Raw genomic sequence first — 115,343 nt, forward strand, 5'->3', positions numbered from 1 at the left:
ATCTTTTGTTCATTTTTTGATCGATGGTCGATGATTAGTCGCCGGTAATCCTACCAATATAAAGCCTCGTCGTATAAGAAAGCCGAACGGTACCATTTTCTTGACACGTATTGAATAGCGCTGTCAATGCATTCAGCACATCGGGCAACGCAGGTGACGATTCATTAGGCATATACGAATACGAAAGTGTCCGTCCCCGGAGTCGTTCAAATGTGAGGTGATCCACATGTGCAAACGCCCGATACAACGGCGTTACCGGCGTAAAGAATGCCTGCACGTCAGAGGGGTTCATTTTGTGTTGACTTACCGCTAAGTAATCTACAGCATATTTCCGAATCAGCTGTTCGTATGATATTTCGAACACACTATCGGAGTTGCGGGTATTCCAGATGATGGCCACGTTGGCATTTCTCCCGCCTATGCGCAAAAACTCCGCCTTCGCCTTCTCCAAATCAAACCAATGAAATGCCTGGGCGGATACGATGAGACTCACCGAGCCAGCCTCCAGGCCCGTCGACTCGGCAGTACCGTCGACAAATAGGCAATTGTCAAAGGCTGCCAATCGCCGAACGGCAAGCTGCCGCATAAACGGATTGGGCTCCACCACGTAAACCTTATTTCCCCAAGTGGCAATTTGTTCTGTGAAGATACCCGTCCCGGCGGCAATGTCGGCTATGGCCTGAGTAGCACGCAGGGTCGAATGAGCACGCAGAAACGCAATCAAATCCGATGGATAAGTCGGTCGAAACCTGTCATAATTTTCAGCCCGGTCCGAAAACCGCGTTATATAATCTCCATTTGACATACGTTCGCGTTTTTAACGCGAAGTAAAAGTAATCGCTTTTTGCCAAAGCAGAAATGGAAAGTCGCATTAAATATCACTAACCAAGTTAGTGAGGAAACCAAAAGGATAATACCTAGCGGGGCGCTTCACCGCTAGGGATAATCATAATTCACCGAAAATTATTTCTAGTTTTTACAATTAAAATATTTACAAATCATATAATTACATCAACTTAATATCTTTTTTAAAAAAGTATTTGATTTTAATATTATTTATTTATTAAGTTTGTCTTATCAAAATAACATCAATTACTTATACCAAAAATTGTGAAGCCGCAGCGACAGGACCAATTAAAGAGCGCTATCATTAAATTGCTGTATTACAAGGGAGCTTTATCAGTAGCCGAATTGAGTATGTACACCAAAAAAAGCGTACCGAACATCACTAGCCTGGTCAACCAGTTGATCAAGGAGGGATATGTGACGGAACATGGCCTGGCTCCGTCGACGGGTGGGCGGCGAGCAGTGAAATACCGCCTTGACAAAAAGAAAAAGGTCTACATACTGGCCGTCGCGATGGACCAATTTGTCACCCGCATGGTCATTTACAGCCTGGCGAACGAGGTAGTGTTTCCAGAAACGACATTCCCTTTGCCCCTTAAGGAGAATCAGGAGGCATTCCAACAGTTATGCTCGGCGGTGGAACAATATATTGCGGCCTCTGCAGTCAAACCAACCAATATCATGGGTATAGGCATTGGTATGCCCGGATTCATCGATGTTGAAAAGGGAGTAAATGCGACATTTCTGACCAGTAATGAAGGGCCCGGCTTGCGCGACAGGCTGACACAGCGCCTGGGCATGCCCGTATTCATCGAAAACGACTCCAGCGCCATCGCTATCGCGGAACTGCACTTCGGCGCGGCGAGGGAGATGCAGGATGTGATGGTGGTGAACATTGGCTGGGGAATCGGCCTGGGCATGATCGTAAACGGCAGCTTATTCCGGGGGCACAACGGTTATGCGGGCGAATTCAGTCATATCCCCCTGTCGTACAGCAACAAACTTTGTTCCTGTGGCAAGCGGGGATGCCTGGAAGTAGATGCCTCTCTGCTCGTGGCCGTCGAAAATGCCAAGCAAGCCATCGCGAATGGCACCACCTCGAGCCTCAAACAGCTTTTTGCCGACCGCAGCAAAGCCGAGGGCGACCACCTTATTGCCGCAGCGCGCAAGGGCGACCAGCTGGCTGTCGCTTCCTTGTCGGATGCCGCTTTCATGATGGGCAAGGGTGTCGCAACGCTCATCCACATCATGAATCCGGAGCGTGTGGTGCTGAGCGGCCGCGGCGCCGCCACCGGGAAGCTGCTCCTTGCTCCCGTGCAACAGGCGATCAACGAGTTTTGCATTCCCAAACTAGCCGAACAAACCGACATCGTTGTATCCGAATTGAGCTATCAGGCCGAGCTCCTCGGCGCCGCCAGCTTGGTGATCGAACACGCCGTCCCAGATGAACATGCACACGGCAAAACCGAAATACGTCAATTAACATAAACAACAGCAGTCTTTTTAATTTTTAACCAAACAAACAACACAGAAAAATGAGAATCTTGTACGTCAAGTTTTGCATGGCGATCATGGTCCTGATGGGCACCGTGGCTCCCTCCCATGCACAGCAAACCATCAACGGGACTGTAACGGATGCCAGCGGCCCCGTTCCGGGCGTGACGGTATCGATCCCTGGCACGACACGCGGCACCCAGACCAATGCCGAAGGCCAGTACGCGATACAAGCATCCGCCGGGGAAACCTTGCAATTTTCGATTGTAGGTTACCAAACCCAAACCATTAGCGTAGGCACATCGGCTACCATCAATGTAACGCTTGAAGAAGACGCCGGACAATTAGATGAAGTGGTGATTACCGCAATGGGTATCCAGCGAGCGCCCAAGGAATTGGGATATGCGATGAGTACCGTTAAAGCAGAGGAACTGACCAAAACCGGTAGTCCGAATTTTGCCGGCGCGTTATATGGAAAGGCTCCGGGGGTACGGATTTCAGCAGCTCCCGGCGGCGCCACTTCTGGGATCAATATCAATATCCGCGGAACGAACTCCATCACGGGCAATTCGCAACCGCTGGTGATCATTGATGGTATACCCATGCGTCAAAACACCTTTAATAACTCGGATTACTGGGGCGACCAACGTGCGCGAGGCAATGGACTGGAAGATCTCAACCCCGAAGATATCGAATCGATCAGCGTGTTGAAGGGAGCATCCGCGGCAGCACTTTACGGATCTGAGGCGATGAATGGGGTGGTATTGGTCACCACCAAATCCGGCAAAGGGGGCGCAGGTGTTTCCATTGATTTCAATGCCACCTATACCAATGATCAAATAGCTTACTTACCGCGCTTCCAGGACGTGCGCGGCCCGGGATATACTACGGCTTATCAAAACGACGGACAGGCCGACGATATGTTCTATTACTACGGTAGTGACTTGGCCGTAAACGGCGTCACCCGCGGGTTATTAAATGCAACGATCAATTTCGGTCCGAAATTCGACGGACAGGATGTGATCGCGTGGGATGGGCAAGTTAGGCCCTATGTCGCCCAAAAAGCCTATGATAAGCTTTTCAGCAATCCGAATAACACCGTTTTCAATCTGGCATTGAGCAATACAACCGAAAATTCCAACACCCGTTTTTCGGTGACCAGGCAAGACAACCAGATGACCTCGCTGGATTCCTACAACAAAAAGAACATTGCCAACCTGAACTCGTCCTTCAAGTTCTGGGATAAGCTGACGACAGATGTGGTCGTGAACTACATCAACCAGCATACTCATAACAGACCGTTCATGACTGATCGGCTCATCAACAACTTCACAGGTATGATTTCCGTATTCGACAATCCGGAATGGTACCTGGATAAATATCAAACCAGTTTAGGGTATAAATATGTTACCGGCACCAATCAGAGTCTGACCCCCGAGGAAAACCTCATATACAATGGCTATAAGACAGATGTGCTGGATTTTATCTGGAATACCAAGGCCAGACAATATGATGAATATTCCAACAGGATTATCGGATCCGTCACCAACACCTGGCAGGTTTTCAGCGATCTTTCACTGCGTGCCCGGTTTTCAGCAGATGTCACCTCGCAGAAAACAGAAGACAAAGAACCCAACCCCTTGCCCCTGCAATTCGGGGACGGCGGTTATTTCGGTTTGGGAACACAAAACGCGAACATCTATTACACCGACCTGCTGGCCACTTATCGCAAGCAGATCAGCCAAAGCGTCACCTTCGGCGCGATGGTTGGGTATACCGGCACGAGAAGCCAGGATACGTATGTCCAACGGGAAACAGCAGGTGGGCTGAGCGTGAGAAATTGGTACGATATCAATGCGTCCGTGAATACCATCGGCGGGAACTCGCGGTACAATTACCGGAGAGAGATGTTAAGGGATGCGGTATTCGGCACACTGAACGTTGATTTAAATGGATACTGGTTCGTCGAAGGTACGATGCGTCGCGAACGTATTTCCACCATGTATCCGGACAACAACGTGCTGTATTACCCATCGGTAAACTCCAGCTTGATCCTGAGTGAGGCATTTGACCTTCCCGATCTATTTGACTATGCAAAACTAAGGGGATCCTGGGGCATCGTGGGCAACTATCCGGACATCTATAAAAGCGCCCTCAGCTATGCCCAGCAAACGTTAGGTGTACAATACGAAGGCGGAGCAGCCGTGATCTATAACACCGTTCCTACCACCGGTTTCGGAAACGAAAATATCAAACCTGAGCGGAAGCAGGAAATCGAATTTGGTTTAGAAACCCGCCTGCTGAACAACAGGTTAGGCTTTGACATCACGTATTACAACGGCCGTATCGAAGACCAAATCCTGGATTATACCCTTCCTATTTCCATGGGTGCGAGGTCAATCCTGGCCAATGTGGGCACCTTGAGGAACACGGGATGGGAATTTGCGATAACCGGTGCCCCTGTTCAGACTGAAGGTTTCCGGTGGGATGCTGTCCTCAACTTCGCGATGAACAAGAATGTGGTAGAGGAACTGCCGGGCGGTGTCCAGGAGCTGCTTCACCGTGATTATGACGGCCAAGCTGCCCAGCTGGTATCCAGAGTCGGTCAACCCATGGGAGACATTCTGGTGCACCCGATAGCGACCGACGATAATGGCAATAAAATCGTACAGGACAATGGTTTGTACCAATTGGACGCCGATAGCTGGATCAAAGCGGGAAATGCCATGCCTAAAGTTACGGGAGGGTTCATCAATACATTTGCTTATCAGAATTTCACGCTGGATGCACTCATAGATTTCCGTTGGGGCGGGCATGTGATGCCAACGGGCATCTATTGGATGACCAGCCGTGGTTTATTGGAAGAGAGCCTGAATTACATGGATGCCGCACACGGGGGGGCAAGTTATTACATAAGCGACGGAAAAGGCATCGCCTATGACGGAGAAGTAGGGCCTAACGGCGAAACCGTGTACCATGATGGAATGCTCATGGACGGTGTGCTGGCTGACGGCACGCCAAACGACAATGTGATATCCCAAGCCGTTTATTATAACAGCACTTACAACTGGGGCGGTCCTCAATACAGCAGTTCCCGCTATGAACTATATGTCCAGAAGAACAATTACATCAAAATGCGGGAAATCTCGTTGGGATACCGGCTGCCGGCTGCTTTAGCGTCCAGATTGAAAGCCAAGAACCTGCAAATTTCAGCTTTTGGGAGGAATCTATTCTTTATTTATCGGAGCATCAAAGATTTAGATCCCGAGCAAATGACCGGCGGATCAAACTGGATTAATAACGTATCGAACGCAGGGACCAGTCCGGCAACTAGAACATTTGGTTTAATGCTACGTGCAAGCTTCTAAATTTACTGAAAATGAAAAGATATATCTCGATAATGGGGTTATGTGCGGCCTCACTAATCTATACCACTTCCTGCACCAAGAGTGCTTTTGATGAAATTTACCGTGACCCATCCAAGGTGACGGAAGCAACCGTAGAACGGCAATTTAGCGGCATGATCTATAGCTATCGACAACTCATCATGCCGGATTATGGCAACTTGTTTGTCACGCTTCGGCCGACGATCTTCCGGTACCTACACATCACCGGCTGGATCAATGAGGCAAACCATTTGCTGCCGGGCGGTGCCGCGATAGAAGATCGATGGTCCCGCTACTACGAGGGGTTGGCGCAATACCGGGAACTGGAAAAAATCTATTCCAATTCCATACCAGTGGAACAGGAAGAGAAACGGATATTTTTCCTCGCAGCAAAAATACTGTTCTATGACCAAACCCAACAAATCGTTGACCTTCACGGAAGCATTCCATGGAGCCAAGCAGGCATGCTGAGTACAAACAACAGCGACTATCAATCGTCGTATCCGACTTATGACAGCGCGGAAGATATCTACACCGTTATGCTTGACGACCTCAAAGCGATCGGTACCGAATTGAAAGCCATAAACGTAAGTGCATCCATGCAGCAGCGGTTCACTACGCAGGACCTGATCAATAACGGCGATGTCGAACTATGGGAAAAATACTGTAATTCGCTGCGCTTGAGAATCCTCACGCGGGTATCCGAAAGCCCTGCCTTTTCTTCAAGGGCAGCTCAGGAAATGACAGCGATCATCAGTGCCCCGGCCAACTATCCGTTGATCATGGTAAATGATGAAAATGCGTCCATTGAGGTATATAACCTCGACGACAACAGTATTCAGACCAAGGGCATCCGGGACGCCTTCGAAGCTGCCGGCTGGTACGCAAACTTGAGCAGCAAAATGATGATCGACCACATGGTTGGAAACGAAGACCCCCGTTTGCCGTTCATATTTGAACCGGGCGCGGAGGCTGATGGGCAGTTTATCGGATTGGATCAGTCCCTGCCAAGCGCCCAACAATCCGATCTCGCCCGCGGCGGGACGATAGCCCTTTTGAATCGTTCGACGATCTCACGCAATCAGTACTTTCCAGGCATCCTGTTTTCTGCTACGGAAACCAACCTGCTGTTGGCTGAATATTATCAGAAAAACGGCAATGCAGCAATGGCTAAGACTGCTTTTGAAAACAGTGTGAAGGAGTCGGTAAGCCTATATCATACCATCCGTGACGTGAGCAATGACAATACGGTCGCTGCTCCTACCGAACCTACCCAAGCACACGTGAACACCTATTTGGCCAATCTTGATTGGGACGGGGCGAGCAATAAAATTGAGCTCATCGCCACGCAGAAATGGATTCATTTCAATGTGATCCAGACCGTACAGGCATGGTCTGAAATCCGCAGACTTGACTATCCCGTATTTGCTTTCCGGGTCCAGAATTCGGATATTCAGAAAACAGCCCCGGTCAAATGGAACTTACCCCCCTCGGAGGCAACCTATAATACGGAAAACTACAATGCCGTGCGTGACCAGGATAATGTAAATACCAAACTGTTCTGGGACGTCAATTAATTACATAAACACATTAAACAATCAAACACACAACAAGAAAGGCCACTTCCAGTGGCTTTTCTTTTATCAGGCAAAATCATTAAGTTTGAATCCAAATCCTCCGGTTATGAAACGAATTCCTTATCTTATTATCGCGGCTTGTCTACTGTTAAATGCCTGTACCGGTGCGGGTACCAAACAGCACGCTAAACCGAAGATCGCCATTGCCGGCCTCGCCATCGAATCGAGCACCTTCTCGCCCGCCACCACCGAGGCCGCAGCCTTCCACCCCAAACGGGGAGAAGAGATCTTCGGCAATTATCCCTTTTTCGAGGAAGGCTCCGAATTGCGAGAAGCTGCCGACTGGATACCCACGCTGACCGGAAAATCGTTACCGGGAGGCGCCGTGACCCGCGAAGCCTATGAATCATTGGTAGCCGAACTGTTGGACTCACTCAAACAGCACCTACCCTATGATGGGCTTTTCTTCGATATTCACGGAGCCATGAGCGTGACCGGCCTCGACGACGCCGAAGGCGACCTCATCACACGCATACGCGAGGTAGTCGGCACCGAGACCGTCATTTCCACGAGCATGGACCTGCACGGGAACGTCACGGAACGTTTAGCTGCTTATTCCGACCTCATCACCTGCTACCGCATGGCACCACATGAAGACGCCATGGAGTCGAAGCAACGCGCCGCTCAAAACCTCGTGGATAGGCTCGTGAGCGGCAAGGGCAAGCCTGCTTACAAGGTCTTGATCCCGATACCCATTCTCTTGCCTGGAGAGCAGACGAGCACGCGCATTGAACCCGGAAAAAGCCTCTATGCCACCGTTGGACCGGCTGCAGGTCAGGAAGGCATCGTTGACGCAGCCATCTGGGTGGGGTATGCGTGGGCCGATGAGCCCCGTAACCACGCTGCGGTAATGGCCGTGGGCGACGATGAGGCCAAGGTAAAATCTACCGCCGAAGCGCTAGCCAAGAAATTTTGGGAGGTGCGCCATGAATTTGATTTCGTGGCCCCAACAGCCACGCTGGATGAGGCGTTAGGCATGGCGTTGGCCAGCAAGAAAAAGCCGTACATCATCAGCGATACGGGAGACAACCCAACCGCCGGAGGAGCGGGAGACGTTACCAAAACACTCACCGATGTCTTAGCGAACCCGGCGTTCAAGTCGCCCGACGGACCCATATTCATCTACGCCGCTATACCCGGTCCGGAGTTGGTTGATAACGCATTAAAAGCCGGTATCGGACAGCCCGTAGAAGGCTATGTGGGAGCCAAGGTTGACAACCGTTTCGCGCCACCCTTGAAATTGAGCGGTACGGTATACGCCATCAAGGAAGGCGATACGAATGCCGAGGTGGAAGTAGTCGTCAAAATCAATAACAACTACATCATCGTTACGAAAAAGCGTAAACCCTATCACAAGGAACACGACTTTACCGATCTCAACCTCAAACCGAAGGAGGCCGACGTGGTGATGGTAAAAATCGGATACCTGGAACCCGAACTGTATAACATGCGCGGTGACTGGGTGATGGCGCTGACCGTCGGTGGCGTGGATCAAAATTTAGCAGGGCTGCCGTATAAGCGTATCCAACGACCTATGTTTCCCCTGGATAAGAACATGGCAGACCCCGATCTGTCGGCAAGGCTCATCCCTCTATCTCATGAATACCACCCGGATAACAACTAAAGGAAAAACAAAAACCTATACAGATGAACAAGCTACTTCCACTCTTGTTGCTTCTATCAGGGCTAGCCATGGCACCAGTGCACGCTCAGCAACCTGCTGACTTCTCGGTCATCGCTTACTACACCGGCGATGAAAAAACGATCGATCGCTACGACGTGGGTAAGCTGACGCATATCATCTTCAGTTTCGGGCATTTGAAAAACGGACGCTTCCATATCGAGAATAAACGTGATACCGCAACCATCCTTCACTTGGTTGCCTTAAAAAAGCAGCATCCTAAGCTGAAAATCATGCTTTCCCTCGGTGGATGGGGCGGCTGCGAGCCTTGCTCAGACGCGTTCTCTACGGCCGCCGGCCGCTTGGGCTTTGCTCGGTCGGTCAAAGCGATAAATGATTATTTCGGCACCGATGGCATCGATCTGGATTGGGAGTACCCAGCCATCCCAGGGCACCCCGGACACCCTTATAAATCCGACGATCGGGAGAACTTTACAGCATTAGTCGCCATACTCCGCGACGTCTTAGGCGACGCCAACGAACTGAGTTTTGCCGCCGGTGGGTTCCAGCGGTTCCTGGATGAGTCGATCGAATGGAGCAAGGTAATGCCCATGGTGGACCGGGTCAACATCATGAGCTACGATCTGGTACATGGCTATTCGACCGTCACCGGTCACCATACGCCCATTTACAGCGTCCGGCCGGATGAGGAATCGACCAATCGAGCTGTAGCGTATCTGATCGGTCTTGGCATCCCCCCGCAGAAACTGGTTATCGGTGCCGCCTTTTATAGTCGTGTCTGGAAAAACGTAGCGCCCACCAACAGCGGCCGTTATCAGTCTGGCGAACATACCAATGGTTATGATTTCAAGCGCTACGAATCTGAGTTGATACCTGAAAAAGGGTGGCAATATCATTACGACGAAAAGGCCGAGGCGCCCTATTGGTATAATCCTGCAGAACGGCGGTACGCAACCGGTGACAATATCCGATCCGTAACGGCCAAAACCCGTTACGCATTAACAAAAAAACTAGGTGGCATCATGTTCTGGGAACTTACCCTCGATAAAGAAAAGGAGGGAATGGTAGATGCAATCACAAAGGTACTTGCTAACTGATATCGAACAAGATCAGTTCACCCGTTAAAAAAAATCGGTTTAACATTTTTTAACTTATAGATTAGTTGCTTTTTTTGTATGTTTGTACAAGAAATCAGCCGATAAGATCAAGTTGCATCTCTAACTTCGGAAGATGTCAGCGCCATACATACGGATATACGAAAAAGTACCGCTAAGGATTTGCGGGATACGATACTGGTCTAAGGAGGCCATCAAGATTTTGGTTTGTTTTAATAGGTAGGAAGACGCCGATAACCGCCCTGGTTATCGGCTCTTCTATTTTTATTTTATGCCTTCGCTATAGCGCGGCGGTCTTGTCAGCCAACCATTGCTGTTCCTGTACATCCAAATGTGGAGCAAGCTTTCGATATACCAGCGCATGGTAGGCATTCAGCCAACCGATGTGCCGGATATCGAGCAGTGATCGATCGATCAGGTGGGTGTCGATATAGCACAGCGTCAACGTGTCGAATGCCATGAACGTACCAAACTCGGTCTCTTGCCGATCAATGCTCAACACCAGGTTCTCGATGCGGATGCCGTATTGCCCTTCGCGGTATAGTCCGGGCTCAATGGACGTAATCATTCCCGGCTCCACCGGCACATCCACTGCTGCCGCGTTAAAGGTATGCGGACCCTCATGTACGTTGAGGAAAAAACCGACACCGTGCCCGGTACCATGTCCGTAGTTGCGCAGGTGATCCCACAGCGGCTTGCGGGTGATCGCGTCTATTTGGTAGCCCCGGGTACCTTTTGGAAAAAGCGCCATGCTGCCTTCGATCATGCCTTTGAGTACCAAGGTATAATCGCTCCGCTCCGCATCGGTGATACGGCCCAACGACACCACGCGGGTGATATCGGTAGTCCCGGTAAGGTATTGCCCCCCGGAATCGACCAGCAGCAACCCTTCTGGCTGCAACTCACTGTCGCTCGCCGGCGTCGCCTTATAATGCGGTAGCGCACCGTGCGCCTGATACCCGGCGATGGTATCAAAACTCTCTCCCACGAAACCCTCCTGTTCGGCGCGGAATTGCCGCAACCGGTCGGCCAGGGAGATTTCCGTAACGACTTCATGGCCAATGGCCGCTTCCAGCCATTTAAAAAACCGGGTCAGCGCTACACCGTCCTTTACCATGGTCTGGTTGGTGTGGGCAATCTCGACCGCATTCTTGATCGCTTTGAACTGCGTCGTGGGGTTCATTTGCTCGATACGGACAACGGATGCAGGCACCCGGTTGTAAAGCGCAAAACAGGTACGTTTGGGATCGAGCAGGAGCATCGTCCCCTCATGTAAATGCCTTAGCGCATCCTCCACCGCCGTGTAATCGGCCAGCGCAACACCAGCCGCCGCCAAGGATGTTTTGTCGGTATCCGTCAGTTTCCGCCTATCCACGAATAACGTAGCCGTATCGGGAGTCACGAGTGCAAATGCCAACACCACCGGATTACACGCCACATCACTGCCGCGGACATTGAAAAGCCAGGCAAGGTCATCTAGCGATGAGATGATATGCGCCCCGATCCTGTTCCGCTCCATTTCCCTGCGCAAGCGCCTGAGCTTCGTTTCGATGGATGCGCCGGTGATCTTTTCATCCAGCAGGTATGCCGGTGCTGTAGGCAACGCCGGCCGATCATGCCACAGTGGCGTAAGCAAGTCTACATCCCCATTGACCGTTATGCGGGCAGGTTTTAATTTATCCTGCACACTCTTGGCCAGCATTACTGATGTCAGTTTACCGTCGAAGGCTACCACGGCACCTTCGGACAGATTAGCCGCCAGCCAGTCCGCATATTCAGGCGCATGCTGCACCTTCAGTTTGACCAGCTCATACCCGCTCCCCGCCAATTGCTCCGTGGCCTGCACAAAATACCGGGCGTCTGTCCACAGTCCTGCAAAGCCCTGCGTAATGGCCAATATGCCGGCAGAGCCCGTGAAACCCGAAGCCCAAGCGATACACTTATAGTGGTCGGGCAGGTATTCGCTGATGTGCGGGTCGGCTGAGGGGACGATATAGGCGTCTATACGGTGCTGCGCCATGAGGCTGCGCAACGCAGCCAGCTTTTCTGCATGTGTCATGATTCCTTGCATTTGGCGGTGCAAGTTACAAAACTTTCTAAGTCATCACCCCTATCCCTTCACCGTTCCAATCCGGAAAGAGTGTAGTGGTATCGGCGATGCCGAGGTGTTTCGCGGCCACCTCGCTGAATACCTGCCTAAAATCAGTTGTCACCGGCAGATCCCGTCCGTCTTCCAAGTTGTCTTTGGCGAGCGGTTCCATTTTTCCGTATACAGCACCGCCCGCAACCGAGGCACCCAAGATAAAATTGCACGATGCCCGCCCGTGATCGGTTCCCCGGGTGCCGTTCTGATGTACGGTACGTCCAAACTCCGTCATCGTCATCAGTATCACATCGTCCTGATAGCCTCCCAAGTCGGTCCAAAAAGCGGTCATGCTATTGCTTAAATCTGCCACATTGCGCGCGAAGGTACCGTTCACCGTACCTTGATTGAGGTGGGTGTCCCACCCATTGGATTCGGCAAAGGCGACCTCCAGCCCCACGTCCATCTTGATCAATTGGGCAATCTGCTTAAGGGAGTTGCCCAGCGCCGAGTTGGGATACTTAGCATTATTCGCCGGCTTGTACGGCTTCGCCGCCACGCTTTTGAGCATGTTGGCTGCCTCGAACGTTTCCTTACCCGTATCCCGCAGCATATCCGATGCCGTTTGATCATACAGTTCCTCAAAACTCTTTGCCGTCCGGTTCGCCGCCGCAGGGTTGCCCTGCGAACGTATGGCAAAATCTTTCAAGTCGCTGATGGCCAGCGCCGGATGATCGCCGTAAAGCGAACGCGGCATGGCTGGGGTAAGGCTCACCGCTGAAAAAGGCGTAATGTCCTCGTGGCCGAGCAGCCCGACGGCCCGGTTGAGCCACCCACTCGGCGTACCTTTGTCAAACGGGGTGCCGGACTCCATGTAATCTTGCGCGTCGAAATGCGAACGTGTAGCATTGGGCGATCCAATGCCGTGTACAATGGCCAACTGTCCTTCCCGGAATAATGACTCAAAACTTGCCAAGCCGGGATGCAGCCCAAAATGCCCATCAAGGTCAATTAGCGGGGGTGCTTGACTTTGTTTAGCGGCCGAAAGAAAAAGATCCGGCCGCGCCGCCTTTAAGTACTGATCGGTAAAGGGGCTCACCGCCATCAACCCGTCCATCGCGCCCCGCTGAAAAATACATACCAGGGTCTTACGGCGCTGGAACAACTTCGAAATTTTCTCCCGGGCCGCTGCTTCCGCTAAAAAGGCGGGAATACCGCCCATTAACCCCACGCCAAACAAGCTCAACCCGCCTGCTTTCAGAAAGCCTCTTCTTGATAATCTGCTCGGTGACATATGTGTTGTTTTATGGCGCATCTATAACCTTGTCAGCGCCGCTGGAATTCGGGTGAACCGATAATCACGCCCACCACCTGCGCAAGCATCCGCCTCGTCTCTTCGCCCTGTTCGCGCCGTGTGCGCTCGTCAGCTTTACCCATCTCCTCCAAATCACTTAAATCAGTCGTATCGGGTGATGTGGCAACGCTCGCTGCCTTCACTTTCTTCTCTAATTCCGGGTCGTTCAATAGGGGGATAAGGCGCTGTTCGGTAGCGCCGAAATCCCGCTCAGGCAACAAGCGCGGGGCAAACGCCCGCAATGCCGCAGCCGTGCTTTCGGGTTCATAATCATCATTGAGCGCCACGAGATCGAAACGCGTCCCCGAAACCTTTCCGGATGCCAGCGCCATTCCGAAATTCATCCGGCTCAGCAAAGACCCCGTGTTGATCCAATATTGACCGCGGTCGGGAAAACCGGTAGGTGCCTGGTAATAGTATACCTTTTCTCCCATCCGTGCGCTCCATTGGTACAACGGAAATGGACGCGTCACCTGTGCATCCAAGGCGCGAGCCGCGCTGATGGCCAATTCAAAGGGTGATTTGGTCTTTTCACGGATGACAGACGCGCTCCAGAATTCGGGTGACGACACCATAGCGACCAGCACTTGACGTATATCGCCGTCGGACGAACGAAACACTTCGGCCATCCGATCCACCAAGGTTGTCGGCGGATCATCGCTTACGAACCGTATCGCAATCTTGCGCGAAATGAAGGCGGCCGTAGACGGGTGGTGTGCCAGCATCTCTAACAACGCCACTCCTTCTTGATACCCGCTCTTCGGCCCAAATACCTTACCCATCACGGTCTTCCTGCCTGGATCATGCCGGTTCGCCGCAAATAGAAAATCCCCATCGCGCACGAAACCCTGTTTGCTCCAAGCGGTCTTCGCCATGCGTTCCAACCGCCTATATTGTTGGCTTGCGGTGTCCATCGGGTACACCGTCCAGCCGGTCAGCACCCGTGCGGCCGCTGTTACATCCTGTTGGTCGTACCCCCCATCCACGCCCAACGTATGCAATTCCATGACCTCCCGCGCGTAATTCTCGTTGATACCGCCTCGGTTTCGGCGCTTGACGACAGTGCCTTTACGGCTCTCCGCGTTGGCCGGCGCGGGCTGCTCCGCGGAACTGTTGAAATTATCAAGGTAATAAAGCATCGCCGGTGATTTGGCTGTGGCTAGCAGCAGGTCGTCAAAGTTACCTAACGCATTCGGACGTATGGCGTCCCGTTCATAGGAAAGAATGAAGCGAGCGCAATTGGTGTTGGTGGCAGATACGTTGAAATGGTTCATCCAAAAGCTGGTCATTACCTCTTGCAACTGATTGTTGGCGAAGGTAGCACGCAGCACCTTTTGATTGATTAGCTGTTTATACAACTCTTGAGGGGCTCTAAGCTCTTTTTCCTCGCGGTACCGCTGAAGCGCCTTCCGATAATCCTCACGGGAGGCGCTGGCACTCGCTGTATCGATGAAACCTGCCTGGATAGCCATACGCTGGACCTGGCCCGGCAGGGGGAACAGCCGTGCCACTTCGTCATTCTGCAAGGCAAGCGCATCATACGGAGCGAGCGTCTCCGCCAGTTGATCATCGGGCAAATCAGCGTTTAATTGTGCCAAGAACCACGCTTCAATCCCTTGATTCACCACGCTATCCACTTGTCCCGGTAACGGTCCATAGGTAAAGCGGCTTAGTAAATGTGCCGCTGCCTCCCGTTTTGAGAGGCCCGCCGCTTCATAGGGCAAGGCGATCTTGCCGGGGTGTTGCCCATATCCATGATGAGCAACAACAAGAAACAGGCAACCAAACCCCATCGAACAAAACAGACGTACCTTCATCGTTGCTTGTTTTTCTGTTTGACTAGTCAAACGGAAACAAGTTTAAACCTTTTTAGTTTTGTGCTGTTGAAATGATATGGGATTTAAAGTCATACCATCCCCAATCAAAGCGCAAACATGGATTGCGTTATCCCACTATCCCGAACTGAACGATACAAACATCCATTTTATTTTTACCCGGAAGCTGAAACATTCGGTCATGGCCGCACGACCCGTCGTCGGGTCCTTGTTTAAAAACCGGAAAAAACGCGTCTACCAGATCCTGATCAATCCGGTTTTCAAACTCGAACACAGTTTCGAAACCATGCAGCAGATTCCGGATAAGGTGTTGATCGGTTGGATTGGCCACGAGCTGGGTCACATCATGGATTACGAAGGCAGAAGTACCTGGGAAATCATTGGATTTGGGATCTCGTACTGGCTATCCAAAAAATACATCCGCAAAGCCGAGCGCGTGGCCGATCATTTTGCCGTGAATCGCGGCATGAGCGATTACCTATTGGCAACCAAAGCGTTCATCTTGGATCATACCGAACTGCCCCAGGTGTACAAGGATAAAATCGCCGCGCTATACCTTTCTCCCGATGACATTATGGCGTTAGTCGCCGAGCTAGAAAAAGAAGACGATGCTGAAAAGACGGAGATACTCGCTGACGAAACGGATACCATCCGCGAAGTGGAAACTGCGCTTCATGAAGAACGCCGCCAGACTCATCCCGGTTAAGCGTAGGCTAGGCTCTCAACAAAGTTTTCAAACGCCCTGAAATCTTCTTCCTTCATCACGCGCGGTATTTTGGTCTGTCCACCTAATTTCTTCGTCGCCTTGCTCCACTGGTAAAAGTAATCTGCCGGCACGATTTCCACTTCGATGCCCTTCAATGCCTTATCTCGGGCAACCTTGTAATTCTTATTGTTTTCGGCTAATTCACGATCCAAAAATGCTGTTACCGCCGATGCATCCAAGGCTTTATTGGTACCGATATACCACTTGTTAATGTAGTCTTCACCCTGTCGGACGGCCGCCACAGTAAACTCCAGCACGTCTACATCAAATCGTTCGCCCAACCTTTCCATAGCGGCGTTCATCTGATGCACGGACAGTTGCTCGCCCACCACATTGAGAAAATGTTTTGTCCGGCCGGTGATGATGATTTCCGCGCGCTCAACATCGGTAATCATCACCGTGTCGCCGATCATATACCGCCAGGCCCCCGCCACCGTCGAGATCAGCAATACGTATTGTACATGGGGTTTCGCCTCCTCAAGGGTCAGCACCTCAGCGTCTTGCCTGACACATCCGTGCTCATCCATATTGTCTCCGGTAAACGGAACAAATTCAAAAAACACCCCGTTGTCCACAATCAGTGCCATGGATTGGGTATCCGGCCGCTTTTGGGTAGCCAGATATCCTTCTGAAGCGAGGTACGTGTCAATGTAAATGAGCGGTTTGGCCATTAAGGTTTCAAAACTTTTCTTATAGGGTTCGAATGCCACCCCACCCGATGTATACACCTGCAGGTTGGGCCAAATGTCATGTATGGTCTTCGCGTTATTTTGACGGATGATCTCCTTGAGCAACAATTCGGACCACGAGGGGATGCCGGTCATGCTGCCGATATCCCAATTCGGCGCGTATTTGGCGATCTTGCGCACGCGTTCGTCCCAACTCTTGGTAGCGGCGATCCGCGCACCGGGTTTGTAAAACCGTCTGAACCAAATCGGTATATTGGCGGCGCTGATACCGCTGATCTCACCTTCCAGAAACTCGCCGTTGGAGGTCAACGCGGTGCTGCTGCCCAGCATCATGATTTGCTTCTCGAAGAAATCGGCAGGCAGGTCGAAATTCTTGAGGCTTATGATCTGTTGCATACCCGATTTTTTGATCGCATCGAGCATGTCATCGGTTACCGGTATGGCCTTGCTATTGGTTGTGGTACCACTGCTCAGCGCAAAGTAGCGCTGCCCTCCGGGCCAAGTTACATTTTGGTGGCCTTCGCGGAGGTAATGCCACCATGCTGCATATAAGTTATCGTAATCAAAAATCGGAACTTCCTGTTGGAATGCTTTTACCGGATCGGGGTCGGCCAAGATGTCTTCAAAACGATATTTTTTTCCGAATGCGGTATGCTTTGCCTTGTCCAGCAGGTGCCGCAACACATTCCATTGTGCTTTTGCCGGCTGCGGGTCGCTACTGATGTAACCCGTCACGTCAATTGCGCCTTTGATTAACCCTCCGATAATTGCCATGGTTTTTCCTCCTACATCATAAAGAGAACACGGCGGGAACGATTTTGTTGAAAATTGTTACTTTCGCCAATATGTTTTCGACTTACATCATTCGCATACCCTTTTCGGTATTCACTTGGGTATTGTTTATGGCAGTTTGCCACGCCCAGCCGCTATCCCAAAAAATCGCTGCCGCTTTCCATGCATTTGAAACGCACGAAAGCCTCGCTAACGGATCGGCTTCCCTTACGGTCATCCATGCGAATACGGGTGAAGTGATCTTCGCTAAACATGAGCGGCTAGGTCTGGCTCCTGCCTCCACGCTTAAAACCATCACCTCCACGGCGGCGTACCAGCTACTCGGACCAGATTATGCTTTTGAGACTACTTTATCGTATACCGGGCATATCGATGCCACGGGTACCTTGAAGGGCGATATCGTCCTTCGCGGCACGGGCGACCCATCGCTGGGAAGCGATCGCTTTCCGCAAACGTCAGACACCTTGTTGCTGTCCAAGTGGTTGCGCGCGATACAGAAGGCGGGCATTCGCCACATTGAGGGTGCCATTATTGCCGATGATCGGCTATACAATGGACAGACTGCCCCTCGGGGCTGGACATGGCAGGACATGGGCAACTACTATGGTGCTGGCATATCCGCGCTCAACTGGCGTGAAAATTCCGTAGGCATCAACTTCATCGCCGGTGCGGCTCCCAACGCGCCTACCCGCATCGCCAATACCACTGCTGACATCAGCTACCTGCAGCTGGTCAATGAAACCACTACCGGTGGTCGTGGCACGGGCGACCATGTATACGCTTTTGCAGCCCCTTACGCTTCCCGCATTTACCTGCGCGGCAGCTATGGCATCGACCTGAAAAAGACGATCTATCTGTCGCTGCCAGACGGCGCATACGATGCGGCATATCAGCTCCACCGCAAACTAGAGCAAGCGGGCATTGCACAGACAAGCGTACCGACGACAACGCATATGCTGCTCCTCGCAGGAAGCGAAGTACCTAGTGGCCCGACGGTGCTGGATACCCACCGCTCGCCTGCATTGGGCGAACTGATCTATTGGTTCAACCAGAAAAGCATCAACCTGTATGGCGAAGCGCTGCTCAAGGCCATCGCCTACCGGCAAAACGGCAAAACTGACACCCGCGATGCGGCGGAGATGCTCCAGGAATTTTGGGGGAATAAACTGGGTATTCCCGCCGGTGAACTCAAGATCATGGATGGCAGCGGCCTTTCTCCGGAAAACCGGGTGACCACCCAGGCGTTGGCACGTATCCTGGCAGCCGCTAAAAAGGAGCCGTGGTTCGCCAGCTTTTTTGAAAGCCTCCCGGTGTACAATGGCATGAAAATGAAAAGCGGCACCATTAACGGCGTACTCGGATATGTCGGATACCAAACCACAAAAGACGGCACCCCACTTGTGTTTGCCTTGCTGGTGAATAACTACCAAGGGCCTGCGACACCCATGCGGACGAGGATGTTCAAGTTGTTGGATGTATTGAAATGAGAGCGGCATGATGATTGTCAAGCGCCAAGATGCCCCTCATTTTTCAAAAAAGAATCCTACCTTTGCGCTGGATTGCTGCTGCAAAAACCAACTAAAACATGAGTAAAACGAATCGCAAGCAAGATGCGTTGGACTACCATTCCAAGGGCAGGCCTGGCAAAATCGCTGTTGTACCGACAAAACCGACACATTCACAACGAGATTTATCATTAGCGTACTCCCCCGGGGTGGCCGAACCCTGCTTGCGGATCGCTGAAAACAAGGACGATGTATATAAATACACGGCCAAAGGCAATCTGGTAGCCGTCATCAGTAACGGCACTGCGGTACTGGGTTTGGGCGACATCGGACCCGAAGCGGGCAAACCCGTAATGGAAGGCAAAGGGCTGCTATTTAAGATATTTGCCGATATCGATGTGTTCGATATCGAATTGGACACCAAAAATGTGGATGAGTTCGTCCGCATTGTCAAATGCTTGGAACCCACATTCGGCGGCATCAATTTGGAGGATATCAAAGCACCTGAATGTTTCGAGATCGAACGCCGGCTCAAGGAAGAGATGAGTATCCCCGTGATGCACGACGACCAGCACGGCACGGCCATCATCTCGGGAGCAGCCCTCCTCAATGCGTGTGCCCTGCAAAAGAAACGACTGGACAAGGTCAAAATTGTGGTGAATGGCGCTGGAGCTGCAGCGATTTCCTGTACGCGGATGTATGTGGCGTTGGGCGCTCGCAGAGAGAACATTGTCATGGTCGACAGCAAAGGTTGTATACGCCATGACCGCCCCAACTTGGAGGGCACGAAAGCCGAGTTTGCTACCACGCAAACCATCGACACCCTGGAGGAGGCCCTGAAAGGTGCCGATGTCTTCATTGGCCTCTCCATCGCGGATGTCATGACACGGGAGATGCTGAAAAGTATGGCCAAAAATCCCATCGTGTTTGCCATGGCCAACCCCGACCCGGAAATCGCATACCCCTTAGCGGTCAGCACGCGCAAAGACGTGATCATGGCCACGGGCCGCTCCGATTATCCCAACCAGGTGAACAATGTGCTGGGCTTCCCTTACATCTTCCGCGGTGCCCTGGATGTGCGGGCAACCACCATCAATGAGGACATGAAAATCGCCGCAGTAAAGGCCATCGCTGAGTTGGCCAAGAAATCTGTGCCGGAAGCGGTAAACCAAGCGTATAATACGCAAAACCTGAAGTTTGGACCGGAATACATTATCCCAAAACCGACGGACCCCCGGTTGATTACCGAGGTGGCACCTGCCGTTGCCAGAGCAGCGATCGATTCCGGTGTCGCACGTGTAGGCATCGTCGATTGGGACAAATATGCGGAGGAACTGCGCCAGCGCCTGGGTCAGGATGATCGCATCATGCGCAACCTGAGCGATGCAGCCAAACGCAACCCGAAACGAGTTGTCTTTGCCGAAGCGGATAACTATAAAACGCTCCGCGCCGCCCAAATCGTAAGAGAAGAGGGTGTAGCACTCCCCATACTGCTGGGCAATAAAAAGAAGATACAACAGCTCATCGACGAAAATCTGTTGGAGTTGGGAGATGTGCCCATTATTGATCCCGCGGAAGAAAAAGGCGGTGCGCGGTTCCAAAAATATGTCGATTTCTTGTATGCCAAGCGGCAACGACGGGGAATCTCCTATTTGGAAGCTCAAAAGCTGATGTTAGACCGGAACTATTTTGGTGCCAGCATGGTGCAGTTTGGCGAGGCCGATACGCTCATCTCCGGCCTCACCAAAAATTACGCAACCACCATCCGTCCGGCGTTGCATGTGATCGGTACGCAGCCAGGCAGCAAGCTGGCCGGTATGTATATGATGCTTACCGCGAAAGGTCCCGTTTTTTTCGGCGACACCACGGTCAACGTAGATCCGACAGCCGAAGAGCTGGTCGATATCACCTTGCTGCTTCATGAGGCCGTAAAAAAAATGAATATCGTTCCGCGGATTGCCCTGCTTTCGTATTCCAACTTTGGCTCGAACGATGGCAACACGCCCCTCAAGGTGCGCGAAACGGTGCGCCTGCTTCACGAAAAACATCCCGATATATTGGTCGACGGTGAGATGCAGGCCAATTTCGCAATGAATAGCGACCTGCTTGCCGCTAATTTCCCTTTTAGTGCATTGAGCGGAAGCCCCGCGAACACATTGGTATTCCCTAACCTGGAATCGGGCAACATCGCGTATAAATTGCTCCAGGAAATCGGCAATGCGGAAGCGGTAGGCCCCATCCTGCTGGGCATGAACAAACCCGTACACGTATTACAGCTGGATAGCTCGGTGCGCGAAATCGTCAACATGGTGACCATCGCGGTGGTAGACGTCCAATCAAGGGAACCGGTCTCCCGCAAAAAGAAATAAGCATAGCATGTATGAATACCTAAACGGCAAATTGGCCTATAAAGCCCCCACCCACGTCGTGCTCGATGTAGGTGGCGTGGGTTATCACGTACACATCTCGTTGCACACCTATGCACAAATCAAGGATCGTGAGCAATGTAAACTGTACATCAGCTTCCAGGTACGCGAGGATGCACACACGCTATTCGGCTTCGCCGAAGAAGGTGAACGCCGTTTGTTTGAACACCTGATCTCCGTATCAGGTATCGGTCCCAATACCGGCAGGATGATTCTTTCATCGATCACCCCGGAAGAAATTCAATCGGCCATCGTCAACGGCAACGTACCCCTGATCCAGCGCATTAAGGGCATCGGCCCGAAGACCGCACAGCGCATGGTGCTGGAATTGCAGGATAAACTGAAAAAGCAAGGCCCGGAGGCATTAAGTGTCGTACAAAGGCAACAAAGCGTCCCCGAAGAGGCGCTAAGCGCGCTGATCATGCTTGGATTTGTACGCAGCCAGGCGGAAAAGGTGCTCGCAAACATCCAGCAAACCACCCCTGACTTGACAGTTGAGATATTGATTAAAGAAGCATTGAAACGATTATAAAGAATTTTGTATAAATTGGTGGCGCTAAAGAGGGGTATACTGACTTATAAAAAACATCTACTTGGAAAGAACGATACCTATTCGCCTTTTTTGGCTGCTTTTGCCGTTTTTGCTGGCTATGGCCAGCAATGCCGGTGCGCAGGTTTCGGTTGATTCACTCCAACGGGATAGCGTGAAACTCCGATATCCGCTGTACGACCTACCTTTTCTCAATTTGTATCAAAAGCGGGGACCGCTGGACCTTGGCACGCCGTCCAACATCACTCGGGAAGTTATATTCGATCCGTTGAGCCGCCAATACATCATCCGCGAAAAATTGGGGAGCCGCTTTTATCGCCCGCCGCAATACCTGACGATAGAAGAGTATCAACAGTACGAGAGCCAGCTGTTGAAGCGCAACTACTGGCGGCAACTATCAGACCAGCAATTGACCGACTATCGGCAAGATCGCCTGATTCCGACCATTTATGTGCAGAGCGAGGCCTTCGAACGGATTTTTGGTGGAAACACGATCGACATCATTCCCCGCGGAAGTGCCGACATCACCATCATGGCGCAGCAGAACAAAAACGCCAACCCTATGTTCAATGAACGGCAACGTAGGCAATGGGGGTTTGATTTCGACCAGCGTATCCAAATGAACCTGACCGGGCAGATCGGTGATCGTCTGAAGCTGACCACCAACTACAATACCGAGGCACAATTTGATTTTGAAAACCAGATCCGCCTGGATTATACCGGCAAAGACGATGACATCATTAAGCGGATCGAGCTGGGCAATGTAAGCATGCCGCTCAACACCACCCTGATCAGCGGCACGCAGGCACTGTTCGGACTTAAAACGCAACTGCAATTCGGACGATTGAATGTGACGGGTATTTTCTCCCAGCAACGCTCCCAACAGCGTGAAATCACCATCAAAAACGGTGCGCAGGAGAGCGAGTTTGCGCTGAAAGCGGACGAATATGAAGACAATCAGCACTATTTCCTTGCGCAATATTTCAGGGAAAACTTCAACCGTGCGATGGCACTGGCCCCGATCCTGACCACCGATATCAACATTACACAGATCGAGGTGTGGGTCAGCAACCGGAGCAACTCCGTCGACGATTCCCGGGATGTGCTTGCCTTGATGGACCTGGGGGAGTATGAACCCTACAATACCGCATTGATCGGCCCGGGAAACACGCGCTACCCTTCTACCGGCATCCCCGGTGAGCCGGCACAGTTGATGTCAAACAACCTATTGGAAATATTGCCCCCAGATGCCCGGCTTACGCAATCCAATGCCGTGCAAGGGTTTTTTACCAGCACCGGCCGTAACGATAACTACGCCAAGCTCACCTATGCCCGGAAACTGCGCGAAGGCACCGAATATACCATCAACCGCCGGCTGGGTTTCATCTCGCTCAACATGCCGCTCAATAACGACCAGATATTGGCGGTGGCCTACCGGTATACCGCCGGGGGACGGGAATATCAGGTAGGCGAATTTTCAACCGATGTGCCGGTGACGCCGTCGCAACCCCAGATGCTGGTGGCCAAGCTCCTGAAAAACGAGATTCTCAAGACCAACTTGCCCATATGGGACCTGATGATGAAGAACATCTATTCCGTGGGGGCCTACGGTATCGGGCAGCAGAATTTCAGGTTCAACATCTTCCGGATCGAAGATGAGAGTGGCGTGGAGCGCCCGGTGATGTATGAGGGGCAGAACACCCAAAACAAGCTTTGGATACAGCTCGCCGGGCTGGACCGGCTCAATCCCCAGAATGCGCAGCAGCCGGACGGCTTTTTTGACTTCCTCCCTGGTATCACCATCGATCCCGAGCGCGGCCGGATCATGTTTCCCATGGTGGAGCCATTTGGCAATGATCTAGCCAGCCAGTTCATTCCCGGCAGCGAACAGGCGCTGATTGACAAATATACCTACCAGGCGCTATACGACTCGACCAAAGCCATTGCCCAGCAGTTTTTTCCTAATCAAAACCGCTACCTGATCAAGGGCTCGTACGAATCGGAGGTGGGAACGGAATTCCAACTGGGCGCCATCAACGTGCCGCGCGGATCCGTGCAGGTATTTGCCGGACCGGCGCCGCTCCAAGAGGGCGTTGATTTCATGGTCGACTATGATATTGGCCGGGTACGCATCCTCAATGAGGCGTTGCTGCAATCGGGCCAACCCATCCGCATCAAGATGGAAAACAACCAGCTGTTCGGCCTGCAGCAGCGCACCATGCTGGGCGGCAGGCTCGATTACCTGGTAAACGATAAGCTGCAACTCGGCGGCACCATCATGAACCTCACCGAACGGCCCCTCACCCAAAAGGTAAACATCGGTGAGGAACCGATCTCCAACACCATGTGGGGGCTCGACCTGACCTACAACTCGCCTTCGCGATGGCTTACCCGGATGGTCGATAAAATTCCGTTTCTCGATACCAAAGAGCCTTCGTCGATTTCGTTCTATGGCGAATTTGCCCAGCTGCTGCCGGGGCACCCACGGGCGTTGAACTTCGCCGGCACGCGTAACGGTATTACTTATGTCGACGATTTTGAAAACAGCCGTTCGTTCATCGACATCAAGGGGGCATTTACCTGGCAACTGTCCGGCACGCCGCAACTGTTCCCCGAAGCACAATTGATGGATGATTTGCAATATGGATTCAACCGTGCCCGGCTGGCCTTCTATAATATTGATCCGATATTTTACCGCAACATCAACCTGACACCCTCCAACATCAACAACGCCGAACTGTCCAGACACCGCGTTCGGGAAGTGCTTGAACAGGAGGTATTTCCCTATCGTGAATCGACCACCGGATTGCCGATGTTCCTTTCGACATTGGATCTGGCATTCTATCCCACGATCCGCGGACCGTATAACTATACCGCCAGCGGTGTCAATCCGGACGGTACGCTGGCCAATCCACGCAGTCGCTGGGGCGGCATGTTCCGCAAGATCGACGCACCCGACTTCGAAGCGCAGAATATCGAGTTTATCGAACTGTGGATGATGGATCCGTTCCTCACCAACCCCAACTCGCAGGGCGGCGACCTGTATTTCAACCTCGGCAACATGTCGGAAGATATCCTGAAAGATGGAAGAAAGGCGATGGAAAACGGCATGTCTCCTTCGGGAGATCTGTCCGAGATTGACGAAACCAATTGGGGGCGGGTGCCGCGCAAACAGCCGGTGATCCAGGCGTTTGATAACGATCCTACGGCACGCGCCCGCCAAGACATCGGTCTGGATGGCCTCAACGATACGGATGAACGCGGGTTTCACGGCGATTTCCTCGGCAGGGTGCAGGGCATGCTTACCGCTACCGCGGCCCAGGAATTGGGCGAGGATCCCTCTGGCGATAATTTCCAGTACTTCCGCGGTCTGGAGCTCGACAATCAAAATGCGGGTATCCTGAAACGGTACGAACGATTCAATGGTCCGGAAGGCAACTCTAAGACCCCGGAACAGTCGGTCGGCGTGGAAACATCCGCCTCCACGCTCCTGCCCGACGGCGAAGACATCAACCGCGATAACAACATGAATGAGGCGGAGGAATATTATCAATACCGCCTATCGCTCCGGCCCCAGGATATGCAGGTAGGGCAAAACTACATCTCCGACATGCACACCGCGGAGGTACGGCTTCCGGACGGCACGACCGAGCAGGTCAAATGGTACCAGTTCCGCATCCCGCTGTCACAATATCAAGAACGTATCGGTGATATCCGCGATTTCAAGTCCATCCGCTTCGTCCGCATGTTTATGACCGATTTTGCGGACACCGCCGTGGTGCGCCTTGGTCAGATGCAACTGGTACGTGGCGAGTGGCGGCGGTACAATGCGGAAAATAATAACGCCAAAGTAGTCGCCGACCCCAGCATGGGCAATGTGCCGCTGGACAACTCGACCATCGAGGTGGCCGCAGTCAATATCGAGCAGAACGGCAACCGGCAGCCCATCCCCTATGTGGTGCCCCCCGGCATTGAGCGACAGCTGGACTGGGGCAACCTGAATAATAGTGTGCAGCTCAATGAACAGTCGCTTTCGCTCGATGTCAAAAACCTCCGCGATGGGTATGGTCGCGCCGCTTACCGGACCGCCACCAACGATTTCAGGGCGTATGGCCGCTTGGAAATGTTTATCCACGCCGAAGGAACCTATTTGCAAGATGGAGATTTCAGGGCTTTTATACGGGTCGGCACCGACGACCAGTACAACTACTACCAGTATGACATGCCGCTGAAGATCACCCAACCCGGCACACGTGACGCTGAGCTGATCTGGCCGCAGGAAAACCGGATGAATGTCCGCATCGGCATCTTTCAGGAAGCCAAGGAAGCCCGAAATCGGGCCATGCGCGATGGCCAACCTTGGCCCATCAATGAGCCCTTTACCTTTTTTGACGGCGAAAACCGCGTGACGATCGTCGGCCAACCCGATATCAGCAAAGTACGCTTCTATATGCTCGGGGTGATGAATCCGCTGCGCGGCACCGAGGTAAGCACGGCTAACGACGATGGACTGGACAAATCGGGTCTGTTTTGGTTCAATGAATTCCGGCTCACCGATTTCGACGATAAGGGCGGGTGGGCCGTCACCGCCCGGATGAATGCGCAACTGGCCGACTTCGCCAACGTTACGCTATCGGGAAGCAAAACAACCGTCGGCTTTGGGTCCATTGAGCAGCGCATCGGCGAGCGTAGCCGCAGCGACGATTTGTACCTCGACCTGGTGACCAGCGCCGAATTGGGTAAGTTTTTCCCCGTCGACTATGGTTTGCGGATCCCGCTGTTTTTCAGTTATACCCGGCAGGTGGGCACACCCGAGTACAATCCCCTGATGCCCGATATCGAACTCAACAGCGCCCTGGCCAACCTGTCGCGCAACCAGCGGGATTCACTGCTCCGCGTGACACAGGATTTCAGCACCCGCAGGAGTTTCAACCTCACTAACGTGCGCAAGATCCGTACGGACATCGAGAAGTCGGTGCGACCATGGGATATCGAAAATTTCAGCGCCACGTACGCATATTCGCAGTATTACCAACGCGATTACCTGACGGAAACGGCGCTTCAGAAAAATTATCGCGCAGCGCTGGACTATACCTTTTCCAGCAACGATGACCTCTCCTTTGAGCCGCTCAAGAAACTGATCAAAAACAAACATCTCGGCATCCTGAGTGACTTCAACTTTAATCTCATGCCCTCGTTGCTCAATTTCCGAATCGATGTCAACCGGATATACAATGAGAATACCCTGCGGGAAAACAATTCGGCAGACAATTTCCTGCCTGCCATGGGTACGTTGTACAACAAGAACTTTACGATGAATCGCCTCTACGGCATCAGCTGGAACTTAACCAAATCGTTGAAACTCGATTTCAACGCGACCAACTATGCGATCGTAGACGAGCCGGATGGACGCATCAACGGGCTCAAGCGGGATACGCTGTGGGAAAATTTCTGGCGGTTGGGCCGCACCACCGATTATAACCACATGATGAACATCACGTATTCCCTGCCGATCCATAAACTGCCGGGATTGGACTGGATAAGTGTTGAAACCCGCTATGGCACACAATTCAACTGGCAGACCGAGCCGCTGCTATCCATGCAGAGCCCCGACATCGACATGGGCAACAGCATCCAAAATTCGCGCACCATTCAGCTGAACCCGACCTTCAACATGGATGGCCTGTATCGCAAATTCGGCTTTATCCGGAACAATACCGGACTGGACGCCAGCGGCACCGCGGCATTCTTCACGGGCTTACTGACGAGCATCAAAAACATCAACGCTGCTTATACGCGCGTGCAAAACACCTTTCTGCCCGGATATTTGCCAAAAACCAACGTGCTGGGCTATGATTTCGATCACAACGCCCCCGGCTGGGGCTTCCTTTTCGGAAGCCAGCGCGACATCCGCCAGCGGGCGGCGGCCAACGGCTGGATCACCAACGATACCTTACAGACCCAGCTGTACATGACGTCGCTGACGGAAGACCTCTCCATGCGTGCGATACTCGAACCCATACGGGATTTGCGTATCGAGCTGACCGCGGTAAAACTGAATAACCGGAACTATAGCACATCATTCCAGTATTCCGGACAGGCAGACGATTTTGAAAGCCTTACCCCTGTGACCACCGGCAATTACAGCATTTCGTACCTCGCCATCGGCACCGCATTCAAGGATCACGAATCGCTCTTCCGCAGGTTTGAGCGCAATCGCCAAACGGTATCGGAGCGGCTTGGTCAGCTGAATCCCAACTCCTCGGGACAAAACGAAGGTTTTGCCGATGGGTATGATCGCACTGCTCAAGACGTAGTGGTCAATGCGTTTCTCGCAGCTTACCGCGGCAAGGATGCGGGGCGTTCCCGGCTTGGCAGCTTCCCTGAAATCCCCATGCCCAACTGGACCATCGCCTATAGCGGATTGAACAATATCCCCCTGTTCAGCGAATTCCTCACCTCACTTACGCTCCGCCACGGTTACGACACGCGCTATTCTGTCAATGGGTATAACTCGGTGATCCGGTATGATGAAGCCGGTGGCTTCCCGTCGGAACGCGACATCAATGATAACTTTTTGCCGCAATTCCAATTCCAGCAGATATCCATATTGGAGCAGTTTACACCGCTGCTTGGTTTTGATGCCCGCTTCAAGAACAACCTGACGACCAATGCCGAATTCCGCAAAGCGCGCACGCTCAACCTCAGCCTGCAAAACAGCCAGTTGGCGATGCTCAGCGACCAGTCCTTTGTGTTTGGCATGGGTTATCGGGCCGTCGGGTTCCAGATGCCCTTTGGTTGGTTCAACAATTTCAAATTGAATAACGACCTCAACTTCCGCCTGGACGTTTCGATCAACGACCTGAAAACGGTCGTGTACCGTTCGGATATCAACGAGGCGGAGGTGTCGGCCGGCAATAAAAGCATCTCATACCGGCCTTCAGTGGATTACATCATCAACCAGCGATTCAACATCCGGCTATTCTTCGACAGCAATTCCGTACGGCCATATACCTCACAGACCTTTGCGACGTCGTATGCCAATTTCGGGTTTAATTTGAGATTGATGTTGCAGTAATAGGTAATTGGCGCAATAAGCAGTTAGAAAGTCCAACGGAACGGTAACGCTCACTTCGTTCACGCCACTAGGTTCCTTTTGGACTTTCTAAACTGCTTGAGGGGAAGGGTCTGTATTATTTTACTAACGTTCCCCAAAAACTGATTTCAGCAAGTAAAATACGCGGGGGTTGAGTAGGATTGAAATGCTCCAAGCTTCTGAATCGGATGTACCTTACGGTAGCATCGGGATCGGCCGAATCGGCGGGTACAAATTCAAAATCTAACCCATTATCAGAAAGCGCAATATCTTCACCTGTAGGAGCCTGCCAAGGATCGGCCATTCCATTACCCGACGGTTGAACACATTCAAATTTACCCAAAAGCGTCCAACTACCGTCCAGACTGCCATCCGGATTTGGGTCTAATGATCCGTATATTTCAAATACCCTCGGATGACCTCTGTTCCAACGATCGTCATTATTGTTCCGCGGCCACAGCTTCATCTTAGTCAGTTTTGCTTTCAGACCTAAATCCCATGTAATTGTACTTGGTAAGGTTGCAGGATCCGCCGAGTGCATGAAATTAGTTGTGTTTTCGTCCCATAATTGTGTTAAGGGATAACTACCATTGATTTCCACATCACCTGGCATACTCTTGGCCACCCAGTTAGTCTTTGGGATCAATAATACCGGATCAATCATTGTTTCGACCGTTGTCGCTTGGAATACATCTACTGCCAGCGAGTCCGGTTTATGTGTCGTACTGTAGGATAAAGGCATATCGATGTCGAAATATGGAAGCAGCGTTTCGGTTTCCAAAGTATCGACATCCGTGGTCTGGCTGTCACCGTTTATATCCGTCCAGTTCAGGTGGATACCTACTTCAGAGCTTTCGGCTATTCCCCAATTCAGTTTAAGATCTTGTCCGTCATAATAAGTACTCTTCAACAAACGATTAGTCAACAAGCCCCGGTAACTATCGCCATACACCGTACCCATCATTTCAATAGGAATAGACTTATTCCCTTCATCGTCATAGGTGTGAATCATAAATGAATAGGTGCCTTCACTAATCGGATCGATAATATAGCTGACCGTATCCATGTCTGCATCCACCGGCAGTTCGACCGAGTCGGTGTAATTATTCCAGAATATTCTTGCTTTCCGTATTCTGGGATCGGTACCTCTCAGCCACGATATTTTAATGCGATTGTCGCCGGAATACGCAATCGGGACATGCGCCGGCCCGGGATATATCAATCCGTTTGGAACGATATAATCCTCGTAAATATCCGTTTGGCTATCGCATGAAGAGAATCCCAAAATGACCCCAATAAAGATGACAATTAGTGTATTCTTCATCACAAGTGATTTTTAATGAGTTAAGTTTAATTGATTAATTCTCCCCAAAAGCTCAATTCCAAAACATGAACCGTCGAAAATGCCGCATTGGAATAGGTAGATACGGTCCTGAACCTAAGATACCTGACTGGGGTGAACGGATCCGGGGCGAAATCACTGACGGCAAATTCAAACTCGATGCCTTCATCTGCAAAGGCAATGTCTTCCTGGGTAATTTGCGCTCCGGGCCCGGATGGCTTCAAACTCTCAAATCGTCCGAGCGGTATCCAACTATCGTCGAGTTCTCCGGTAGGATTGGGCGAAACAGAACCCCATATTTCAAATACTTTGGCATGTCCTCTGGCCCACCTGTCATCTGCATGCTTGCGCGGCCAATATTTTAAACGGCTTAACTTGACGGTCCTTCCCAGATCCCAGGTGATGTTGTGCGGAAGCATTTGGGTTTCCAAACCATGAAATCCATCCTGATCATAATTCTCATCCCAGATTCTTGTTGTTGGGTAACCTGTATTAACCGGAGGTACATCGCCGGGCAACGTATAAGCGTTCCAAGTGGATTTGGGAATAAACTCTTCAAACCATGGTGTCACCTCGGCTGTAACGGTATCTGAAAAATTACCCCATCTATCGCGAATGTACATCGCAAACTCTTGTTCTTCAGGAGCTAATCCGTCAACACCGCGATAGGTAAACGTTCCTTTTGGCGTAGCGGTATAATACGTGATTAACTCACTCATATACCCCAAATTCGCCGTATCCGCCATCAATACGATTGCTAAATTTGCTTCTTCAGGATTTTCAAAATCGATCGCTACTCCTCCGAACGTATCCCTGAACTTTTTCGTTGCCAGTTGTACGGGAGCCGTTGTTGGGTTAATTTGTACAATATGAGGTGCTGATTCTTTTTCATTTTTCCCAACGGCATATAGTTTAACGTCGTACGTGTCCGTAGTGCCGAATCCTTCCAGCACCAAGGAATCCGTGAAGTACGAAGATTTTGTTTCGCGTATGACCCCGGGTTTGATTTCATATTCAGCACGGACGTAAAGCAAATTTTTATCTACCGGTAATGTATATTTCAATACAGCTCCGCCCGGTCTGTTTTCTACGGTTACATTGGTCACCTGACCAGGGGCTGCTGCAGTATCGTCGATAAAATCAATACGACCCTCTTCCTTGCAACTGATCCATAGCATCGACATGAGCAAGATACTGATAGCTATAATTCTATTTTTCATCTGTGTATAATTTTATCGTTACCACCCAATATTTTGTACTAAGTTTGGATTCACTTCAATATCGCTGGTTCTGATGGGCCAGAAATAGTCGCGGATGCCAAATGTTTGGTTTAACAAAAGCTGCGGTTGGTACATCAGCCGGTTGACTTCTTCTTCTGTCCCGTCAACGGTGGATACCATCATGTTCCACCCTTGCAGCGGGGTATGGTATTCAGTCGGTGCAGTTTTCCACCGCCGAATATCCCAAAAGCGTTGTCCCTCGAACGAAAGTTCGATCAAGCGTTCCCGTTGTACAATTTCACGCATACCCACCTGGGTGTTGTATTTCTGGTTATTAGCATAGGTATCCCACGATTCCTTCACGCCCTTTAAACCAGCACGGGTGCGAACCAGATCGATATATCGAAACAGTTCGGCGCTATTGGATCCGTTGGGACCTTCGGCTTCGTTTATCGCTTCGGCATATAATAGGTACAGATCGCTCAACCGCATGACAGGCCAGGCATAACTTGGTGAAGATATGCTGTTGATCGCATTGAACTGTGCCTCATACGGGATGAATTTTTTAGGGATATAGCCCGTCCAGTTACCCTGTCCCTGCGAGCCGTCTGTTTCGCCCACTTTAAAGGCAAGGTACCGTAACGATGATGCATCTTTATCATTATATTGCCCCGCTCCGAACCACACACCTCCATCGAAGCCTACCCATGCATAAAAACGGGGTTCACGATCGAAATGCATATCGACCGTGGTTCTTCCCTGCCGGATATAAAGTTTATCCGCTGCCTGTGCGGTTCTCAGGTTGTAAAGATCTCCGATATTCCTCGTTTTATCCTCCTTAAGCGGTACGCCATTTTCCGTGTAAAACATTTCGGCAATCTTGATCGGCATACCCAACCACTGGCAAACGTCGTTGCTATTGATATAATCCGGATTTAGCTTCGGCATGGATGCATGGATCATCCCCCCACTTGTAGGAATTGAAATCATTTGTGTGTTTGCCCAGATAATTTCACTACTTGATCGGAAATTAAAAGCATTCCGGAGGGTTACATTCAAAACGGTTGTATCGTTGTATCGGTTGGCAGCATCGTCAAACGCATATAACCTGATCCCTGCTTCATGGCAAATATCAATCGCTTCCTTGCATGCGGCTATTGCCGATTCCCATTTTTCGGATTTGAATGTTGCGTCGAACAGGGGTGTGCCGTCATGGTTTCTCAACGTTGCCTGATCATTATTACCGTTGAACAACGGGCTTGCTGCAGTTACGAGCACTTTTGCCTTCAGTGAGAGCGCGATGGGTTTGGTAATCCGTCCATAGTCGCTTGCCGGATCCAGTATAATCGTGGGCAGCATATCGCCCACACATGCTTCATCCAATAATTGCACGATGTAATTGAAACACTCGTCGACCGGCTCCCGTTCTACTTTCACAGCATACACATCCGCATCTACCGGCATATTTTCCCGGATCAGGGGTATCGGACCGTACATCTGTACCAGACTAAAATGATAATAGGCCTTCAACACTTTTGCCTCAGCGGCCCATTGCTCGCGCTCCCAAGCAGGCAAGTCGGGAACTAAATCGACATTTTCCAAAAACGTATTGCAAACACGCAACGCCTCATACATACCGCCCCATCTTGCAAGTACCGGACTGGTAGCATTTTGCAATCCTTCGCTTATATCAAGGCCGGCAAGTGAAAAACGGCCAGCAAAATGGGTGGTTCTTCTGGTCCATATGTCGTCTCCTCCTAATGTGGTCGGATCACCCGATCCTCCATTTTTTGGCATATACGAATAACAGGTCGCCAAATATTTAAGGGCTTGTGTTCTCGAATTGAATGCCATATCTAAGGTAGCAATACCGTCGGGTACTACGTCCAGCCAGTCGCTGCAAGCGGTTAAGCTCATTATAGCGGCAAATATTATGATTTTTAATTTTTTCATGTTGCTTATACTTAACTAATTGAAAGCAAAATTTAACCCAACATTAAATACCCGCTGATTAGGATAGCCCAATCCATTACCGGCCATTTCCACATCCCACATTTTAAATTTACTGAGCAGAAGCAGGTTGGTTCCATTAAGATAGATCCGGAGATTAGTCATTTTTATCCGTTCAGTTAACCGACTGGGTACCGTATAGCCCAACTCCATCTGCTTAACGCGCAAAAAATTGCCATTGCGCATAAACCAGGTATTCCGTTGGTCTGAGGGCCACTGTGCACCATTTCCATCCGTAAAGGCTCCTGGTACATTGTTGGTGTTGACCCTTGTATCCAACCGGGGCCAGGTAGCGTATAAATCTTGATTTTCTTCAGACCAATAGCTGTCGGCATATGCCTGGAGAATCTGAGCGTCGCCAAGAAAGGGGGCTGTACTATGTGCATTGATCCAAAACGATTGCCGGGCTGCCCCTTGGAAAAATACCGAAAAATCAAATCCTTTTAACCCCATTGACACCCCAAATCCATAAACAATTTCAGGAACTGTTGGGTGACCTAAGGGGACCCTATCGGCTTCGGTAATCTGACCATCACGGTTTACATCCAGGTATTTGATATCTCCTCCGCCATATTCGGAAGTACCTATATTTTGCGGCGGCGAGCTGGCCGCTTCTTCATCATCTACAAAAAGCCTTTCAGCGATATACCCGGTTGCCTGATTTAATGACAAGCCTACCCGTGAGCGCCAAGGTTCATTGTACTCCGGTTCTTCATACACATCATACCGGCTGGTCGCATACGTAAAATTTGCGCGCGCCGAAGACCAAAAATCGCTATTCCAGCTCTTCTGGTATTCCAGCATCATATCGACACCTCTGCCCGATGCTTCGCCAACATTTGCTCGCGGCACCGCCGTCAAGCCCATGGTGTTGGGAATACTTGCCCTCGTCATCAGGATATTGTCTCTTTTTTCAGTAAAATACTCCGTAACGATATTCAGATCATTCCACAAACCTAATTCAAGCGCAAAATTTTGTTTGTAGGACTTTTCCCAGGATATATAGGGATTGGCGTATCGGCTGATTGTGATGCCGTTATAAATCGTATTATATTCCGATCCGAAAATGGCGCGTCTTCCGGTATTATCCATATTTACTTCGGAAAGATAAAAGAACCGGTCTTCGGCTCCACCGATCTGGTCATTCCCAATTAAACCGTATGTATAGCGCAGTTTCAGATTACTAACAACGGGCTTTACATCTTCCCAGAACTTTTCGTTAGATATGAGCCATGCGGCGCCTGCAGATGGGAAAAAACCGAAACGGTTAGTTACATCAAAACGTTCGCTTCCGTTATATCCGAAGTTAAATTCGGCAAAATAACGGGAGTCATACGAATAGGTTATACGCCCCGACAAACCTAAATTTCTGGAAGGAAGCGACAATTGTAACGAACCTGCGTTGGCGGTCAATGTCTCCCGTGCCTGAAACACCAACATATTGCTGAGGTTATGTTTCCCGAAATCACGGACGTAGTTTAAGGCTCCCTCAAAATAAAACGAGGAATACTGTTCTCTTTCCCCTGGCAGTTCTCCGTATCCTAAATATTCTGTACCAATAAGCGTTTCTACTAAGTTGTAATCTCCTGTTAGCCTGTTATACCTACTGATTTCATGATAGAACGGATTATATGCCCGGTTGACCGCAAATTGTGATAAGCGGCTGATATTTAACATCCCCCTGCCAGTCAGGCCCTGGGTAATGAAATTCAAATCCTGCTTCAACTCTACCTGAGCCAATATCTGCGAGCGCGACCGCTCTTTGTAACCGCGAACCATTTCTGCATAGGGATTGATTTTGCTATTGTTCCAGTTGCCGAACAAAATATGTTGCGCATATTGGAAATCTTCGTCCGCAGGGTAATAAGCAGGGAAAAGCACCGGATTGGAGTGTACCATTAAATTATACATCTCGGCTCCTCCTTGCAAAGGACCTCTGTATTCTTCAAAATTGGCGCTCAAACGTACAATCAATTCGGTGGTATTGGTCAGATCAATATTGACATTCGAACGCAAATCGTAATTATTAATCGCGATGTTGTTATTGAAATTATTGCGTTTGTCCACGTTAAGGATACCATTGTCGCGATTGAATGAGCCGGCAACATAGTAACGAGCAACCCCACCACCTCCGCTGACGTTCAAATTACTGCGCTGATTCATCGTATAATCCTTAAACAACATGTTTTCCCAGTCGTTTGCGGGATAAATAAGCGGATACCTGCCTGCCTCCGTCATTTCAATTTTTTCTTGGGAATATAAAATGGTTCCCAAGGGGTCTCGGGTAAGGATCGCTTCGTTGTGCATTTTCATATACGTCACGGGATCAGCAACATCAACCGTCTGCGTTGGGGCCGACATCGAATTTTCGACGCGGAATGAAAATTTTGCAGGACCTTCTTTACCCTGTTTCGTAGTCACCAAAATCACCCCGTTTGCACCGCGGGAACCGTACAAAGCTGTTGCGGTAGCATCTTTCAGTATTGAAAAACTCTCGATGTCATCTGGGCGAAGGCGAGCAAGATCGTCCGGTGTGAGTTGTATCCCGTCGATTAATATCAAGGGGTTGGTGTTTGTCCCAAAAGTCGTTATGCCCCGGACAAAGAAATCGGCATTATCTTGCCCTGGTTCCCCGCTTCGCTGATACGCGATAATGCCCGCCGCTTGGCCGGCCAATGCGGTGGTTAGGTTACTAGAAGGTACTTTCAGGTTGCCGGGCTTAATGGACGTAACCGAACCGACCATATCCGTCCGTTTCTGGGTGCCGAAACCCACTACTACAACGTCATCCAGCATAGAAGAGGAGATCTCGAGCACGATATCGATTTCCCGCTGGCTACCCACGGTCACTTCCTCCGTTTGATACCCGACCATCGTAAATACCAGAATGGCGTCTTCGGGCACTTCCAATACATACCGACCATTTAGGTCGGTACTCGTGACCATACTTGTTCGATCTTTCACCGACACCGTCACACCGGGGAGCGGGGTTCCGGACGTATCGACGACAATTCCCTGAACAGTAGATTGTTGCCGCAAGTTTGCCAGAAGCCGCTCCCGATTTGTTTTTCTGGCGCTTCTTTTTAGAATAACTACCTTCTCGTCTTCCTTCACCAGAAAGTCGAGGGGAAGGCCTTTCAAGCTTTCGGTAAGCACCTCGCTGATATTATCGGATTCGATGGAAATACTGATTGAATCGAGCTCTTTGATATCGTTGCGGTTATACAGAAAGGCGTATCCGGTTTGCCGCTGTATATCTTTAATCAATGCCGTTACACTACCGTTGGACATGTCCAGGCGGACAGTTTGCGCCACTCCCTTTGCATGGATTTGAAGGGAGGCGAATACGATAAAAAACGCGGTGATTTTCAAATACAATAAAAAGCTAGTGACAGGGGATACGTATATATTTCTCCCCATAAAAGAAAAAAATTGCATAATTTTGATTTCGTTTAGCTATATAACACATAACCTAAAAGTGATCGCAAAGCTTTATAGGTGTTACTGAACTGGACGAATCAGCCACATCGGTTGCCTCCGGTGTGGCTTCTCCAGGTTAATATTGGTAGTATTCTTTATGTCATAACGGTAATCCTCCTCCCATCGATTATAAATTTGACGTGACCTGTCAATTCCAGCAGCTCCAACAGTCTGGAAATAGAGAAGCTCCGGGGGAGCATCAATATGCTGAATTGCTCTGTAATCTGTGTTTTGTATTCAACATCTACATCGTACCACCGGGCAACCTCATTCATGATCGTTTTCAGCTCCGCATTCTCGAAGTTGAAGTACCCATCTTTCCACGACGTTTCAACGCTTAAATCCACTTTTCGCTTCAATAAAACGGGGTTTGATGCCTGCGTAGCCAGTTCGACTTGTTCGCCGGACTTCATGAGTAGTGCATCTCCGCCCACATTGAGTTTCACACTGCCCTTATTCAGGGTTGTTTTGATGGTTTCATCCTGGTAGGCTTTCACATTGAATGAGGTGCCCAATACTTCGATCTCGGCGCCATTTGGAAGGCGCACGATAAATGGCCTAGCGTGATCAGGCACGACATCGAAATATACTTCGCCGCTGATCGCTACCACGCGTTTGGCCTTATCAAAAATCGGAGAGAAGTGGATGCTCGATGCAGCATTTAGTTTTGCGGAGCTCCCGTCTGGCAGCACCACATCGTACTTACCTCCTTGGGGAGTACTCACCGTATGATACCCAGGCGTCCGCCCTCCCTTGCCTCCCGGAAGGTACCTGACTCCACCCTTTGTCGTTTGGATGGCCAAATTCAACGGCATTTGCCCACCAACGGCACCGGTACTGTCGAGTGAAATCGAACGTCCGTTTTCAAACGTGATAACAGCCCTTTCCGACCCGGAAGGGACGTCATTTTTATAGCGCTCCTTCCTGCTCAGTTTCTCTGCTGTTGCATTGCCCATGTATCGGGTCCAAATCGGGGTCAGGATGACGAGTACCAACGCAAAGCCCGCAGCCAACCCCAGCATCCTATGGTTCATGAAACGCAGCTTGCCTAGCGGATTACCCGCTCCTCCATGCTCACGCTGTAATCGCTGATTCGCATTTGGCGTTTTCAGGTGTGAGAAAACGGCCCATTCTTGTAGCAGGAGAGGATCGATCTTCAGATCATCGAGCAATGCTTGCAATTCAGGAGAATTCTTCGTGTATCCCTCCAGCTCAATCCGCTCCGGTTCCGTCAACTTGCCGTGGGCAAATAAGATGAACAATTCCGCTATCCGATCAGGATCGTGAGACATAATTTGGTTTATTTGACAGTATAACAACTGACCGGAAAATTCAACCCAAAAACAATAATTTTTTTTTGCGGGTTATGCAGGGCTTCTATCGGCCAACAACCCTTTCAGCAAATTGACCGCCCGGGTTTTGGCATTGCGAACACTCTGCTCGGGGATTTGCAGCTTGTCGGAGACCTCCTTGGTAGAAAGCCCCTCCTGATACATCAGTTTGAATACTGCCTTGATCTTGAAGGGCATTTTTTCTACTTCTTCATAAATGTGGCCCAACAGCTGTGCCTTCACGATTTTGCTCAGGATAAAATCCTCCTGTCGCTCAGAGAGGTATAACACCTCTTCGTGTACGGTAGTGCGTACTTTCAAAGACTTCAGGTAATTCAATGCCGTATTTTTGGCCACTTTATACAGGAATGCCTTGAGGGCGGGCATTCCATCGAAGTTCATCCGGTTGGCCCATACTTTATGCAGGGATTCCGAAGCGATGTCCTCAGCCTGCTGCCGGTTGTTGGTGAGCTGAAGTGCAAAGTAACAGACCGGCTTGAAATAGCATTTGAAGATTTGATCGAAGGCCTCGGTACTGCCCTCGCGTAAACGAATTAGCAATGTGGTTTCGCGGTTTTTGTCCATGGCCTAACTTGATTCATTTAAAGAAGGTAGACTTAGTGTATTGGTTTGTACCTAACTGGTTTATTTTCTTAAATGGTATACAATTGTATCTACAAATTGGCAAAAAACCATCCTGCGGTGTCCTGCTATGGCACGCACGCAGCGCCTAGCGGAGCAGGGATACCCGATACACATCTTTCCGACGGTCGAGCAGGTTCTTCACCGTACCGTATTGATGGAGTTCCTTCAGCAGGTTCAGATCGACATCCACCACCAGCACCATCTCGGTATTCGGAGTGGCTTCGGCCTTGATCGCATTGTTGGGAAATGCGAAATCCGATGGGGTGAATACGGCGGATTGGGCGTATTGGATATCCATGTTATTGACTTTCGGCAAATTGCCTACCGAGCCTGCGATGGCTACATAACATTCATTTTCAATGGCGCGGGCCTGCGCGCAGTTGCGCACGCGTATGTACCCGTTTTGGGTGTCGGTGAGAAAAGGGACAAAGAGCATCTGCATGCCCTGGTCGGCGAGGATCCGTCCCAATTCGGGGAATTCCACATCGTAACAGATGAGAATGCCGACCTTTCCACAGTCGGTATCGAAGACGCGCACCTCATTACCGCCATGCATGCCGTAATACTTGGTTTCATTAGGCGTGATGTGTACCTTCCGGTATTCATCCGTTTTGCCGTTGCGATGGCAGAGGTATGATACGTTGTAGAGCTTATTGCCGTATCCGACAAACGGCATCGATCCGGCAATGATGTTGACGTTATACGAAACGGCGAACGACTGGATTTTCTGCTTCGTTTCCTCCGTGAGTTTTGCCAATTCCCGCATGGCTTCGATGGCAGGCAGGTCATTATTGGGCTCCATCAATGGCGTGTTGAAAAACTCGGGGAACAGGGCAAAATCTGCCCCGTATCCGCTCACCACATCGACGAAAAACTCCACCTGTTCGTAAAATGCCTGTACGTTCGGGAAGGAGCGCATCTGCCACTGCACCAGCCCCAGGCGGATGGTCTGTTTGGTGGGCGACGCGGATCTGGTTTTCGGATCATGATAAATATTGCTCCATTCTAATAATGTGGCGTATTCCCTGGACTCTTTATCGCTCGGCAAGTAGTTTTTCAATACCTTCTTGACGTGAAAATCGTTGGCCAGCTGGAACGTGAGCACCGGATCGTAGATTTCCTTTTGCCTCACCTTATCGATATACTGCCGGGGTGTAAGCTCATCGGCGTGTTCGTGGTATTTCGGCAGGCGGCCGCCGAGCAGGATACCCTTTAGGTTCCAATGTTCGCAGAGCTCTTTGCGGGCATCGTATAACCTCCTGCCCAAGCGCAGCTCACGGAAGTCAGGGTGCACAAATACTTCGATGCCATATAGTACATTCCCATCTGGATCATGTGTCGAAAACGTTCCCTCTGCGATAATTTCCCGATAGGGGTGGGTAATATCCGTTTTGTCGGTATCAATAATGATCGCAAGTGCGCAAGCCACTACGCGGCCGTCGATGGCCACACATAACTGTCCGTCTGGAAACAGTTTGATCAGATCCCTGATGTGGGTGAGTGTCCACAGCCCCCCTACCCCGCCATATGCCTGCCGCATGGACTCAATTAAATCATCATAATCTTTTACCGTTAATTTCCTAATCTGGATATCCATAGCGCATCGTGTTAATGCGTAAAGATAATGAAATCTCCTCGATGGTCACAGTTGCGAACTGCTGTCCTTGTCAATGAATAACACCGCATTTGCGTGGGACCGCAAAATAGTGGACGGATAAACATCGGCAATATCAGCATTTAAGGTATGCCATATTGCTTTTGCTTTATTGACCCCCGGCACCATACAGAAAATATACGTGGCATTGAATAACGCGGGGATCGTCAACGTCAATGCATCGTTCGGCACGTCGCCGATTGCATTGAAACACCCGTCGTTGACCTGCTGTTGCCGGCATTCGTGATCGAGGTCGACCACCTTCACCCGATCCGGATCGTTGAAATCCGCTACATGCGGGTCATTGAAGGCGATATGACAGTTCTCTCCGATACCCATACAGACGATATCCGTAGGATACTGTTCCAATAACCCGGCATAGCGCAAACACTCCTTTTGGGGATCGGGGTTGTTGCCGTCGAGGTAATGCACGGCACGGAAAGGCAACTTTGAAAAAATCCGCTCCTGGAGGAAATTCCCGAACCGTTGCGGTGCCTTTTCCGGCAGGCCGATATATTCATCCATGTGGAAGGCATTGATCCGGCTCCAGTCCACTCCCACCGCTTGGGTAAGCGCTTCCAAAAACTCATTTTGCGAAGGGGCAGCCGCAAAAACCATGTTGATGATGTCTTGTTGCTCGAAAAGAGCCGTTATCCTGCTGACCACTGCTGCTGCAGCGGCCTCCCCCATTGATTTCCGGGTTAAAAAACCGTTCACCTCAAGCGCTCCAACCTGCTGATGGAGAAAACGTGTGTTGAATACTGATGACATGATTCGAAACTTACTAGATCCTCGAAATCGGTTAAACCCGTTCGCCTGCTACGTCCATTGGATTGCTATCATAAATCACTTTTCCCCCTACGATGGTTTTGTCGATCGTCATATCGCTGGCAAAAAGGACAACGTCGGCATCTTTTCCCACCGCAAGTGTCCCTTTTCTATTCGCGATTCCCATCATACGGGCGGGCGTGGCCGACAACATCCGAACAGCATCCAGGAGGGGCACGTCCGCCAAGTTGACCATATTGCGCAATAAACTATTAGCGGTAGCCACACTTCCGGCAAACGCGGTGCGGTCCGGCAGCTTAGCCACATCATCTTCCACCAATACCTTCATGCCATCATGCAGGCTGCCCAAGACACTCTCCCCCGCCGGCATTGCCGCGGCACGCATGGCGTCCGTAATCAACGCTGTCCGGTCCGCACCCTTGATTTTATACACCAACTTGAGCAGTTCCGGTGGGAGGTGCCGCCCATCCGCAATAATCTCCACATCCATTTCATCAATGAGAAAGGCACTCTCCACCACACCCCCATATCGGAATGCGTTTCGACGCGTCACCCCGGACATGGCGGAATACAGATGCGTGACCAGTGTATACCCATTTTCAAAAGCGTTGATCACATCATGATATAACGCATCTGTATGCGCAATGGAAGGCAAAATATTCCGATCACGCAATACCCTTCCAAACGCGATGGCGCCTTCCTTTTCCGGAGCTACGCTCCAACGGACGATCGCCGACGAGCTTTCCAGGATTTCCATGTACTCCGCAGGATCAGGATCACGGATATAGCGTGCATCCTGAGCACCTCGTTGTTCCAGCGAAAAATAGGGTCCTTCGATATGGATGCCGAGAAATGCTGCTCCATGGTGATTCATTTCCTTTGCCTTTTCGTAGGTTTGGAGTGTCGTCAGCAGTTCATCAATCCCACTTGTCAACGTGGTGGGAACCATGGAGGTAGTACCATACCGCGCATGGGTGGCAGACATCCCTAAAAACGCTTCCACGGTGTTGTCCATGATATCATGTCCTCCTCCTCCGTGCACATGCATATCGATGAAACCGGGCCCTACATATAGCCCCTTGGCGTCGATGATCTGTACATCCTCGATATCGATATTGTTTTCTTCAACTGCCTGGATTTTTCCATCGCTGATGAGCAATTGTCCATTTTTGATCAGCCGATAAGGGGTCAGGATGTGACCATTTATGATTTTTATTTTTTCCCGTTGCATCTATCCTATTCAATAATATATGTTATGCTATTCACCGCGTTTTTATCGTTGATCAACGTATCGCCCATTTTCTCAGTTTATGACCGGATATGGCGTAGTACATGAGGTATAGATAACATGGAAAAAGCACCCAATACGCCTCTCGGAGTCCGTTTACATCAGCAAAATAGCCGTATACCAACGGCATAATAGCGTTTCCGCATAACGCCATGATCATCAGTGAAGCCCCGATCTTCGTAAACCGACCTAAACCATCCATTGCCAACGGCCATATACCCGCCCATGTCAACGAGTTCGGTATACCGAGCAATACCACACACCAAAGTGAAATATCAGCGGTATGGCCGAGAAACGTGACCTCTCCCCTTGCAAACACAATCAGCAGTGACAGTATCGCCCCTAGGGCCGTTACCAGTCGTAGGACATTTTTTTGGCTGATCCATCTGGGGATAACGGTGATCCCTACACAATAGCCCACGATAGCCATGAACAGCGTATACGAGGGGAATACTTTGGCTTCTACCAGTGATATGCCCATCGATCCGGCATAATTAATAACCGTATCGATGGAAATAACCTGTGCCCCCACGTGAATAAAGATGGCCACGGCCCCCAAAACCAAATGGGGAAACTGGAAAACACTCGTCTTGCTGGTATTGGCTATGGCCGTCTCCCCGCTTTCTTCTTCCGTATTCAGCTCGGGGAGCGGCGAGTACCTAACCCCGAGTCCGATTAAAAGCAACGATATGCCGACCACCGTATAGGGTAGAATAACACGTCCGATCAGCTCATCCAACGCGGCAGCCCTGGCCGTTTCGGTCATGCCTGCCAAACCATCGAACAATGCCTGATCCGTAGGGCGCAATACCGCCGCAGCAAACAATAAGGGCGCTACAATCCCCGCAAACTTATTGCAGATGCCCATGATACTGATGCGCTGAGCAGCCCGTTCTTTTGGTCCCAAAATGGTGATGTAGGGATTTGCCGCGGTCTGTAAGATCGCCAGGCCCACGCCGATCATGAATAGCCCCATCAGGAATATGCCATATGTACGGGTCATGGCCGCTGGCACGAAAATGAACGCGCCCAGGGATAATGCCATGAAACCGATCATCATTCCTTTTTTGAAGCCCACGGCCTTCAGCAGGTACGATGAAGGCACCGACATGACGAAATACGCAATATAGAATGCAAAAGCCACCAAGTAAGATTGGAAATGCGTAAGCTCACATGCAATCTTGAAATAGGGGATCAGGATGGCGTTGATCCACGAGAGGAATCCGAAGATGAAAAACAGCACGCCGATGATTACGATGGATATGGTGGTATCCCGGCGGGTCAGCGAAGCGACGCTTACCGCGTTAGTTGTACTCATGTGTTTATTTTTTAGCGATCTACTCTTAGTTATATTGTTGGTGCCCATCCCGGTTCGTACTCGCGGCTCCACAGCGCGGCAGCCTTGCTGTTATTCAGGATATGGCCGTTTGCGGGATCAACCTGCAGCAGGCCGCCGGTACGCTGAGCGATGTTGCCCAGCTGCACCAGTAAGGTGCTCATATGCCCGCTCTGAATATCGGATGCTAGTTTCTTACCGTTTTTGATCCCATCGAAAAAATTCTGGATATGGATGGCATCCAGTGCCTGCGACGGGTTGGTGAGGTTGCGCGCATCAATGGTCACGTCGTTCTTCACTTCTTTCACTAACTTACCTTTAAGGTCAAATACCTTGTACGCGTTGCCCCCGTCGATCTGCAGGGTGCCATTTTCGCCATAGAAAATAACGCCCACCGTTGAACCATCCACGGTCTGACCATTGCAGCTGCGGCCTTCCCATGAAATCATACTTTTGTCGGCGAACTCGAGGTTGATGACCTGTGTATCCGGCGTCTGCCAGTCGTCTTGGTAACGGTAGCGTCCGCCGACGGAGGTCACCTTTGTCGGGTACTCGACCTGCAGCCCCCAGCGAGCAAGATCGACCATGTGCGTGCCATTATTCAGCGCCTCGCCGGTGCCCCAATGCCAGAACCAATGCCAATTGTAATGGATGACATTATCTTTGAACGATTTGCGCGGTGCCGGCCCTTGCCACAGGTCGTAGTCCAGCCAATCAGGTACGGCGGTCTCCTTGCCTACGCCGATGGATGGCCGGTTGTTGGAGTACCAGGTTTTGGCAAAATACGGTTTGCCGATAATACCGTTATGCAGCTCATGGATGGCCTTCGCCACGTTGGGCCACGACCGTCGCTGGTTACCCATCTGGATGACATTGTTGTATTTCTTTTGTACCGCCATTAGCAGTTCGCCTTCATTGGGATTGTGGCTGCATGGCTTTTCGAGGTACACATGTTTTCCCGCTTTGGAAGCCAGGATGGCGGCCGGTGCATGCCAATGGTCTGGAGCGGCAACGACCAAGGCATCAACACCGCTGTCTTCGAGCGCCTTCCGGAAGTCGGGGGCCGACTTGGGTGTGCTGCCCTGGCTTTTCGCCACGGCCGCGATGCATTTATCCGCCGCGCGGCGATCCACGTCGCAGACATACACGACCTCAGCATTGGGCTGTGCGGAAAAATTGTTGGCCAGCGCCAGTCCCCGCGCATTCACCCCCATCATCGCGACCCTGATCCGGTCATTGGCGCCCAAGATGCGGGCATAGCTTTTGGCACTGAAGCGGGGATGCCCCACCAGCGACAGTGCCGCAGCACCTACTGAGACGTCCTTGATGAACTGTCTTCTCGATTTTCTCTGATTATTGCTCATGTTATTGATCAATTGGTTGTCCATGGTAAATTTAATAAAACTTTAGTATCCCGGATTCTGCGGGAACTCCGCATCGACATTCAAATCGATTTGGCTTTGGGGAATGGGCCATAGCACATTGTACTCTTCGATATCCGCTCCGGGGCACATGGGATTATCGTTGTATTTCCGGACCCGCTCGATCAGCTTACCCGTGCGGCGCAGCGCGATGAGCCGCCATTCTTCCCCATAGAGTTCCCTGGCCCTTTCGTCGAGAATGTAGTCGATATCGACATCCGCCGCCGACACCGGCGTCGCATGCGCCCGGTTTCGCACCTTGTTGATGTCTTCCGCCGCTAAGTCGGGCCGGCCGGTGCCGAGATAAGCCTCCGCGCGGAGCAGCAGTGTTTCGGCAAAGCGCAGTGCATACCAATCCTTGTGGGTAACACCGCCCCCGGAACGCCCGGGATCCACGAAATAATTACCCGGATCATGGAATTTCATGAAGGTAGGGAAGAGGATTTTACAGGTATCCAGCATCGGGTTTGATCTTTTCGGATTCTTATATAAACTGAAATCTATTTTATGGCCATCGTAAGCCGATTCCGGATTGTCGAAATAAAAATCCCGCTTTATATTATGTTTCGCATTTCGGATGTCGGTGTTCCATTCCCCTTCCCACATGTAATAGTGGACGAAATTGGTGCCCCGGGCGTTGCCTGTTGGCCTACTCAGCGTATCGTTGTATCCTGTATAGTTTCCGTTATAAAAATTTCCCAGAATGGCTTTCTTCCCATCGGGCGTGAGCCCGATATCGAAATAGCGTGGTCCGTAAATATATGCCGACGACACCTGACTACCCCCCGTGATATTCGGCTCGATCTGGATGACCCACATGGCCTCTGTATTGTTGGCGAGGTTGTGGTTGGAATACCCGAATAGATCGTAGTACACATCACCTGATCCCAGGTAATCGTTCGCCAACCGGTTTCCGAAGCGTTCGGTCATCAGGTTGTAATGGTAACCATCAACTACTTGCGAGGCCGCTTCAACCGCCGCCTCCGGATTTTTTTCTTCCAAATACGTTTCTGCCAGGTAATGCCAAGCTACCCCCTGTGTAATCCTTCCCGGCGCGGCTTCTTCTCCCTGTTTGGGTAAATAGGTGGCTGCAAACTTGAAATCTTCTTCCATCAGTTTAAGGACGGACGATGCAGGATCCCGGACGAAATCTGCCTTAGCCGATTGCACCGGGTGGTCCAACAGCGGAATGTCGCCAAAGGTTGAAACCAGATTCCGGTACGCAAACGCCCGGAAAAAGCGTGCTTCTCCGATATAGCCGTTTTTCCCTTCTTCGCCCGCTGCAAACACCCCAGGATCCAGCTGTTGCAGCTGATCAATCAACACGTTGGCCCACTGGATGATTTTAAAGCCGGCTGTCCAGTGATCAACAACGGGTTTCCAAATAGGCGTCATATCGCGGTAGGAATTCAGGTACGGGCTCCCCCTTTCCGGTATTTCGCCGTTAAACCCCAGGTCTGAGCCATGTGTTGCCCAATTCATCGTTCCAAATTCGGTATAGCTGTAATAGGCTGTACGTACCCGATCATGCAGTGCCGTGATCCCTTGCAACGCCCCGGCTTCCGTAGTAAATGAATTGTCCGGCGAAAAGAAATCCAAAGGAACTTCCTCCAATACGCTGTCGTTGCATGCAGACAATGCCAGCGACAGAACCAATGCGGGACACAGAAAATTCGATAAGAAGTCAGTTAAATACGTTTTCATGATTACAAATCGTAATGTATAAATAGCTATAAACTCAGTCTGACACCGAACACCACATTCCGCATCAGCGGCGTGTCACTCACCCCGATTTCCGGATCCCATCCCTGCCAGTTGGTCCAGACGTAGGGATTCTTGCTGGATATATATACCTGACAGTCATTTAACTTCAGCCTATCCAGTACCGGTTGGCCGAATCGGTAGGCCAGCGACACATCCTGCAACCGCACAAAGCTGCGGCTTTGATAAATTCCGCTTTGGCGCTGGGGGTTGTTGTAAATCCCTGTCGTGTTGGTCGTAGGAGCCTCTGGCGACCAATAACGGTTGATTGCCGAATTGTTTCTACGATGCGTCATGGTATAAAGCGGATTGACTATTTCCGCGTTATTAGCCAAATAATAGCCGTTTCCACCCTGGATAGAGTTGATAAACACAGACAGGGTAAAATTCTGATAGGATAGCGAATTAGTAAGACTGAGTCGGTAATTAGGTGATTCGTAACCTACGATCGTGCGGTCGTTGTCCGGATCGATCTTTCCGTCCTGATTTTGATCCACATACCGGAATTGCCCCGGATACCAGCCCGACAGTACGTTCCCGTTGAAAAATTCCTCCTCTGTCCATACCCCCCCGGCCATCTGGTAGTCGTAAATCGCGGCTATCGGCTTGCCGACAAACCAAGCATTGCCAATGTCTGCATCGCTGTCCGAACCATACAGCCGACTGATCTTGTCCCGGTTGATTGAAAACACGAAATTACTCTTCCAGTTAAATGCCGATCTGTCGATGTTGATAGTATTTAGCTCCAACTCAATCCCCTTATTGGCCAGCCCACCGATATTCGCCCAAATATTCGGATAACCCGCCGCGGGAGGCAATTGTCGTCTCACCAATACGTGTTCGGTCTTCGCGGTGTACGCATTGATGGAGCCGGTGATCCGGTTGTTCAATACCCCAAAATCTACACCGGCGTTAAACGAGGTGGTTTCTTCCCAGCTCAGATCGGGGTTGCCCAACGTCTCCGGAAAGAGGCCGATCGCCGTATTACTGCCATATATATAATAGGTGGTACCCATGGACGATAGGCTTGAATACCGGCCGATTCCCTGGTTGCCGTTCACGCCGTACGAAGTCCTGACTTTCAGGTACAGTCCCTTATCCTTCAAAAAAGCTTCTTCAGACGGTACCCATCCGAGTGAAATCGAGGGAAATGTCGCCCATTTGTTGCCTTTACCGAATCCGGAATAGCCATCCCGACGCACCGTTGCTGTCAACAGGTAACGCGACTGATAGGTATAATTCACACGTGCCATGTACGCCAAGCTGTTTTCTTCGTATGCCGTGGAACCCACCGTAGCGACCTCTCCGATTCCCATGTTATTGAAGCCCAATGATTCGTTGTTGAACCCTTCGGCCGTCAATTTCGACGTACTTCCACGGATATTTTCCCGGCTGAAGAGCAGCGTTGAATTGATTTGATGGTCACCGAAATCACGCATATAGGTAACGATGTTATTCAGAATCCAGTTTCGCTCTTCCTTGGGCTCTTTGATCGCATATCCGCGGTTGGTCGAACCTGTTGGGGTACGGTTGGAATGGAACGAATTGACTTCGGTGTTGAAATACGTCTGCGAATAATTAAACTCATAGCGCAGTCCCTGTACCCACGGTACATCCACAACTGCACGGCCGATCGCAAACAGCTCGTTGCGGACATCTTTGTTGTCGATTTCAAGGTACACCAGTGGGTAGGGCTGGTAGAGCTCTCCCCCCAGATAAATATCATAATCCGGTTGTCCGATTTTATTATTGACCAATGGACTCGCTACCCGTGCATTTGTCAGGCTAGCCGGAAGTCCCGAATTATCTTGAAACGCATAGGAGGTATTCAATCCAAGGGTCAACCAGTCATTCACCTTGCTTTCCAAATTGTTGCGGAGCGTGTACCGCTTGAATTTATCGTTCAATTGGATACCTTCGACGTTGGAATGAGACCCTGAAATGTAATACGTGGTCCGGTCGGCTCCCCCTTGCAGGCTCAAACTGTAGTTTTGCATCGGTGCCACTTGCAACACCTCATCCACCCAGTCGATTTCATTGCCTTGTAAATAATTCTGTTGCTCCTCATACGTAGGCAGATAGGAAGCCACCACGTCGCGATCGTTGACGTCCGGCCGCGCGGGTCGCCCCTCGGCGCTCGTCGGATTGGTACGATACCAGTTATAGACATCCTGCTGCCAATACCAATCTAACGAACGCAACGCAAATTCTTCTGCATTCATTACCCGCATGGAGTTGTTGGTCATATCTTGAAAACCGGCATACGCATCGAACGAAACGGTTGGTTTCTGGTTCTTTCCCGACTTGGTGGTGATCAGGATCACCCCGTTGGCTGACCGGGATCCGTAAACCGCAGCTGCCGATGCGTCCTTGAGGATATCGATATGCTCCACGTCGTTCATGTTAATGCTGGCCAACGAACCGTTAAAGATGATGCCGTCGATCACAATCAACGGTTTCGCGCTCGCCGACAAGGACGTTTGCCCGCGAATCGAGAACGACGGATCACTATTGGCGCCCCCCTTGGCGTCTACGTTTACCCCGGCAACGCCCGTAAATGCCTGTGAAATATTGGTGTTCGCCTGAAGCATCCGGTCCTCCATGGAAATCCGCGAGACCGCACCGGTGAGATCGCTCTTCTTCGCCACCCCATACCCCACGACGACGACTTCATCCAGTCCGGCGACATCGTCTTCCATGATCACGTCAAGGGCGGACCTGCCCGACAGGCCGATTTCCATTTCTTTATACCCCACGCTGCGGAACACCAATGTGGCATCAGTGCTGACCTGCTCCAGCACGAATTTCCCTTCGGCATCCGTTGCCGTACCCGTATTGGTGTCTTTGATGTTCACGCTTACGCCTTCTAAAGGAGTGCCTTGACTATTGGTGACCGTTCCGGTTACCGATAGCTGCTGCAGTCCAATAGCCGCGGGAAGCGGACGGACAAAAACCAACAGATTGAACAACACAACCAAATAATGTACTTTTTTCATGTTCATACGTTTGTTAGGATTTGTTGCTGTTTTTACCGGTGTAACAATTGTTCCATCACAGCCAATACTGCCGCTTCCGCATCGGCCGTCGTGCCCGATGCCGGTCCGGCTTCATACCCCCCTTCTTCATACGCTTTGGCGGTACAGATGTATCCCGGACCATAATCGCCATAGCCTGCGACGGCGATAAAGCAATCTTTGCGCATGGCCTTTGCCGCAAGCTGGTATTCCACGAAAGGTTCGCCCGGCAAGTGGAGTACCTTGGCATTACCCAAGGTCAGGCACGATACGTCGATGTATTTCCCCGCATCCTGCCGTTTGGACCATACCAATTTGTAAACATTGTTCGCCAGGTAGATCGGATCACGCGTCGTCAGCTCGGCTTCCAACCGGATCGCATCGGTGGAGACCGGCAGTTTAAGCGGCGCCGTCGCGATGGCGATGTCGGCAGGCGTCAGCTCCTGCCGTTTCGTTTGTTCCCAAGCCCGGGCCATGCCGTCGGCCAGTCGCTCCGCCAGCTTCCACCGGTTCCCTTTCGAGCCGTCGTTGTATTTTCCGGCGGTCACGTTGCCCCCCGCTCCGTTGAAGTGAATGTGCAGGGCTTCGGGTACCGCCAGTTGCCGTAAAAAGCGGGCGATTCCCGGAAAATCGGGACTCGCATTGCCCGTGCGGTAATAACTTTGGGGGTGCACGGCATAGTAACTGAGTACGGCTACCGGCGTGTCGCCGTTCCAAAAGCTGACCAGCGACACCATGGGGTCGATCAGCCCCTCGGGCAGGGCGCGCACCTCGGCGTCCTTGGTCGCCGAGGTGCGGCTGATCGTCGCTTTGCCGTTGGCATCCAGTATCCGCCTGTTGGAGGCCACTTCATAGACCTGCGCCTCACCCAGGCCGAGGTGCGTGACCGGCTGACTATGGTCTAGCGCAACACGCACGGCCGAATCCAGCCGGGCCAGGACTGCCCTGGCGAATGTGCCATCAAAATTGATCAGGTCCAACCCTTTGGACTTCAATAGCTGCTCTGCACCGAAATCGCACGTCGGCGCATCATGCTGATGCACGGTATGTATCAGCACCCGCGCTTCTACAGTACCTGCAGCGGTGGCGAGCACCCGTTTGAATGCATCCTGTCCATCGTTTGCGATTCCGATCCAATCTACCGCACATAGCACGATGGGTTGTCCCGCCCCAATGATCACGATACCGCGTGCCCGCAGGCCCATGTCCCACGTGTGGGTCATCCGGTCATAAGTCAGGTAGCTGCCGACGGGTGGCGTGGCATCTACATCGAAGGTGCACACGCGTACCCCCGCAGCGGGCGACATGCCATGCACACGTGCGCAAACGAGCGTCGTTGCGATGCAGCACCAGCAAAAGAATATTCTACACTTCATAGCATCCATTTTCGTCAACCCATTAGCTGACTGCCTTCTGTCCTCGGCGCCCAATAGGTACAGGTTCCCTCGGGCTCAATGGGACCTGAAAATAAGGTGCATCCCCCACAGGTTTGATCCTTCTTGGGCGGCAGCCATAAATTACATTTCTGACATTGGGTGTCTTCCGTGGGCGATTGCTCTTGATAGCCCAACTGTTTGCGGGCCTTGAAATCGGCATCGGTGAGCTTGCTATAGTCGCCGCAGTTACCACCGAAACGCGCCATGGGGTCGCCTTCCTTGTTACTGCCCTTGTCCGTGGCCGATTGGGAACATGCACCGGCCAATAGCCCGCCAGCGGAAATCGAAAGCCCCCAAGCGAATAGTTCCCGTAGAAACATTCTTCTTTCGTTCATCCGTTGTTTTCCGTTCATCTGTTGTTTGTCCATCCGATACGTTACGTTAATCCAGGATGGTGGATATGGAATCCATTACCTTCCTGCTTTCGTCGTCTTTAAATGCCGCCTTGCCAGTCTCCAGCGTTTTCTTCAGCAAACCCTTATCCTTCGCTTCCATCTCTGTTTTTTGCAATCCCGTTGAAAGACCTGACAAAAAGGCCACCCGATACCGCGCGGTCATTGATTCATCCTTAAACCGATCGGTAGCCGCGAGGATATCGGATACCTGTCCGCTCGAACCTGACACATAACCGAAATCCTCGATAAACCGGACGCGGCCATCATCTTCCTGCTCAAAAAAACCGGCTTTCGTCAGTTGGGCTAACAGCTCGGCCGAAGAACCCGGTTCAGCGCTCAGCACCGCCTTCCGAAACCACCCATCGTCTGCATGGTTGACCGCAGCATGTGCAAGCGCGGCCACCGAACGGTCATCGGCAAACTGGCCTGCGCTGAGCACGGCCTGGAAAGCCGTATGCGCCACCGGATCATCCACCCGTTTGAGCAATTCGTCCCGGCACTCGGGAAATCGCTCCGCTACCATGACGGCATGCCTGCGGACATTCGCCTCTTCATCGTTTAGCGCCTGTTTAACCACGGAAGCAGACAAGGCATCCAGCCCTTCCAATACATAGAAAGCATGCAGGCGCGTCCGGGGATCCTGATGGGTACGGAACAGCTGCTCGATGGCTGGAACGGTCGACTTATCCTGGCGCTCAATCAACAGCCGCTGCGCTTGTATACGCCACCAATGATCGGCATGCGACAGTACCGCTACCAGTTCCGCGGCGGTCTTCTCCCCCAATTTAGGGTTCCCATAGTCCTTGGGACGATGCCCTTCCGGAAAAATGCGGTAAATCCTACCATACTGATTGCCCTGCTCGAAATCCATATCGGTTTTCAGCTCTTCCGGTATCGATACCGGTGTTTCGATGTGCTGGCGGTACATGTCTACCACATAGAGGGCACCCTCAGGCCCTACGCAGAAATTGACCGGCCTGAACCAGGGATCAGTCGACGTGAGAAACTCGCTTTCCAGTTCACTTTCGTGACGATGTGCCGTAAAGAAAGGGCCTTTACCGGTCGATTCCACCACATCGCGATGCACCAGATTGCATGAGACTTCCCCGGTAAACACATTGCCATAAAATGCATCTGGAAACAAGTTCGCGTTATACATCGTCCCGCCGGAGGCTCCCGTAAAATGTCCTTCGATGTATTCGACGCGGTCCAGCCCCGATGCATCGTACTGCTCCTGGCGTTGCTTGCTACGCTCCACTCGCCAATACGGGGGTTCGCTCGCCTGGAAGACACGAAGGTCATGCGCATAGATATTCGCTGTGGCCGCGTAGGAAGGCAGGTGTTCATGTCTTTTGAGGTATCGCCAGGGCATCGGGGCAGTCTGGATATGCAAGGTATTCTGCGTAAAGAAACGGTTGCCCCAGTCGTCCAAAGCCAACCCAAATTGCCCGGCACCGGACTCCACTTCGACCAAATTCTTATCGAGCCGGAACCGGAAATCCCCTCCGGCAACCGAAAGTGCGGGCAGATCGGGGCGCCTGGTGAAGGTCACCTCCCCGCGCTGTCCGTTATTGTTGGCGTAGATCCAGTTGTCTACCCCATAGCGTAAATTCGTAATCTGCGCTTCCGAATTATTTTCAAAAAATCCAGTAAAGAGCACTTCCCGGCTATCCGCAACATCGTCCCCTGTTGTATCTTTTAAGAACAGGATATCAGGGGCCGAGGTGACGATAAGCCCGCCGCCCCAGGGCAGCACACTGGTGACATCGGGCAGACCCTCCGCAAAAACCGTTGTTTCATCGATACGACCATCGCCGTCCGCGTCTTTCAAGACCTTAATCTTTCCCCTTCCTTTGCCGGGTTCCGGTTTGTAGGGGTAGTCGCCCATTTCCACCACGTACATGCGGCCTTCCTCATCGAACACCAAATCGATCGGATCCATCACCTGCGGCTCGGCGGCGAAGACCTCCATCTCAAATCCCGATTTCAACGCGAAGGCATCCAAGGCCTCATCGGGCGGTAGCGCCCCCTCGTATCTTGTCCCTGTACATGCGCCCAAGCACATGACGGACATCCCCAAAAATTCAACATACTGACGAAACGTTATCTTCATAGTTTGCTAGATTATCAGCTAAAAAGCGGATTAGGAATTTTAATCAGATCGGCGATCTCCCTTCCTTGATAGGTATACCGAGCCAGGGTATACAGAAATCCATCGTCGCCAACGGCAATTGCATTGACATAGGAAGGCCGGCTGCCATCGGGGTAAAATATCGGTCCATGGTCGGTGTACCGCCGTTCGGGGATATGATACGTGACCAAGTGCAGGTTTTCCACGCCCTTGGCGCCTCCTTTTGCGATCAGATCTTGGCCTTTTACCCGTTGCCCGTCTTCATATACGGGTCCGCCGGTGAGGTAATAGATGGTATGCCCATCAGGTCCCAGTTGGAATCCCAGGTATCCATAGCTGAACTGGTCGTACATGCCACTCCGCTGGGAGGCCGCAGAGGTCAGCCGCTGTACCAGCTCGATTGACGGGACATTGGGATCAAAACGGAATAAATACCCCGAGTTGCCATGTATCCCGTAGGCCACCTGTTCGGGCGAGTACCAGAAAATTTTGCGCCAATTGTATGCCATACTCCCAGGATGGGTAGGGTCATAACTTCCGAAATAGTCGAGTTTCAGCTCCACCTCAAGCTTCCGGATAGCCCGCGCGCCGGGGTCATACGCAAAAATATCCCCATCGGCTGTGGTGAAATAAACTTTTCCATCGGTGGGATTCACCAGTAGCGAACGGCACAACGTCCGGAAGTCATGACCGGGGTCACCTGCTTCACCACGTTCGGACACGGGGTCCACGCGGTGTACGGATCGATTTTCAACATCGTAATGGACGAAATACCCGGTCGGCCACGTGATGCCGAACAGCTGCCCGCGCTGCGCATCCATCGTCATGGCCACGAACCCTTCCCCCTCCGGTGCGGTGCACAGCTCTTCAAACGCCCCACTGCCCAGGTCGTAGGACAAGAAATGTCCGCCGGGGTAGGGAGCTATCCCGGCAGGCAAATTTTTAGGCAACCGTTCCATCCCATTGACCATCTCGTAATAACCCACATGCGTGGACAGGTAGAGTTTCCCCCTGTATTCGTAAAACCGGGAGTGGGATTTTCCCTGCGCAACTGCATGTTGACCGGCCTCGCCGCAGATTTCCGTGAGGTCGGCCAACAGCGACGTCTCATCCGACTGCGGATCGTACACAAACATCTTCCCACCCTCATCAACCTGTTCGGACGACAGGATATAATAAATCCGGCCATCACCTGCTTTGGAAATCGCATTATACGTGTCATGGGCAATCGCAAACCCTGAATAGTATGGTTGCGCAATCAATGCCTCTTGCTTCGGCTTGTCAAGTATTATCATATCAATTCAGCTATTATCATTACTGTCCTTCTTCCACCGCTTCAAGGGGAGGCTGATTATTTTCGGCACCCACATATCCCTTATTTTGGTTGATTCTGCCCAGCGTATTCGCCGTGATGATGTTGTCATCGATGGGCCATTGAAAATGGTAGGGCTCGATCCGGGGGTTCTGACCCAGGACGTTCAGATCGCTATAATGCGCATAAAAATTATTCAAATTACGCACGCGGTCATAAAACCAGTTATGCTGGTGAAGATTTTCTAAGGTGTAGCCACGTTCATTACGGGCCGCAAGAATGTAGGAAACGCGGTTCAATTCATTTTGCCGGGGTTCTTCTGCAAATAATTCCCGCGCCCGTTCATCAAACAGGAAATCGATGGTCACTTGGGCACCGCTGATCGGCGGCGCCCCCGCCCGGCCCCTCACAGCATTGATGTCTTGAGCAGCCAGCTCCGGCTGACCCAACCAAAGATAAGCCTCCGCCCGCAACAGATAGGTTTCTGCCAGCCGGAAGATGTACCAGTCGCCATTGCTTCCCATGGGAAGCCCAACCTGGTCGGGTTTATTCGGGACATACGTTTTGTAAAAAGGCATGGCATAAATCCGCGCCCAATATTCACTGGGATTATCCATGTTCTGGGGATCAAACGGTTCACCATATTGGCTGGAAGCCGGATTGTTGTAAAAAAACTCCTCGCGGTCCCACCAATTGATATCGGCCCGCCGCAGATCCGGCGTGGTCAGGTAATCGTACCTACCGTCGTCCCAAAGGTCATAGCTGTGGTAGTCACTCAGTGCCACATCCGGATTGCCCCTACCCAGGGAATCATAGAGCGGTCCGGAATCGATCAAACCCACCTTGCCATCTTTGTCTTTGGTTACCAGGCTATTCACCCATCCGCAGTGATACACCCGCATCGTAAACAGACCCGCGGACCGGGCGTCAATGGGTGCTTCCCAGCGGTCCACAAAAGCCAGGATGGTTTCCGTATTTTGCGGTAAGTTCTTATTATCGGGCCGGTGCAAATCCCAGATCACGTTTTTGGCGGGGTCCGAGGCATCTTGTCCAAAGCGGCTCTTCATCAACGCATAAGGTCCATCGATGACGCGGCTTGCCGATTCAATGGCTTTTTCAAAGGCCATGTTTGCCAAGTATATTTTGGTCAACAAGTGATCTGCAGCTCCTTTTGAAGGTTCGCCCGGTGCGGTAGACACCGGCATCCACTGTGCCGCAAATTCCATATCGGCTTGTATTTTATCCAGTATGGCCCAGCGACTGTGCGTGTTAAAATCGACACGCGCCCCCTGTACCTCTTGCTGGACAAAAGGCAGGTCCCCGTAGTTGCCGATCAGTCGGTAGTACCAGTAGGAACGGTGCCATAATGCTTCTGCCAAGATCCGATTCCGGTCTGCCTCATCGCTCCACTCAATGTCATCGATGCGGCTGATGATCGTATTGGCATTCCGTACCATCTCAAAGATGTCGTTGATCTGATTCACAAATTGCTGGAAGGCATCGGAATTGGGCGTCAATCGCGTAAAATCCATCTGCAGCCAGGGCACACCTGCTTCGGAGGCCGCCCATTGGTGTGCCATGAAATTCTTTTGGGCCGTTTGTTCCCGGTTAAGGTCCTTCCGCATGGTCACCAATAATGTCTCAAACCCCTCCTTATCCACAAACACATTCTCAGGCGTGAAAAACGATAGGGGCTCCGGTTCCAGAAAACTTCTGGAACACGAAAGAGACAAGAGTGCCAAGGCGGCCACAAGGGTTTTGAGTATGTTATTCAGTGCGTTCATCATCCACTTTTTTATAGCAAAGTTTCATTCATCAAAGCGAAAAATTTAATCCTATGGTGTATACCTTGGGCATGGGATTGTGCCCCGACTCGGGGTCCCACCCCGGCCAATCCGATACCGTCAACAGGTTTCTGGCAGACAGAAATAACCTTGCGTTTCCCACCTGTATCCGCTCCATCAGCGCGGGCGTAAGGGCATAGGACAGCGTGACATCCTGCACCCGCAGGAAGCTCGTTGTTTTGTAGGGTAGGATGTTGCCGCCGAATACAGTCGTATTTCTGCTCAGCCGGGGGTATTCATTCGATCGGTTTTCCGGAGTCCAATAGGGAAAATTGGCCGTGCTCCTGCGGTCATAGGTCGAGAAATCGGTGACCAACGGCGCAAACGCCCGGATGTGCCCCACATCGGCACGGACGAACACCGAGGCGGTGAAGTTTTTCAGGAAATTGAATTCGTTGCGCAGCCCGATCGTGTAGCGCGGCACGGTATAACCGATGAACTGCTTGTCCTGTAGTGCTTCATACACCAAATTACCATTCAGGTCTTCCACTTTATAATCACCGGGACGCAGATTATATTGAGCCGCCGCTTCCGCTTCTTCCTGTTGCCACACACCTTGGATATGGTAATCCCACACCACATCCAGGGACTTGCCGATGAACCACTGATTGCTGAAATCCGGTATCTCGCCGGTATGGGTGCGGCCTTCCAATACGTAAGTACCGGTTTCGCCAAATAAGCTCGTGATGCGGTTGCGGTTGAGCGAAAAATTCAAACTGGATGTCCAGGAGAAATTGGGCTTTTTGATATTCAAGTTACTCAAGGTAACTTCAAATCCCTTATTCGCCAACGATCCGATATTGGTGGTCACGCTGGAAAATCCTGTTATGGTTGGCAGCGAACGCTCAACCAGCAGCCTATTGGTCTTTGCGTCATAGTAATCCACCGTCAGGTTAAGGCGATTATTGAACATCGTCAGGTCTGCACCGAAGTTCAGTGATTCCGTTTCTTCCCAAGACAGCGCAGCATTGGACAGGCTGGAGGTATACACCCCCACCCTTGCATTTGTGCCATCATAGTATTGTACGGATTCCATCTGCGCAAAGGAGGCATACGGGCCAATATCCCGATTTCCGTTTTTCCCCCAGGAGACCCGCAGCTTCAATTGGTTGACGAAATCCGCGTGGAAGAACCCCTCCCGGTGGACCTGCCAGGCAACGGCCGCCGCAGGAAAAACGGCGTAGGGATTTTCCCGCCCAAAGCCGCTGAACCCATCCCGGCGGATCGACCCGGTGATCAGGTATTTATCCATGAGGCTATAGTTGATCCGGGCCATGAATCCATCGCCGGTATATTTGACGTCATTGGTATTCAGGAACGGGTTATTACCGAATTGCAGTCCCCCAAACCCCAACGTGGGACTAGGCTGGAACGACTGATTGCCGATCTCCGAGCCCCAGGACCTGAAATGCTCAGCATTGTATAGCAGGGTCACGTCAAAACCATGGACCCCAAATGTCCGGTTCCACTTCAAGAGGTTGTCTACCATCCATTCGAACGAGGAATTATCCGCCCGGGTCCCATAGCCATTGCTATACGTTTCCCGACCGGTAATGGTTTCGGTAGACCAGAAATTGTAGTCTTTGGTCAGCGTAGATCGCGGTTGAAACGATATCCGGTAAGTGATGCCAAACGGCAATTTTACTTCACCGTAAAGCGAGGCGAACAGGCTTTGGATGGTATAATCCCGGTCCTGCCCCAGGGTGTTGATCAGGGGATTCTGCGTGATGTACCCATGGGGGTAAAAGTTGATGGTGCCATCTTCTTCATACACACTTGAAAACGGGCTGACGAGAGAAAGGTTGCCCAATGATGCGGGCACGGCACTTTGATCGCGATAGGCGTACTGGGCATTCATCCCCACATTCAACCAATCGGTCACCTTCATATCCAGGTTGAGCCGCGACCGGACCGTGGCATATTGATCACCCACGATGATGCCCTCGTTGTCGAGGTAACCCAGCGACCAGAAATACTTGGCATTATCCGTGCCGCCTCCGATGCTGACATCATACTCCTGCCGATGGCCGGTTTGCATCACCTCATCTACCCAGTCGACCACATGCCCCTCCATATAGTTTGCCGCTTCCAAGGGGAAAAAGTTGAGCCGGCTAAGCCATTCCTGGGTATCGTCAGGATTGGGATTATTGCTCGCCGAACGCCAATCTTCAATGGAAACACCGGGTGGAAGCGCTTGTGGGTTGTGAAAATAATAGTCGGGCTGCGAACCACCTACGGTTCGCAAGAAATCCCGGCGGTAGTCGAGATAATTCGTTGCGCCGCGCGCGGCGTAAGCGGTGGAGGTGGCGTTCGTTGTCCCTTGCTTGGTGGAAACACTGATGGTCGGCTTGCCCGACGCGCCCCGCTTGGTGGTCACCAAAATCACACCGTTGGCCGCACGGGCACCATATACAGCAGCTGAACTCGCATCTTTTAAGATGTCGATGGACTCAATATCATTGGGGTTTATATCGTTGATGGAGCCGTTGTAAATCACCCCGTCCAACACCACCATGGGCGAGGTGGATGCATTGATGGAGTTTACCCCCCTGATTTCCATCGAGCTTCCGCCCGCTGCAGTCGTCCCTTGGTTGGCTTGGAAACCCGCAACCGTGCCGGCGAGCATATCCGTCAGCTGAGTCGTGCTCTGATCCTGAAAGTCCGCTGCATTGACCCGGTGTACGGATCCCGTCAGATCACTTTTCTTCGCCACACCGTAGCCAACGACAATGACCTCATCCAGCCCCGCCATGTCGTCTTCCATGACCACGTCAAGGGCAGCCCGGCCTGCAACCTCGATTTCCAACAGCTTATACCCCATGCTGCTGAACACCAGTATCGCATCGGACGCTATCCCATCGAAAACAAACCGGCCTTCGGCATCAGTAGCCGTACCGCTGTCCGTGTCCTTCACCTGCACGCTCACCCCTTCCAACGGAACACCTTGGCTGTTTTTCACCGTACCGCGCACGGTGACCTGTTGCATTGCCCGGTCTGCATGGACGAGCAGGGAGTTCGTTGCCCCCAGCAACGGGTTGGCTGACGCAAATGCGCCATTGGCGACAAGGAGCAACAACAGGGGGAAGCCGTATATCTTTTTCATACTTCTGTATTGATTTTTGTTCTTATACCGCGTAGTAACCAAACCTTCATCGCACCTGCGCGTGCACATCCTTGCACCCCTCCAATATGCGCTGCTCAATCCCCGTGGCCCATTTGGCCGGCAGTCCGAAAACCTTCTGGGAATCCGCACCTTCATACCCACCCTCTGCCAGTATGCGTTCTGATGGGATATAGCCCATTACATCATTGCAATACCCGAAGACGAAGGTGCCGTTACCGAACACTTCTTTGATGCGCAATGCATATTCGGTGACCAGTTCTCCCCCGAGCGCAAAGATGGTCTGCTGCCCCAGGGTCACACATTGTATGGGATAGCGGGCATAGGCGGTATCCAGTGGTTGCCCGGCATCCAGCTTTGCAAGCATACGTTTTGCCCAAGCCTTGAAATAAGCGGGATGTCCTTCTTCAGTCACCAATGCGGTGAGGTAAGCCCGGTCGGTCGTTCGCTCAAATGGCAGGGAAATCTCTTGATACGCCGTCCGGAGGGTAGGCTCCAACACGGTAAATACGTCATCTTCAATGGCGCATTCAACCGCGGCAGCCAGTACTTTTCCATAATGCCGGGCCAGGGCTACCGTGCGTCTCGGGATGGGGTTCTGATCCCCCCCGGCACCTTGCATGAACATTGCCTGCACGCCGGGATACCGGGCTTCCAGCTCCAGCTGCGCAAACCCGACATAGTCGCCCGACCATTCGTAGCCGCTCAAGACCGTGGGGTGACAGGCATATCCAAAAAGAATCGCGCTCATGTCTCCGGAAGCATCGGTTACCTTGATCAACGGCACGCTAAAGTCATTCGGTCCTTTCAGTTCGCTCAGCGTGGGCACCTCCGATTCCACGTTGTTCCGCCGGTTCACCTGGATGCGGGATAAACCGCTCCCGGCAGACACCTGCGCCGCTTTCAGATCAGCAATGGCCTCACCCACCAAGCGGGTAAGCTGGGCAGCCAGCCAAGCGGAGTACGCCGTCATCTTTCGCTGCTCCTGAACATCAATGGGATAAATATCCACCAGCGTGCCCGCCAATACCGGTCCGGAGTGGGTATGTGAACTGTTCAGTACCACATTGGCCCTCGGCACACCATGTAATCGCTGGATGGATGAAGCGATCGTATCCGCCAAGGATTGCTTAAACCCCAGCAGGTCGGTGGAGACAAACACCACCCGCTCTTGTCTCGAGTCTTCCAGCACCAAGACCTTGGCCCACAAATCGTGTATCTTCCCAGAAGAAGGTTTGTTCCTTGCGGCATAACCGGCCATCCACATGTGTTGTTGGGGAGTAATGATGCATTTGGCCATCCCGGCTTTCCAAGACGGGTCGGCTTCTGCCGACGCAGGGAGCGGTATACTGTTTGCAATACCCAAGTAAAGCATCACCTGCAGGACCGCCCGCACAAGTTGTCTGCCAAATCGTCTGTTATTCATAATTCCCCGCGGTGTTCGTGAATCCGCTTTACCGCGGCCGCAATCAACTCCATATCCTTTTTGTCGCCCAAGAGCATATTCTGGGTGAGCCAAACGGCTTGTTCATGGCACAATTTTTCGTTGTTCGCGCAACGATTGGCTTCACGGTAAGCATCAAAATCCAACAGCTGCGGCGGATAGGCATTCCGATAAAGCGCTGAATCGAATGCCGCTTTCAGGTAAGGCTGGTCGGTCAATACCGCGTAGCCGCTGCTGCAAGGCACCCCTTCTGCCCGTAAGGCTTCCAGGAACCGTTCGCGGGGCAGTCCGCCGAAGTCCGCTTGTACGTAACGGAACGGATAGAGGTGATAGGCGCCTTTGGTTACCTTCGGATACAAGGTGGCCGGATGGATTCCCGGTATATCACGCAGCAACCCGCTTAAATACCGGGCGTTTTCATCCCGCCTGTCCGTCTCCGCGCCCAGCCGTTCGAGCATGGCCAAGCCAATCGCCGCCTGGTATTCGGTCAGCCGTATCTTGGTACCCACCAGTACACTTCCGGAAGAAACCGTGCCCACCATCGCCCCGTAAGGCAATCCCAGGTTGTGGTAAGAAAAGCAACGATCGATGAACGTGTCATCGTTGCTGACCACCGCGCCGCCCTCACCGATGGGTAAGTTTTTTGAGTTCTGGAAGCTGAAGCACCCGGCATGGCCGATGGATCCCACCCGCTTGTGGTCGTACTCGGCCAAATGCGCCTGGCAGGCATCTTCAATGACCACCAGGTTGCGTCTGCCCGCAATTTCGATGATCCGATCCATATCCGCCGGCAGCCCTGCGATGTGGACAGGAATGATGGCTTTCGTCCTGTCCGTGATTTTCTCCTCGATTTTTACCGGGTCAATCTGAAATGTTTCCAGCTCCACATCGGCAAAGACAGGCATCGCCCCATTCGCCAACACGGCCATGACCGTGGCAATGAACGTATAGGGCGGGACGATCACCTCATCTCCCGGTCCGATACCGAAGTTAGCCAACGCGGTAATCAGGGCATTTGTGCCATTCACCACCGTCAGGCATCTTTTGGTACCGATGGCCTCGGCCCATTTCTGCTCGAACCGCTCGGTCACCTGCGCCCGCGACCATACGCCGCTCCTCAGCACATCCAGGATGTACCGCTCGTCCGTGGCCGAATTCCAGGCCGGCCATTTCGGCCACACCTTGCCGGCAAATAACGGTTTGCCGCCCAAGATAGCGGGGGCCTGACCGGTTGGCAGTGAGCTGAATACCGCAGGCGAAAAAGCCATGCCCAACCCGAGCAACGAACTGCTTTCAATAAATTTTCTTCTGGATACCTTCATGTCCGCTGAGATTAACCGTATTCCTTAGTTGTCTGTTCATGATGATCGCTTCATGATATCGCTCAATAGCACCGGCTTCCCCCCCAGCTTCTTGCTCTCGTCGGCCGCTTCCATGAATGCCATGATTTCCAGGGTCTCTGCCTGGTCGACCGGCGGGATGCCATCTTCGAAAAATGTGATGATCTTATAAAGCAATGGGATATACCCTCCGTACTTTCCGAGGGCCAGGTGTCCTTTTTCGCCGTAGACCATCCCCCCATAACCGTGGTTGCCCGTGCGCGTACCCCGGAAGGTACCGATACGACCATCTGCCCATGTACCCACGACGATATCGGTATGCTCGTGGTAAATCCGGGTCAGCCGCTCACATCCAGTACCCATGATCGCATACAGGATTTCCACCCCATGGATGCCATACCAAAACAGATCCGGATGCGTGGGTTCGATCGTGGCTGGACTGAACGCATCGGCCCCGGTTATTTTTCCGATATCGCCGCGCTTGACCGCATCGATGTTTTCGATATACCGCAGGGACGAAGATGAAAACACCGGAACCCGGTATTGCTCCGAAGCCTCGAAAATAGCCTTCACGTCTGCCAGCGATGCCGCCATGGGCTTATCGATGAACAGCCGCTTTCCGGCTTTGAACACAGGCAAAGCCTGCTCCAGGTGCAAGCGTCCGTCATTGGTTTCCAGCAGCACCGCATCGACCCGGTCCAGCAATGCAGGGATGGAATCCACGATTTCAACCCCTTGTGCGCGGACCTCCTCGATGTACCCCGGTATCCGCTTTGCGCTGCTTTCAATGGTCTTACTTCCGTAGGGATACGCCGCAACGACCTTGTAGCCCAGTAATTTTTCATCCGGAACTTCGGCGTTCAATGCCTTGGTAAAGGCCAGACTGTGGGAGGTGTCGAGTCCGATGATGCCGATCCGTTTGCCTGACTGACTCCCGCCGGTCCCGACCATCGATTTGCCGTCTGCCAATGCGCCCAATGCCAAGGTGGTAAGGGCGGAGTTTCTGATAAAGGTCCTTCTATCCATCATATTAAATCTTCAATTATACATATGGTGCCCAACGTGGGCATTCAGTGTCTACGGGTACGTACCCGTAATCTTCCTGAAAAAAGAGGCAATGGTTTGCCAAATGCTTCTTTTGAAAACTCCCTTGATTCTTGATAGGATTTACTAATCGGTAACGTACCCGCTAAGTAAGGAAATATTATTTGTAGTTCCAAAACAAAAGTTAATTTTTTCTGAAATCGTATTTACATTCGGAATACAATACCGCGTGGTGCTTCATTTCCTTTTATCTGACAGCCCGCTGTAACGATTTACTATTTCAATCGCCTTATTTTGATGTTTTTGAAATACGCTTTATCGCCGTGGGCCTGCAATAGGATGTGGCCGAATTCGGCTTCTCCATAGCTGCCGGTTTTGTACTCCTTGAACTTCGTGTCGGCTACCCGGTCTCTAAAGTCTGCCGAACCCCGTTCATACCGGAGAATCTGCTCGCCGTTCAGCCAATGTTCCACATGCTTACCGTTGACCACAATGCGGGCCTTGTTCCACGTCCCGGCCGCGTGTAGCCGTTTTTCACCCGGTGCATAGAGCAGATACAGGGATCCCGTACTGGTTTCCGGACTTTTATTGTCCTTCACCGTTTCATGCGTGAAATCGTCGATCAATTGGTATTCCGGACCGTTCAACACCGTCAAACCTTTCGAATTTTTCAGAGGAGAGACCAGGTATTTGACGCCTGTGTTTGCTGAGTCCGTTAGCTTGAAATCAAACACCAATTCAAAATTGGAAAACTGCTCCCGCGTGATGATGTCTTTTCCCTCCCGGCCGGGTAAGACGACCAGCATGCTGTCCTCCACCATCCAACCGTTAGCCGGAAAGTGATCACCGGCTATGCTTCGCCATCGCACATTCGGGTCTCCGCCGTGAAACAACCACTCCCAGCCTTCGGCTTTTTCCTGCAGTTGAAGCATTCCAGCGGCGAAACGCCGTCCAAATTCTGCTGCGGAGGGACTGTCGAAGTGTGTGCCGTCGCCGCCGTGCCATAGGCCTTCGGATGACACCACCCCCGTATTGGGAATGGTAGCCGGCAGTTTTGCCAGCTCGTTATTGATCCACTGATAACGCTCCCGATACCTCCCCAATTGACCTGCTACAAAAGGAAGCGCTGGATTTCCGACAACCGTGCGGATTCGTCCGATCAATTCACCCAGCTTGTCCAGGTATACCTGCGCCGCCGCCTCGTCGCTGTCGCTTTCGCCCTGATGCCAAATAACTCCCTTGATGGTGCCCGTTTCCAAGGCTTTTTCTATGCGCCTTACCGCGTCGTCGTAGGGGTGAGTATCCGTGCTTTCATCATAGGCTCCCGGCGCCCATTTCGCGATGGGTGTTCCCCCCACCGCACAGGGCACTAGTCCGATGACAGCCCCGGAATCGGCTTCGGCCATGGCCATCCCAAAGGTCAATCCAGGCCCGACACCGGCAACTTTAGGTTTGTCAAAATGGAGCGGGTGCCTGGCGGCAACCCATTCGCCTCGTTCATCAAACATCAATACACTCGGGTGGCCCTGGCTACTATATTCGTCCGAAATCGTCCCGCGGCCCGCCATGTTGGACTGCCCCATGAGGATGTATATATGCATATCGGATGTCGTCTCCTGCATGGCATTAAGCGGACGGCAGATCACCACCAACACCAGTAATACATACATCCGACTCACCTTAGCAGCGCTCGTCGTATGCGTTTTTGACTTTTTATGGGAAGATGTCATCATATCCATTCCTGTATCACACCGGTATCGGCAGCCTTATTGGCCAAATGCACCGCTATAGCACTCTGTTTTCCTGTTTCGACGTTTGAAAATGGTTTACTGCCTGTACGGATGCTTGCCGCAAAGCCCAATAATGCATAAGCCGTCGGGTCCCGGTTTTCGCCATCTTGAGTGACAAAGTCCAGCGGAATCGCCTCTCCCTGGCCCCAGGAATCTGCCGTGGCTCCGGTTACACCATCCACGGTAGCAAGTGTTTTCTTCACCGACTCTCCATACATAAAGGCCTTGGATTGCTGTACCTCAATGGTACCTTTTGTCCCCAGAATCCGGATGGAATATCCTTTATAAGCATTACCCAATATGGAACTTACATTGGCCTTCACCCCGCCGGGATACTCAAATATGGCCCGGATGTTATCATACGTTTCCCGGCCATCTTTCCAGTAGTCAATGCCTCCTATTGCTGTAACCCTCAATGGATGGTTACCCGTCAGCCAATTGACAATGTCGATTTGGTGGGCACACAATTCCGTCATCAGTCCACCTGAATATTCCCGGTACATCCGCCAATTGACCAAGCGCTCCAGTCCGGGCTCGGGAACCGGCCTTCTCCAATCCGAGTTGCGATGATATTGACATTCATACTGCAGCACATCACCAAGCCACCCGTTGTTAAGGACTTCAGCAATCCGATGATAAAGTGCAAAATAACGGTATTGATGGCCCACCTGAAATATCAAATTAGGATGGCTGTTCACCCACTGCTCCAGGTCAATCGCTTCAGCGATATCGTGTGTCATCGTCTTTTCAAGATACACATGCTTACCGGCTTCTAATGCCGCTGTGGCAGCTGGGTAGTGCAGGTGCTGCGGCAACGCGATGATGACGGCATCTATTTTTTTATCTTCCAGCAGCTTGCGGTAATCCGAATATCCCCTGGCTTGGCCACCGGCTGATGCCAGGCCCTGCTGAAGATGCGCCTCCAGGATATCACAACATGCCACCAGGCGTAATCCGGGGAGTTGTTGTATGATATTAGCGATGCCGCCGCCTCGGCTTCCCACCCCGATGAGCCCGAGCGCAAGCGCTGGTTGAGACTTACGCAGGCGGCTATTCCCCATGGGGACGGCCATAGCCGACAAACCCGCCAGCGTGAACATGCCAGTTGCCAGAAAATGCCTTCTCGAGACTGTGAATCCGTCGTTTTTACTATTTGTCATCTTCAATCGTGTTTAAATATTTGCTTTAAAACGTCATGGTAATCATTCGCGCATTAGCTGGTGTTCTGGCGCTGGGAAAAGCGCTGCATATTGCGTAGGAGGCTCAAAGATACCCCCGCTCCGGTCGTAAAAATCATCATCTAACTCAAAAACCCCGTTTTTCCGTTCGATCCACGATGCCCCGGCGCAGGGATGCCAGTTGCTCATCTGCTCCCAGTTTACGTAGTTGCTGTCGCCATTCGTTTCCATCAACGTCATGCCTATACCCGGGAAGGGTGCCAGACGAGCAGCCAAATTTTTATGCCAATCTACTAAGATGGGGTTCACCGTGAGATCGGCGCATATGCAGGGTATATTGCGTGCATGAGCCAGCTGAGCAATCCGGAGCGACAGGCTAAGTGTCTTGGCGATGCCTTTCAACACGACGACACTGTATCCCTGATCGATACGATTCAGCGTGCTCCGCTCATCATAAGCACTTTCATCTGCTGCTATCCGTATGCCCATGTTATGCACATCCTCCTCGTTGTTTTCCCCAAAAGGTTCTTCATAGAACAATATTTGCTCTAGGGCACCAATACGCTCGGCGTGGTCGATGTACCGTTGGAGTGTTTCTTTGTGCTCATAGCGGCCATTGGCATCCATGGTATACCACAGCTTCCCGTTGGGGGTACGATCCGTCCGGTAGTGTTTCAGTGCTCCATGTATCTGGGTCAGTCGTTCCATATCACGTTGTACCATCTCCTCTTGGCTGCCGGGGAACCCAGTTTTTATCTTAAAGACAAAATAACCGGCTTCGGCCGCGGCCTGTACCTGTGCCAAGGGCATCGTGTACGAAACCTGAAAAAGGATTCCTACCTGTTTGTTCCGATGGGCCAATGCCGGCCGATATTGGTCGGGTAACATGGCATCGAACTCCGTTATTCCATTTTCCGAAGCATACAGCAGCCACGCCGCATGATCTACGCTGACCAGCGCGTTGTAACTAAAATTCGCATTGATATCCCGCTTTCCGGTCAGCATGCGTGCATCCGCACAGACCGCCGGCCATATGGCATCCAACAGCTCAATAGGCGAACGGAATGCCGTCTGCCGGGCCCAACGGAGTGCTTTATTGGCTAAGAGGTACATCGTTGCATTCCCCTCCGCTTCCGAGCAGGAGGCGAAGAACTCCGCATCGCCGTACAGCACGCTTTGGGTGGCGAGACCGATACCACACTTTCCGGAAGCTGACTCCATCAACGAGGCCACTTGCCAAAGTTCCGTCAAAAAAGCGCCCTTAAAGCCAAAGGGATGCGCCAGCTTTTCCCGCATGAAATCCGAATCCGTGCTGACCAAGCGAATCTCCTTCATTTCCTTATTGCTGACGTTGTTCGATCAAAAATTTACGTACAAACGCATCGTCTGTCAAACCGGGATAGGCTTGGCAGACGCGCGTAATCTCATCGGCTTGACCGGGTGAAAGCTGCTCACCGGGATCCAAGCACCAGGTCCCAGCCATCAGCCCTTGCCGGCGGAGTACCTCATGGATACCCGGAATACAACCGTGGAAGTCATGTGCCGGATCAAAGATAGCCGCATTCATGTCCGTGACGGCCACTCCTTTTGTCAACAGCTCTGCCAAACCGACATCGTCCCCGTGACGGTAACGTTTTACCTCATCCAACAACGCCACCGCTGCATGTGTCCACACCGCCCAATGCCCCAGCAACCCTCCTTCGAAACGCTTGCTCACCTTTTTTCCCTTCACGTCAATGACGTAGGTAGTCAGTAAATCTGAGACGATATTATCGTCGTTACCTGTGTAGAGCGCTATTTCCTCATTCCGGCTGGCGTGGCACACCGCACGTACCAGCTCCAGGGTCTGATAGCGGTTGAAGGGTGCCGCCTTGATGGCACGCACATTCGGGATTTCAGCAAATTCCAGCCAGAAATCATACGAAAAAACCCGCCCCCCCACGCTGGGTTGAAGGTAAAACCCAAATACAGGAATGACCGCTGCCACTGCGCGGGCACGTTCCAGTATCTCCGCCTCGGTCTTTCCCTGCAGCCCGCCCATGCTGAGTAATCCTAGGTCATATCCGTACTTCAGCGCCAGTTCGGCTTCCCGCAGTGCTTGCTCGGTCCCGCCGCAAAGCCCTGCAATGCTGATGAAATGATCTTTGGCACCGGCTGCTGCAATCTCCTCGGCAGCTAATGCCAGCACCGGCTCATATAAACCTACTCCCGGATCCCGTATCGCAAACTGCGTGCTGTGCACCCCAACGGCTACACCGCCTGCCCCTGCGGCGAGGTAATAGCGTGTCAGTAATCGCTGATGCGCTTCATCCAGTTTACGTTCCGCCGTCAGCGCCAGGGGATGTGCGGGAATAACCGTACCTTCCTTCAATGTGGCTTTCTTCGCGGCCGAAAGCCCTGCTTGTCCTGCCATAATCTAAAATTTTCCTTTTCTTTCCTGAAAATGGGTGGGCTTGTTTAGCGCTTCTCCACCCTTGATTAACCATTGTGCCGTCACCTCGATGATCTCCCGTACGGTCACCCGTGGGTAACCGAACAGACGATGGCATGCCGACGCATTATTTAACAAGGCCGTCCCCTCTGCTTCGCCGACGAACACGGGTTCCTTACCAAACGACCGGCCGAATTGCTCCGCTATCCAACGGACGGACAAGGTCTCCGGCCCGGTCACGTTCAATACCCGCGCGGGCGACGTGCAATGGAGCAGGGAACGGATGGCAATCTCATTGGCATCGCCCTGCCAGATCACATTGACATTCTCCGTACGCAAATCAATCGGCTTCTCGTGGAGCACCGACTTGGCAATCTCGACCATAACCCCATAGCGGAAATCCACGGCGTAGTTCAGCCGATAAATCAAGACAGGCGTGTTGTTTTTGGCCGAAAAGTATTCAAACATGCGCTCCCTGCCGAGACAGGACTGGGCATATTCCCCTACCGGCTCCGGCTGAGTCTCTTCCGAGACACCTCCGGCCGTCACGGGCACAAACGGCAGCACGTTTCCCGATGAAAATGCCACGATATTCGACTGGCGGTATTTCTTGGCGACCTCACCGGGCAGGTAGGTATTCATCGCCCAGGTAAATGCTTCGTTGCCGGTAGTCCCAAATTTTTGTCCGGCCAGGTAAATCACATTGGGTGCATCCGGCAACGACGCCAGCTGCTCATCGTCCAGCAAGTCCGCGGCGATGGTCTCCACACCAGCGGCCTCAAGTTCCTCACGCATGGCCGGATTCGAAAAGCGAGATACGCCGATTATCCGTTGTCCGCTTCCGGCGATGTCGGCTGCGCGACGGGCAAGGCGGGCCATCGAAGGCCCCATCTTTCCGGCAACACCGAGTAGGAGAATATCTCCCTTGATGCGGCCGACATCTTCGACCAGCGCCGGGGAAGGTTCCAGCATCCGCTGCTCCAATTCGATTAATTCATCCATTTTTTCGTTATTTTAAGAATAATTCATTGAAGTTGTATACCGCTAGTACAAGGAGCGCCAAGAGGCCTGCAAGACCGGCCACGCGGATAAAAGGTGAGTTGACCTCGGGTCCCATCACCGCACGGTCGCAGGATATGCGATACATCACAATGCCAATAAACGGCACCAGGAAAATCGTGACACGTTGTGCAAACACAATCATTTCCAGCGGCGGCTTCTCATAACCGATGGCAATGGCACAGCCCGCTGTCATGACCAGTGCGATGAATACCTTCACGGTTTTTGCGTCCAACCCACTCCCGTAGCCAAATCCGTCGGACAGCATGGCTCCTCCAATGGTAGCATTGCCCACTACCGATGAAAAAGAAGCCCCGAACAGCCCGATAAGAAACAGGTACGAGGCATACTTCCCGAAAAGCGGTTCCAGTGCCTGGGCCATGTCCGAGGCCTTGGTCACGGGTATCCCCTGTCGATGCAATACCGCGGCTGCACAGATAATCACCACTGCACACATGACGCCCAACATGACAATACCTGCGGCTCCGCTGTTCTCATGCTGCTTCATCTGGGGATTGACCCTCCTCGCCGCCTGTATCAAGTACGCCTGATAGAACGCCCCCACAATGGAAAAACAGGATGCCGAAAAGGCGATGATCAATCCCAAGGATTCAGCAGGGATAACCGGAACGAGACCCGACACAATACCGCCTACGCTGGGTCGGGCGAGAAACATGGTCGTCACGAATGCGAAAAGCATCAATGCCACAATCCCGATCATCAGTCGCTCCAGCACCTTATAAAAGTCGCGGAAAAACAGCAATGCAATGCCGATGAGGTTAAAAAGAATGATCCAGGGCGCCATTGGCGTATGACTCGCTTCTGCGATGGAAATGCCTACGCCGATGGAATTCCCTGCCTGAAAAGAAATGGCCACCAAAAAAATACCGAAACCCATCAATCCCGACACCCACTTGCCATAACGCTGGCGGATAGTCGTAAGCAGTGATTGTTCGGTGGCCATCCCAATCCGGGATGCGATGTTGGTAAAAACCATCATGAAGAAGATGGCGACCACCACTACCCAGAGTAGCCCATAACCATAGGTGGCACCCATCTTGGAAGTAATGGTAATTTTGCTCGGCCCGAAGACAATGGCTGCCGTTACGACACCGGGAGCCAGGGTCATCAGCCAACGTTTGATATTATTCATCATTCAAAAACCTATTGTTATCAGTCATCACCAACCCGGATTTTACACGTTCGTGAGCTCAATCCGGAATCCGTTGTTCAATAGGGGTCAGCTGCACGCGTGATACCCAGAAAGGCCGACGAGCCATCAATGCATCAGGTCCATGTAGTATGGTTTTCAACTTTTCCTGAATTACGTGTACGTACCCGCAATCATGCTTAAAAAAACTAGTGGCATTCGTCAAAACACACCACTAGACTCCCTATGATTCGAGATCGGATTTATAATCGGTAACGTACCCGCTAAATAAGAAAATAATATCGAGCGCTCCAAATAAATTCTTACTTTTTTCTGTATGATGCACAGTGATCTATTTTCTGTCCTTAATTCTTGTAAAAGAGATAGTTTTCCTTAGTGATGATATCAATAGGCATGAACTGTTCTTTTTCAACGTTGGCTCCTGCGACCACATGCTGGAACAAGGCCATGATACCCTTGTAACCCTGTTCTTCCGGTTTCTGGCAGATGAGGAAGTTGATGACATCCTTCTTAAGGTATACAATGTTTTCGCTCAGAAAATCATAACCGACCAGGACTTTATCCTGTATACGCTTCCGCTCAAAATAATGCGCAACGGACTGGACACGGGAATTGGTTACGAAAACAGCCTCAATATCGGGATGAACCTGGAAAATCCAGTCTAGATCGGCATCGATCGAAGATTCATCGGTGTTACGGATATCGATTTTGACCAATTGGTTTGCTTTTCGTCCATTCTCATTGAAATACGCCCGGAACCCCTCTTCCTTGCGCAATAGGTGGTGGTAGCTGTCGATCTCCTTTGATATGTTAATGATCAATATTTTGCCTGCTTTCAATCCATACCCGATAAGGTGGCCGGCTTGGTATCCACTCTGGTACAGGTGCGGGCCGATATAGCACAGGCTGTCTTGGTCGGGAATATCGGAGTTGATAAATACATAAGGGATATTCCGCGCCCGGCAGCTCTCCGAAAACGCCGTGGCTTCGCTAATGAACGACGGAGCTAGCAACACGCCGTCATAACGACCCGCCAATACTTTCTCCGTCATCTTGGAAAACACCTTTTTATCGTTCAGGTCATAAAAAAATTGCTCTACAATGATGCCATATTGCTTCAATTCGGTCGCAGCGCGGTTGATGCCTGACAATGGCGCCTCCCAATAATCGGTTTCCTTGGATTGCGGAATGATGACCGCGAAATGGTTCGTTTTCTTTGACGCCAGGCGGCTTGCCAAAATATTGGGCTGAAACCCCATTTCGGCTATGATATCATTGATTTTCTTTTTCGTACTTTCTGAAACCCCTTTTCGGTTGTGTATCACACGATCGACGGTGGCAATCGAAACATTTGCTCTTCTGGCTATCTCTTTTACGCCCGATAGCGAATTAACTTGCTGTTTGGTCATCTTTTTTGTTCTTGTATCGTTTTATTTCAATCTGCCGCGACTTCCGGAATGTGTCTGCCTAAACCAGCAGGTTGCGCGACGAAATAACTAATTTTTTTTTATATATCCGCGAAAAGGCGTCGCAGCCCAACGCTTAATTCATCACTGTCAGAATTCCCGGCTTCTGCGTATCTTTGTCAATCCCTAGGGATTTAGGTGACTATCCATGGCAGAAGAACTACATATCGTTAAGGGCACGAAAGAAGCGCAATACCAGGCCCTGCTACCGCAATTGGAAGCGCTGGTTGCTGGAGAACGTGATCTGGTGGCCAACATGGCGAACATATCGGCGGTACTCAAGGCCCAGTTTGATTTCTTTTGGGTAGGATTTTACATCGTCAAGTCCGGCGAATTGGTGCTCGGCCCTTTCCAGGGTCCGTTAGCCTGCACACGCATTGCCAAAGGCAAAGGGGTGTGCGGTACTGCGTGGGAGCGGAGTGAAACACTCGTGGTGCCCGATGTGGATGCCTTTCCAGGACATATCGCCTGTAGCTCGCTGTCGAAGTCGGAGATTGTCGTCCCGGTGGTCAAGGAGGGAGAAGTGATCGCCGTATTGGATGTGGATAGTGAATACCTCGATCACTTTGACGAGGTGGACAGAATATACCTGGCCCAAATCGTAAAATTGCTCTAATCCACGTTGTCCCCTAGGTCGCATTTACTGATCCCCAACTTCTCTTATAGCGGGAAAGTTATAGGGAGATTCTAGGGAAGTTGTAGGGACTTTGTAGGGGCAAACACCTAGAAAAGCCCTTCAACTTATCAATGACATAGCTACTACTTTCAAGTGAGGTGGGAAGTTAGGTATCACCAATCTTGACGTTAGGGGGAAACATCCCACACCATCGCCCGTTTATCGTCGCTTACGGAAACGAGTTGGTTTTTATAACCATTCCATACCAGATCATTGATGGAAAGGAAATGGCTATCAAAGCCTTTTTCGAAGCTGATGATGCGCAGCAGCCTGAAATCATCAGCAGCCCAGATCTTGATGCTTTTATCCCGGCTGGCGGTGGCGAAAATGGGCAAGGTGGGATGATATTTGATCGCATATACGGTGAAGAGGTGCGGCGTGAAGGTATTGAACATCGAAAACCCGGCCGTCTCCAATACATTCAACTGGGCATCACGCGCGCCCGTGAGCAGGTATCGCCCATCAGGTGAAAAGCAAAGCGATGTGACCGGCATGGCATGCCCCGGCAACTCGGCCACAAGGGAATAGTCTGATGCGTTGTACAGGTTGATTTTGCCATCTTTTGTTCCGAACACGATCCACTTTTCGTCATTGCTGATGGCAATGGTCCGTACGGTCTGCTCGGCCACCTTGAAATGATATAATAACTGAAAGGTATCGGTATTCCAGATGGAAACCATACCGTCCTCGGAAGACAATACCAGTTCGGGTTTTGTCTTGAAGGATTTGACATCAAATACCGGGCGTTGATGATATTCGAGCCGGGCTACGAGCTCCTGGGTATCGGTATGCACAATGGAAGCCTTGCCATCCCGGGTGCCGATGGCCAGCAGCGGGGTATGGGCGATCATATGAAGTGCGTAAACGGAGGATTGGACGGGATGCAAGACGCGCTCGAATGCCATGTTCTCTAAATTCCATTGGACAACCCCCTTGTCATTGCCTCCGGTGAATACAATATGCGGACTGGCGCCATTCTCGACTGCAAATATCGGGTTCTGGTGCCCCGACAGTGTACCTGCTTTATGAACTTCGAGTTTGCTCACTGATGCCTGCTCGCTAGATTCCCGGCAATGGTTTCCAAGGAGACGTTCTTCTCCCGCAGCAATACGAGCAGGTGAAACAGCAGGTCGGATGCTTCGTTGACGAAATCTACTTCGCGTTCGGCCAAGGCCGCGATCACGGTCTCCACCGCTTCCTCGCCGACCTTTTGCGCAACTTTATTCAATCCGCGTTCACGCAACCTGTTTACATACGAATCTGCCGTGGGGAATGCATACCGATTATTGATGATATCGACCAGCTTGAAGATAAAATTCTGATTATAATCGGTGTTAAAACAGCTTCTGTTTCCCGTATGGCAGGTAGGGCCTTGAGGGGTCGCCTTGATCAGAACCGTATCCTGGTCACAGTCGATATGGATGCTGACCACTTCCAGGAAATGCCCACTCTCCTCGCCCTTGGTCCACAGCCTGTTTTTACTCCTGGAAAAAAAGGTCACCCGTTTCTCCGCTTGGGTTTTTTGCCAAGCTTCCTCATTCATATAACCCAGCATGAGCACTTCCAACGTCAGCGCGTCTTGGATGATGGCCGGGACGAGACCTCCGCTTTTTTCAAAATCCAACATATTCTTCTCCGTTAAAAATCACCTTACCTCAATACCATGCTGCCGCAAGTCATCTTTCAGTTCCGGAATCAAGATCTCCCCATAATGAAATACCGATGCGGCCAGGGCGGCATCCACATTGCTCCGTTTGAAAACATCCACGAAGTGCTGTTTGTTTCCTGCCCCGCCGGATGCAATCAATGGTATAGACAGCGTGTCATTGATCGTTGCCAGCAGCGCACAATCGAATCCATTTTTGGTACCGTCGTGGTCCATCGATGTCAATAAAATCTCCCCCGCACCGCGGCGCTCCGCCTCCCTGATCCAATCTTCGGTTTCAATATCGGTTTTCAGACGACCGCCGTTGAGGTGCACGTAATTTTTACCCGCCACAAAACGGGTATCTATGGCGACGACGACGAACTGGATTCCAAAAGCCTCCGCGAGTTGATTGATCAATTCCGGATTCCTCACGGCGGCTGAATTGATGGAAATCTTATCTGCGCCTGCATGCAGCAACACATCGGCGTCCGCCAGTTCGTTGATACCGCCGCCGATGGTAAACGGAATATTGACCTGCCTGGCCACGGCCTTCACTAATTCTACGGTGGTTTTACGCCGTTCATGGGTAGCGGTAATATCCAAGAACACCAGTTCATCAGCGCCCTGCCGCGAATATTGCCATGCCAGTTCCACCGGATCGCCCGCATCGCGCAGATTCACAAAATTGACGCCCTTAACGGTACGCCCATCTTTGACATCCAAGCAGGGAATGATGCGTTTGGCTAACATGATGACCTAAAAACGAATCAGGGATTTAAGATTCCATTCCTTGATCTGCTCGATGGTGATCAAGTTTTCATAAATGGCTTTACCCACGACACATGCTTCTACCTTGATGGCGTCCAACGCATTAATATCGTCCATTGAACTGATGCCGCCGGATGCAATAAGCTTGATGATCGGCGAATAATCGATCAATTTTTTATATAAATCGACACCAGCGCCGCCCAACTTGCCGTCTTTATTGATATCCGTGCATAAGAAGCGGAAGAAACCCAGGGAGAGGCAGCGGTCGATATAGTCCAGCAGCTTCACCGGGGAACTCTCCATCCAACCGGAATACTTAATGACCTCATCGAGCACATCGATCGCGATGACCACGTGATCGGCATATTTACGCCTGCCTTGGTTGAGTTTGCTGAGCTCATCCAAAAATCCCGGATTGGTGATGGCCTGGGTACCCACCACTACCCGATGGATGCCCGCATCCACCAGTTCTTTGACCTTCTCAATGCTGCGCACCCCGCCACCATACTGCACCTTCATGTCCGTATTGCGAACAATATCGAAGAGGTACGCCTGGTTAGAAAAATCCCCTTTGGCTCCATTGAGATCCACAATATGCACAAATTCGGTGCCGTTGGACTGGTATTTTTCAACCATCTCTTCGAGGCTTACCTCATAGACGGTCGCATCGTTATAGTTGCCTTCACGTAGGCGGACAACTTTTTTATCCAATACATCTATAGCCGGAATGATATACATATCTATTTATAAGGGTTGATTGTTAATATAAGTTTGAGAAATTCAACAATAATCTTTCGCCCGCTTCTCCGGATTTTTCAGGGTGAAACTGAACACCATAAAAATTTCGGTCCTGTAGCGCAGCTGAAAACTTCAACCCATATTCGGCAAAAGCGGCCGTAAAAGTAGCATTATATTCAATATAATAAGAGTGTACAAAGTAAAAGTAGGTATCTTTTTTAATACCGTCGAATATCGGGCAGTCATTTTCGTGGAAAACCTTATTCCAGCCCATATGCGGCACCTTGAGCGTTATTCTGTTATTGAAATGTAACGTATTGAGCGGCACAACGTCCAGCAAGGGGCTATTTCCCTCCTCCGAATACGTTGTCAGCAACTGCATGCCTACGCATATTCCCAGCACAGGTTTCGTAATCGAGGCAATGGAATCTGCCAGTCCCGATTCTTGCAGTTTGCGCATTGCCGCACCCGCATGCCCCACGCCCGGAATAATCAGGCGATCGTAACCCTCCAACTCGTTCACCTTGTTGACCATTCCATAGGGAATAGCAAGCCGATTCAACGCCGCAGTAAGGGAGAAGATATTCCCAGCCCCGTAATTGATGATGCCTGTCATAACACCCCCTTCGTGCTTGGCAATTCCATGTGCTCCGCATCACGCCTCACGGCTTTCTTGATGGACTTGGCAAATGCCTTGAAAATCGCCTCTATCTTATGGTGTTCATTTTCACCCTCCGCCTTGATGCTGAGGTTGCATTTTGCCGCATCCGAGAATGACTTAAAAAAATGGAAAAACATTTCCGTGGGCATATCGCCTATTTTTTCCCGTTTGAACGCGGCATCCCAAACAATCCAGTTTCGTCCCCCAAAATCAATGGCTACCTGTGCCAGGCAATCATCCATGGGCAGGGTAAAGGCATAACGCTCGATACCGCGTTTATCTCCCAATGTTTTGGCAAAAATTTCGCCCAGCGCGATGCCCGTATCTTCGATGGTGTGGTGTTCATCAATATGCAGGTCCCCTTTTGCATGCACCGTCAGGTCGATATTGCCGTGCCGCGCAAGCTGGTCTAACATGTGGTCGAAAAAAGGCAATCCGGTATCGATATCAGATTTTCCTTTGCCATCCAGGTTCAGTTTAATGTGGATATCCGTTTCGTTGGTCTTGCGGTGGTGCTCGCCCTGCCGGACACCCAATTTCAAGAACTCATAAATCGCTTTCCAATCCGCCGTCTCCAACGCAACCACCGTTTCGTCGATTTCATGGGCCTCGGCAGCCCCCAACGCATCGTTGTTTCGCAACCAAATGGCTTTGGCACCGAGATTTTGGGCCAGTTTCACATCATTGATGCGGTCCCCGATCACAAAAGAATGGGCCAGATCATATTTATCCGTATCGAAATAAGGGGTCAGCAGCGCCGTACCGGGCTTGCGCGTGGGTGCGTTTTCATGGGGAAACGTACGGTCGATATGTTCCGCCGCGAATACCACGCCTTCGCCTGCGAAGGTGTCGATGACAAACTGATGCACTGGCCAAAAATGCGCTTCGGGATGCGAAGCAGTGCCCAATCCGTCCTGGTTGGTTACCAATACCAATTCAAAATCAAGCTCTCTCGCAATGCGCGGCAAATACTGCAGCGCCCCCGGATAAAACTTCAACTTGGCGAAAGAGTCGATCTGCTCGTCTTCCGGCTCGACGATCAGGGTGCCGTCGCGGTCTATGAATAGTAATCTTTTAATTATGTCAGGCATTGCTTTCCGAATTCAAAGATAGGCTAATTTTCCAAATGAAAGTCCGCCAAGGCCGTCATCAATACCCTGTTTTCCTCGGGCGTCCCTACTGTTATGCGCAAGCAACCGGCACACAGCTCCACGCTGGAGCGGTTGCGCACGATGATCCCTTTATCCACCAGATACCCATAGATCTCTCGCGGGGCGGTGGTCTTAGCCAGCATGAAATTGGCATCCGAGGGATATACCTGCAGCACGAAAGGCAGCGCCTGCAACGCGCTCGACAGCTTGTCGCGCTCGGTGACGGCCTCCTTGATCCACGTGTTGACCTGCTCTACATTTTCCAGCGCTTGCAGTGCCAGTTCTTGGGTTGCTTGATTGATGTTATAGGGAGGCTTTATCTTATTTAGCACCTCAATGATCTCCTCACTTGCGAAAGCCATTCCCAACCGCAATCCGGCCAGTCCCCACGCTTTCGACAGCGTTTGCAGCACCACGAGGTTGCTGTATTCTGTCAGTTCCTGAATAAAGGTCTTCTGACGGGAGTAATTGATGTAAGCCTCGTCGATCACGACCAACCCGTTGAAGTTGGCCAAAACGGTCTCGACGTCTTCCCGATGCAATGAGTTGCCCGTGGGGTTATTCGGAGAGCAAAGGAAGATCATCCGCGTGTTGGCGTCGATGGCTTCCGCGATGCCTTCCAAATCAAGCTGGAAATCCGTTGTCAGGTTCACTTTCTTAGCAGCCACATCATTGATATTGGCCGAAACTTCATACATCCCATAGGTAGGTGGCGTCAATAGCACGTTGTCTATCCCCGGCCGGCAAAAAGCCCGGAACAGGAGATCGATGGCTTCGTCGCTGCCATTGCCCAGAAAGATGTTGCGTGCAGGCACTCCCTTGATGCTGCTCAATTTCAATTTCAGTTGCTGCTGCAGCGGATCGGGATAACGGTTGTAGTGATGGGCCAACGGAGAGCCGTAAGCGTTTTCATTGGCATCCAAGAGGACGGATGCTTCTCCTTTAAACTCGTCACGTGCCGACGAATAAGGAACCAATTTGCGGATATTCTCCCTTAATAGGTTGGTCAAATCAAATGAATTAGCCATTTATTATATTCATTATATCGTATACCAGTTTCCTTCGAGCGCCAGCTGCGTTGCCTCAAATACCGTTTTGCTTTCATCCAACAAGGGTTTCAAATCCTTGTAACGTGCTGAATAATGTCCGATCAGCAATTTTTTTGCCTGCACTTCGGTCGCTATCAAGCCCGCCTGCAATGCGGTTGTATGATAGGTTTCCTGCGCCCGCTCCAACATATCATGCAGGAAGGTAGCTTCATGATAGAGCAAATCCACCTGCTGGATATGGGGTAGGTAGCCTGCTGTTTGTACCGTATCGGAACAATAGGCATAGCTACGGGGCACGGGTGGGGCCAGGGTCAACTCCTGCCAACGGTGTACCGTTCCATCGGGTGCAGTGTAGTCATGTCCGTGCTTCACTAAGGGCAGGTATGCGCTGGGAACCCCAATCGCTTCAACCTTTCCCCGGTCAATGGCGGGCGGGCGCTGCTTTTCGTCAAATCGGAATCCCGTGCACGCAATGCGGTGGTCCAGCGGAAAGCTGCTCACCCGAAGATGTTCATTCTCCAAGATTACGTCAGGTGCTTGGTCTTGGGTGGCATGGATATGCAACGGATAGCGCAGTACGGTCTGCGAATGTTTGAAATGCAGCTCAATGATTTCCTTCAGGGGCGGCGGACCGTATACATGCAGTTCGTCTTTACGGCCGATCAGGTGCATGGACGAAACCAGGCCGATGAGCCCTAAGTAATGGTCGCCATGCAAGTGACTGATAAAGATATGCTTAATACGGTTGCTCCTGACACCATATTTAATCAACTGCACCTGGGTACCTTCGCCGCAATCCACCAAGTACAATTGCTCATTGACATTGATGAGTTGCGCGGTGGGGTTACGGCCATAAATAGGTGTGGCGGAGCTGCTTCCTAATATCAATACTTCAAATTTCATCCCTCTTCTACAGCACCCCTCAAGTCCTTTTCGAGCTCTTTTGAGAAAATTAAATCCTCAGCCTCGGCGGTGTTTGGCGCGACGGTCAACACCCCATCCAACTTGCACATTGAAATCAGGTTTTTGATCTGTTGATTCGCACAGGCGAGAATGAAGACCCCTCCGGTCGACTTGCACAGGCGATGCGCCAGGAGCCCGGTACGTAAACCCGAAGAATCGGCTTCCCTCACATCTGACAGATCAAGGACAATGTTGTGCTGCCCGCCGGAATTCCGCAACAGGAATTCGTCTTTAATTTTTGGTGCCGAATCGCCATCAAGTATCTCCACATGGGGCTGGATGATGACATATTTTTCGTGTTTATCGATGGTGAATTTCATAACAACAATGCTAATGGTAATAAACATCAACTGATACCCTGTATCGCTGCAGCGATATTGCGCTGCACCCGCTCCAAGGTATCGGTATCTTTCGGATAGGCAAATCGCTCACCCGTAATGTGTTCGAAGAGCTCAATGTACCTTTCAGAAATCGAAGATACGATTTCGTCTGTCATTTCAGGCACGTTTTGTCCTTCTTTTCCCTGAAAACCATTTTCAATCAACCATTTGCGTACAAACTCCTTGGATAGCTGCCGCTGCGGCTTCCCTTCTCGTTGCAAGGCTTCATAGCTGTCGGCATAGAAGTACCGCGATGAGTCGGGCGTATGGATTTCGTCAATCAGGTATATCTGTCCATCCAAGCTGCCAAACTCGTATTTGGTATCTACCAAAATCAACCCGCGTTCCGCGGCCAGTTCGGTACCGCGCTTGAACAGCGCTCGGGTATACGCCTCCAGCTGCGCGTAATCGGCTTCGGATACCAGGCCCTGTTGCAAGATGCCGGCGCGCGAGATGTCTTCGTCATGCCCTACCGCCGCTTTGGTGGTAGGTGTAATGATGGGTTCGGGCAGGCGGTCGTTTTCGTTGAGCCCCGCTGGAAGCGCCTCCCCGCAGACTTCGCGTTTTCCGGCTTGATACTCCCGCCAGGCATGTCCGGAGAGGTATCCACGGATGACCATTTCTACTTTAAACGGCTGGCATAGGCGGCCAATGGTCACGCAAGGATCGGGCACTTCCATGACCCAGTTGGGCACGATGTCTTCCGTTGCGCGGAGGAATTTCGCAGCAATCTGGTTGAGTACTTGCCCTTTATAGGGTATGGCCCGGGGAAGCACGACATCAAATGCCGAAATGCGATCGGTCGCTACCATCGCTAAATATTGATCGGCAATGGTGTATACATCACGCACCTTGCCCCTATAAAAGGCGGTCTGCCCTTCAAAATGAAAATTTGTCTCTTTTATGGTATTCATAGCATCAAATATCCCCGTACGCTTCCAATATCCGTTTCACGAGTCTATGCCGTACGACATCCTCACCGCTGAGGTAGATCATGTCTATCCCTTCTATGCCGTCAAGCAGTTTCAGCGCGGTCTGCAGGCCGGACTGTTGTTTCTTGGGGAGGTCGATCTGCGTGACATCGCCGGTGACGATAAACTTGGCCGTGGGACCCATCCGCGTGAGAAACATTTTGGTCTGCATATCCGTGGCATTCTGCGCCTCATCCAGGATGACAAAACAATTGTCGAGTGTCCGGCCGCGCATGAAGGCCAGGGGGGCCACCTCTATCGTCCGGTTTTCCAAAAACACCTTCAGCTTTTCGGCAGGTATCATGTCATCCAGGGCATCATAGAGCGGTCTCAAATAAGGGTCTACTTTCTCCTTGAGGTCGCCCGGCAGGAAGCCCAGGTTTTCTCCGGCTTCTACGGCAGGCCGGGTGAGGATGATCCGTTTTACTTCCTTGTTGCGCAGCGCCCTGACGGCCAAGGCCACAGCGGTATAGGTTTTGCCTGTGCCGGCGGGACCAATGGCAAACAGGATGTCATTTTTAAGAATGCTTTCGACCATTCGCCGCTGGTTGGCGGTCCGCGCCTTTACGACGATGCCATTGGGTCCGAATACGATGGGTTCGCCTCCGGCGGTACTGGTCGACCCGGCGTGTTCTGCTTTCTTTGCGGGAGCCCCTGTTGACTTAGGCGTTCCCAGGATGGTTTCTACATCGTTTGGTGTCAGGTGGTTGTATTGTTCGATATGTGCAATGATCTTGTCGAAATGCACTTTAAAAAGCGACATCTCCTGCTCATCTCCCAACACCTTTACCTCGTTGCCTCTTGCTACGATCTTTAATTTCGGAAACTGTTTTTTGAACACCTCGAAGTGCTCATTTTGCGCCCCCCACAATACAGCGGGATTCACATATTCCAACGTGATGTTCAATTCGTTCAAATTCCTTCTTTTAGCTGTCGGCTCGCGTTCCCCAAATTCCACGCGTTTATCCTGCCTTCAAATATAGCGATAAATTGCGATTTGCATTCGCGAAACAAAAAAATCTACCCACCCCACAATTTTTGAATAATTGGATATAATAGCAAGTTTTATCTAAGTTTGCATCGATTCAAGCAAACGCGGGCATGGGTATCATTACCTTAACAACAGATTTAGGGCATAAAGATTTTTACCAGGCAGCACTCAAAGGCAGCATTATCAGCCAATTTCCCGCGGTGAGAATGGTGGATATCTCCCATGAAATCCCTCCGTTCGATATTCAATATGCTGCATTCGTGCTCAAAAATGCCTACACGTACTTCCCGCCCAAAACCGTCCATTTGATCGGTATCGACTCGGTATTCAACCAAGATACCCGCTACCTTGCGTTGCAGTACAACGGCCATTATTTCGTCGGAGCAGATAACGGACTTTTTTCGTTGATTTTGGATGGTACGCCCGCAGAGATTGTGGAGCTAAATATCATTCAGGATTTGAAATACCTGCACTTCCCGTTGACGGATATTTTTGCCAAGGCTGCCTGTCACCTCGCCAAGGGAGGGAAACTGACGGAAATCGGCGATCCCGTGGATGTGGTGGTCGATCGTACACTGGTGCAGCCGGTAGTCGAAAGAGACAGTTTGCGCGGAAGCGTCGTTTTCATTGATTCATTTGGCAATGTCATCAGCAACATCAGCAAGGAGCTGTTCAACAAGGTACAGCGGGGCCGAGACTTCATGCTGTATTTCCGGCGCAACGAGACGATCGGCCAAATGAGCTGGCATTACAACGAAGTGCCCGAGGGCGAAAAGCTCTGCCTGTTTGGGATCAGCAACTACCTGGAAATTGCCATCAATAAGGGCAATGCCAGCGGGCTGCTGGGACTCAATAAGGGGGATATCATTCGGGTTGAATTTAGAAAATAACTGCTTGCTTTATATAACCGTAATCTTGGTCCGTTTTTTGAAACAAAAATTCCATGCCACCGTATAAGCTGTTTAAATTTCGCATCGTGAATAGCGTGCTGATAAGTTGCTTGCTATGCCTGTTTACGCTCATTGGGCGATCGTCGACCCAACAGTCCGCAGGGGATACGGTAAGTCCCGCAGCGGATACCGTAACCTATGAGCAGCAACGCCAAAAGGTAAATGACCTGCTGACCGAGCGGAGTGCACGGTTTGGTCAATTTGACGAAAGCCTCCGACGGCGCACCGGAATTTTCGGTTTGAAAACCAAAAAAGACATGCAGGCATCGATCGATATCCTGAAACAGATCGTCCTCACCGACAATACGATCTTTCGGGAGACCAAAACGCTGCTCGACTTCAAAGATTTCGAAAAAACACAGATCGCCCAGCAAGCCTCCGAGTTTGACGGGCGCATCAACGGATACATCAAGACGATCAGCAAACTCCAGCGCGAACGAGAACGATTGACCAATGAGGTGGATGCGCTTGAAAAGACCAATCAAATCTACACGGGATTAACCATTTTACTGGGATTACTGCTTGCGGGTGTCTCCATTTTTTTATTCGTAAACCGTCAAAAATTTACGAAAGCGTGATATGCGGATGCATCATTGTCTATACTTTTGCCCTATAGTTTTTAATTATAGGAAATGGCAAGACAACGGTTAAACAGTGGGGATACGCCATCAGAGGATCTGCCCAAACCCAAACTCACCAAGACAACGCTAAAAAAGGCTGCCCGGTTGCTGGCCTACCTGCGCCCTTACCGGACAAAATTTATGGTCGGCATGGTTTTTCTGTTCTTGTCGAGCGTTACCTTGCTTACCTTCCCCGCCCTGTTGGGCGCCATGATCGATGCCGCTCAAGGCAAACAAGGCTACCCGTGGATCCCGGCCAACATCCGCATGATCGGCGTGGTCTCTTTCGTGATCCTTTTTGCCCAATCACTTGCTTCTTTTTTCCGTATCCGTCTTTTTGTAGAGGTAGCGGAACGGTCGCTGGCCGATATCCGGCGTGATTCTTATTTCAAGCTGATCACGCTGCCGCTCGACTTTTTCGCCAACCGTCGGGTCGGCGAACTCAACAGCCGCTTATCGGCCGACCTGGCGCAGATACAGGATACGATGACAACGACACTTGCGGAGATCATTAGGCAGGTCGTGCTCCTTACAGGGGGTGTATGCCTGTTGTTCCTCGTCTCCGGCAAGCTGACCTTGCTCAACCTGAGTATACTCCCCATTTTGGTCGTCGTTGCGGTGGTCTTTGGCCGGTTTATCCGCAAGTTGTCGCGCCAGGCACAGGACAAGCTGGCCGAATCAAACACCGTTGTCCAGGAAACCCTGCAAGGCATCAGCAATGTCAAGGCATTTGTCAATGAAGCATACGAAGCAGCCCGGTATGCCAAGACCTTGCAGGCGGTGGTCAAGATCGCGGTCAGGGGAGCTGCTTACCGCGGTATTTTTGCGTCGTTCATTATTTTCTGCCTTTTTGGGGCAGTCGTTGCCGTCATCTGGTACGGTTCATCGCTGGTCGCCACCGGCCAGATATCGGTGGGCGACCTGACCACGTATATCCTGTACTCCATGTTTGTGGCAGGCTCGATGGGCAGTTTTCCGGAGTTGTACGCCAACATACAAAAGGCCATCGGCGCCAGCGAACGGGTCATCGAAATCCTGGATGAACAAGAGGAAGATGCGGGTCTGCTCCAGGAAGAAAAAATCATCCAAAACCGCATAACAGGTCGCATCGCCTTTGAAAACGTTACCTTCTCCTACCCTTCAAGGCCGGAAATAACGGTATTGAACGATGTATCCTTTGAAGCACGGTCGGGTGAGCGGATCGCCATCGTCGGACCGAGCGGCACCGGAAAATCGACCATTGCTTCGTTGGTCCTGCAATTTTACCGGCCGGATGCCGGGCGTGTCCTGTTTGACGGCCGTGAGGCAAGCCATTATCCGCTCACCGATATCCGCAATCAGGTGGCCATCGTACCGCAGGATGTATTGCTCTTCGGCGGCACGATCCGCGAAAATATTGCTTACGGCAGGCTGGATGCCGGGGCGGAGGAAATTGTCGCGGCGGCGAAGCGCGCCAACGCACATGATTTTATCATGGATTTTCCGGAAGGATATGATACACTGGTCGGCGAACGCGGCGTGAAGCTCTCCGGGGGGCAACGCCAACGGGTGGCCATTGCGCGCGCCCTGCTCAAAGACCCCGCCATACTCATCCTCGACGAGGCCACCTCTTCCCTGGATTCCGAATCGGAAAGACAGGTGCAGCAGGCCTTGGAGGAACTGATGAAAAACCGTACGTCCATTATCATTGCGCATCGCCTTTCTACCATCCGCGAGGCCGACCAGATCATTGTCATTGAATGCGGAACGGTCGCTGCTTCGGGTACACATGCAGAACTTATCGACCGGGGTGAAGGACTATACCATCACTTATATACGCTGCAATTGACGGATAAATAACACGTCGACCTGCCAAACATTTGTCGTCATCTGTTGTTCTTATTAGTAAATACCGTAAAAAATAGAGGATAAACACTAAAAGAACAATACGATGAACACGAAAAACAGTATCGTTACCTACGCTTTGACAGGACTTGCAGCCGGCACGATCGTTTGGTTGTTGCTGGGAACAAAAGGTGGCCGCCAACAGTTGGACCGCGCGAGTGCCGGTATACGCGAGCTTTCGAAAACCATCCGGAAGAACACCGAAAAAGGCGTACATAAGGCCTCTGCACTGGCTGATCGCGCTAGCAGGGAAATCAACGATTTGCGAGCCCAAGCCAAAAGCAAAGGCCAAGCGGCTATGCGCAAGGCGGACCAACTTGCTAAAGAAGGTCTGAACAAGACAGACGGTGCGTTGAAAACAGCAAAGCAACGGATAGAACGAGAAATATAAGCCGCGAATCGTATCTTTGCGGGAATGAATTTATTTCATGAGGTAAAATCCCTCATCCGCAAGGATATGATATTGGAATGGCGGTCGAAATACGCCATCAATGGGATATTGCTCTATGTCGTGTCGACGGTCTTTGTGTGCTACCAGGCGTTTAAATCGGTGGATCCCATTACCTGGAATGCCTTGTTTTGGATCATCATGTTGTTCGCTTCGGTGAACGCCATTAACAAGAGTTTCGTCCAAGAAAGCCGCGGCAGGCAATTGTATTATTACACGATTGCCAGTGCAAAAGCCATCATTCTATCCAAAATCATCTACAACATGTTCGTCATGCTGTTGCTGTCGGCGATAGCTTACCTGTTCTATTCCATCATTTTCCAAAACCCGCTTGGCGATCCGGCGCTCTATCTAATGGCTGTTATCCTCGGCAGCATCGGATTTGCATCGGTGTTTACGATGGTCTCCGGCATCAGCGCAAAGGCCGGCAATAACAGTACACTGATGGCGGTACTCAGTTTTCCCATCATCATTCCCCTCCTACTGGTGCTCATCAAGGTTTCAAAAAACGCAATGGATGGGCTGGAACGCAGCGTCAGTTACGATGAATTGGCCGTACTCGCGGCGATCAATGTCATCAGCATTGCCATTTCTTTACTGTTATTTCCTTACCTTTGGCGAGACTAGATTGATTTTAGATTTTTACGCATTCTCACTTTCGGCTTCTCATATGAACTATTATTGGTGGAAGATACTCGGAGTACTGTTGCTTATCTATAGCATCGTCATGGGACTCCTCGGCTCGGTGCCCGCGCTATACATTGTACACGAAACCATCCGCAACGTCTACTATCACGTACCTATGTGGTTTACGATGTTTACGCTATATTTGGTTTCTGTCATCTATAGCATCAAGTACTTAACGTCGAATAATCCGCAGCATGACCTGGTGGCGGTTGAAAGCGTCAACGTAGGTGTCGTATTCTGCATATTCGGTTTACTCAGCGGTATACTGTGGGCCAATTTTACCTGGGGCGATCCCTGGCCCAACGACGCCAAGCTAAACGGCTCGGCCATCGCTACCCTGATGTATCTCGCTTACCTGGTCTTACGCAACGCCTTAGAAGAAGAACAAAAACGGGCAAAGATATCCGCTGCCTACAACATCTTTGCCTTTCCGATTATGATCGTACTGATGTACATCCTTCCGAAGACCACTGATTCGCTCCATCCGGGCAGCGGGGGCAATTCGGGATTTGGACAGTTTGACCTTGATGGATCCATGAAGGCAGTCTTGTATCCCGGCTCGATCGGTTGGATCCTGATCGGCATTTGGCTCATGACCCTGCGCTACCGGATCCGTAAACTGGAATATCTCCATCACCACACAGCCGATTAAACGGAATATTGATTGGCATTATGACAATCATAAAACGATTAAATAAAAAAAATTAACAACGTTTATTGTGAAACGCTATGAAAAAGATAATTCTTTCTTTGCTGTTAGTTATCAATGGGTTAATATGTAGTTTTGCGCAGTCTAACACCGAGGTTGAGATGGCCACGGGGTTACGCAGTTCAGGCAAAATCTATGTCGTCGTACTTGTTTTAGTCATCCTGTTTTTAGGATTGGCTTTTTATTTGTTTACGATCGACAAGAAATTGAGGCGACTGGAAAAACATCAAAAGTAACATGTTTTAAAAATTACCGATTGTCCCATTAATAACACGAAGTCATGGCTAAATCAGCAACAGCGCAAGAACCCCATTTTTTTGATGATGTATCGCAATTCTTTGATCATGCCGCTCAGTTCACGAAGCACCCGCTTGGGCTGTTAAACCAAATCAAGGTATGCAACAGCGTATACCGATTCAGCTTCCCATTCAGGAGGGGCGATCAGATCGAGGTCATCAATGCGTGGCGGGTGGAGCATTCGCAGCACATGTCGCCGACGAAAGGTGGTATCCGATACAGCGAGATGGTCAATGAAGATGAGGTGATGGCGCTGGCGGCCTTGATGACCTACAAATGTGCCATTGTAAATGTGCCGTTTGGCGGGGCCAAAGGCGGAATATGCATCAATCCCAAAAACTATTCCGTAAGCGAACTGGAAACCATCACCCGCCGGTACACGGTGGAGTTGATCAAAAAGAATTTTATCGGTCCGGCAATTGACGTCCCGGCGCCGGACTACGGCACGGGCGAGCGGGAAATGAGCTGGATAGCCGACACGTATACCACCATGAATCCCGGCCAACTGGATGCCTTTGGATGCGTCACCGGCAAACCCCTATCGCTGCATGGCATCAACGGCCGCAAGGCCGCAACCGGACGGGGCGTAGCGATTGCCATCCGCGAATGCGTGGATGTGGCCGAAGACATGAAGGCGATCGGCCTTACACCCGGCATTGCGGGTAAACGGGTGATTGTACAGGGATTGGGAAATGTAGGATACAATACGGCAAAGGTATTGATGGAGTTTGGGGCTGTTATCGTCGGCATATGCGAATATGATGGCGCACTGTATCATCCGGACGGGTTGGACCCAGATGCGATCCTCGAACACCGCAAAAATACCGGATCGATTTTGGGGTATAAAAAAGCGACCCAGGAATTCAAAACACCCGCCCAGGGGCTGGAGCAAGCATGTGACATCTTAGTCCCTGCCGCGTTAGAAAACCAGCTGACTGAAGAAAACATAACCCGCATACAGGCCAAAATCATCGCTGAAGGGGCAAACGGTCCCACCACTCCCGGCGCAGAGGCATTATTCGTAAAAAGAGGCATCATTATACCGGATATGTACTGCAACGCCGGAGGGGTGACGGTCTCCTACTTCGAATGGTTGAAAAACCTATCGCATGTCGCCTTCGGCCGCATGGATAAGCGCTATGAGGAAATGGCTAACCTCAATTTGGTTAACACCGTAGAGACCATCACCGGCAAGTCGCTGACACCGGCCCAGCGCATGACCATCGTGAAAGGTGCCGATGAACTGGAGCTGGTCAACTCGGGGCTGGAAGACACCATGATTCGCGCCTATCATGAAATCCGCGAAATCAGAAATTCCAATAAGGCAATTGACACCCTCCGGACAGCTGCTTTTGTGGGCTCTATCAATAAAATTGCCGTTTCTTATCAAAATTTAGGCATCTGGCCATAGCCATTTTCCTTAAAACCCATGGCCGACTGCTTTCCACGGGCGTCAGTCATGGGTTTGCCTTTATCCTGCGTTTCGCGGCTTCATGATCGAAATGTTAGGAAATTATTAAAAAAGGCGTTAATTTTATTTCTGCAATAAAAATGGGTACTCCTGATGGTTGACGAAAAGTATTATAGTGGTGTATTTCAGGCATTGCCCGTCCCCTGTCTGGTTTTGCTCCCCGATGCACCCATCTTTACCATCGTAAACGCCAACGATGCCTATTTGAGGCTGACGGATGCGCGGCGGGAAGAACTCATCGGTAAAGGCTATTTTGACGTTTATCCAACCAATCCCTACCAGAGTGACATCGAATGGAGTAACATTTTTGACGAGGTGCTCCGCAAAAAGCATCCCGACAACATAAAGCTGCAAAAATTTGTCACTTCCCATGTGGAAATGCCTGAAAACATCAACGTCAGGTACCTCGAAGTAGTCAACACACCGGTGATGGACGAGCAGGGTGAAATCACGCTGATCATTCGTTCGATCACCGACGTGACCGAAGCCGTCACCCACGAGAAGCTCCTCGAAGAAACACAGCAAGTCGCCCGTTTGGGCAGCTGGGATGTGAATTTAGTCAACGAGACCGTCACTTGGTCCGAAGGGTTGAAAGCGATCTATGAGGTGGGTCCCGACTATCAGCCCGACGTTGAGTCAAGCTTGTCTTTTTACAGCAATGACCAAGCACGCCAAGACTCCATCAACGCGTTTAGCGAAGTGATGAAAAAAGATACCGTCTTCCGGATGACACTCCCGATCACGACCGCCAAGGGCAATCACCGGTGGTTTTCCATTGTTGGCAAGGCCGACGTGATAAACGGCCGTTGTGTGCGCGTCTATGGCATTTCAAAAGATGTCACCGAAACCAAGTTTTTAGCGGAATTGGACAAGCTGGAGAAAAGAATACTTGAGCTGAACGCGAAACGCGACACCCCAATAAAATTCATTTTGTCCGAATACCTTGGCGGCATAGAAAGGCTCTTTCCGGGTCTATACTGTTCCATCCATGGAGTACAACATGATCGGTTGCGCAGCTGGGTAGCCCCCTCACTGCCGGAGTCTTACTTAAAAGCCATCCACAACAAGCCGATCGGCCTCAATAACGGTTCCTGTGGTACGGCCGCTTACCTCAAAGCACCCGTCATCGTCAGCGACATCGCCAATGACCCCAGATGGGCGGATTATAAACACTTACCCCTAGCCCACGACCTTAAAGCGTGTTGGTCCTATCCCATTTTCGATGGGAATGCCAATGTCATTGCCGTCCTTGGCATGTATTACAAACAAGTAAAGGCGCCCGATAAGAACGAGTTGGCGTTTGTAGACCGTATGAGCGCACTCTTGCAGATGATGCTGGAAAACCGTCAAAACGCTGATCTGGCCCAGGAAACCACCGCCATGATGTCGCAGGCGCAGGAATTGGCCCATTTTGGCTATTGGCAATGGAACTTCGAAACCAGCAAAGGCTCATGGTCGGACGAGTTGTATGCGATTTATGGGTTGAAGAAAACAGATTCCAACCCTACTTTTGAACGCTATTTGTCGCAGGTACATCAAGATGACCAAGCACTGGTCACGGATCTCCTGAACCAAGTGCGCCAAACCGGCAAAGACACCGTATTTGAAGAACGGATCGTACGCCCCACCGGGGAAGTCCGCTATTTAAGATCATGGGTAAGGCTTGTTACCGGCGATGATGGCGCTCCGGTAAAATTGATAGGGGCTTCCTTGGACATCACAGACATGAAATTGTCTGAACTGAAACTTAAAACACTGCACGGACAACTGGCGGAGCAGCTCAAAGAGGTAGAAAAGTCCGAAAAGAGATACAGCGACCTGTTCCACCTGAGTCCGCAACCCATGTGGGTATATGACGTGGAAACGTACCGTTTCTTGGATGTAAATTCCGCCGCGATCTCCCATTACGGATACACGCGCGAAGAGTTTCTGTCTATGACCATCAAGGATATCCGGCCGTCGGAAGAGGCCCCCAAACTTGAAGCGGCAGTGACCTTGTCGCGGCAACACGACGAACTGTTTACCAGAGGCATTTATATACACCGCAAAAAAAATGGGAAACGTATTGACGTGGAGGTCCAAAGTAATATCATCACCTTTCATGGACGGCGGGCAGAGGTCATTTTAATCCATGACATCACCGAAAAGCTGCAATATATCCAAGCCATCGAAACACAGAACCAGAAACTGCAAGAAATCGCGTGGATGCAATCGCACTTGGTAAGAGCACCGCTGGCCCGCATTATGGGGTTGATCGACCTCATTCAAAATTTTCCTGAATCGGGCATTAAGGATAGTGAACTGCTAGCCGCGATTAATAACTCGGCCATTGAGCTGGATGATATTTTAAGGAACATCACCGACAAAGCGGAGCAAATTAACCCGTTATAATAAAAATGGAACACCGCGTCTTAGTCATCGACGATGATGACATGTTCAATCTGATGGCCAAGGTATTGCTTCGGGAGGCGGGCATCACCGACCGGCCGACGATATGCACCAACGGCCACGAGGCGCTGGCGCTGTTGAGGCAACAAGCGCCAGCAGGCCGGGAAATTTTATTATTTCTTGACATCAACATGCCCTCCATGAGCGGATGGGAAGTACTGGAAGCCATCCAGGAGCTACCGCACCATCGCCACATCCATGTTGTTATCGTCACCTCTTCCGTAGATAAGGCCGACAGGGCACATGCCCTGCTATACGAGCAGGTCATCGACTACCTGATCAAGCCAATAACGCGCGAACACCTGTATGCACTAAAAACCGAAGGATCGCTATCCTCCTTTTTCGGCCGCTCCCGCAGCTGACCCTATTGATTACTCCGCAATGCATTCCAAAGGATCTCCACCGGGTGATAAGCCCTGCGCCCTGCGCCGTCTTTGATCTGATGCCGGCAGCTGGTCCCCGGCGCCGCAATGAGCACCTCTTCGGGCGTGTCCCGCACCGCGGGCAGCAGCACCAGTTCACCTACTTTCATAGACACCTCGTAATGCTCCTTTTCGTATCCGAATGAGCCCGCCATGCCGCAGCACCCTGAGGGGATCACCTCCACCTGATAACCCTTTGGAAAGGCCAGTATTTTAGCCGTTGCTCCGACCAGATGAAACGCCTTTTGGTAGCAATGCCCGTGTAACTTGATGTTGCGCGCTTCTTCGGTAAATAGGGAATCATCCACACGACCGGCGTCCATTTCCTTCGCCAGAAACTCATCAATCAGCAACGCATTTTTGGCCAGCGCATACGCGTCAGCAACCAGTTCGCGGTCTACCAATTCAGGGTATTCATCGCGAAAGGTAAGGATGGCCGAAGGCTCGATGCCAATGAGGGGCGTATCGGCAGTGATGATTTCTTTCAGGCAACGGACATTCCGGTTGGCGATCGCTTTTGCCTTGCGCACCAAGCCTTTGGAAAGGTACGTGCGGCCGCTTTCATCATGCTTGGCAAGCTGCACATCGTATCCCAGCGCCGTCAGCAACCGGTATGCGGTTTGTCCGATACCCACGTCGTTATAGTCCGTAAATTCATCACAAAACAGGTAAACCTTTTTGCCGTCCTCCCTCCGCTCTTTCGGCTGGGCCGCCATCCACCTGTGCAATGTGGTATTGCCCACTTCGGGCAGCGACCGTCCTTCAGCGAAGCCCAGCATCCGCTTCACCAATGACGACAGCGGTCTGTTCTTAATGACCGCATTGTAAAGGCCTGGAACATACGACGCCAACCGCTGCGACTTCGTGAAATTGGCAATCACCCACGTCCTGAACGGCGTACCGTTGGCATCGTAATAATGCTGAAGAAATTCTGCCTTCATCTTGGCGATGTCCACCCCCGAGGGGCATTCCGTCTTACAGCCCTTGCAACTCAGGCAAAGGTCCATCACTTCCTTGATTTCGGGATGGTCGAACCGGTTTGCCTTCGGTGAGGTCGTCAGAAACTGCCGCAGCATGTTGGCCCTCGCCCGGGTGGTATCCTTTTCTTCGCGCGTGGCCATGTAGGAGGGACACATCGTGCCCCCGGTGATATGCGTTTTGCGGCAATCACCGGAGCCGGAGCATTTCTCCGACAGGCGCAGGATGCTTTCCTGCCTGCTGAAGTCGAACACTGTCTCCACCTTGACAGGCGGCGCGTCCCGGTCGTAGCGGAGGGATTCATCCATCGGCGGGGTATCCACGATCTTGCCGGCATTGAAAATGCCCCGCGGATCGAAGATCTCCTTCACCTTTTTCAGCAACCCGTATACCTCCTCGCCGAGCACCGCACCGATGAACTCGCCGCGCAGCCGTCCGTCGCCATGTTCGCCGCTCAGCGACCCATTGTATTTTTTCACCAGTTGTGCCGTCTCCGCCAGTACCGACCGGAAGGCCGTTCTTCCTTCCGTCGTTTTCAGGTTGATCAGCGGCTCCACATGCAGCTCTCCGGCACCGGCATGAGCATAATAGGATGCCTTCAAACCGTGCCTGTCCAGCACTACTTGCAGATCAGTGATATACGCAGGCAGGTCTTCCGGTGACACCGCACAGTCCTCGATGAGGTTCACCGGTTGCGTATCGCCCGGCAGGTTGCGGATAAGTCCGAGCCCCGCCTTGCGCACATCCCACGCCAGGTCAGTTTGCGCACCTGTGATCAAGGGATAGGCATAACCCAAGCCCCATGTGCGCAGGTCCGCCTTTAATGCCCCAGCCTTACGCTCCACTTCCTCCGGCGTGTCGCCGCGAAACTCCACCATCAGCAACGCTTCGGGGTCGCCTTCAATGAAAAAACGATTATATTGATAGGTCGGATGCCCTTTCGTGAAATCCATGATGTACTTATCCACCAGTTCCGACGCTTCAGGTCGATGTTGCAGGGCCACGACGTTGGCATGCAGCGATTCAATCAGCGTATGGCAATGGATACACAGCAGGCCAACCGCTTTTGGAGGCAACGGCAACAGGTTGAGCTTCGCTTCCGTCAGGATGCCCAGCGTACCTTCCGACCCCGCGAGCAGCTTACAGAAATTGAACGGCTGGGAGGTGTCACTGAGCATATCCAGCGCATAGCCCGTGTTCCGCCGGGAGAGGGATCGCTTGGGATAGCCCGAGGCAATGGCATCCCGATTGGCCGGGTCGGACAACAGGTCGTTCATCCTCCGGTAGATATCGCCCTCCCGGTCGGAAAGCGTCAGCTTATGGAATAGCGTAGCCTCATCAAGCGTTTCGAACACCACCTCCGAACCGTTGTCGAGCAACACGTTGGCCGATAGCAAGTGGCTGCGCGTATCGCCCCATACGATGGAATGCAGGCCGCTGGAATTGTTGCCCACCATCCCCCCCACCATCGCCCGGCTGGCCGTGGAGGTCTCCGGCCCGAACATCAGGCCATACGGACGGAGGTAAGCGTTGAGGTCATCGCGGATCACACCCGGCTCCACACGCACCCAGCGTTCATCGACATTCACCTCCAGTATCCGGTTGAACTGTTTGGATACATCCACCACGATACCACGGCCTACGACCTGCCCGGCCAGCGACGTGCCGGCAGTGCGTGGAATAAGCGTCACGCCGTGGGTGGATGCAAAACCGATCAGCGCTTCCAGGTCGCCCTTATCTTTCGGGATCGCCACCGCCAGCGGCCGCTCTTGGTACACCGAGGCATCGGTCGAATATGCACGGAGTATGGTTTGGTGTTCGGGGCTTGTATTGTAATAAAGCGGGCCTGTCAAGAGATCCGCCAAAGCTGACAATTGAGTCAGGATATCATCTGCAACGATCATCACCCATTCCGTTCCACCCGCTCAAATTTATAAGGATAGACTTTACCAGAAGCCCACTGCGCCACATAGATGTTTTCATCTTGATCTACACACACATCATGTGGGTGCGCAAACAGGGGTTCCTGCTGGCCCATCTGCTGCAACGCACCATCACGGTAGATGGGTTCACTGCCTCCGATATTAGAGATGACCCGGTTCTTCCGATCCAGCATGGTCACGAAACCCGAATTGGGTTTGTCCATATTTGGCGAACGCAATACCGCTGCATATACCCGATCGCCATGGATAACCGGACGGCACACACATGCGCCCGGTAGCGGGATGATCTCCAGCAGCTTGCCAGCGAGGCTAAAGCGCTTAAAGCAGCAACGGGTCCGATCGGTCACCAGTAATGTCGGTTTTCTGTCTCGCGTATCCACGCAGATGCCGTGCGCATTGTCCAAGTATTGATCCCCTTCGCCCCTGCCGCCGAACCATCCCTTCAGCTTACCCGATGCATCATAATGCAGGATATATTGCGCCCCGTATCCGTCAGCCACATAGATATCCCCATTGGGGGCTACCGCCGTTTCGGTGGGAACATATCCTTCTTTTTTTTCATAAAGGCCAGTTTCCTGTGGGTAATCAAGGGTCATGATCACCCGGCCATCCAACGTCGTTTGATAGACCTGATGTTTCGCTGTATCCGTAAGCAGCAGGAATTGATCCGATCCCTCGCCAGCGATCGTAAGTCCGTGTGCGCCGGGGTACTCCTTGCCCCAGGAGCCGGTTATCCGGCCGGCCGTGTCATATATCAACACGTTATTCTGTGTCTCATTGGTCAGCAACAAAATACGGCCGGCGGCATCCTGCACCATCTCATGGCAATCCTTTACCGGGAAACGACCAGTTTCAGGGATGCCCCAGCCCATTACCTGCCGGTAATGCAGTCCGTTGTGCCCATAGACCGGTTCCGTATTCCCGAATGCTGAAAACCGGGTTGCCAGGGATGTCATCCCGATCGCGGCACTTCCTATAAATGTTCTTCTGTTCATGATCTGATTTATATTAATGCCCACCCGCCACCGCTTCGGTCTGGGTGACGGTGCCGAGCTTCCTACTGCAAAACAAGCCGTACCCTGCGATGTAAGCATAGCATATCGCCGGCACGATGAATGACGGCTTGAGTCCCACCGTATCGGCCAACCAGCCCTGAAAAAGCGGGATCAGTGCACCACCCAGTATCCCCATCACCAATAATGAGGCGCCCTGACTGGTATGCGAACCCAGTCCGGTGATGGCCAACGTAAAGATATTGGACCACATGATCGAATTGAATAGCCCCACGGCAAGCAGTGTCCACATCGCCCAACTACCGCTACCCAAAACCGTGGCCAGTATCAAACCGATGTTGACCAGCGCAAACACCGTCAATGTACGGGCAGCAACCGATTTGCCTAATGCAAAAGCCGCGAAATTCAGCAGGATAAAAACAAGGAAGGTAGCAATCTGAGCAAAACTAAGGTTTACGATGCTATAAATAACCAAAAAAACCGCACCAGCAGTGAACACCATGAAGAGGGCCTTTTTCGTTCCCACTAACTTATCGTTGAGCGATATCGCGCCAAGGAACCTGCCGATCATGGCACCACCCCAATACAAGGCAAGGTAATTTTTGCCGATATTTTCATCTAGCCCCATGATCTCCGGCTGCCCGATAAAGCTGATAATGAGGCTTCCAATCGCTACCTCGGCCCCTACATAAAAGAAAATACCAAGCACACCTCCGCGTAACTGGGGAAACGACAGCGCCCCGAGCTTACCGCCGCTCACTTCTTCTGCCTGGAATTTTGGCAATTTGATAAGGTTTACAAACACCGCAAGTAACACGAATAGCAACCCAAATATGAGGTATGGGACTTTAGTCGCTTCGGCGGTGATCTCACCACCTTCCGCGAAAAACTCGAAAATCAAATAACCGCCCAACACCGGAGCGATGGTCGTACCCAAGGAATTGAATGCCTGCGCAAGATTTAAACGGCTCGAAGCGCTTTCAGGAGACCCAAGAATAGCCACGTAGGGATTGGCGGATATCTGTAGGAGGGTAAAACCCAGTCCTAACGTAAACAGGGCCAAAAGAAACATGGGATACACCGCCATGATCTCCGCCGGATAAAACAAGAGGCAACCCAATGCGGAGATCAAGAGGCCGATGATGATTCCGCCTTTGTACCCGATTTTGTTGATGGGATCGCCATAAAAGTAGGATACCGCAAAATAAATCACCGAACCAATGAAATACGCGCCGAAAAATGCAAACTGCACCAGCATGGCCTGAAAATAACTCAGCTGGAACAAGGCTTTCAAGTGTGGTATCAGGATATCGTTCATGCATGTGATAAATCCCCACATGAAAAATAAGGTGGTCAACGTGGCTAAAGACACATTGTAATTCGATTTAGCAGGAAGAGAAGTTTTGACATTGTCCATTTAACCAGATTTATAACGATAGCAAATATGAAAACATTATCCAGTATACACAAATAATCTCCAAGATATTCATCGGAGACTTTACATCTGTATTAAATTGCTTTCAATTGGTGATGAAGCGATCATGATTTGTACATACCGCTGTGAGCTTTTGCAAAATCATGATGGTTTCATACCTTTAAAAAATTTATGGAGACGTTGAAAACCAATGATCATAACATCCGGATAACAGATGCCCACGTCCATTTCTGGGACCTTTCCAAGATGAGTTATCCCTGGCTGAATGAAGCAGCAGCGATTAACAAGTCTTTCGGATTGGCTGACTACCAAGAAGCCACAGCTGGGATACCTGTGCTGAATATGATTTTCGTACAGTGTGAATGCCTACCCGAAGAATATCAAACGGAGGTGGACTATGTCACCGATCTGGCCACGCATGATAGCCGCATCCGGGGTATAGTGGCATATTTTCCGCTGGAGGCGGCCGATGCGGCAGAAAAATTGCAGCTACTTACCCACAACAAACTGGTCAAAGGCATCCGCCGATTGGAGGAACTGCCCGACACGCTTTACCGGAATCCCTCCTTCATCGCCAACATGGGGTTACTGCTGCAGTGCGGGCTGAGCTTTGATCTCTGTGTAAAGGCCCACCAACTGCCTGGGGTCATTGCACTCGTGCAAGCGGCACCCGACAATCGTTATATGCTCGACCACTTCGGGAAACCAGCTATCCAAGCAGGAGCATTCGACCCATGGAAACGGGACATAATGGAGCTCGCCAAAAATACCAATGTGCATTGCAAACTATCCGGGTTGGTTACCGAAGCCGATTGGCACGGGTGGACAATCACGGACTTGCAGCCCTATGTGGATATTATTTTGGAGCATTTTGGGCCTGACCGTGTTGCGTTCGGCGGTGATTGGCCCGTGGTCACACTGGCATCGAGCTATGGGCGCTGGTATGACACCGCCATGGAATTGTGTAAAGGGCTTGCGCCCCCCGAACTTGATCGGGTATTTTACCAAAATGCACTTGACTTTTATCGAATCGATTCCGCGGCAACACTATCGAGCACCCGCCTGTAACACGGCGACCACCGGCCGATGGTCTGAGGCGTATGTTTCGGCGATGACGTGATGTTTGATGACTTTCATATCGTCGTTCGGACGATAAAAAATGTAGTCGATCACCCGGCTGGGGTTAGTGACGGGAATAGTGCCCGGACAATCGCCGCCTACACAGGTACGGCTAAATGCCTGATCCATCAGGTTGATGGGTTCACTGCCGGCCACGGCGTTGAAATCGCCCGCGACGATGACCAAACTGTTATCGGTTGCCAGTTCAGCCGTAATTTTCTCGACCTGCAATACCCGATGCTCCTCTTTGAGGTCCAAGTGGGTGCTCGCGAAGGTCACCAACCGGCCATCCGGTAGCTTCACCTCTACCGCTGCCACGGCCCGCGGTTCGCCAGCAAGTCCCGGCGCCATGGGCAATGAAAACCCGAGTGTGTCTTCGATGGGGAATTTAGAAAGCACCGCAATCCCGTATTCGCCTCCTTCATGATCAATGGCTTTCTTGAAATAATAGTGCATCCCTGTCAGTTCAGCCAATGCCTTGGCCTGGTGCAGCTCTTTTCCTGAGCGGAGTGTCTGCACGTCTACTTCCTGCAACGCCACTAAATCAGGGGATTCGGCTATGATGACGTTTGCGATCGCCGCCACGTCAATCAAATCCGGTTTGCTGGGCGGATTGCAGTGATGGATGTTATAGGCCATGATCTTGAGCATCTCCGGCGCTGGGGTAGGTCGGTTTGCACTGGCTCCAGCTAGCAGGCATACGATTACTAAAAAAGGGAAATAAAGTGCTTTTTTTAAGTTTGTCCGATACGTTTTCATTCGTCTGTCCTATTAAGTTTCCGGCATTTTCCGACTTCCAAAGATAGTCGTCTAAGATGAACTTTATGTTATCTGTTGCCCATCAAAATTTAACGCCGCAATAACATTAACGTAATCTTGCCTATGCATATTTGTATGCAATATGGTATACCTGTTGGAAATAGCCATTTGCACCGTTGTCCTTTGCTTAGGCGGATTGTTGTATATGTTTATCAAATACGTGGATGTGCGGTTTGAAGACGGGGAAGACTGCTAACTGCTACTGCCTATGAGCAAACGGGATGTGGACCTGATCGTCATATCGGACGTTCATCTCGGCACCTACGGGTGTCATGCCAAAGAACTCTTGCGCTACCTCAAGAGCATCAAACCCAAACAGATCATCCTCAACGGTGACATCATCGATGTATGGCAGTTCAGCAAACGGTATTGGCCCGAATCGCACATGAAGGTGGTGAGGAAAATCCTGAAATTCGTGGCCGACGGCACGCCGGTAACCTACCTGACGGGCAACCACGATGAAATGCTCCGCAAATTTGCCGATTTCCAGCTCGGGTCGCTCACGTTGACCAACAAACTTTCCCTGCACATGGGCAAAAAGCGGGCATGGGTTTTTCACGGCGATATCTTCGATGTAACCATGCAACACTCCAAGTGGCTGGCTCGCCTTGGTGCCATCGGATACGACAGCCTGATTCTGCTCAACAGTCTGGTTAATTGGATGCTGACGAAATTAGGAAGGGAAAAGATGAGCCTTTCTAAAAAAATCAAAAACAGCATCAAAAACGCCGTGAAATTCATCAACGATTTTGAGGTAACGGCCGCCACATTGGCCGTTGAAAAAGGATATCAATATGTGATATGCGGCCATATACACCATCCCGAAATCCGGGAGATTGAAACGGAAAAAGGGATGGTGACGTACCTCAATTCGGGAGACTGGGTAGAAAACCTTACCGCACTGGAATATCACCGCGGTGCATGGCAGATCTACCGCTATCAGGCGGCGGATTACCAAACCATTGATACAGAATCGGACGCTTTCGAAAATGATGACCTCGATGGCAAGCTGGATATCAAGCGATTGCTTGACCTGCTCAAATCGGAGCCGACCGTTTGATAATTCACCATGATAAACTTATTATTGTAGCGCCATTGCGGCGTGTGCAATATGATCAATCAGTTTCGGAAATATACGCCTTTAAACATCCTGTTGTTGTCTGCCGTGGGGCTGCTGCTTTGCCTCGGCGTGTTTACCCACTTGCCTGAGCGACTCATGCCGGTGTTTTCAGAACCGGCAATCAGCAATTTTACAGGCAAGCTGTCGCCCGAAAACGTCTCGCCCGAAGCCAATGTGCTCATCACACTCGTGCTGACCCTCGTCCAGGCGCTGCTGATCAATCGGGTGGTCAATCACTTCAATCTGGTCGGCAGGCCCAGTTTCCTGGCGGCGCTGATGTACATGACCTTGGCTAGCCTGATCCTGCCGTTTCTGGTGCTATCCCCTATTTTGATCTGTAACTTCCTCGCGATCTGGATGCTGGATAAGCTGTTCAGCATCTACCGCCGCACGGAGATCAAACCGCTGATGTTTGATCTGGGGATGATTGTGGCGCTGGGCAGCTTGGTCTATTTTCCGTTCATTATTATGCTGCTGCTGCTTTGGTGTAGTTTAATGATTTTCCGTCCTTTCAATTGGCGCGAGTGGCTGGCGGTACCCATCGGATTTGCCACGGTTTACTTTTTGCTGGCGGTGGTATACCTGTGGTTTGACCGCATGGATGCCTTTTATGAGATATGGCTCCCACTGACCTACCCGTTGCCTACGTCTATCCCTACCGACATCTATGATTACCTGGTGGTGCTCCCTGTGGTGATCATCCTGACACTCTTTTTCTTTACCCTCCGCCAAAACCTATTAAAGAGCGTCGTGCATATTCGCAAATCGTTTCAACTGTTGTTTTGCATGTTCGTGCTTTCGGTGGTGTCGTTTTACCTGGATGCGGACCGCGCTGTCAACCACTTTCTGCTGGTGATCCCGCCGATCGCCATATACATGACTTACTATTTTAACTACGCGACCAAGCGGTGGTTTTACGAAAGTGTGTTTGCCCTATTGTTGTTTACCATCATCTATTTTCAATTCTTCTAAACAATTTATAAACAGTCTTTTAACCTTTTTTAACAAAAAGGATGTCCCTGGGCAACTAAAAATTAGATAGCTTTGCATACATTTTTCGCGTGTTTGTTAAACGATTGTCATTTTAAATAAGGTATTTGCATGAAGTTCGGTGTGGTGATATTTCCAGGTTCCAATTGCGACGAAGACATCATCTATGTATTGGAACACATCATGGGTCAGGAGGTGGTCCGCCTATGGCATAAGGATCACGATCTGCAGGGAGCCGAATTCATCGTATTGCCGGGAGGGTTCTCTTATGGCGACTACCTGCGCTCGGGTGCCATAGCACGTTTTTCGCCCATCATGCAGGAAATCATTACCTACGCCAATAAAGGCGGGTTTTTGTTGGGTATCTGCAACGGCTTCCAGATACTGGCCGAAGCAGGCTTGGTACCGGGTGCGTTATTGCACAACAGGCAACGGAAATTTATATGCGAAAACGTGTACCTGAAAGCCGAAACAACACAATCGTTAATCACCTCACAGCTGGATCTCAACCGTGCCTATAAAATCCCGGTAGCCCATGGCGAAGGCAATTATTTCGCAGACGGCGATACCTTAAAAACGTTGAATGACAACGATCAGGTGTTATTCCGCTATTGCGATGCCGCCGGTCAGGTCACGCCGGACGCGAACCCCAACGGCTCCATTGAAAATATCGCAGGCGTGTGCAATCGTGCACGAAATGTATTCGGTATGATGCCCCATCCCGAGCGTGCCTCAGATTGTATATTAGGCAATGAGGATGGGTTGGGTATTTTTGAATCCATTCTTCAAACCGCACTATCGTAAAACGTTCAACTCAGCACATGCAGCACCGCATCCCAACGTACCTTTATCGCATCATGCATCAATTTCCGAAAGCGCTTGTTTTCCTTACGCTCCTTTTGACAGGTATCACCGTGGTACATGCACAACGCTCAACCACCAGTTCACCTTATTCGCGGTTTGGCTTGGGAGAAATCCGCGGAGACCTGTTGCCGCAAACCCGTGCCATGGGCGGCATCACATCGGGCGTCCGCCACCTGAGCGGCTATGGCAACATCAACGTCGGCAACCCCGCTTCTTACTCCGCTTTACAGTTTACGACGGTGGATGTTGGGGTGTTTGGCAATATCACGGAGCTTAGCAGGAATCAGCTTAGCGAAAACTCGTATAATTTTTCGCTCAGCCATATCAATTTTGGTATTCCGCTGGGCCGTCCGGGAGGGCTAAGCTTCGGAATCATGCCTTTTTCAGATGTAGGCTTCAGCTATGCCATCGCCGGCACGATTGACACCACCGATATCCGTACGGTTTATGCCGGGGCGGGAGGCACGACCAAGGCGTATCTGGGATATGGCGTACAAATCAACAAAAATTTCAGTGTTGGGGCCAATGTCAGTTATATCTTCGGCACCTTGGAAAACATCAACTCTGTCGAATTTCCGAATGATATCGGGGCGTTGAATATACGGCAAGACAGTACCCAGTATGTCAACGGATTTAGTTTTGACTACGGTGCACAATATTTTCAGCCATTGGGCGACAATGTCAGCCTAACCGTCGGTTATTCCGGTACCGCCGGATCTCCGCTGAACACCCGGGCATCGCGGGTCATCACCCGTACTTCCACCAGTGTGGAGGACGACGTCGAGAATTTACCTGTGGACTCCATTGGTACACCATACGAAGGCGACCGGCAGCAGATAGCCATGCCCATGAAGCATAGCATCGGCTTTACCATCGCCAAGAATAACAAATGGCTGGTTGGGGGCGACTTTAATTATGGCAAATGGAGCGATTTCCGCATCGGTGGCCATAATCCGAACCTTACTGACAGCTACGGCTTCGCCGTCGGCGGACAGATCACCCCGGATGTGACCTCTGTCAGTTACTTCAGCGTGATCGATTACCGATTGGGCTTTAAGTACAATAAATCATATATCAATATTGCGAACCAGGATATCAACCAGATGGCGTTGACCGCGGGTTTCGGTTTTCCGCTGCCCTCCTTATTCGGCGGCGCATTTTACAAGATCAATTTTTCCACGGAATTCGGACAGACGGGCACGTTATCCAATGATTTGGTGCGTGAGCGGTATATCAACTTCAACTTGGGATTCACGCTCAACGAGCGCTGGTTCCAACGCAGGCGTTACGATTAACGGCTGATATTCGCGGGGGGCTTATGAATGCATTTCGCAAAACGATTGTACCTGTGGCACTGCCGGCGTTGCTCGGTCTGAGCATCCTGGCGTCGTGCGAAACGAATCTGAAAGAGGTCGATCGCATCGCGGCCATCCAAGCCGAAGAGCCCGTAGACATTTCCCAAGGGGTGACCGTTGTTTACAGCGATTCGGCAGTGGTGAAAGCCACCATGTCGGCCCCCGAAATGCGACACTACCTGGTAGAAAAACCCTATTATGAATTTCCAAAAGGGGTGACCATTATTTTCTATGATGAAAACGGTGTAGAAAGCCAACGCATCACGTCGGATTACGCCATCCAAAAGGAAGAAGAGGAGCTCACCGAATTCAGGAGAAATGTGGTCATCACGCGGGTCGATGGGTCTGTTATTAAAACAGAAGAGCTCATACACGACCAGAAGGCCAACACGTTTTACAACCATGTCCCGATAGAAGCGCATTTCAAAGACGGAAGGGGGGATTTTATGGGGTCTTCCTTTCATTCGGACGGCGACTTTGAGATCATCGAGGTGCAGAAAACGACAGGGTTGTATTTATTAGAAGACGGGCAGGGCCCGACATTCCGGTAACCTAGCTCCGCCAGCGTCATTTTCGTGGAATTTATCAAGTTTTTGTTCTTTTTTTGATAAAAGTCGTATCTTGCGCCTCATTTTAAAAATGGTGCGTCAACCTCCTGAAAACAAGGATTTGACATTATAAAATAACAACAAAAAACAGTTTTTATACAGGCTATGGGATTAATGAATTATTTGCGGAACCGGGCGGGAGTGATTATCGTTGTTTTTATCGGTTTCGCGATTTGTGCGTTTTTGCTGGGAGACATCATCAACTATGGAACGCCATTTTGGGCCCGCCATCAAAACGAGGTAGGCAGCATTAACGGCGAAGCCATTGACATCAATGCATTCAATGCACAAGTAGACCAAACCACCGAAATGTTCCGTCAGCAAATGGGCGGCGGTACGCTTAATCCCCAAATGAAATCGTATGCGGTACAGCAAGTATGGGGCCAATACCTCAACCGCGAATTGCTGAAAGGCGAAATGGAGCGCATCGGCCTCGCCGTAGGAAAAGCAGAGCTGAACGACCTTGTGCAGGGCGATAATCCCTCCATGCAGGTCCAACAAGCCTTTCGTAATCCGCAGACCGGCCAGTTTGATCGCGACCAGCTCAACCAATTCCTTTCGCAGGTGGGCACGCTGCCTCCGGGACATGAAGCCCATGGTCAATGGGAGGCCCTGCTGCAAAGCGTCATCGATGAACGCCTGAACGCTAAATACACCAACCTAGTCAACAACAGCATCTACGTGACTTCGCTGGAGGCTACCGAGGAGTACAACCAGCGAAACAAGCTGGCCAACTTCGAATATGTCCTGCTGGGGTATGATGCCATACCAGACAGCGCGGTAACCATCACGGAACAGGATTACCAGGATTATTACAACGAAAACAAAGGGGTATTCAAAAATCCCGAAGAAACCCGTAGCCTGGAATATATCGTATTCGATGCCAGCCCCACAGCCCAAGATACGGCGCGGGTGCGTACCACCATCGATGAGCTGAAAGCCCAATTGGCTGAATCCACCACGGATTCCCTCTTTGCGGCGGTCAACTCAGATACCAAATATCCCTATGCATTCCGTAAACAGGGTGAATTCAGCCCGGCGTTGGACTCGTTGGTATTCGGCGTGCCGGTAGGCACCACGGTGGGACCCGTATTGTCCAATGGACGCTTCGAGATTGCCAAAGTAGTGGAAACGAAGGTCGGTCCGGATTCCGTAAAAGCCAGCCACATCCTGCTTAATCCGGCAACGGAAGGCGGCGTGGACAAAGCCCAAGCGAAGGCGGACTCCATCAAAGGCCTGATCGAAAAAGGGGAAAGTTTCGCTGCACTGGCGGTACAATTCAGCGTAGACGAAGGCAGCAAGGTGAACGGCGGTGAGCTGGGGACGTTTGGTCGCGGCCAGATGGTACCGGTCTTCGAAAACGCCGCCTTTGATAACAAGGCGGGCGACGTGGTCATCGCCACGTCTCAATTCGGCATTCACATCATTCGGATTGAAGATCAAATAGGATCATCACGGGTGGTCAAAGCCGCCGTCATCGATAAGCAGGTGATCAGCGGTAGGGAAACCATGGATGCCGCCTACGCCAAGGCAACCCAATTCTTCGGAGCCGTGAACAAGGATGATTTCCAGGAGACTGCCACGCAACAGGGCCTATCCGTGTTGAAAGCAGATCAAGTCACCGCCATGGAGTCCATGCTGACGGGTACTGAGGTGCCACGTGAACTGATTCGATGGGCTTTTGAGGCCGACAAAGGCGACATGACCGATAAAATCTATGAATCGGACACCAAATACATCGTCGCACGCGTTACCGGCATCCGTGAAAAAGGCCAGTTGCCGCTGGATGCCGTGAAAAGCGACATGGAAAACGTGGTGCGCAACCGGGTAAAAGCCAAACAGCTGATTGCCCAAGCCAGCGAGGCCGCCAAAGGCGCCTCCAACATTGCGCAAATCGGCCAGAAGCTTGGAAAGACCCCCGTATTGGCAGAGAATATCGTGTTTGCTAATCCGGTAATTCCAGGCGTCTCCCAGGAAAACGCCATAGTAGGTACGGTCTTTGGATTGCAGCCCAAGCAGCCTTCGAAACCGATAAGAGGCACCCAAGGTGTTTATGTGGTGGAAGTAGCCGGCTTCGTCAACCCCACCGCACCCTCGGACCTAAGCGCGCAGAAAACGCAACTCATGCAGTCGCTATCACAACGCTCCTGGTCATTGACGTTCCGGGCGTTGCAAGACAAAGCTAAAATTGTAGATAACCGTGCCCGGTTCTTTTGATACCGAGTACTGAACTTTATTTCGTAACTTTGTATCCGGATAACAGCTTGTTATCCGGATTTTTTTATGATGGAGATACAGGAAAAAATTGTCAACAAAGTAGCGCAAAGCGGTCTGATGACCGTAGACCTCGCAAATTTCGCCCCTCGGGGTGAGCGGGTGCTCTACGATCTGAAGGACAACCTGTTCCATGGTCTCATATTGAGGGAAAAGGATTTCAGGGAGTTCGTCGCGGCGCATGATTGGGCCCAATATAGCGATCAATACGTAGCGGTTACCTGCACTGCCGATGCGATCGTGCCCACCTGGGCATACATGCTATTGGCCAATCGGCTGGCGCCGTATGCCAGGGAAGTCGTGTTTGGCGATTTGGAAACATTGGAAACGCTGTTGTACGAAAGGGCGTTGGAAAAGGCAGATATGGAAGCCTACCGGGATCAACGCGTCGTGGTCAAAGGATGCGGCGATATTCCGATCCCCGAATCGGCATTCGTCAAGTTCACGGCCATGCTGAGCAAGGTGGCCAAGAGTATTATGTACGGAGAGCCCTGTTCCACCGTTCCCGTATTCAAGCGCAAAGCCTAGATGAAGAAAACGCTCGCCTTTATCTGCATTTGCTTGGGGGTGGTGCTGCTTGCCAAGGGGCAATCGCTCCCGTATCTCAAGGACCCCGCTTTCCAAGCGGGCGAAGAGCTGAATTACCGGCTGCGTTATGGCATGGTATCCGCCGCCACCGGAACATTAAAAGTGGCCGATTCAAAAATCAAATTCAGCAGTCCCCACAGCCTCCACCTCTCGGCAAGAGGGCGTACATCCAGTGCATTCAGCATCTTTTATACGGTAGATAACCTGTACGACTCATACATCGATTCCCGCACGTTTTTGCCCCATTATTATACCGAAAATATCCGGGAAGGCAACTATCGCCGCGCGGATGTTGTCCGCTTTAATCACCGCAACCGTACCGTTCAAGGCGATAAGGGCACATTTAAAAGTCCCGCGGCTCAGACGTTCGATCTCCTTTCGGCCTATTACTTTTCGCGCAACCTCGACCTGTCCAATATTAAACCGGGGCAGTCGTTTAGGATGACGTATTTCCTCAACGATGAAGTGGCTACACTGGGCATCGAATACCTGGGCATTGAGCGCATCAAGACCCCCTTAGGGACGCTGGAATGCTTGAAGTTCAGCCCCCAGATCACGCCCGGCAGGATATTCCGGAAAGACAGCCGACTCTATCTATGGGTCACCAACGATGGAAACCGCATACCGGTAAAGGCACAGGTAGAGATCTTGATCGGTACGGTCACGTTGGAACTGAGCGACGCCAAGGGCCTGAAGTATCCCCTAGGACAAAAAGTAGCGGGCGTATCGAAATAAACAAAACAACCGGCCATGATGATTGAAGTGGGCTCCGTATTGGTGAGTGAAGAATTGATAAAGGAAGAGTTTGTATGCAACCTCAGCAAATGCCGGGGTGCCTGTTGTGTCGAGGGCGACGCCGGAGCACCCTTGCAGCAAGATGAACTGGCTGTACTCGCCGAGATCTATCCAATAGTGAAGCCTTACATGACCGAAAAGGGCATCGCCGCCATTGAGGAATCCGGCACCCATGTGACCGATGCTGATGGCGACCTGACCACCCCGTGTGTGGATGGTCACCGCGAGTGTGCCTACGTGACCTGGGAAAACGGGATCACCAAGTGTGCGATCGAGAAGGCTTACGAAAAGGGCGAAATCAACTGGAAGAAACCCCTCTCCTGCCACCTTTACCCGATCCGTACGACGGTATACCCCGACTTTGACGTACTGCATTACGACCGCTGGCACATCTGCCATGCCGCGTGCTCCCTCGGCCGCGAGCTCCAGGTGCCGGTATACACCTTCCTAAAAGAGCCGCTGATCCGCAAATACGGACAAAAATGGTACGAATCGCTTGAAGAATCGGTCGCCATGCTATAGGTTATTGTGATTTATCTTAGTATCTTGTGCCGATTTTATTCAGACAGATGTTATTCGTGGCTGCCGACCGTTTTACATGCTCAAACTAAGCGAAATACAACAACCCATTGCCCGCGAACTGGCAATTTTTGAAGATAAATTCAGGGAATCGATGCGCAGCTCGGTTCCGTTGCTCGATCGCATCACGCATTACATCGTGAAGCGCAAGGGCAAACAAATGCGACCGATGTTTGTCTTTTTCTCGGCAGGCCTGTGCGGCACGATCAACGATGCCACGCATCGCGGGGCAGCCCTGGTAGAGCTGCTGCATACTGCTACCCTGGTACACGACGACGTAGTGGACAATGCCAATGTGCGTCGGGGTTTCTTCTCGGTCAATGCCTTATGGAAAAATAAGATAGCGGTGCTGGTGGGCGACTTCCTGCTGGCCAAAGGATTGTCGCTTTCCATCCGCAACAGCGATTTCAGCCTGCTCAACGTCGTCACGCACGCCGTTGAGCAGATGAGCGAGGGTGAATTATTGCAGATCGAAAAAGCCAGACGCATGGATATCGAGGAATCCGTCTACTTCGAGGTCATCAGGCAAAAGACAGCCTCCCTCATTGCCTCCTGCTGCGCATGCGGGGCCGCATCCGCGGGGGCCGATGAGCCGACGATCAGTCAAATGCATCGCTTTGGAGAAAAAGTGGGCATTGCCTTCCAGATCAAGGATGACCTGTTCGACTTTGGCATTGATGACGTGGGGAAACCCTTGGGCAACGACATCAAAGAAAAAAAACTCACACTGCCATTGATTTACGCCTTGCAACGAGCGGATAAGTCGGAAAAACGGCGCATCATCAATTTGGTCAAAAATCATAACGAGGACCCCAAAAAAGTCAATGAGGTCATTGCTTTTGTCAAAGCCAGCGGAGGCATGGAATATGCTACTTCACAGATGCTGGCCTATCAGCAGGAAGCGTTTGACATCCTTACCCAATTTCCCCCCAGCGCCTATCGGAACGGGTTGGAACAACTCGTAAGGTATACAACTGAACGAAACAAATAACATGAGCAACGAACTATTATTCTTTGGCGGTTTTTTACTTTTCATTGTCCTGATGCTCGCCATCGATCTGGGTCTTTTTAGTAAAGGCAGCGAGCCCGTAAGCTTCAAACAGGCTGCGATTATGAGTGCGATATGGGTAGCTTTTGCGCTCGGGTTTTATGTTATCCTCCGGATTTGGGGACACGAACTGCATGATATCCAAGACTTCACTCGCTTGGCCGAAATCACCAAGAGACACCAGCATAATATCCGCCTCATACCCGATAACTTCGCGCTGAGCCTGCAACTGTACAATAAAAACCTCTCACTCGAATACATCACCGGATATGTGGTCGAATATGCCCTGTCGGTAGACAACATCTTTGTGATGGTGTTGATATTTACATCGTTCGGCGTACCGGCGGAATATTACCACAAAGTACTGGTATGGGGCATCATTGGTGCCATCGTGCTGCGCTTCCTGTTCATCTTTCTGGGTGCCGCACTCATCAGCCAGTTCGGATGGATACTTTACCTCTTTGGCTTTTTCCTGGTGTATACGGGTGTCAACATGTTTTTGCACCGGAGCGAAGAGGAGGAGATCGATCCTAAAAACCACAAGGTGGTCAAATTTGCATCCAAATACTTTTCGGTATATCCTACTTTTGTTGGCAGCAAGTTCTTCGTCAACGAAAATGAAAAACGGTACGTCACGCCCCTTTTTCTGGTGTTGCTGGTCATTGAGTTTACAGACCTGATATTCGCTGTCGATTCCATTCCGGCCATATTTGCCGTCACCAAAGACCCTTACATTGTCTTTTTCTCTAATATTTTTGCCATCCTGGGACTGCGTTCCATGTTTTTCCTGTTGGTCAATATCATCCACAAATTCCATTACCTCAAGACTGGACTTTCATTCCTCTTGGTATTTATCGGTGCGAAGATGTTATTGCACCATTGGCTGGATGCGTGGGGCTTCACCACCTCCCACTCGCTGATCGTCATCATATCGATATTGGCCATCAGCGTGATCGCTTCGCTCGTGTTTCCGAAAAAAGAAGAAACCAGTATATAAAACAATGAAGAAGCTCATTTTTTTTAGCTGCCTGTACCTGCTCACTGGGCAGGAGGTATGGGCACAGGAAAAACCCACATGGGAAACCACCTTTCGGCAGATCAATGCCGAGGTGTTGAGTCATTCGGAAGCCTATACACGCCTCGGTGAATCCATTCAGCAAATCGGGCACCGGCTTACGGGCTCTCCCAACGGCGCGAAGGCGGAGCAATACGCCTTTGATTTGTTGAAATCGTACGGCTTCACCGAGGTATCTTTTCAGCCTTTTGCCGTCAACGGTTGGGCGCGGGAAAAACTCGACCTCCGGGTCGGATCGCCAACGGATATGCAGCCCATGAAAGCCGTAGCATTGGCCAGCACGCCGGCATCCGCTCACGTGGCAGGTGAATTGGTGGACATGGGCAATGGTCTGGAAAGCGATTATGCGGCTGACCCGGAAAAAGTAAGAGGAAAGATCGTACTCGCGGCATTGCATCTGCTCCCAAACTCGCCGGAAGGTACCAGCAACCTTCATCGCTCGGCCAAGGCCGCTCTGGCGATAAAATACGGGGCCAAAGGCATCATCCTGTTCAACAGCGTAGCCGGTGGTACCCTGCTCACCGGCACGGCGTCCATCACGGGCGATTTGCTGACCATTCCTGCGCTCTGCGTGGGACTGGAAGACGGCAACATGCTCAAAGCACGCATCGCACAGGGCCGGCAAGAAGCGGCGATCGAAATGACGAATAAAGCGGGCAAGATGACGGCCCGGAATGTCGTAGCCCGCATCACCGGCAGCGAGCTGCCCCATGAAAAGATCGTAGTAGGCGGCCATTTGGATAGCTGGGACTTGGCCGAGGGCGCGGTGGACAATGGCTTGGGGGCCTTCGCGATCCTTGATATGGCGCGCACATTCATCGCGTTGGGTATCCAGCCGAAGCGCACCATTGAATTCGTACTATTCATGGGCGAGGAGCAGGGACTGCTCGGCTCTAAGGCCTACGTGCAGCAGGCGCTGCGTGAGCATGCTATCGACCAGATCCGGTTCATGCTCAACTTCGATATGACCAACGACCCAAAGAGCTACCACGCTACGCTTGAGGAAAGCAAAGGTTTATTTGAAGCGATCGGTCGTATCGCATCGGCAACAGACACCACCTTCAAGGGCAGCTTTTCGGCCAATGCGGGATTATACAGCGACCACCAACCGTTCATGCTGCAAGGTATCCCTACCGGCGGCGCCGGGGGCAGCACCCTGAGCCGCGAAGCGCTCAATTGCTATCATGCCGACTGCGACGTATTTGACCTGGTCAATGAAGCGGAAATGAAAAATACCGTCCGGTTTTGCAGCATGCTGATATACGGACTAGCAGACGCCGATGAAATTCCGGTGAACCGCTTATCCGATGCCGAGGTCAAGCAATTGATGCTGGACAATAACCTGGAAGAAGCACTACGCCTCGGAGGAGACTGGCGTTGGGATTGATGCGGCAACCTCGATACACACCGTTACTCTTGATAAGTGACTCCCGTATTTTGAAATAAGAAAGCCCATTTATCCGCTTGCTCCGCGATGATCATCGCCGTAGGCTTGCCTGCCCCATGGCCCGCTTTGGTTTCGATACGGATCAGCACCGGATTCGGTCCCGCGTGGTATTCCTGCAGCCTCGCCGCAAATTTGAAGGAATGGGCCGGTACCACCCGGTCATCGTGATCGGCTGTCGTCACCATCGTGGCCGGATAGGCCGTGTCCGCTTTCAACGCATGGTAGGGCGAATAGGTATGGAGGTAGTGAAACATCTCCGCATCGTCATCCGCCGTGCCGTAGTCATACGCCCAGCCCGCCCCAGCTGTAAATTTATGGTAGCGTAGCATATCCAGCACCCCCACAGCAGGGAATGCCACCTTGAACAATTCGGGGCGTTGCGTCATCGCCGCACCCACCAGCAGACCCCCATTGGACCCCCCGGCGATCCCCAGCTTTTCCGAAGCGGTATACTTTTCGCTGATGAGGTATTCAGCCGCAGCAATGAAATCATCAAAAACGTTTTGCTTCTGCCGCTTCGTGCCCGCTAAGTGCCATTTCTCACCATATTCACCCCCGCCCCGCAAGTTAGCGACCGCATATACCCCTCCCTGTTCCAGCAGGATGATGTTGGAGGTGCTGAATGATGGCGTAAGGCTGATGTTGAAACCTCCGTAGCCATACAGCAATGTCGGGTTGGCTCCGTCAAGCGCCAAGCCCTTTTTGTGGGTGATGATCATCGGTATCTTCGTGCCGTCCTTAGTGGTATAGAACACCTGCTTGGATTCGTACTTCGTCGGATCGAAATCCACCCCCGAGGCTTTGTATAATTCCGACTTGCCGGATGCTATATCATATCTGAAGATGGAAGGCGGGTACACATAAGAAGTAAAGGAATAATACAACTCCTGATCGCCCACTTTGGCGCCGAAGCCGCTTGCCGACCCGACATCAGGCAATTCGATGGTGCGCTCCAGTTTACCCGCCCGGTCATATTGCTGCACCAAGGACGTCGCGTCTTTGAGGTAATGAGCGAATATTTTACCACCGCCCGTGCCCGGGCTTAGCACGTTTTCGGTTTCCGGAATGAGGTCTACCCAATTTTCAGGCGTGGGGTTGCCGGCATCGACAGTCACGATTTTACCATTCGGCGCATTCAGGTTCGTATAAATGAATAGCTTGCCACCATCGTTGTCAATGACACTATGATCTTTTTCAAAATTGTCTACCACAGTCACGATGGGGCTGCCAGATTTAGCCAGATCCTGAATGTACAGCTCACCGCCGCTGGTGGCATTCGCCGCGGTGATCACCAGAAAACGTTCGTCTTCGGTGAGGTATCCCCCGATGTACCGTCGTGGCATACGCGGACCGCCAAAGATCAGCGTATCCGAAGCTTGCGGTGTGTTAAGCTTGTGAAAATACAGCTTATGCTGGTCCGTGATCCCCGATAGCGTACTTCCCTCCTTGGGCTTGTCATAGCTGCTGTAATAAAATCCTTCATTGCCCTGCCAAGCGAGGCCGCTGAACTTCACATCGACCAGCGTATCGCCCACGACTGACTTATCCTCCGCCCGGATGACCACCACTTTGCGCCAGTCCGACCCGCCTTCAGATAACTGGTATGCCACTAAGCTGCCGTCTTTGCTGAATGCGATACCCGCAAGCGAAGTGGTCCCGTCTTCCGAGAACTTGTTGGGGTCCAGAAAGACC

Annotated in this window: 85 protein-coding genes (2 of these 85 only partly in view); 34 read left to right on the forward strand and 51 right to left on the reverse strand. The window is 51.3% G+C overall.

The annotated features are described in order from the left end of the window. Both ACMGDE_RS10380 and ACMGDE_RS10385 read right to left on the reverse strand, forming a co-directional pair. A protein-coding gene (locus tag ACMGDE_RS10380; protein WP_436832717.1) for an acyltransferase family protein crosses the window boundary here: on the reverse strand, positions 1-13 show its start. It extends 1,199 nt beyond the left edge of the window; 13 of the gene's 1,212 nt are visible here — the first part of the coding sequence; its start codon is at positions 11-13; its stop codon lies off the left edge, out of view. A 21-nt stretch (positions 14-34) separates the two neighbouring features. Next, positions 35-805 carry a class I SAM-dependent methyltransferase gene (locus ACMGDE_RS10385; RefSeq protein WP_436832718.1) on the reverse strand — a complete coding sequence of 257 codons (771 nt, stop codon included), beginning with the start codon at positions 803-805 and terminating at the stop codon, positions 35-37. A 305-nt stretch (positions 806-1,110) separates the two neighbouring features. Here ACMGDE_RS10385 and ACMGDE_RS10390 point away from each other — a divergent pair, with 305 nt between their 5' ends. The 5 genes from ACMGDE_RS10390 to ACMGDE_RS10410 all read left to right on the forward strand — a co-directional run bounded on the left by ACMGDE_RS10390 (position 1,111) and on the right by ACMGDE_RS10410 (position 10,102). Then, the gene (locus ACMGDE_RS10390) at positions 1,111-2,334 is read left to right on the forward strand and encodes an ROK family transcriptional regulator (RefSeq protein ID WP_436832719.1); all 1,224 of its coding nucleotides are present in this window, start codon (positions 1,111-1,113) and stop codon (positions 2,332-2,334) included. Positions 2,335-2,381: 47 nt separating this feature from the next. Next, entirely contained in the window at positions 2,382-5,708 is a 3,327-nt protein-coding gene (locus ACMGDE_RS10395) for a SusC/RagA family TonB-linked outer membrane protein (protein WP_436832720.1), read from the forward strand. Between the two features lie 11 nt (positions 5,709-5,719). Then, entirely contained in the window at positions 5,720-7,303 is a 1,584-nt protein-coding gene (locus tag ACMGDE_RS10400; RefSeq protein ID WP_436832721.1) for a SusD/RagB family nutrient-binding outer membrane lipoprotein, read from the forward strand. Between the two features lie 106 nt (positions 7,304-7,409). Further along, positions 7,410-8,987 carry a M81 family metallopeptidase gene (locus tag ACMGDE_RS10405; RefSeq protein ID WP_436832722.1) on the forward strand — a complete coding sequence of 526 codons (1,578 nt, stop codon included), beginning with the start codon at positions 7,410-7,412 and terminating at the stop codon, positions 8,985-8,987. Positions 8,988-9,055: 68 nt separating this feature from the next. Continuing rightward, complete coding sequence (locus ACMGDE_RS10410) at positions 9,056-10,102, forward strand: glycoside hydrolase family 18 protein (protein ID WP_436832723.1); 1,047 nt, start codon at positions 9,056-9,058, stop codon at positions 10,100-10,102. A 298-nt stretch (positions 10,103-10,400) separates the two neighbouring features. Here ACMGDE_RS10410 and ACMGDE_RS10415 read toward each other — a convergent pair whose 3' ends face one another. From ACMGDE_RS10415 to ACMGDE_RS10425, 3 genes are read right to left on the reverse strand one after another with little or no spacing between them, the layout of a single operon-like run. After that, positions 10,401-12,179, reverse strand: a complete 1,779-nt coding sequence (locus ACMGDE_RS10415) for an aminopeptidase P family protein (RefSeq protein ID WP_436832724.1) — start codon at positions 12,177-12,179, stop codon at positions 10,401-10,403. Positions 12,180-12,216: 37 nt separating this feature from the next. Continuing rightward, complete coding sequence (locus tag ACMGDE_RS10420; protein WP_436832725.1) at positions 12,217-13,497, reverse strand: DUF1501 domain-containing protein; 1,281 nt, start codon at positions 13,495-13,497, stop codon at positions 12,217-12,219. 32 nt (positions 13,498-13,529) lie between these two features. Further along, the gene (locus ACMGDE_RS10425; protein WP_436832726.1) at positions 13,530-15,374 is read right to left on the reverse strand and encodes a DUF1800 domain-containing protein; all 1,845 of its coding nucleotides are present in this window, start codon (positions 15,372-15,374) and stop codon (positions 13,530-13,532) included. Positions 15,375-15,450: 76 nt separating this feature from the next. On the opposite strand from ACMGDE_RS10425, the gene ACMGDE_RS10430 reads away from it, so the two are divergent. Next, positions 15,451-16,098: a hypothetical protein gene (locus ACMGDE_RS10430; RefSeq protein ID WP_436832727.1), complete on the forward strand. Its 648-nt coding sequence runs from the start codon at positions 15,451-15,453 to the stop codon at positions 16,096-16,098. Here ACMGDE_RS10430 and ACMGDE_RS10435 read toward each other — a convergent pair. Next, positions 16,095-17,621 (reverse strand): GH3 family acyl-acid amido synthetase, encoded by a 1,527-nt coding sequence (locus ACMGDE_RS10435; protein ID WP_436832728.1) that lies wholly within the window; start codon positions 17,619-17,621, stop codon positions 16,095-16,097. The genes ACMGDE_RS10430 and ACMGDE_RS10435 overlap by 4 nt on opposite strands. 47 nt (positions 17,622-17,668) lie before the next feature. Here ACMGDE_RS10435 and dacB point away from each other — a divergent pair, with 47 nt between their 5' ends. The 4 genes from dacB (at position 17,669) to sov (ending at position 29,198) form a co-directional block, all read left to right on the forward strand. Next, positions 17,669-19,126, forward strand: coding sequence for a D-alanyl-D-alanine carboxypeptidase/D-alanyl-D-alanine endopeptidase (dacB, locus tag ACMGDE_RS10440; protein WP_436832729.1), 1,458 nt, complete (start codon positions 17,669-17,671; stop codon positions 19,124-19,126). A 98-nt stretch (positions 19,127-19,224) separates the two neighbouring features. Then, on the forward strand, positions 19,225-21,513 hold the full coding sequence (locus ACMGDE_RS10445; RefSeq protein WP_436832730.1) for an NADP-dependent malic enzyme: 2,289 nt from the start codon (positions 19,225-19,227) through the stop codon (positions 21,511-21,513). Positions 21,514-21,520: 7 nt separating this feature from the next. Then, positions 21,521-22,102, forward strand: a complete 582-nt coding sequence (gene ruvA / locus ACMGDE_RS10450) for a Holliday junction branch migration protein RuvA (protein ID WP_436832731.1) — start codon at positions 21,521-21,523, stop codon at positions 22,100-22,102. Between the two features lie 118 nt (positions 22,103-22,220). Continuing rightward, positions 22,221-29,198, forward strand: coding sequence for a T9SS outer membrane translocon Sov/SprA (sov, locus tag ACMGDE_RS10455; protein ID WP_436833117.1), 6,978 nt, complete (start codon positions 22,221-22,223; stop codon positions 29,196-29,198). Positions 29,199-29,313: 115 nt separating this feature from the next. Here sov and ACMGDE_RS10460 read toward each other — a convergent pair whose 3' ends face one another. The 29 genes from ACMGDE_RS10460 to ACMGDE_RS10600 all read right to left on the reverse strand — a co-directional run bounded on the left by ACMGDE_RS10460 (position 29,314) and on the right by ACMGDE_RS10600 (position 73,612). After that, positions 29,314-30,540 (reverse strand): DUF4998 domain-containing protein, encoded by a 1,227-nt coding sequence (locus ACMGDE_RS10460; RefSeq protein WP_436832732.1) that lies wholly within the window; start codon positions 30,538-30,540, stop codon positions 29,314-29,316. Positions 30,541-30,566: 26 nt separating this feature from the next. Further along, a complete protein-coding gene (locus tag ACMGDE_RS10465) occupies positions 30,567-31,778 on the reverse strand; it encodes a DUF4959 domain-containing protein (RefSeq protein ID WP_436832733.1) in 1,212 nt (403 codons plus the stop codon). An 18-nt stretch (positions 31,779-31,796) separates the two neighbouring features. Then, positions 31,797-33,731 carry a RagB/SusD family nutrient uptake outer membrane protein gene (locus ACMGDE_RS10470; RefSeq protein WP_436832734.1) on the reverse strand — a complete coding sequence of 645 codons (1,935 nt, stop codon included), beginning with the start codon at positions 33,729-33,731 and terminating at the stop codon, positions 31,797-31,799. 15 nt (positions 33,732-33,746) lie between these two features. Then, complete coding sequence (locus ACMGDE_RS10475; protein WP_436832735.1) at positions 33,747-37,160, reverse strand: SusC/RagA family TonB-linked outer membrane protein; 3,414 nt, start codon at positions 37,158-37,160, stop codon at positions 33,747-33,749. A gap of 203 nt (positions 37,161-37,363) precedes the next feature. After that, positions 37,364-38,560, reverse strand: a complete 1,197-nt coding sequence (locus ACMGDE_RS10480) for a FecR domain-containing protein (protein ID WP_436832736.1) — start codon at positions 38,558-38,560, stop codon at positions 37,364-37,366. A 72-nt stretch (positions 38,561-38,632) separates the two neighbouring features. Beyond that, entirely contained in the window at positions 38,633-39,184 is a 552-nt protein-coding gene (locus ACMGDE_RS10485; protein WP_436832737.1) for an RNA polymerase sigma factor, read from the reverse strand. Positions 39,185-39,329: 145 nt separating this feature from the next. Next, on the reverse strand, positions 39,330-40,841 hold the full coding sequence (locus ACMGDE_RS10490; protein ID WP_436832738.1) for a GNAT family N-acetyltransferase: 1,512 nt from the start codon (positions 40,839-40,841) through the stop codon (positions 39,330-39,332). A gap of 45 nt (positions 40,842-40,886) precedes the next feature. Continuing rightward, on the reverse strand, positions 40,887-41,669 hold the full coding sequence (locus ACMGDE_RS10495; protein ID WP_436832739.1) for a glucosamine-6-phosphate deaminase: 783 nt from the start codon (positions 41,667-41,669) through the stop codon (positions 40,887-40,889). A gap of 31 nt (positions 41,670-41,700) precedes the next feature. Beyond that, entirely contained in the window at positions 41,701-42,918 is a 1,218-nt protein-coding gene (gene nagA, locus ACMGDE_RS10500) for an N-acetylglucosamine-6-phosphate deacetylase (RefSeq protein WP_436832740.1), read from the reverse strand. A gap of 52 nt (positions 42,919-42,970) precedes the next feature. Then, a complete protein-coding gene (locus ACMGDE_RS10505; RefSeq protein ID WP_436832741.1) occupies positions 42,971-44,293 on the reverse strand; it encodes a sugar MFS transporter in 1,323 nt (440 codons plus the stop codon). Positions 44,294-44,322: 29 nt separating this feature from the next. Then, positions 44,323-45,675, reverse strand: a complete 1,353-nt coding sequence (locus tag ACMGDE_RS10510) for a Gfo/Idh/MocA family protein (protein WP_436832742.1) — start codon at positions 45,673-45,675, stop codon at positions 44,323-44,325. Positions 45,676-45,717: 42 nt separating this feature from the next. Next, on the reverse strand, positions 45,718-47,436 hold the full coding sequence (locus tag ACMGDE_RS10515; protein WP_436832743.1) for a RagB/SusD family nutrient uptake outer membrane protein: 1,719 nt from the start codon (positions 47,434-47,436) through the stop codon (positions 45,718-45,720). Positions 47,437-47,462: 26 nt separating this feature from the next. Then, complete coding sequence (locus ACMGDE_RS10520) at positions 47,463-50,489, reverse strand: SusC/RagA family TonB-linked outer membrane protein (protein WP_436832744.1); 3,027 nt, start codon at positions 50,487-50,489, stop codon at positions 47,463-47,465. 32 nt (positions 50,490-50,521) lie between these two features. Next, positions 50,522-51,883, reverse strand: a complete 1,362-nt coding sequence (locus ACMGDE_RS10525) for a hypothetical protein (RefSeq protein ID WP_436832745.1) — start codon at positions 51,881-51,883, stop codon at positions 50,522-50,524. A 14-nt stretch (positions 51,884-51,897) separates the two neighbouring features. Continuing rightward, positions 51,898-52,311, reverse strand: a complete 414-nt coding sequence (locus ACMGDE_RS10530; protein WP_436832746.1) for a hypothetical protein — start codon at positions 52,309-52,311, stop codon at positions 51,898-51,900. A 13-nt stretch (positions 52,312-52,324) separates the two neighbouring features. Continuing rightward, on the reverse strand, positions 52,325-54,451 hold the full coding sequence (locus tag ACMGDE_RS10535) for a PVC-type heme-binding CxxCH protein (RefSeq protein ID WP_436832747.1): 2,127 nt from the start codon (positions 54,449-54,451) through the stop codon (positions 52,325-52,327). Positions 54,452-54,465: 14 nt separating this feature from the next. Next, positions 54,466-55,764 (reverse strand): NHL repeat-containing protein, encoded by a 1,299-nt coding sequence (locus tag ACMGDE_RS10540; protein WP_436832748.1) that lies wholly within the window; start codon positions 55,762-55,764, stop codon positions 54,466-54,468. Between the two features lie 19 nt (positions 55,765-55,783). Further along, positions 55,784-57,565 carry a RagB/SusD family nutrient uptake outer membrane protein gene (locus tag ACMGDE_RS10545; protein WP_436832749.1) on the reverse strand — a complete coding sequence of 594 codons (1,782 nt, stop codon included), beginning with the start codon at positions 57,563-57,565 and terminating at the stop codon, positions 55,784-55,786. A 31-nt stretch (positions 57,566-57,596) separates the two neighbouring features. Next, positions 57,597-60,728 (reverse strand): SusC/RagA family TonB-linked outer membrane protein, encoded by a 3,132-nt coding sequence (locus ACMGDE_RS10550; protein WP_436832750.1) that lies wholly within the window; start codon positions 60,726-60,728, stop codon positions 57,597-57,599. Between the two features lie 46 nt (positions 60,729-60,774). After that, on the reverse strand, positions 60,775-62,172 hold the full coding sequence (locus ACMGDE_RS10555) for a neutral/alkaline non-lysosomal ceramidase N-terminal domain-containing protein (protein ID WP_436832751.1): 1,398 nt from the start codon (positions 62,170-62,172) through the stop codon (positions 60,775-60,777). Then, complete coding sequence (locus ACMGDE_RS10560) at positions 62,169-63,512, reverse strand: DegT/DnrJ/EryC1/StrS family aminotransferase (protein ID WP_436832752.1); 1,344 nt, start codon at positions 63,510-63,512, stop codon at positions 62,169-62,171. Before ACMGDE_RS10560 ends, ACMGDE_RS10555 begins: the two co-directional genes overlap by 4 nt. A gap of 36 nt (positions 63,513-63,548) precedes the next feature. After that, entirely contained in the window at positions 63,549-64,556 is a 1,008-nt protein-coding gene (locus ACMGDE_RS10565; protein WP_436832753.1) for a Gfo/Idh/MocA family protein, read from the reverse strand. A 293-nt stretch (positions 64,557-64,849) separates the two neighbouring features. Beyond that, entirely contained in the window at positions 64,850-66,304 is a 1,455-nt protein-coding gene (locus tag ACMGDE_RS10570) for a sialate O-acetylesterase (protein WP_436832754.1), read from the reverse strand. Further along, complete coding sequence (locus ACMGDE_RS10575) at positions 66,304-67,524, reverse strand: Gfo/Idh/MocA family protein (RefSeq protein ID WP_436832755.1); 1,221 nt, start codon at positions 67,522-67,524, stop codon at positions 66,304-66,306. Before ACMGDE_RS10575 ends, ACMGDE_RS10570 begins: the two co-directional genes overlap by 1 nt. Positions 67,525-67,566: 42 nt before the next feature. Next, on the reverse strand, positions 67,567-68,877 hold the full coding sequence (locus ACMGDE_RS10580; RefSeq protein WP_436832756.1) for an enolase C-terminal domain-like protein: 1,311 nt from the start codon (positions 68,875-68,877) through the stop codon (positions 67,567-67,569). Between the two features lie 4 nt (positions 68,878-68,881). Further along, on the reverse strand, positions 68,882-69,955 hold the full coding sequence (locus tag ACMGDE_RS10585) for a dihydrodipicolinate synthase family protein (RefSeq protein ID WP_436832757.1): 1,074 nt from the start codon (positions 69,953-69,955) through the stop codon (positions 68,882-68,884). A gap of 3 nt (positions 69,956-69,958) precedes the next feature. Then, on the reverse strand, positions 69,959-70,975 hold the full coding sequence (locus tag ACMGDE_RS10590; protein ID WP_436832758.1) for an NAD-dependent epimerase/dehydratase family protein: 1,017 nt from the start codon (positions 70,973-70,975) through the stop codon (positions 69,959-69,961). Between the two features lie 7 nt (positions 70,976-70,982). Continuing rightward, positions 70,983-72,185, reverse strand: coding sequence for an Nramp family divalent metal transporter (locus tag ACMGDE_RS10595; protein WP_436832759.1), 1,203 nt, complete (start codon positions 72,183-72,185; stop codon positions 70,983-70,985). Positions 72,186-72,547: 362 nt separating this feature from the next. Further along, complete coding sequence (locus ACMGDE_RS10600) at positions 72,548-73,612, reverse strand: LacI family DNA-binding transcriptional regulator (protein ID WP_436832760.1); 1,065 nt, start codon at positions 73,610-73,612, stop codon at positions 72,548-72,550. A 205-nt stretch (positions 73,613-73,817) separates the two neighbouring features. Here ACMGDE_RS10600 and ACMGDE_RS10605 point away from each other — a divergent pair, with 205 nt between their 5' ends. Next, entirely contained in the window at positions 73,818-74,285 is a 468-nt protein-coding gene (locus ACMGDE_RS10605; RefSeq protein ID WP_436832761.1) for a GAF domain-containing protein, read from the forward strand. 188 nt (positions 74,286-74,473) lie between these two features. Here the strand turns inward: ACMGDE_RS10605 and ACMGDE_RS10610 are convergent, their stop codons facing one another. From ACMGDE_RS10610 to ACMGDE_RS10660, 11 genes are read right to left on the reverse strand one after another with little or no spacing between them, the layout of a single operon-like run. Then, positions 74,474-75,391 carry a WD40 repeat domain-containing protein gene (locus ACMGDE_RS10610; protein WP_436832762.1) on the reverse strand — a complete coding sequence of 306 codons (918 nt, stop codon included), beginning with the start codon at positions 75,389-75,391 and terminating at the stop codon, positions 74,474-74,476. Continuing rightward, positions 75,388-75,972, reverse strand: coding sequence for a bifunctional phosphoribosyl-AMP cyclohydrolase/phosphoribosyl-ATP diphosphatase HisIE (gene hisIE / locus ACMGDE_RS10615; protein WP_436832763.1), 585 nt, complete (start codon positions 75,970-75,972; stop codon positions 75,388-75,390). Before hisIE ends, ACMGDE_RS10610 begins: the two co-directional genes overlap by 4 nt. 18 nt (positions 75,973-75,990) lie before the next feature. Continuing rightward, positions 75,991-76,743 (reverse strand): imidazole glycerol phosphate synthase subunit HisF, encoded by a 753-nt coding sequence (hisF, locus tag ACMGDE_RS10620; RefSeq protein WP_436832764.1) that lies wholly within the window; start codon positions 76,741-76,743, stop codon positions 75,991-75,993. Between the two features lie 6 nt (positions 76,744-76,749). Further along, positions 76,750-77,499 carry a 1-(5-phosphoribosyl)-5-[(5-phosphoribosylamino)methylideneamino]imidazole-4-carboxamide isomerase gene (locus tag ACMGDE_RS10625; RefSeq protein WP_436832765.1) on the reverse strand — a complete coding sequence of 250 codons (750 nt, stop codon included), beginning with the start codon at positions 77,497-77,499 and terminating at the stop codon, positions 76,750-76,752. A gap of 22 nt (positions 77,500-77,521) precedes the next feature. Then, entirely contained in the window at positions 77,522-78,115 is a 594-nt protein-coding gene (gene hisH, locus ACMGDE_RS10630) for an imidazole glycerol phosphate synthase subunit HisH (protein WP_436832766.1), read from the reverse strand. Then, positions 78,112-79,251 (reverse strand): bifunctional histidinol-phosphatase/imidazoleglycerol-phosphate dehydratase HisB, encoded by a 1,140-nt coding sequence (gene hisB, locus ACMGDE_RS10635; protein WP_436832767.1) that lies wholly within the window; start codon positions 79,249-79,251, stop codon positions 78,112-78,114. Before hisB ends, hisH begins: the two co-directional genes overlap by 4 nt. Before the next feature lie 23 nt (positions 79,252-79,274). After that, complete coding sequence (gene hisC / locus ACMGDE_RS10640; protein ID WP_436832768.1) at positions 79,275-80,339, reverse strand: histidinol-phosphate transaminase; 1,065 nt, start codon at positions 80,337-80,339, stop codon at positions 79,275-79,277. Positions 80,340-80,351: 12 nt separating this feature from the next. Then, the gene (locus ACMGDE_RS10645; protein ID WP_436832769.1) at positions 80,352-81,263 is read right to left on the reverse strand and encodes a ribonuclease Z; all 912 of its coding nucleotides are present in this window, start codon (positions 81,261-81,263) and stop codon (positions 80,352-80,354) included. After that, on the reverse strand, positions 81,260-81,643 hold the full coding sequence (locus tag ACMGDE_RS10650; protein ID WP_436832770.1) for an STAS domain-containing protein: 384 nt from the start codon (positions 81,641-81,643) through the stop codon (positions 81,260-81,262). Before ACMGDE_RS10650 ends, ACMGDE_RS10645 begins: the two co-directional genes overlap by 4 nt. A 26-nt stretch (positions 81,644-81,669) precedes the next feature. Continuing rightward, positions 81,670-82,617 (reverse strand): phosphoribosylaminoimidazolesuccinocarboxamide synthase, encoded by a 948-nt coding sequence (locus ACMGDE_RS10655; RefSeq protein ID WP_436832771.1) that lies wholly within the window; start codon positions 82,615-82,617, stop codon positions 81,670-81,672. A 4-nt stretch (positions 82,618-82,621) separates the two neighbouring features. After that, entirely contained in the window at positions 82,622-83,590 is a 969-nt protein-coding gene (locus ACMGDE_RS10660; RefSeq protein ID WP_436832772.1) for a PhoH family protein, read from the reverse strand. 185 nt (positions 83,591-83,775) lie between these two features. Between ACMGDE_RS10660 and ACMGDE_RS10665 the strand changes: the two genes are divergently transcribed. The 10 genes from ACMGDE_RS10665 (at position 83,776) to ACMGDE_RS10710 (ending at position 93,541) form a co-directional block, all read left to right on the forward strand. Then, on the forward strand, positions 83,776-84,555 hold the full coding sequence (locus ACMGDE_RS10665; protein WP_436832773.1) for an SAM hydrolase/SAM-dependent halogenase family protein: 780 nt from the start codon (positions 83,776-83,778) through the stop codon (positions 84,553-84,555). Positions 84,556-84,608: 53 nt separating this feature from the next. After that, on the forward strand, positions 84,609-85,193 hold the full coding sequence (locus ACMGDE_RS10670; protein ID WP_436832774.1) for a hypothetical protein: 585 nt from the start codon (positions 84,609-84,611) through the stop codon (positions 85,191-85,193). A 54-nt stretch (positions 85,194-85,247) separates the two neighbouring features. After that, positions 85,248-87,074: an ABC transporter ATP-binding protein gene (locus tag ACMGDE_RS10675; protein WP_436832775.1), complete on the forward strand. Its 1,827-nt coding sequence runs from the start codon at positions 85,248-85,250 to the stop codon at positions 87,072-87,074. A 91-nt stretch (positions 87,075-87,165) separates the two neighbouring features. Next, positions 87,166-87,510, forward strand: coding sequence for a hypothetical protein (locus tag ACMGDE_RS10680; protein ID WP_436832776.1), 345 nt, complete (start codon positions 87,166-87,168; stop codon positions 87,508-87,510). A 24-nt stretch (positions 87,511-87,534) separates the two neighbouring features. Continuing rightward, the gene (locus ACMGDE_RS10685; protein ID WP_436832777.1) at positions 87,535-88,194 is read left to right on the forward strand and encodes a heme exporter protein CcmB; all 660 of its coding nucleotides are present in this window, start codon (positions 87,535-87,537) and stop codon (positions 88,192-88,194) included. Between the two features lie 43 nt (positions 88,195-88,237). After that, a complete protein-coding gene (gene ccsA, locus ACMGDE_RS10690) occupies positions 88,238-88,906 on the forward strand; it encodes a cytochrome c biogenesis protein CcsA (protein WP_436832778.1) in 669 nt (222 codons plus the stop codon). 77 nt (positions 88,907-88,983) lie between these two features. Then, positions 88,984-89,199, forward strand: a complete 216-nt coding sequence (locus ACMGDE_RS10695; protein WP_436832779.1) for a CcmD family protein — start codon at positions 88,984-88,986, stop codon at positions 89,197-89,199. 44 nt (positions 89,200-89,243) lie between these two features. Next, positions 89,244-90,671, forward strand: a complete 1,428-nt coding sequence (locus ACMGDE_RS10700; protein ID WP_436832780.1) for a Glu/Leu/Phe/Val family dehydrogenase — start codon at positions 89,244-89,246, stop codon at positions 90,669-90,671. A 153-nt stretch (positions 90,672-90,824) separates the two neighbouring features. Then, positions 90,825-93,122, forward strand: a complete 2,298-nt coding sequence (locus tag ACMGDE_RS10705) for a PAS domain S-box protein (protein ID WP_436832781.1) — start codon at positions 90,825-90,827, stop codon at positions 93,120-93,122. 5 nt (positions 93,123-93,127) lie between these two features. Further along, a complete protein-coding gene (locus ACMGDE_RS10710) occupies positions 93,128-93,541 on the forward strand; it encodes a response regulator (protein ID WP_436832782.1) in 414 nt (137 codons plus the stop codon). Between the two features lie 2 nt (positions 93,542-93,543). On the opposite strand, the gene ACMGDE_RS10715 is transcribed toward ACMGDE_RS10710, so the two are convergent. Genes ACMGDE_RS10715 through ACMGDE_RS10725 form a run of 3 tightly spaced genes read right to left on the reverse strand, consistent with a single transcriptional unit; the run spans position 93,544 to position 98,952 of the window. Then, positions 93,544-96,483 carry an FAD-binding and (Fe-S)-binding domain-containing protein gene (locus ACMGDE_RS10715; protein WP_436832783.1) on the reverse strand — a complete coding sequence of 980 codons (2,940 nt, stop codon included), beginning with the start codon at positions 96,481-96,483 and terminating at the stop codon, positions 93,544-93,546. Next, the gene (locus ACMGDE_RS10720; RefSeq protein ID WP_436832784.1) at positions 96,483-97,517 is read right to left on the reverse strand and encodes an NHL repeat-containing protein; all 1,035 of its coding nucleotides are present in this window, start codon (positions 97,515-97,517) and stop codon (positions 96,483-96,485) included. The genes ACMGDE_RS10715 and ACMGDE_RS10720 overlap by 1 nt, the downstream gene beginning before the upstream one ends. Before the next feature lie 13 nt (positions 97,518-97,530). Then, positions 97,531-98,952, reverse strand: coding sequence for a sugar MFS transporter (locus ACMGDE_RS10725; RefSeq protein WP_436832785.1), 1,422 nt, complete (start codon positions 98,950-98,952; stop codon positions 97,531-97,533). A 189-nt stretch (positions 98,953-99,141) separates the two neighbouring features. Here ACMGDE_RS10725 and ACMGDE_RS10730 point away from each other — a divergent pair, with 189 nt between their 5' ends. Further along, positions 99,142-100,038 (forward strand): amidohydrolase family protein, encoded by an 897-nt coding sequence (locus ACMGDE_RS10730; protein ID WP_436832786.1) that lies wholly within the window; start codon positions 99,142-99,144, stop codon positions 100,036-100,038. Here the strand turns inward: ACMGDE_RS10730 and ACMGDE_RS10735 are convergent. Beyond that, entirely contained in the window at positions 100,018-100,848 is an 831-nt protein-coding gene (locus ACMGDE_RS10735; protein WP_436832787.1) for an endonuclease/exonuclease/phosphatase family protein, read from the reverse strand. The two genes, ACMGDE_RS10730 and ACMGDE_RS10735, sit on opposite strands and share 21 nt — an antisense overlap. Before the next feature lie 268 nt (positions 100,849-101,116). Here ACMGDE_RS10735 and ACMGDE_RS10740 point away from each other — a divergent pair, with 268 nt between their 5' ends. The 12 genes from ACMGDE_RS10740 to ACMGDE_RS10795 all read left to right on the forward strand — a co-directional run bounded on the left by ACMGDE_RS10740 (position 101,117) and on the right by ACMGDE_RS10795 (position 113,591). Continuing rightward, complete coding sequence (locus tag ACMGDE_RS10740) at positions 101,117-101,968, forward strand: UDP-2,3-diacylglucosamine diphosphatase (RefSeq protein WP_436832788.1); 852 nt, start codon at positions 101,117-101,119, stop codon at positions 101,966-101,968. A 51-nt stretch (positions 101,969-102,019) separates the two neighbouring features. Continuing rightward, positions 102,020-103,000 (forward strand): DUF6427 family protein, encoded by a 981-nt coding sequence (locus ACMGDE_RS10745; protein WP_436832789.1) that lies wholly within the window; start codon positions 102,020-102,022, stop codon positions 102,998-103,000. Positions 103,001-103,129: 129 nt separating this feature from the next. Next, positions 103,130-103,822, forward strand: a complete 693-nt coding sequence (gene purQ / locus ACMGDE_RS10750) for a phosphoribosylformylglycinamidine synthase subunit PurQ (protein WP_436832790.1) — start codon at positions 103,130-103,132, stop codon at positions 103,820-103,822. Between the two features lie 17 nt (positions 103,823-103,839). Next, positions 103,840-105,177 carry a BamG family beta-barrel-assembly machinery protein gene (bamG, locus tag ACMGDE_RS10755; RefSeq protein ID WP_436832791.1) on the forward strand — a complete coding sequence of 446 codons (1,338 nt, stop codon included), beginning with the start codon at positions 103,840-103,842 and terminating at the stop codon, positions 105,175-105,177. A 23-nt stretch (positions 105,178-105,200) separates the two neighbouring features. Next, positions 105,201-105,788 (forward strand): LPS export ABC transporter periplasmic protein LptC, encoded by a 588-nt coding sequence (gene lptC, locus ACMGDE_RS10760; RefSeq protein ID WP_436832792.1) that lies wholly within the window; start codon positions 105,201-105,203, stop codon positions 105,786-105,788. Positions 105,789-105,950: 162 nt separating this feature from the next. Next, positions 105,951-108,062: a peptidylprolyl isomerase gene (locus ACMGDE_RS10765; protein ID WP_436832793.1), complete on the forward strand. Its 2,112-nt coding sequence runs from the start codon at positions 105,951-105,953 to the stop codon at positions 108,060-108,062. 69 nt (positions 108,063-108,131) lie between these two features. Then, positions 108,132-108,647 carry a DUF2480 family protein gene (locus ACMGDE_RS10770; protein WP_436833118.1) on the forward strand — a complete coding sequence of 172 codons (516 nt, stop codon included), beginning with the start codon at positions 108,132-108,134 and terminating at the stop codon, positions 108,645-108,647. Further along, positions 108,648-109,442: a DUF3108 domain-containing protein gene (locus ACMGDE_RS10775; protein ID WP_436832794.1), complete on the forward strand. Its 795-nt coding sequence runs from the start codon at positions 108,648-108,650 to the stop codon at positions 109,440-109,442. An 18-nt stretch (positions 109,443-109,460) separates the two neighbouring features. Next, a complete protein-coding gene (locus tag ACMGDE_RS10780; RefSeq protein WP_436833119.1) occupies positions 109,461-110,024 on the forward strand; it encodes a DUF3109 family protein in 564 nt (187 codons plus the stop codon). 76 nt (positions 110,025-110,100) lie between these two features. Continuing rightward, positions 110,101-111,072, forward strand: coding sequence for a polyprenyl synthetase family protein (locus ACMGDE_RS10785; RefSeq protein WP_436832795.1), 972 nt, complete (start codon positions 110,101-110,103; stop codon positions 111,070-111,072). 1 nt (position 111,073) lies between these two features. Beyond that, on the forward strand, positions 111,074-112,126 hold the full coding sequence (locus ACMGDE_RS10790) for a TerC family protein (RefSeq protein WP_436832796.1): 1,053 nt from the start codon (positions 111,074-111,076) through the stop codon (positions 112,124-112,126). 4 nt (positions 112,127-112,130) lie between these two features. After that, the gene (locus ACMGDE_RS10795) at positions 112,131-113,591 is read left to right on the forward strand and encodes a M20/M25/M40 family metallo-hydrolase (protein WP_436832797.1); all 1,461 of its coding nucleotides are present in this window, start codon (positions 112,131-112,133) and stop codon (positions 113,589-113,591) included. A gap of 23 nt (positions 113,592-113,614) precedes the next feature. Here the strand turns inward: ACMGDE_RS10795 and ACMGDE_RS10800 are convergent, their stop codons facing one another. Next, a protein-coding gene (locus tag ACMGDE_RS10800; RefSeq protein ID WP_436832798.1) for a prolyl oligopeptidase family serine peptidase crosses the window boundary here: on the reverse strand, positions 113,615-115,343 show its 3' portion. The gene runs 413 nt beyond the window's last position; the window shows 1,729 of its 2,142 coding nt (coding positions 414-2,142); its start codon lies off the right edge, out of view — the gene reads right to left on this strand; it ends in the stop codon at positions 113,615-113,617.

Source organism: Parapedobacter brassicae (genome assembly GCF_051400755.1).
Classification (GTDB): Bacteria; Bacteroidota; Bacteroidia; order Sphingobacteriales; family Sphingobacteriaceae; genus Parapedobacter.

What these genes read in the sequence shown, in the direction of transcription:
- ACMGDE_RS10385 (WP_436832718.1), bottom strand. Translation starts at nt 805, where the DNA reads ATGTCAAATGGAGATTATATAACGCGGTTTTCGGACCGGGCTGAAAAT.
- ACMGDE_RS10395 (WP_436832720.1), top strand. Translation starts at nt 2,382, where the DNA reads ATGAGAATCTTGTACGTCAAGTTTTGCATGGCGATCATGGTCCTGATG.
- ACMGDE_RS10400 (WP_436832721.1), top strand. Translation starts at nt 5,720, where the DNA reads ATGAAAAGATATATCTCGATAATGGGGTTATGTGCGGCCTCACTAATC.
- ACMGDE_RS10405 (WP_436832722.1), top strand. Translation starts at nt 7,410, where the DNA reads ATGAAACGAATTCCTTATCTTATTATCGCGGCTTGTCTACTGTTAAAT.
- ACMGDE_RS10410 (WP_436832723.1), top strand. Translation starts at nt 9,056, where the DNA reads ATGGCACCAGTGCACGCTCAGCAACCTGCTGACTTCTCGGTCATCGCT.
- ACMGDE_RS10415 (WP_436832724.1), bottom strand. Translation starts at nt 12,179, where the DNA reads ATGACACATGCAGAAAAGCTGGCTGCGTTGCGCAGCCTCATGGCGCAG.
- ACMGDE_RS10420 (WP_436832725.1), bottom strand. Translation starts at nt 13,497, where the DNA reads ATGTCACCGAGCAGATTATCAAGAAGAGGCTTTCTGAAAGCAGGCGGG.
- ACMGDE_RS10425 (WP_436832726.1), bottom strand. Translation starts at nt 15,374, where the DNA reads ATGAAGGTACGTCTGTTTTGTTCGATGGGGTTTGGTTGCCTGTTTCTT.
- ACMGDE_RS10430 (WP_436832727.1), top strand. Translation starts at nt 15,451, where the DNA reads ATGGGATTTAAAGTCATACCATCCCCAATCAAAGCGCAAACATGGATT.
- ACMGDE_RS10435 (WP_436832728.1), bottom strand. Translation starts at nt 17,621, where the DNA reads ATGGCAATTATCGGAGGGTTAATCAAAGGCGCAATTGACGTGACGGGT.
- ACMGDE_RS10445 (WP_436832730.1), top strand. Translation starts at nt 19,225, where the DNA reads ATGAGTAAAACGAATCGCAAGCAAGATGCGTTGGACTACCATTCCAAG.
- ruvA (WP_436832731.1), top strand. Translation starts at nt 21,521, where the DNA reads ATGTATGAATACCTAAACGGCAAATTGGCCTATAAAGCCCCCACCCAC.
- sov (WP_436833117.1), top strand. Translation starts at nt 22,221, where the DNA reads ATGGCCAGCAATGCCGGTGCGCAGGTTTCGGTTGATTCACTCCAACGG.
- ACMGDE_RS10460 (WP_436832732.1), bottom strand. Translation starts at nt 30,540, where the DNA reads ATGAAGAATACACTAATTGTCATCTTTATTGGGGTCATTTTGGGATTC.
- ACMGDE_RS10465 (WP_436832733.1), bottom strand. Translation starts at nt 31,778, where the DNA reads ATGAAAAATAGAATTATAGCTATCAGTATCTTGCTCATGTCGATGCTA.
- ACMGDE_RS10470 (WP_436832734.1), bottom strand. Translation starts at nt 33,731, where the DNA reads ATGAAAAAATTAAAAATCATAATATTTGCCGCTATAATGAGCTTAACC.
- ACMGDE_RS10480 (WP_436832736.1), bottom strand. Translation starts at nt 38,560, where the DNA reads ATGTCTCACGATCCTGATCGGATAGCGGAATTGTTCATCTTATTTGCC.
- ACMGDE_RS10485 (WP_436832737.1), bottom strand. Translation starts at nt 39,184, where the DNA reads ATGGACAAAAACCGCGAAACCACATTGCTAATTCGTTTACGCGAGGGC.
- ACMGDE_RS10490 (WP_436832738.1), bottom strand. Translation starts at nt 40,841, where the DNA reads ATGGATATCCAGATTAGGAAATTAACGGTAAAAGATTATGATGATTTA.
- ACMGDE_RS10495 (WP_436832739.1), bottom strand. Translation starts at nt 41,669, where the DNA reads ATGTCATCAGTATTCAACACACGTTTTCTCCATCAGCAGGTTGGAGCG.
- nagA (WP_436832740.1), bottom strand. Translation starts at nt 42,918, where the DNA reads ATGCAACGGGAAAAAATAAAAATCATAAATGGTCACATCCTGACCCCT.
- ACMGDE_RS10505 (WP_436832741.1), bottom strand. Translation starts at nt 44,293, where the DNA reads ATGAGTACAACTAACGCGGTAAGCGTCGCTTCGCTGACCCGCCGGGAT.
- ACMGDE_RS10510 (WP_436832742.1), bottom strand. Translation starts at nt 45,675, where the DNA reads ATGAGCAATAATCAGAGAAAATCGAGAAGACAGTTCATCAAGGACGTC.
- ACMGDE_RS10515 (WP_436832743.1), bottom strand. Translation starts at nt 47,436, where the DNA reads ATGAAAACGTATTTAACTGACTTCTTATCGAATTTTCTGTGTCCCGCA.
- ACMGDE_RS10520 (WP_436832744.1), bottom strand. Translation starts at nt 50,489, where the DNA reads ATGAAAAAAGTACATTATTTGGTTGTGTTGTTCAATCTGTTGGTTTTT.
- ACMGDE_RS10525 (WP_436832745.1), bottom strand. Translation starts at nt 51,883, where the DNA reads ATGAAGTGTAGAATATTCTTTTGCTGGTGCTGCATCGCAACGACGCTC.
- ACMGDE_RS10530 (WP_436832746.1), bottom strand. Translation starts at nt 52,311, where the DNA reads ATGGACAAACAACAGATGAACGGAAAACAACGGATGAACGAAAGAAGA.
- ACMGDE_RS10535 (WP_436832747.1), bottom strand. Translation starts at nt 54,451, where the DNA reads ATGAAGATAACGTTTCGTCAGTATGTTGAATTTTTGGGGATGTCCGTC.
- ACMGDE_RS10540 (WP_436832748.1), bottom strand. Translation starts at nt 55,764, where the DNA reads ATGATAATACTTGACAAGCCGAAGCAAGAGGCATTGATTGCGCAACCA.
- ACMGDE_RS10545 (WP_436832749.1), bottom strand. Translation starts at nt 57,565, where the DNA reads ATGAACGCACTGAATAACATACTCAAAACCCTTGTGGCCGCCTTGGCA.
- ACMGDE_RS10550 (WP_436832750.1), bottom strand. Translation starts at nt 60,728, where the DNA reads ATGAAAAAGATATACGGCTTCCCCCTGTTGTTGCTCCTTGTCGCCAAT.
- ACMGDE_RS10555 (WP_436832751.1), bottom strand. Translation starts at nt 62,172, where the DNA reads ATGAATAACAGACGATTTGGCAGACAACTTGTGCGGGCGGTCCTGCAG.
- ACMGDE_RS10560 (WP_436832752.1), bottom strand. Translation starts at nt 63,512, where the DNA reads ATGAAGGTATCCAGAAGAAAATTTATTGAAAGCAGTTCGTTGCTCGGG.
- ACMGDE_RS10565 (WP_436832753.1), bottom strand. Translation starts at nt 64,556, where the DNA reads ATGGATAGAAGGACCTTTATCAGAAACTCCGCCCTTACCACCTTGGCA.
- ACMGDE_RS10570 (WP_436832754.1), bottom strand. Translation starts at nt 66,304, where the DNA reads ATGACATCTTCCCATAAAAAGTCAAAAACGCATACGACGAGCGCTGCT.
- ACMGDE_RS10575 (WP_436832755.1), bottom strand. Translation starts at nt 67,524, where the DNA reads ATGACAAATAGTAAAAACGACGGATTCACAGTCTCGAGAAGGCATTTT.
- ACMGDE_RS10580 (WP_436832756.1), bottom strand. Translation starts at nt 68,877, where the DNA reads ATGAAGGAGATTCGCTTGGTCAGCACGGATTCGGATTTCATGCGGGAA.
- ACMGDE_RS10585 (WP_436832757.1), bottom strand. Translation starts at nt 69,955, where the DNA reads ATGGCAGGACAAGCAGGGCTTTCGGCCGCGAAGAAAGCCACATTGAAG.
- ACMGDE_RS10590 (WP_436832758.1), bottom strand. Translation starts at nt 70,975, where the DNA reads ATGGATGAATTAATCGAATTGGAGCAGCGGATGCTGGAACCTTCCCCG.
- ACMGDE_RS10595 (WP_436832759.1), bottom strand. Translation starts at nt 72,185, where the DNA reads ATGAATAATATCAAACGTTGGCTGATGACCCTGGCTCCCGGTGTCGTA.
- ACMGDE_RS10600 (WP_436832760.1), bottom strand. Translation starts at nt 73,612, where the DNA reads ATGACCAAACAGCAAGTTAATTCGCTATCGGGCGTAAAAGAGATAGCC.
- ACMGDE_RS10605 (WP_436832761.1), top strand. Translation starts at nt 73,818, where the DNA reads ATGGCAGAAGAACTACATATCGTTAAGGGCACGAAAGAAGCGCAATAC.
- hisIE (WP_436832763.1), bottom strand. Translation starts at nt 75,972, where the DNA reads ATGTTGGATTTTGAAAAAAGCGGAGGTCTCGTCCCGGCCATCATCCAA.
- hisF (WP_436832764.1), bottom strand. Translation starts at nt 76,743, where the DNA reads ATGTTAGCCAAACGCATCATTCCCTGCTTGGATGTCAAAGATGGGCGT.
- ACMGDE_RS10625 (WP_436832765.1), bottom strand. Translation starts at nt 77,499, where the DNA reads ATGTATATCATTCCGGCTATAGATGTATTGGATAAAAAAGTTGTCCGC.
- hisH (WP_436832766.1), bottom strand. Translation starts at nt 78,115, where the DNA reads ATGACAGGCATCATCAATTACGGGGCTGGGAATATCTTCTCCCTTACT.
- hisB (WP_436832767.1), bottom strand. Translation starts at nt 79,251, where the DNA reads ATGCCTGACATAATTAAAAGATTACTATTCATAGACCGCGACGGCACC.
- hisC (WP_436832768.1), bottom strand. Translation starts at nt 80,339, where the DNA reads ATGGCTAATTCATTTGATTTGACCAACCTATTAAGGGAGAATATCCGC.
- ACMGDE_RS10645 (WP_436832769.1), bottom strand. Translation starts at nt 81,263, where the DNA reads ATGAAATTTGAAGTATTGATATTAGGAAGCAGCTCCGCCACACCTATT.
- ACMGDE_RS10650 (WP_436832770.1), bottom strand. Translation starts at nt 81,643, where the DNA reads ATGAAATTCACCATCGATAAACACGAAAAATATGTCATCATCCAGCCC.
- ACMGDE_RS10655 (WP_436832771.1), bottom strand. Translation starts at nt 82,617, where the DNA reads ATGAATACCATAAAAGAGACAAATTTTCATTTTGAAGGGCAGACCGCC.
- ACMGDE_RS10665 (WP_436832773.1), top strand. Translation starts at nt 83,776, where the DNA reads ATGGGTATCATTACCTTAACAACAGATTTAGGGCATAAAGATTTTTAC.
- ACMGDE_RS10670 (WP_436832774.1), top strand. Translation starts at nt 84,609, where the DNA reads ATGCCACCGTATAAGCTGTTTAAATTTCGCATCGTGAATAGCGTGCTG.
- ACMGDE_RS10675 (WP_436832775.1), top strand. Translation starts at nt 85,248, where the DNA reads ATGGCAAGACAACGGTTAAACAGTGGGGATACGCCATCAGAGGATCTG.
- ACMGDE_RS10680 (WP_436832776.1), top strand. Translation starts at nt 87,166, where the DNA reads ATGAACACGAAAAACAGTATCGTTACCTACGCTTTGACAGGACTTGCA.
- ACMGDE_RS10685 (WP_436832777.1), top strand. Translation starts at nt 87,535, where the DNA reads ATGAATTTATTTCATGAGGTAAAATCCCTCATCCGCAAGGATATGATA.
- ccsA (WP_436832778.1), top strand. Translation starts at nt 88,238, where the DNA reads ATGAACTATTATTGGTGGAAGATACTCGGAGTACTGTTGCTTATCTAT.
- ACMGDE_RS10695 (WP_436832779.1), top strand. Translation starts at nt 88,984, where the DNA reads ATGAAAAAGATAATTCTTTCTTTGCTGTTAGTTATCAATGGGTTAATA.
- ACMGDE_RS10700 (WP_436832780.1), top strand. Translation starts at nt 89,244, where the DNA reads ATGGCTAAATCAGCAACAGCGCAAGAACCCCATTTTTTTGATGATGTA.
- ACMGDE_RS10705 (WP_436832781.1), top strand. Translation starts at nt 90,825, where the DNA reads ATGGTTGACGAAAAGTATTATAGTGGTGTATTTCAGGCATTGCCCGTC.
- ACMGDE_RS10710 (WP_436832782.1), top strand. Translation starts at nt 93,128, where the DNA reads ATGGAACACCGCGTCTTAGTCATCGACGATGATGACATGTTCAATCTG.
- ACMGDE_RS10715 (WP_436832783.1), bottom strand. Translation starts at nt 96,483, where the DNA reads ATGATCGTTGCAGATGATATCCTGACTCAATTGTCAGCTTTGGCGGAT.
- ACMGDE_RS10720 (WP_436832784.1), bottom strand. Translation starts at nt 97,517, where the DNA reads ATGAACAGAAGAACATTTATAGGAAGTGCCGCGATCGGGATGACATCC.
- ACMGDE_RS10725 (WP_436832785.1), bottom strand. Translation starts at nt 98,952, where the DNA reads ATGGACAATGTCAAAACTTCTCTTCCTGCTAAATCGAATTACAATGTG.
- ACMGDE_RS10730 (WP_436832786.1), top strand. Translation starts at nt 99,142, where the DNA reads ATGGAGACGTTGAAAACCAATGATCATAACATCCGGATAACAGATGCC.
- ACMGDE_RS10735 (WP_436832787.1), bottom strand. Translation starts at nt 100,848, where the DNA reads ATGAAAACGTATCGGACAAACTTAAAAAAAGCACTTTATTTCCCTTTT.
- ACMGDE_RS10740 (WP_436832788.1), top strand. Translation starts at nt 101,117, where the DNA reads ATGAGCAAACGGGATGTGGACCTGATCGTCATATCGGACGTTCATCTC.
- ACMGDE_RS10745 (WP_436832789.1), top strand. Translation starts at nt 102,020, where the DNA reads ATGATCAATCAGTTTCGGAAATATACGCCTTTAAACATCCTGTTGTTG.
- purQ (WP_436832790.1), top strand. Translation starts at nt 103,130, where the DNA reads ATGAAGTTCGGTGTGGTGATATTTCCAGGTTCCAATTGCGACGAAGAC.
- bamG (WP_436832791.1), top strand. Translation starts at nt 103,840, where the DNA reads ATGCAGCACCGCATCCCAACGTACCTTTATCGCATCATGCATCAATTT.
- lptC (WP_436832792.1), top strand. Translation starts at nt 105,201, where the DNA reads ATGAATGCATTTCGCAAAACGATTGTACCTGTGGCACTGCCGGCGTTG.
- ACMGDE_RS10765 (WP_436832793.1), top strand. Translation starts at nt 105,951, where the DNA reads ATGGGATTAATGAATTATTTGCGGAACCGGGCGGGAGTGATTATCGTT.
- ACMGDE_RS10770 (WP_436833118.1), top strand. Translation starts at nt 108,132, where the DNA reads ATGGAGATACAGGAAAAAATTGTCAACAAAGTAGCGCAAAGCGGTCTG.
- ACMGDE_RS10775 (WP_436832794.1), top strand. Translation starts at nt 108,648, where the DNA reads ATGAAGAAAACGCTCGCCTTTATCTGCATTTGCTTGGGGGTGGTGCTG.
- ACMGDE_RS10780 (WP_436833119.1), top strand. Translation starts at nt 109,461, where the DNA reads ATGATTGAAGTGGGCTCCGTATTGGTGAGTGAAGAATTGATAAAGGAA.
- ACMGDE_RS10785 (WP_436832795.1), top strand. Translation starts at nt 110,101, where the DNA reads ATGCTCAAACTAAGCGAAATACAACAACCCATTGCCCGCGAACTGGCA.
- ACMGDE_RS10790 (WP_436832796.1), top strand. Translation starts at nt 111,074, where the DNA reads ATGAGCAACGAACTATTATTCTTTGGCGGTTTTTTACTTTTCATTGTC.
- ACMGDE_RS10795 (WP_436832797.1), top strand. Translation starts at nt 112,131, where the DNA reads ATGAAGAAGCTCATTTTTTTTAGCTGCCTGTACCTGCTCACTGGGCAG.